This window comes from Vibrio sp. 10N.286.48.B8, assembly GCF_003050085.1.
GTDB classification, from domain to species: domain Bacteria; phylum Pseudomonadota; class Gammaproteobacteria; order Enterobacterales; family Vibrionaceae; genus Vibrio; species Vibrio crassostreae.
This window is the reverse complement of the sequence record NZ_PIGD01000002.1, coordinates 115,344-230,686: the sequence shown is the minus strand read 5'-3', so window position 1 is coordinate 230,686 and position 115,343 is coordinate 115,344. Positions and strand designations below refer to the sequence as shown.

The following is a 115,343-nucleotide window of genomic DNA, read 5'->3' as shown; positions in this document are numbered from 1 at the left end:
GTTTACAGGCGCAACGGTTGATGCTCCGTTGATGACGCAGATTGCACGCAAATTCAATATCGATGTCAGCATCCTAAGCTCTGACCTTGATTACGCCGGCGGTGTGAAGTTCGGCATGATGGTTGCTGAACTGTTCGGTAATGAAGCAGATGATAATGCTGCTATCCAATTCCTACGCGATAACAATGTAAAAGTAGAGGTGCTTGGTTATGTCCTTTAGTTTCAACGAGATTGCTGACTGGATCAGCCTTAACGGTAACCTTCTATTAGGCGCAACAGGCGAAACACTTTACATGGTTGCTGTCGCTGGCATTGTAGGCTTCGCTGTCGGTATTCCACTAGGCGTGATTCTACACACGACTAAAAAAGGTGGCCTGTTAGAGAACACCAAAGTAAACAAGATTCTAGGTGCGATTGTGAACGTCGGTCGTTCAGTGCCTTTCTTAGTGTTGATGGTTGCGATTATCCCACTGACTAAGATGCTGATTGGTACCTTCATCGGTACAACAGCAGCGATTGTTCCACTGACAATTGGCGCTATCCCATTCGTAGCTCGACTTATCGAAAGTGCACTACTTGAAGTACCAACAGGTCTAGTAGAAGCAGCTCAATCGATGGGCGCAACACCAACACAAATCATCAATAAGGTTCTGCTTCCTGAAGCACTACCGACTATTATCAACTCAGTAACGATTACGCTAGTGACGCTGGTGAGCTACTCGGCAATGGCAGGTACTGTAGGCGGTGGTGGTCTAGGTGATGTCGCGATTCGTTACGGATTCCACCGTTACGATGTGACCATCATGGCTGTAACGGTAGTGATGTTGATTGTGCTTGTACAAATTATTCAATCAATCGGTGATTCATTAGTTCGCCGCGTTGACCACAGATAAAGACTCAGCGTTTAAACGCAAACTATCTAAGACAAGAGTCGTCTGAACCAAATTAAATAGATTTATTAAAAGGAGATTATTATGAAATTTAGCCTTAAAGGTTTACTTACTATCGCAGCAGCAGCATCAGCGCTAGTACTAGCAGGTTGTGGTGATAAAGAAGTGGATACTTCTAAAGTAAAAGTTGGCGTAATGGCAGGTGCTGAAGCGCAAGTTGCTGAAGTTGCAGCTAAAGTAGCAAAAGAGCAGTACGGCCTAGACGTTGAACTGGTTACTTTTACAGATTACGTAACACCAAACGCAGCACTGGATGATGGCTCTATCGACATCAACGCATTCCAACACGCACCGTACCTAGATCAGCAAGTGGCTGACCGTGGTTACAAACTGACTATCGCTGGTAACACGTTTGTTTACCCAATTGCTGGTTACTCTAAAGAAGTGAAATCTGTAGACGAAATCCAAGACGGTGCTCGTATTGCAGTACCAAACGACCCTACAAACCTAGGTCGTTCTCTACTGCTTCTTGAGCAACAAGGTCTTCTTGAGCTTCGTGAAGGTGCTGGTCTTCTAGCAACTGTTCGTGACATCGTTAAGAACCCTAAGAACCTAACAATTGTTGAACTAGACGCAGCACAACTGCCACGTTCTCTTGATGATGTAGCGCTTTCTATCATCAACACAACTTACGCGAGCTCTATCAACCTGACTCCACAAAAAGATGGCGTATTCGTTGAAGACAAAGATTCTCCTTACGTAAACCTAATCGTTTCTCGTGAAGACAACCTAAACGCTGAAAACGTACAGAACTTCGTTAAAGCTTACCAAACTGAAGAAGTGTACAACGCAGCTTCTGATATCTTCCAAGGTGGCGTAGTTAAAGGTTGGTAATCACCTAAACTGCAGCATCGTATAGATACCCGAAGGGGCTGACATAACGTCAGCCCCTTTTTATTTACGGCAGTTTTTTATGTACCGCAATTAGTTAGAAAGGCTCGACTTACCACCAAGCTTCCACTTGCATACCAACGCTCATTTCACTGTTTTTTCCTTCACCGAAGGCATTGTCGTTTTCTGCATCATTTAGGTAAGTGGCGAAGATACGAAATTCAGGACGAGACCAGAAACCCACTTGTGGAACCCAAGCCTGAGCGATTGTAAATTTACCACCCGCCCCATCTTTGTTATCAATCGTTTCTACAAAACCACCAATTTCAAGAATGGTACGCATGCGCTTGTCCCACTTATAAAGCGGACGGATTACAGCACTGAACGACTCATCATCACTGTTATTCGCACCAACACCCGATGACGCGGCATAACGAACCGTGTGACCAAATTCGATGTTCTCACCGATAGCAAGCACACCCCAGTTAATCAATCGGAAGCCATCCGCATCGTTGTTATTTACATCACGAACGATGCCCTTACCTGTACCAAAGGTTGTCATCTGCTCCGCATAACCAGAGTTAGCCACTTGGAGAATGGTTTTGTTGAAACCACCCGCTAGTTTTTGATTTAGGCTGGCAGTCAGCATCACGCTATCATCCGCGTCCACCGTTTGGCCCTGCTTTTCATTGGCGAAGTTCATATCAATACCGACCTCAAGATCAGCATTTTTCCACAATGGAATACCCGCATAACGTATATCAGCAATCATGGCTGTGGTTTCTTTGCCATCAAACACATCGCCAGTAACCGTGTCTTGAATCAAAGCCACCGATAATTTACCTGGTCCCATATTGATGTGTTCAACCCCCGCACCAATACCGCTTACATCCCAGTAGTAGTTATCAACGATGTGAACATCATGGCGTTGGTAGTAGCGCTCACCCGCCCAAATACCAATATCTTTATCTTCAAAAAGCCCTACTGCTTGAACATTGAGTTGAACTACATCAACGCTTTTATCCGCCGCGTTCTCATCTTGGCCTTGCCAGTACGACAACATGGAATCAACTAAAAATGAAACGTCGTCCTCAGCATACACTTCTTTTCTAAAACCAAACTCGCCATACAGGTCATTTTCGTTGCCGAGTCGTCCAACTTTACTCACCTCCCACTTGCTGTTTGAGCCGCCTTCATTACTCAGGCCAACGCCTCCGCGCATGTAGCCATTGAACTCTAATGGTGTGGTTTCATCAGCGTATAAATTAGGTGCAAGTAAAGCAGTAGAGAGTGCAGCAGCAATAGGTAACAGTTTCATCGTCCATTCCTTTCAGATCTAGAATTAGGTTATCACTTATATATGGGAACATTCCCATGGGATCGATCCCATATATATTGAGCAGAATATAAATTGAAAGAGAACTGATTGATTACTGTGATCCAGTTAACTATTGAAATGATCAAAAGTTGATGGGTGTGGAATTATTTCGGTGAATACATGAGGACTACAGAGAGAGACATACAGCACAGAATGAGCGTACTTAAGGGCGAAATAGATTCGACAATATTGGAAAAGCCCAATACTGATTAATGCTCAATATGGAGGTCAAAGAAAGAGAAAGAGAAACAGACGAGAAGCTAGCAGAGAGAAAACAGAGGAATAAGTATCGAAGTATTGATCAACACTTCGATACCTTGAATCGAAAATTAAGCTTTATGGATTACTTAAGATGATCCCAAGAGATGTTTGATACCAGACGGCAGTCATCACACTTGAAATAGAAAATATCGTGGATAGGCGCATCTAGCAGCCATTCGCCACCACATTGCGGGCATTTGCGCTCTTTTTCAGCTTTTAAGCTAATGCCACCCACGCGGTACAAGTAGTAATAAGTCGGGATCTTCGTGAGATATTCAATGCGTCCTCTCAAGCCCCAACCGCGTTTGAACAACACACTTTTAGTATCACTAATCTCTGTCAGAGTTGCGTGTTCAGCACGACAACCACCACCCATTTGGACTTCATCACAAGCTTGCCATTCAGTCTGCCATTTCAATACGGCTTTATGGTCACCATTGAAGGTTGGCGGGTTGCGATACAGAGGGATCGGCAACAAGCTGTCACCACTGCGTAGCGGCGAACAGGTATGAACGAACGTCGTGTACAACACCTGCCAGCTTGGCGCTTCGTCTTCGGCCACTTCTTCAGAGTTAAGATCTCGCCCCAGTAAACGCATTTTAGGCGTAAGCAGGCTCGCGTTAGACAAGCGATCAAAACACACTTTTACGAAATCTGAGTGGTTACGCGGGTGCAAGCTGTCTTGCTCTGGGCAGACAACGCGAACATAAAATTCGCCGTCACCCATCACGATAGGAAATTCACGACCCAACACTTGCCCGTTATAACGAAGTGCATCCATTAAGCCATTAACAGCCTTGTCGACAGCGCTTACCGTTGTGTTGTCAAAACACTCAAATTGAAGTTCTAGTACGTACATCTATTTATACCGCTGGTTGTAGCTTTTCTAAAAATTCTGCCAATGTCTCGGCTAGTACATCACGATTTTTGGTGCCTAAGCGCTCCAAAATCACGTTACCCGTTAGGTTACAGATAGAGATAACATCCAGCTCTGCATCGGTCGCGGCAATGAAAACCGTTGGTTTGAGCTTCAAGCGACGCTGAGTCACTAGGTGACCCAAAATGTTTTCTTGTAGGCATTCGAAATCTTCATCACTCCAAATCTGTAATAGAGTCAGCTCGTTACCATCAAAGGTCGCATTCATATCTGCGCAGAATTGTGCGCCATAGAAAGTCTTGATGTCTTCATGCAGAGTCAACTCAATGCCAGTTTCTACGTTGGTGAAATCCGCAAATTGCTCACGTGGATAGTGCTTCCACAACACGGCGTCGCCACTCTTTTCTTCTACGCATGGCGATACGATGTCCACCAACTCCTCATTACGAGGTAAGCTTTGGTGTTGCTGCTGCCACGCGTCAACGTATCGCTGACTGAAAGAAAGTAGTGCGTCTTGAGCACGTTGAGTCATGAAAATCTCCTAAACACATAATAATAAATAGAATCTGGGCCTTTCCTTGCCGAATAAGCGATGACTTAATGACAGGGTAATGGGGATTCAGTAAAATCGACCCCATTCTAATCGAATTTGAAACGAAAGTATGAGCAAATATTCTGACGCAAAAGAGCTAGCGGGTTTAACCCTAGGCCAAAAAACTGAGTACTCTAACCAATACGATGCAAGTTTATTGCAACCAGTGCCTCGTAGCCTTAATCGCGATGATCTTGCGCTAAACGGCGAGCTGCCTTTTGTTGGTCATGATATTTGGACTATGTACGAGCTTTCGTGGCTAAACACCAATGGCCTACCACAAGTGGCTGTTGGCGAAGTTTTCATCCCGGCAACCAGCCCAAATTTAATTGAATCAAAATCTTTCAAACTGTACCTGAACAGCTACAACCAGACTCAATTTGAAAACTGGGAACAAGTCACTGAGCGCCTGACCCAAGATTTGTCAGCATGTGCAGGCGAAACCGTCATTGTGAATGTAAACTCAGTAACCGACTACACCAACCAACCTATCGTAACGATGGAAGGCGAATGTATCGACAACCAAGACATCCACATCACTAGCTATGACTTTGAAGCATCACTGCTTGAAGGCGCTGCTGGCGAACAAGAAGTCGAAGAAACACTGCACAGCCACCTATTGAAGTCGAACTGTTTGATCACTAATCAACCGGATTGGGGCAGCGTTGAGATCGCATATTCAGGTAAGCAAATTGACCGTGAAGCTCTGCTACGCTATTTAGTTTCTTTCCGTGAACACAACGAATTCCACGAACAATGTGTCGAACGTATCTTCACTGACATCATGAAATACTGTGGCCCATCGAAGCTCACCGTATTTGCTCGTTACACGCGTCGTGGTGGTCTGGATATCAACCCGTACCGTTCAACAGAGCAAGATAGACCAAGCCACAACAAGCGTATGGCTCGCCAATAATAGGCATACAAACCACACACTTATTGGAACCTACCTCATCTTTAAAGGGACATTGAAATGCGTTGGTTATACGTCGTTAGCCTATTTATTTTAAGCTTAAGCACATCGGTTAATGCGTCGGTCTACTCGTCGGCGCTGCTCAATGAAGCCAATAACTTGGTTGAGATCGAGCCGAGCCAAGCAAAACAAATGGCCAACAGCTACCTCACGCTTCGTGTCCTTTCCGATCAACGCGAGAAAAGCCCTTCTGCTATTTCTCGCGAAGAGACAGACTCTTCTATTCGAACACCAAACAGCAGTATCGATGCGTATAAGATCTTAGCTAAAGCAGAGTACAACCTTGGCAATATTCGCATTGCTATCAAGCACATCGAAAAGGCCTCTGAGCTAGCGAAAACCTATAAGCTTGATTACCTAAAGCTGGATCTCCAGATCCTAAAAGTTCGATTGGTTTGGCTTAATGATAGAAAATCAGCCAAAGCAAAATCAGAGCTAGCAGGTATTGAAGCAAACCTAGAATCGGTGAATAAGACCTTACGCTTGACAGAAGGCATCACCTATCGCTTGATCATGTTAAAAGCCGACATCGCCTCTTACGACAACAAGGTCGACGAAGCTGAGAAGTTCTATCAAGAAGCCAAAACCTACCTCGACCAGCGCTACTCTGAAAAAGTCACCATCGACTACCACATCTCAGTCGGTGAGTTTTATCTGACCCACAAAGAGTACAACCACGCGCTGTCTGAGTTGTTGTATGGCTATTGGAAATCAGTCGAAGGCAACCTGAGTTCACGCTTGGCCAAGGTAAACCGCCTACTTGCTCAGCTTTTCTTTGAGCGCCAAGTTTTAGATAAAGCGCTAGAGCACCTTTCTCAAGCTGCTGATTTCTATGATAACTTTGAAAACTCGCCTGTCTTAGCGCAAGTGCTTAAGAAAATGGGTGACGTATACTTCTATCAAGGGAAATATAACCTTGCCCTGGTGCACTTCTTCAACGTTCTTGATCACGAAAGTACTGACCGAGATATCCACGAAGTCATTGATATTCGCCTAAGCCTATCAGCGACTTACCTACGCCTTTATAATTACCCTTTAGCAGAACAGTACCTAATACGTGCCCTTGAGCTACTGGAATACACCGACATACCAAAGCTGGAAGGTCGTGCCGCACTGTTATCGGCTGGATTGGCTTATCACCTGCAAGAAAGCGAAGACGTGATTAAGCATGCAACACGCGCACTTGAGATCTCACGCCAGATAGAAAACATGCGCCTTTCACAACGCTCGTACTACTTACTCTCTTTAGGTTATGAGCAGGCTGGTCGTCCACAGCAGGCGCTAGCAAACCTCAAGCAGTACAACAGCCTTGTTTCTTTAGAGCAGCAAAAACTTAACCGTGTTGGCGAAGATGCATTCCGCCAACAGAAAGAGTTTGCCGAGCAGACCTTGCACTATGCAGGCCAAGCGCAAGAGCTAGAGAAATACAAACTGGAGCATCGTAAGTTCCAAAAAATATCGTTCGCCCTATTCTTGTTCAGCATTGTCTTGTTCTTCTTTGTGCTACGCCGAGGCTACCTCATTCAAACCTTGGCCAAAGAAGTGGACTCACTACGCACAGATCTCTTTACGCACTCGCGTTCGAAGCTTCCTAACCTAAGAATGCTCAATGCGAAGCTCTCAAACTCTTTGGAGCAAACCAGCCAAACCTTTGAGCAATGGCAGATGGGTGAATTGATTCATGAACCACTGAACGACCGTTTGCGCTTTGTGATGATTGATTTGCCGTTCTTGCGCAACATGTACACGCAGAACGGTTACAAAGCCGGTTTAGAACTGGAAGATGCTTTCGGTGAATTCCTCAAATCTAAGCTTGAAGGTCCAGCTCGTGTTTACCATTTCTCGGATGCGAACCTGCTTTATATCGAGCCCAACGCCGACCGTGATTTATCGCCTGAGGCAATGTTCAGAAAAATTCAATCTTGGGTGAATGACTTCGAAACAGAGCGTAACATCAACCGAACGGTCCGTATGGGCATCGCTGACTACCCGTTTTTACCACGCGCTTACACCGCAATTAACGATCAAGAGTTGCTCGACGTATTATTGATGTCGACCAATCTAGCTCGTGAGATCAGCCTCAAAGAGCGGAGTAGCCAATGGGTATACCTAAAAGCTATCGATAATGCACCAGCAGCGAGCCTTGCAACTGGTAACATAAGAGAAGCGTGTAAACATGCGATTAATCAAGGGTTAATAAAAATACAATCGTCGTACCAGAATGAGGACAACATCAAAAAAATGCTAAAAGATGACTGATTTGCGAGCGGTTAAGAGCGGCAAGTCGTGACCTTATTTTTAGTTTTGTTATTATCGATGTAACGGAATTTCATCAAAATGATCGAGATCGGTCTACGCGGCGCTAATTAATACATCTATGGGCATTCTTGAAAAAGACATTCAGGCGCAACTCCACCAGCTGAAATCTCAGTTGGAGCAGGTCCGTTTGACGCAAAGAGACACCTCGTTCAAGTTTATTAGAGAACAGAAAGTTCTAAAGCGTATCGTCACATCTTTAAGTGATGCATGTGTTGGCAGTAACAGTCATTTAGATGAAAACCTCATTGCCCTTAGGGAAGAGCTAGAAAAGCAAAAAGACATTAGCTCGATGATCCCAAAGCTGGCAGTATTAGAAAGGATGCTTAAGCAGAAAACGTTGGCTATGGATAAACAGAACGGATATCTGGACGATAGCATTAAGCACAGTGGGGAAACGCTGCAGCGCATAACAGGCCTTCCAGCGCAGCTTAAACGCGACCTACGAAACTTACTTAGCTTCTCCGAATGCAATGGCAGTCAAAAAGTCGATCATGCCATGAAACTTCTCGGTATTTATGAGCGTGCCATTAAGATTATGGCGAATAACTCACGCACTCATTTTGCCGACGCTACGTATTCTCCGGAACAAGAGCTCCTTTCCGACCTATCAAATGAATTACAACATCTGATCACTGAACTTGATTTCGAGGGTGAATCGGGTGATCTCCTTACCGATATTCGAGCGAAGCTGCTGCTTGGTGTTTCCACACAAAACCTACTTGAGTTGACACTTCAGATCCTCAAACTGGTCATTGAAGGCACCAACCTAGAACGTAAGAAGTCTGAACAATTTGTTGATCAGCTTAATTCAGCTCTAGCTTCCAGCATCAAAACGGCAGACCAAAATACCGACCAGAGCCAAAGCTACTTTGAGCACCGCCAAGGGCTTAACTCTGAGTTAAATGAACTTGTCACTAAGAGCCAAAACTCTGTAGAGAAAGCAAAAGATATTGATAGTTTAAAGCGCTCGATTAACCCGCTGCTCAGTGAAATCGCCTCTCTTTCGGAAAGATTGAACCACGCAGAGCAAAAAGAACAAGCTCTAATAGAGAGAATGAATTACGGAAAGACTCAGTTAGATTCACTGTATGAAGTCACCCAAGATTACCGTAAGCGTTTGGAAGATCAGGCTCAACGCATGCTGCTTGACCCGCTGACAAAGGTTTACAATCGCACCGCCTTTACTGATCGCTTAGAGCTTGAGTATCGCCGCTGGATCCGCGCACAACACTCACTGCGCGTAGTACTGCTAGATATAGACAACTTCAAAGCGATTAACGATAGCTTTGGTTATACCGCGGGCGACAAAGCACTCAAAATCATCGCAAGAACAATCACCAAAGAAGCAGGTACCACTGATACTGTGGCTCGTTTTTCAGGTGAAGAATTTGTCTTATTGCTGCCTGAGCAAACTGATGAATATTGCCACCAGGTCATTCAAAACATCCAAACTCAAGTAAGTCGTTTGCCCTTTAAGTTCCGTGACCAACAAATCACGATTACCTTGTGTGCGGCAAGCACTCAGTTTAAAGAGTCAGATACACCAGAAGAAGTATTAGAGAGACTCAATAAGACGCTAAACAAAGCAAAGCAACGCGGTACTAACCAACTTGTTTGGCACTAAGCCAACCTTAGATTTAATTTATTTCATTTTTTCAAATACTTATCACATACCATTTCCCTCAATGTTTGCTAAGCTAATGATTAACATTCGCTTAACAAGCATTCTTGGCAAGCAACGCTGTCGTATCCGTTTCGTCTGGTTAACTCTCTCCCACCTTTAACCAAACACTTTCAACGTTTGCTTCTCACTCTCGAGCCAGAGGGTCACTTCAACGTCCCCTGCTCTTTTCAACAAGGAGGCACTATGATCACTCATATCAGCCCTGCCGGTAGCATGGATTTACTCTCTCAACTTGAGGTTGAGCGTCTTAAGAAAACCGCGTCTAGTGATCTGTACCAACTGTATCGTAACTGTACGTTAGCGGTACTCAACTCAGGTAGCCACACCGACAACTCCAAAGAGTTACTCGACAAGTATCAATCGTTTGATGTTGAGGTAGTGCGACGTGAGCGTGGTATCAAACTCGAGCTGAGCAACCCACCAGAGCATGCCTTTGTCGATGGTGAAATCATCAAAGGTATTCAAGAACACCTGTTCTCAGTGTTGCGTGATATTGTTTACGTCAACATGCACTTAGCCGATAACCAAAGGCTCAACCTGACTAACGCCACTCACATTACTAACCTTGTGTTTGGTATCTTGAGAAATGCAGGCGCGCTGACTCCGGGCATCGAGCCTAACCTGATTGTATGTTGGGGTGGTCACTCTATTAATGCTAGCGAATACCAATACACTCGTGAAGTAGGTAATGAGCTAGGCCTGCGTGAACTGAACATCTGTACAGGTTGTGGACCGGGTGCGATGGAAGGGCCAATGAAAGGCGCGGCTATTGGTCACGCGAAACAGCGTTATAACGATCATCGTTATCTAGGGCTTACTGAGCCTTCGATCATTGCGGCTGAGCCACCAAACCCAATCGTGAATGAGCTGGTGATCATGCCAGATATCGAGAAGCGTCTTGAGGCATTCGTTCGTATGGCGCATGGCATCATCATTTTCCCAGGCGGCCCCGGCACGGCCGAAGAGCTACTGTACATCTTAGGGATCATGATGCACCCGAATAACGCCGAACAACCAATGCCGATTGTCTTAACCGGCTCGAAAGAGAGTGAAGCCTACTTCCGCTCTATCGATAAGTTCATCGGTGAAACCTTAGGGCCTGACGCGCAGAAACATTATGAGATCGTGATTGATGATCCTGCTCGCGCTGCGAAAATCATGAAACAAGCGATGCCAGATGTGCGATCTCACCGTAAAGAGACCGGCGATGCCTACAGCTATAACTGGTCACTGCATATTGAGCCGGAGTTCCAACTGCCATTCGATCCGACACACGAATCTATGGCGGCGCTTGATCTTCATATGGACCAAAAAACAGAGAGCCTAGCCGCTAATTTACGTAAAGCGTTCTCAGGCATTGTCGCAGGTAACGTCAAAGCTGAGGGTATTCTAGAGATCGAGAAGCACGGTCCATTCCTGATTGATGGCGACAAAGAGCTAATGACCAAAATGGACCAACTGCTAAATGACTTTGTGGAGCAACATCGAATGAAGCTACCGGGTGGTACGGACTACGTGCCTTGCTATCAGATTGTGTCTAGTAGCTAATAATGGCAAGCAACTGATAACAGGTGACAAGCGTAAAACTAAACAAGTCATGACGTATACGTCGCTAACGTTTCAACTCACCAAGTGATACGTTACTATAAGGGGCTAGCAGCCCCTTTTTTATTGCCTATTTAGTGGAAACTTATGTCTATCCATCTTGTTATTATCGATGCCTTAAACCTCATCCGACGCGTGCACTCTGTTCAGCCGGACCCAACCGATATAGCAAGAACCATCACCACGACAACTCGCACTCTCAATAAGATTCTGAATGAATCAAAACCCACCCACATCATCGCGGTATTTGATCACCATTTACAAGACCGTGGCTGGCGCGCAGACGTGCTCCCTTCTTATAAGCAGAACCGTAAACCGATGCCAGAGCCATTGATGAAAGGTCTTGATGCTATTCAACAAGCTTGGTGGGAATTAGGCATTGATTCACTGCTGTCTGATGGCGATGAAGCGGATGACCTAGTAGCAACACTGGCAAAGAAAGTGGCTGACCACGGAGAAACCGTCACCATCATTTCGACGGATAAAGGCTACTGCCAACTGCTATCACCCACTCTGCAGATCCGTGACTACTTCCAGCACCGTTGGTTAGACAAACCCTTTATCGAAGCTGAGTTTGGCGTTAAGCCTGAACAACTGGCGGATTACTGGGGGTTAACAGGTGTCAGCTCTAGCCAAGTACCGGGAATTCCAGGTGTCGGACCAAAAGCAGCCAAAGAGATATTAACCACCTACTCAGATATCGAAGCGGCCTACCAAGCAGAAGATCTACCGAAAAAATACCGTAAGAAGTTCGACGAGCACATCGAATCCGCTCGTGTATGTAAGCAAGTATCGGCACTCAAAACCGATATCGATTTAGGGTTCAATCTGCAAGATATTCGCTACGAAGCACACGCTTAAGTCGCTGTGACTCGATGGTATTGATACAAAAAATGCTCCTTAAAGGAGCATTTTTTTCACTGACACCCTAACGTAAATATTAGTGCGGTGAGATGTTTGAAAGCGCCTGAATGTGAACCGTGATCTCTTCGCGATCGTGGTAAAGGTGCTTAGCCTGCATCTTGAACTTCACTTTATTCTCAATAAGGAACACTTTTAGGTTCTCGATATCTTGCAGTACTTCATCGTAACGGCCTTTCATAGGCAGTTTAAGGTTGAATAGTGCTTCTTTCGCCCAGCCTTTGATGATCCACTCACCCATAAGGTGTGCAACGCGCGCTGGCTTCTCAACCATGTCACAGATAATCCAAGTTACGTTCTTACGGTCTGGTTCAAACTTAAAGCCATCCACCATGTGGTGCTTAATTTGACCCGTTTCCATTAGGCTGTCTGCCATCATGCCGTTATCAACACAGTGAACGAACATCGAGCGCTTAACCAATTGGTAAGTCCAACCACCCGGACATGCACCTAAATCAACACCCCACATACCTGGAGCAAGACGCTCATCCCATTCATCACGAGGAATAAATACGTGGAATGCTTCTTCTAACTTCAATGTAGAACGGCTTGGTGCGTCTGAAGGGAACTTCAAACGAGGGATGCCCATAAAGAATTGTGAGTTATTGGTTGGGTAAGAGTAACCCACAAAGCAGTGACCCGGAGCGATGAAGCATAAATGAAGCACAGGCTTCTTAGCGTTATCTTTCGCTGTCATCAGGCCTTTACCACGCATCGCTTGACGCATCGGCACAGTAAACTTACGGCAGAACTTCAAAAGCTCTTTTGCTTCGTTAGTATCTGGTGTTTCGATACGGATATCACCACAACGAGGGAAACCTTCTTTTTCAGAAAGCGCTTCAAGAATTGGAGAGATACGGTCATCGGTTGGCAGGTCTTTGATTTCAACTGCCACTGCTAGCATCTGACGAGCAAAGATCAGTGATTGGAAATCGATCTCTTTGATCAACTTATCCGCTTCACCTGCTTGGTAACATTCAAACAATACAAAGCCTGTATTGTTCTTTAGGCGAGGAAAACCAAACACTTCCAGTTGTGTTGCCTTGTCTTGAATTTCGCCAGCACATTCTTTTTCAAAACCAGAGCGACAATAAAGTAGTACGTGTTTCACTGAGTTACCTCTTTTATATTCAAAGCAGCGAAGGAGAAGACTCCCCAACCAATGATAAATAGTAGACCACCAAACGGTGTTATAGGGCCAAACCATTTTATTCCTGTCAGTGCTAAGCCATAAAGGCTGCCACTAAAACAAAGGATGCCGATGATAAAGCAAATTGCCGCAATGAAAAAATATTTTTGTGATTTAGCGCCAAGTTTCATCTGTAGCAGAGCACCACACGCCAATATCGCTAGAGTATGGATAAATTGGTACTGAACACCGGTCTCGAACACACCTAAAAGATACTCTGGCAAGATAGCCTTCAAACCGTGCGCGGCGAATGCCCCAAGCATCACAGCGATCGCACCAGAAATGCCTGAAAAAGTGAGTAAATACTTACTTTTCATTGAGCACCTCTTTGATAAACGCTGACAACTTCTCAACGGTTAACGCAATATTCTGCTGTTCGGTGTAACCAGAACTCTTACGAGGCTTAAAACTATGGTCGCCATCGGGAATAAACTCAACTCGAATTGAATCCGATAGATTGAAGTCAGCAAACTCTTCTCGCTTACCAAAGGTATCGCGCTCGCCTTGTAAAATAAGACACGGCTTAGCGAGCTCAGCAAGATGTTCGCCTTTGTACTTCTCTGGTTTGCCCGGGGGATGGAAAGGAAAACCCAAACACGCCATCGCTGCCACTTTATCCAGTTCAGACAGATGACTCGCCATGCGTCCTCCCATCGACTTACCACCAATCACAAGCTTGTCGGCATCTGTTTGTTCGATGATCTCTTGGTAGGCTTCAAGGAGCTTAGGGGCTCTGTCAGGTGGGCGACGCTTGCCATCTTCAGCACGCTTGATCATGTAAGGGAAGTTGAAACGAATCACTCGTATCCCTTTAAAGGCCAACCCTTTTGCCACTGACTGCATGAACTCGTGGTCCATGCCTGCACCCGCGCCGTGAGCGAAGATAAAGGTGATTGGGCTGTCTTCACCATTAATGATGACGTTATTCATCGAGTAAGTCCTCTTGTTCACTTTGCGCTTTCGCTAGCATCCAGTCGCGGAAAGTGGCGATACGACCCATGTCAGCTTGTTTCTCATGACAAACCACATAGAAAGCGTTTTTACTCACCAACACTTCATCAAAAGGCGCAATCAAACGACCTGCTTCGATTTCAGGCTGCGCCAACACATTGTTACCAAGAGCAATCCCCTGGCCGTGAGCAGCCGCCTGCAGCACCATGGTTGAGTGACTGAAGATAGGACCGTGATTAACATTAACCCCGTCAATGCCATTTTGCTTAGCAAACTGTTTCCAATCCTTTCGAGAAGTATCATGCAGTAACGTATGACATGCCAAATCGCTGAGAGATTCTAATGGTTTAGCTCCTAGCAGCACGGAAGGTGAGCAAAGAGGGATCAAGTATTCTTGGTAAAGCTTATCGGCTCTAAGCCCTGACCAATTACCTCGGCCATAGTAAATAGCCACATCTACATCATCAGTCAGCGAACCTTCATCCATATCAACGGCTTTGATTCTTACATCAATGTCAGGTTCTTGCTGATTAAAGTCGGCAAGCCTTGGTACCAACCATTGAATGGCAAAACTCGGCGGTAAACTGATGGTCAATGCGCCCTTTTCACTTCGCTCAAGCACTTTGTCCGTCGCTTCTGCCAGTGATGTGAAAATATCTTTGATATCCAAGAAGTAGCTTTGGCCTTCTTCAGTCAGCAGCAAAGAGCGGTTTCTTCGGCGAAACAGCTTCAAAGATAAGAATTCTTCAAGCGCTTTGATCTGATGACTGACCGCCGCTTGAGTAACAAACAACTCTTCTGCGGCACGCGTAAAACTCAAGTGTCGAGCAGCAGCTTCAAACACTCTTAGCGAGTTTAATGGGGGTAATCGACGAGACATAGTTACTCTCTAAATAAGCATTAGTTTTTTTTATCTGAAACATTATAATTTGTCCATTGCCTAGCGGCCAGAGAAATTCTATATTTCATCCCGCAGCAGCTAGCCTGAACGGCTTGATTCTCTCTAGAATCAATTGGCTTAGCTCCTGCGATGTTGTGTTTGCAAACTCGTTCTTTTCGAGTTGGGTAGAGTTCTACCAAATGTTTTGTTGCAGTTCTATACTGAAACGAGGCATGTACTTCCTGTATTTATTTTGACCTGTCTGTCAAATTTGTTTACACCGCCTTATGGGCGGTGTTTTTTTATGTGCAAAGAAATGTAACAACAAGTTTATCAATAGCTATGCTAATTAATCTTTATTATTTTTCATCACTAATCACAGAATCAGATACCCACTCAAATAATCAACTGAACACATACAAACAGCACCATTGAGTTGCACTAAAAAGTAACAGAATACTTCAAGATACTCACACTTCTTCGGTACTTATAAACCTGTTTAGAGCTCACTCTCTCTATCAATCAAAAATTTTGAATCTGAGCATGACGATAGGACGCCCAAACTCACGACTCTGTCTGACTACTGTAAATCATTCACAATAGAAAATAAAAAAGCCGCTTACTTTTCAGTAAGCGGCTTTGCAAATGATTAACGGTTGGTCAACACTCCACTATGGGCGGTAAACCTTAACGTTATGGAAGCCTTGCTCTTGTAGGTAGAGCGCCTGTAGACGGCTCATTACACCACGGTCACAGTACAGCAAGTACTCTTTATCTTGGTCTAGGTCACCGAACTGAGTCGAAAGCTTGAAGAACGGAATGTGTTTAATTTCAACACCATCGATCTCTAGTGGGCTTTCGTCTTCTTCTTCTGGGCTACGGATATCAAGAACGATAGCGTGCTCAGCAACAGCTTGAACTTGTTCAACTTCAGGCGCTTGCTCTTGGCTCTCTTTCTCAATGTCACGGATATCCATAACACGAGCGTTCTCGATCACTTGATCCAGCACTTCAAAGTTAAACTTAGCTTCTTCTGCTTCCAGTTTGCCTTTCTTCGCTTTCACTGTTGGCTTCTTAGAGATAACACCACAGTACTCAGGCATTACTTTAGCGAAGTCTTCAGTACCGATGATACGAGAAAGGTCAATGATGTCTTCTTTGTCCCAGTTGATAAGCGGACGAAGAATCAAAGTATCAGTCACGTTGTCGATGTGGCGAAGGTTAGTTAGCGTTTGGCTAGAAACCTGACCAAGTGCTTCACCCGTTACTAGCGCTTCAATACCGAAACGCTCTGCAACCATACCACCAGCACGCATGAACATACGCTTAAGAACAACGCCCATTTGGCCGTCTTCAACGTTCTCTAGGATTTCAGCAACCACGGGTTCAAAATCTACAGAAATGAACTTCACCTTTGCAGATGAGCCGTATTTGTTCCATAGGTAGTGAGCTACTTGCTTAACGCCAATCTCGTGCGCTGGGCCACCAAGGTTGAAGAAACAGTAGTGAACCTTAGAGCCACGCTTGATGTGCAGGTAGCTTGAAACACCAGAGTCGAAACCACCAGAGATCAAGCTCAGTAGGTCTTCTTGAGTACCAAGAGGGAAACCACCTAGGCCTTTATGGCGAGCTAGAACTTGGTTTAGCTTATCGTTAGCCACTTCAACCTTAACGGTTACATCAGGGTTCTTAAGTCGAACTTTCGCTGACTCAACGGCTTGGTTTAGACCACCACCTACGTAGCGTTCAAGTTCAATAGATGTAAAGTCATGCTTACCACGACGCTTAGCACGAACAGAGAAAGTCTTGCCTTCAATGTCAGCACGGCTGCGTTCTAGTACTTGCTCGTAAATATCGTGCAAGTCTTTGAATTCAGACTGTTGTACTTCAAGAGAGTGGTGAATACCTGGAGTGTGAGTCAGAGCCTCTAACACTTCTGTGTAGTACTGGTCACTCTCAGACGTCACTTCTATATGATCGCGACGGTTGAATACCGCAACACTTTCACAGCGACGTTGAATAACGTTACGAATGTTGCACTCTAGAATCCTTGTGAAGCGCTTACGCACCGATTCACTTTTTACAAAAATTTCCGGATGGGGCTTAACAATAAATTTCATAGTACTTTCACAACATTAATGTTCAAAATTTTGAAAACGCTCATCGCCAAACAAATTAGAGAATTTACCCAGCACTTGAAGCAAGAATAGATCATATCTAAATCTAAGGGCGCGAATTATACATGAGAAAGTGAAGCAAGGAAAAGAGTGCTTGCTGCAACACCATCATTAAACTGCCTGTTATTAAAAGTAGCAGGTTTCGAAACGACATAAATACAGCAGAGAGATGATTGAAGACCAGCAAACAAAAAGCCCAACCTCATTGTAAGGTTGGGCTTTCGATGCTATCTGTTCACTACCGCGTGCACATATCGGCTACTCATTAATAACAGGCACTTCATCACTGTAAAGCGGTTCACCCTGCATGATGCTGATTTCAACGCGGCGGTTAAGGCTACGTTGCCATTCAGTATCGTTCGGCTCGACTGGCTCAGTATCGGCCATGCCACGCACTCTCAAGCGTTGATGAGAAAACCCACGAACCTTCTCCATCTCTTGAGCAACAGACACTGCTCGCTGTGATGACAAGTCCCAATTTGAGCGATAAAGCTCTGAATCAAGACGTTGGTTATCGGTATGTCCTGAGATTCGGACAATGCCCGGTACATCTTTTACTAGTTCAGCGACCTGTCTCACCAATGGGCGAAATTTAGGTTGTAAGAAAGCAGAACCCGATGGGAATGCGCCTTTCTCACGAATTCGAATAACAATCTGCTGGCCAAGATTTTCCACCTCAATCGCGCCTTGGTCGATTTCTCGTTCCAACGCTTTCTTGATGCTTTCCATCAAGGTTTCCATCTCTTGCGATTGAGCTTCAGCTTGTTGTTGCTGTTGGTCTGACTCAGAATTTTGATTGTCGTGAGTCGAAACCTCTGGCGACTTGCCTCCGGTCATCTTGCCTTGGTCACGCATGGTGCCGCCAGCTCGCTCAGATTCACCTTCATGAAACTCAAGCGTTTGCTGCGTAATATCAATAGTCTGCTGCATGATCACATCAATAGGTGTTGGCTCTGGGCGACCAGGGCGGAACTCTTGTGCAATAATGCTGGTGCCTTTAGGAATGTCTTTCACTTCCAAGCGGTTTTGTACACCAAACGCGAATTTCATCGAGCCAGCGATCTGTTTGAACTTCAGTACGTCCATCTCAGAAAATGAGAGCAGCAGTACGAAGAAACACATCAGCAGTGACATCAAGTCAGCAAATGTCCCCATCCATTGAGGTAACCCCGGAGGAGGACATTTACATGGATTCTCTTCATCCATCTTAAACTCCTCTTACGCGGGTTCACCATCAATCGTGCGCTTACCTTCGTTGAGGTAGCTCTTGAGGTAACCATCAATAACTCGTGGGTTCTGACCATCTTGAATAGCCAGTACACCATCCATAACTAGACGACGGTTAAGTGTCTCTTGGTCACGACGTAGCGCAAGCTTGTCAGCAATTGGGAAGAACACCATGTTCGAAAGAATCGCACCGTACAGAGTGGTCAAAAGTGCTACCGCCATCGCAGGACCGATCGCTTTTGGATCATCCATGTTCGAAAGCATGGCAACCAGACCAACCAAGGTACCAATCATACCCATCGCAGGAGCAACATCACCAAATGCAGAGAACACTTTCGCGCCCTGCTCGTGACGTTCAGTCGTTAATGCGATGTCTTTTTGCAATGCTGCACGTACTACATCTCCATCATGGCCATCTACCAACAGGTCGATGCCCTTTTGCATGAAGCTGTTACTGATTTCCATCTCTTCGAGTGCTAAGAAGCCACCTTTACGCGCTGCATCCGCCATCTCTACCACTTTAGCGATAAGATCTTCAGGTTCATCGGCTTTAAACATGAAGGCTTTGCCTGCAATTTTAGTCGCACCAAAGAACTGCCCCATGGTGAACTTCATCAGAACAACAAAGGTTGAGCCACCAACCACGATCAAAATGGATGTCGTGTCATAGAACATCCCGAGGCTTCCACCTAGGATCATTGCCATGATTACAAAGGCAAATCCACCAATCAAACCTATTAGGGTTGCTAAATCCACTGAGCACTCCTCATGCTTTTTTGTAGCTCTATGTCGACGATAATCTTTGTATCGGCAAGACTATAAGATCTTTTAGTAAATTCTTGGCCTAAGTATCACACTTTTCGTTTTTGAATCCCAACTATTGGCTTACTTTGCTCTTATAGGTAGCGCATAAACTCGATAAAGCTAAGGTTATTCAAGCAAAGTGAGTTCAAGCCCCTTAAAAACAAACTTTCTAGCAAAATTTCTTGGTTACATTTGACCATCTTAGCGGCCTAGGGTAACGTTCGTTCATCTTTCCAAACGCAGATTTATTATGGCTACTAAGAAACCTGAAAATATGAGCTTTGAAGCAGCAATCGAAGAGCTTGATGGCTTGGTTGATCAACTAGAAAATGGTGATCTAGCTTTAGATGATGCGCTGAAGAAGTTCGAACGAGGTATCTCCCTCGCTCGTGCCGGTCAAAGCAAACTAAACGATGCTGAACAGCGTGTTAGCATCCTACTGCAAAATGATGAAAACGCAGAACTTAGTGACTTTAACCCACAACCAGAATAACGAATTGTATGAGATCCCCTATGATCGAGACTTTATTGTCTTATCAAGCACGTAATAACGAGCAACTGAACCTTTGGCTTGATCGCCTGCCACACCAAAATCAGAACCTGATCAACGCGATGCGTTATGGGTTACTTTTAGGCGGTAAACGCGCACGTCCATTTCTTGTCTACATTACAGGGGAAATGCTCGGCTGCTCCGCTGAAGAACTCGATACTCCAGCCTCTGCAATCGAATGTATTCATGCCTATTCTCTGATTCACGACGACCTTCCAGCTATGGATGACGATGAACTGCGTCGTGGCCATCAGACTTGCCACATCAAATACGATGAAGCAACGGCAATTTTAACGGGCGATGCACTACAAACTCTCGCGTTTACTATACTTGCGGAAGGCACATTAAGTGCTGACGGGGAAAGCAATCGCGTTCGAATGATTCAACGCCTAGCTGAAGCCTCTGGTGCACAAGGTATGTGTATTGGACAAGCACTTGATATTGAAGCTGAAAACCGCTCTGTCACGCTAGAAGAGTTAGAAGAAGTTCACCGCAATAAAACGGGCGCTCTAATGAAATGTGCGATTCGTTTAGGTGCACTCGCTGCTGGCGAAAAAGCGTTTGAAGTGATGCCTCAATTAGACAAGTACGCCGATGCCATTGGATTAGCATTCCAGGTTCAAGATGATATTTTAGATATCACCAGCGATACTGAAACTTTGGGTAAACCACAGGGTTCTGACCAAGAATTAAACAAAAGCACCTACCCTTCTTTGCTAGGTTTAGAGGGCGCTCAAGAAAAAGCGCAAACTCTGCTACAGGAAGCGCTTCAAGCTTTGGCTGCAATCCCATACAATACCCAGTTACTCGAAGAGTTCGCCCGATACGTCATCGAGCGCAAGAACTAAGACAATAAGCGCGCATTACCTATGACTCTTGATATATCAAAGTACCCAACTCTTGCTTTAGCTGATAAGCCAGAGGATTTGCGTCTCCTCCCGAAAGAGACGCTTACACAGCTTTGTGATGAATTACGTACCTATCTTCTTAACTCGGTGAGCCAATCAAGTGGTCACTTAGCGTCAGGCTTAGGTACAGTAGAGCTAACCGTTGCTCTGCACTACGTGTACAACACACCTTTTGACCAGTTGGTTTGGGATGTTGGCCACCAAGCATACCCGCATAAAATTCTTACTGGTCGTCGCGACCGCTTGTCGACTATCCGTCAAAAAGATGGGCTACACCCATTCCCATGGCGTCAAGAGAGCGAATACGACACCCTTTCGGTTGGTCACTCTTCAACTTCGATCAGTGCTGCACTTGGTATGGCTATCAGTGCAAAGAAAGAAGGCAAGAATCGTAAAGTCGTGAGTGTGATTGGTGACGGCGCGATTACTGCGGGTATGGCATTCGAAGCTATGAACCACGCGGGCGATATTCACAATGACATGCTGGTTATCCTTAACGATAACGAGATGTCGATCTCTGAAAACGTAGGTGCTCTGAACAACCACCTAGCTCAAGTTCTTTCTGGCAGTCTTTACACGTCTATTCGTGAGGGCGGCAAGAAAGTGCTATCTGGCGTTCCGCCGATTAAAGAGCTGGTTCGTCGTACAGAAGAACACCTAAAAGGCATGGTTGTTCCTGGCACCATGTTTGAAGAGTTAGGCTTTAATTACATTGGTCCAATTGATGGGCACGATGTGAATGAGCTGATTAAAACGCTGAAGAACATGAGAGACCTTAAAGGCCCTCAGTTCCTGCATATCATGACTAAGAAAGGCAAAGGTTACGAGCCAGCAGAGAAAGATCCAATCGGTTACCACGGCGTACCGAAATTCGATCCAGCACACTCAAGTCTGCCTAAGAGCACCAGCTCTAAACCAACTTTCTCTAAGATTTTTGGCGACTTCCTGTGTGATATGGCCGCGCAAGATCCTAAGCTGATGGCGATCACGCCTGCAATGCGTGAAGGCTCTGGCATGGTACGTTTCTCTAAAGAATATCCAGAACAATACTTCGACGTTGCTATTGCTGAGCAGCACGCTGTGACGCTAGCAACCGGTATGGCGATTGCGGGTGATAAACCGATTGTGGCTATCTACTCGACTTTCCTACAACGTGGCTACGATCAGTTGATCCACGATGTAGCTATCATGGATCTACCGGTCATGTTCGCGATTGACCGTGCAGGTCTTGTCGGTGCCGATGGTCAAACACACCAAGGTGCGTTCGACTTAAGCTTTATGCGTTGTATTCCAAACATGGTGATCATGGCACCAAGTGACGAAAACGAATGTCGCCAAATGCTATACACTGGCCACCAACACACAGGTCCAAGTGCCGTTCGTTACCCTCGAGGTAATGGCATGGGCACTGAGATCCAAAGTGAGTTTACTGCGCTTGAGATTGGTAAGGGTCGTATCGTTCGTGAAAGTGCGAAAGCAAAAGATGGCTCGAAAGTCGCTATCCTAAGCTTCGGTACCTTCTTAGAAAGTGCGCTTCAAACCGCTGACGCTATCGATGCGACCGTTGCAGACATGCGTTTTGTGAAACCGCTAGACGAAGCTCTGATCAAGCAACTTGCTGCTGACCACGATGTACTGGTTACTATCGAGGAAAACGCAATCGCAGGTGGTGCGGGTGCGGGTGTGATTGAATTCTTGATGCAAGAGAAACTACTGATGCCAGTATTGAACCTTGGCCTACCTGACAAGTTCATTGCTCAAGGCACTCAAGGCGAGCTACATGAAGAGCTAGGCTTAGACGCGAAAGGTATTGAGAAGTCTATTTCTGACTACCTTGCTAAATAACTTTCACAAGCAAGCGGCATAAACGACAAAACAAAAAAGGTTGGCCCTAGGGTCAACCTTTTTAGTATCCGTTAATTAGTTTGGTGTACCACCAACTAAGCCTTGAGCTAACTCACACTAACCAACCCGCGAAATGCGCTACGGCATACAACGAAATCGCCGCCATAATACCCGCCACAATATCGTCAATCATGATACCCAAACCACCATGAACTCGCGCATCTAACCAACCAATCGGCCATGGTTTTACCATGTCAAAGAAGCGGAAAAGCACAAAACCAGTCAGAAGCCATTTCCAGTCATCAGCAGGGATATTCAGCATCGGCACCAAGCTCATGGTGATCCAAAAGCCCGCAAACTCATCCCAAACGATAGAACCGTGATCATGCACGCCCATATCATCAGACGTTACTTGGCAGATCTTAATACCAATAATGCAGCTTACAACCACCACTGCAACGTAAGCAGGGAACGGTAGCTGAACCAACAATAAGTACAATGGAATAGACGCGAGCGTACCCATGGTGCCGGGAATAATAGGCGATAAGCCACTACCAAAACCTGTTGCTAAGAAATGCCAAGGGTTTTTAAGAGAAATAAGAGAAAGTGGGTTTGTCATCAATTAACCTTAAAGTGATCGTAACCAGTTAAGTTCCAACTCAGTGGTTCACCATTATTGTGTAATTCAAAATATTCTACAGGTCTTATCTGGCCAATGCAGGTGACTTTTGTGCCAGTGTGTGACAAAGCACTTTCCAATGACCCTTTATTCTCTTCCGGCACAGTAAAGCACAGTTCGTACTCTTCACCACTGGTGAGCGCATACTGTTGAGCCGAAGCGACATCAGAAGCAAACTGGCGTAGCTCTGGAGAGATAGGAAGGCAACTCACATCAATGCTTGCACCAACCTCTGAACGCTTCAGGATATGCTTTAGGTCAGCAATCACGCCGTCAGAGATATCAATAGCAGACGAAGCAAGATTAACGAGCGCCTGGCCCGCGAGCACTCGTGGAGAGCTGATGTAGTGTCTCTCTTCAAGCTCAAGTGCATAAGGCTTAGCTTTGTTCTGTTCGGGGTTAAGTAACACTTCGAGGCCAGCTTTACTGTCACCTAGGCTACCCGTTACGTAAATCCAGTCCCCCACTTTAGCGCCATCTCTACGCAGTGCTCGCCCTTCAGGAACAAAGCCCTGTACAGTCAATGTCAGACTTAGTGGCCCTTTAGTTGTATCACCACCAATTAACTGGATACCAAAGTAGTCTGCGAGTTTAAAAAAGGAGTCACAGAAAGGAGCAAGCCATGCCTCATCCACTTCAGGCATGGTTAACGCAAATGAAACCCAAGCAGGCGTCGCACCCATAGCAGCAAGGTCGCTAATGTTAGACGCCAAGGCTTTATGTGCAACCCAAGCTGGGTTCGCTTCCGCTAAGAAGTGAGTACCCGCAACTAAGGTGTCCGTGCTGATCGCTATCTCAACATTGCTTGGCGCTTTGACCAAAGCACAATCATCACCCGCAGCCAGATGTACATCTTTACGTTGTGGTTGTCGATTTACAAAATATTTTTCAATCAGGTTAAATTCGCCAGACATCACATGCCCTATCTTTAGTCTTCATACAAATCACCGTAATTATTGATATTACAGAAATTTAGTTACAAAAAAGGCCAGCATGATAGCTGACCTTTAGATTCAATATACGAACGTCTTATTTCTTACGAACGTGCGGTGCAGCTTTATCAAGCACACCGTTAACAAACTTATGGCTGTCTTCTGCTGCGAATACTTTCGCAAGCTCGATAGCTTCGTTGATAACCACTTTGTATGGTACATCTTCGCGACGAGTCATCTCGTACATAGCTAAACGTAGAAGCGCTAGTTCCATCAGATCCAGATCTTGCATAGGGCGAGATACGAATGGACGAAGCTTGCTATCAAGTTCCATGTGGCTAAGAGCAACACCAGTTAGCAGGTCGCGGAAGTATGCAACGTCTGTTTCTGGCATAGCAAGTGCAGGTTCTGCAGCATGATGCTCTTCTTCATCATACTTACCACCAGATAAGAACTGTTCTTCAACGGTAGCAATATTTTCTTTAGTAATTTGCCAAGAATAAATTGCTTGTAGAGCAAATTGACGTGCGTTACGACGTGCGGCTGGTTTCACACTGGCCCCCATTAGGAATCGATTTCAGAAAGAACGTTGATCATCTCAAGTGCGCTAAGTGCTGCTTCTGCACCCTTATTACCAGCCTTGGTTCCTGCGCGTTCAATAGCTTGATCGATCGTATCAACAGTAAGAACACCAAACGCTACTGGAAGAGAGTATTCCAGAGACACTTGTGCCAAACCTTTATTACATTCACTACAAACATAGTCAAAGTGAGGTGTACCGCCACGAATTACTGTACCAAGAGATACAATCGCATCGAACTTGCCTGTTTTTGCAACGCGCTGCGCTACAAGTGGAAGTTCAACTGCACCAGGGCAACGAACAACAGTGATGTTGTCTTCGCTTACTTGTCCATGACGCTTTAAAGTATCGATTGCACCAGAAAGTAAACTTTCGTTAATAAAACTGTTGAAACGAGCAATAACGATAGCAATTTTTGCATTTGGCGCTGGGAAGCCACCCTCGATCACTTTCATAAGCCTTCCTTTAACTATTTTCATCAAGTGAGAATCGCCGGATTCTAGCACAAAACTGTGAGCAATATCTAATGGTAATTTAGAAGAACAGACACCGGCAATGTAAAGATGATAATGCAGCGCCAATCCCAAGCATATAGGAACAGCGAGTAGCCAAGTTTGTGTATTGAACACGTTTTGAGTCGAACTTGGCTACTTTGCTCTTTTGGCAAGATTTATCACCAAAAGAGCCACTGAAATCATCGGTAAATTATGTCGCTACAAACGGAGAAACGTCTGCTTGTTGACATAGGATTTATTCGCAAACGTACTCAACAACGTTAAGACCAAAACCACCCAATGCGTGGTAACGCTTAGTGCTCGAAGAAAGCAGACGCATATCGTGTACGCCTAGGTCTTGAAGAATCTGAGAACCGACACCAACACGACGAGAAGTACCTTGCTTCTTAGCCATGGTTGGCTGCTCGTTCTTATCTTGCGCTTCGAATGTCTTCACTTTGTGGATCAAAGAATCAGACGACTCTTCGTTGCCAAGAATAACCAACACGCCGCCTTCATCACCAATGCGCTTCATCGCTTTATCTAACGACCAGCTGCGCTCGGTACCGCGGTCTGAATGAAGCAGATCGGTAAATGTATCATGCAGGTGAACACGCACTAAAGGAGCGCCTACAGACAAGTCGCCCTTTTGCATTGCGTAGTGGATCTGGTTATCAATTGTATCGCGGTAAGTCACAAGCTCGAAATCACCAAACTCTGTTGGTAAATGACATTGTGCAACGCGCTCAATTGTCGTTTCAGTGTTGTTACGGTACTCAATCAAGTCAGCAATAGTGCCAAGCTTGATGTCGTGCTTTTCTGCGAACACTTCAAGGTCAGGGCGACGCGCCATAGTACCGTCGTCGTTTAGGATTTCTACGATAACCGATGCTGGTTCACAGCCCGCTAATCGAGCTAAATCACACCCCGCTTCAGTGTGGCCAGCACGCGTTAATACGCCACCTTCTTGAGCTGTCAGTGGGAAGATATGACCTGGTTGAACTAAGTCAGCCGCTTTTGCGTCTTTCGCTACTGCAGCTTGAACCGTCACTGCACGATCGGATGCTGAAATACCGGTTGTTACACCCTCTGCCGCTTCAATCGAAACCGTAAAGTTAGTGGTGTACTGTGCATTATTGTCTTGAACCATAGGTGCTAAACCCATACGGTTTGAACGCTCTTTAGTCAGCGTTAGACAGATCAAACCGCGGCCGTACATTGCCATGAAGTTAATCGCTTCTGGCGTAACATGTTCTGCTGCCATGATCAGATCGCCTTCATTCTCGCGATCTTCATCATCCATTAGGATAACCATTTTTCCTAGGCGAATGTCTTCAATAATTTCTTGAGGAGTACTAATTGGCATTGTTCTATATCCTTTGAAATGGTTCTGCTTCCTAGAACCGACACTATTTAAACCTGATGATATTGCTTCGCTTTACAAAGTCTCGCTTAATTACTTTGTATTAACGGTTAGGCAAAACCATTCTGCTGTAAGAATTCCATCGTTAATCGAGATTCAGGCTCAGATTCTTGTTGCTGACCTTGCAGTAAACGCTCCATGTAACGCGCTAATACATCGACTTCTAAATTCACTTTACGACCTACATTGAATTGGTCGATGGTGGTTTCTGAAGAGGTGTGAGGAACGATAGTCAGCTTGAATGCGTTCTTGCGTAAATCGTTCACAGTCAGACTGATGCCATCGACCGTTATTGAGCCTTTTTGAGCGACGTATTTTGAGATCTCTGCTGGCATTTCTACCCAAAACTCAATTGCACGGCCAACTTGGTTGCGTTCAACAATCTCACCCACGCCATCAACGTGACCAGACACAATGTGTCCACCGAAACGCGTGGTTGGTAACATTGCTTTCTCAAGGTTAACTTTATCGCCCGCTTGGTAATCGACAAAACCCGTTTTTTTCAGGGTCTCAAGCGAAAGATCTGCACTGTAGCTGTGGTCGTTGAATTCAACGACTGTCAAACACACACCATTGGTTGCGATACTGTCGCCTAACTGAACGTCAGCCATATCAAGCTTGCCAACGTTGACCGTTACGGTGATGTCTTCTCCGCGGGGAGTGATTGCACTCAATGTACCTACGGCTTCTACAATTCCTGTAAACATTTTAAAACTCTTTTTGTTGTCAACGACACGTATGCAGTTGGAGTAACTATTTCGAGAGTGGTTTCGCTGCTATTGGTTTAGCCACAATTGGTTTCGCCACAATGCGAATATCCACACCAACCTGTCGAACATCTTTAATTTCTAGGTCAATAACGTCAGACATTGAAGTGAGCCCTAATGCGCCCATCAAACCTCGTCCGTCACTGCCCATAAGTTTAGGTGCTAAATAGAGGATTAGCTCATCCACCAGCTGTTCTTCAATCAAGCTTTTTGCCAATGTTGCGCCCGCTTCGACCCAAATATGGTCGATATGATTGGCAGGTAATTGACGCATCAGATCGTGCAAATCGAGCTGACCTGCATCTGTGGTTCCTACTTCAATATCCGCAGACGCTTCAGCCACTCTTAACACTGGTGTTGGCGACTGATATAACTTGAGCTCAGGACGCAGTTGATTTTGACGATCAAGAATCACGCGAATTGGCTGACGAAGTTCATCTTCAGCGTAATGAGCTTTAATACTGCTTGGCAACTCTGCCCAGCGAACATTCAACGAGGCGTTATCTTCAATCACCGTTTGGCTTGTGGATAACACTGCGCCCGCTTTTGCTCGGTAATTCTGAACATCACGACGCGCTTCTGGCGATGTGATCCACTGGCTTTGGCCATTTTCCAATGCAGTTTGACCATCAAGGCTAGCCGCCATCTTCAACTGAACAAATGGCATGCCAGTTTGCATACGCTTGATAAATGCAGGGTTCAAATCAAGAGCATCTTGCTCTAACAAACCAATTTCAACCTCAATACCCGCGTCGCGTAGCATTTTGATACCACGACCTGCGACTTTTGGGTTTGGGTCCTGCATAGCGCAAATTACTTTTGCAACTTGAGCCTTAATCAAACCTTCGGCACAAGGCGGCGTTCGACCATAATGCGAACAAGGTTCAAGTGTGACATAAGCTGTCGCGCCTTTGGCCTTATCGCCTGCCATTCTCATGGCATGCACTTCGGCATGAGGTTCGCCCGCTTTAGCATGAAAACCTTCACCGACGATCTGACCATCGGTTTGTACGATGACACAGCCCACATTCGGGTTTGGTGCAGTAGTGTAAATGCCGCGTTTTGCTAACTGAATAGCACGCGACATCATTTGAAAATCTAGGGGAGTAAAGTTTGACATGATTGAGGAGTTAATCCTCTAATTTAGCGATTTCTTCGCCAAACTCTCGGATGTCTTCAAAACTACGGTAAACAGAGGCAAAACGGATGTACGCCACTTTGTCCAATTCTTTCAATTGGCCCATCACAAGGTTACCAATCATCTCGCTTGGTACTTCACGCTCACCAGTTGCACGGAGTTGTGACTTAATCGTACTGATCGCAAGTTCAATTGCATCAGCACTCACTGGGCGTTTTTCGAGGGCGCGCTGAACACCACCGACCATTTTATCTTCGTTAAATGGTTCGCGGTTTCCATTCGACTTAATTACTTTAGGCATCACAAGTTCTGCCGATTCGAACGTAGTAAAACGCTCGCTACATGCAAGGCATTGACGGCGACGACGAACCTGATGGCCATCGGCAACCAGTCTTGAATCGATTACTTTAGTGTCGTTCTCTGAACAAAAAGGACAATGCATATCACCTCCAAATAATTGAATATCAGTGTAACGGAATTGCCAAACGTTAGGAAAGAAAAAGGGCCAATTAAGGCCCTTTTGTGTGGTGATTCATTGATTATTGCTACTCGATCGCCATTTCAAAAATGAGCTGAGGAGTAAAATTAACGACCAGCGTTAACCGCGAACTAAATAGTTCGCTTTACCTACCCATTTGTAACTTGTTAGCTCTTCTAAGCCCATAGGGCCGCGAGCATGCAATTTCTGGGTAGAGACTGCTACTTCAGCGCCCAAACCAAACTGCGCACCATCAGTGAAGCGAGTTGATGCATTTACATATACCGCCGCAGAACCTACCGAATTAATAAAGCGCTCTGAGCTTTCTAGGCTGTTAGTCATGATCGCATCAGAGTGACTCGCGTTGTGTACGCGCATGTGGTCAATCGCTTCTGCAACGTCAGCAACCACTTTTACGCCTAACGTGTAGCTTAACCATTCAGTGTCAAAGTCACCTTCAACCGCATCACGTTGGTCTTCAAAGCCAGTTAGCAGTGATTTCGCACTCGCATCAGCAACCAAGGTTACCTTGCCCGCTAAACGCTGTTTCAACTTAGTAAGGAAAGCTTCAGCAGCGGCTTCATGCACTAGCAGTGTATCCAATGAGTTACATGCAGATGGACGTTGAACTTTCGAGTTTTCAACCACATCGACAGACTTCTCAAGATCAGCGCTTTCATCAACAAAGATATGGCTGATACCAAAACCACCGATGATCACTGGAATAGTACTGTTCTCTTTACACATCTTGTGCAAGCCAGCGCCACCACGAGGAATGATCATGTCAACATAGTCATCTAGCTTAAGCAGTTGAGATACGAGTTCACGATCCGGTTTTTCGATGTACTGAACAGAAGCCGCAGGAAGTTCCGCTTTCTCTAATGCAGACTGGATAACTTTAACCAGTTCCATGTTCGAGAAAAACGTCTCTTTACCGCCACGTAGGATACTTGCGTTACCAGTCTTCAGACACAATGCCGCAATATCAATCGTTACGTTCGGACGCGCTTCATAGATAACGCCAACCACACCAAGCGGTACGCGACGGCGAGACAATGACATGCCGTTTTCCAGTACCTTGCTGTCAATTTCGCTGCCTACTGGGTCATTCAGGCTAATCACGTTACGAACATCGTTAGCAATGCCTGTTAAGCGCTCTTCGTTAAGAAGTAGACGGTCAAGCAGTGCATCAGTTAAACCGGCTTCGCGACCTAGTTCGATATCTTTCGCATTCGCTTCTAAAATCGTTGCTGCGTTTGCTTCTAGCTCATCAGCGATGATCGCCAATGCTTTATTCTTTTGCGCCGTAGATGCGGTCGCTAGGTGGAAAGCAGCGTCTTTTGCTGCGATACCCATGTTAGTTAAATCCACGTTTAACTCTCCCTAAATTCTGTCTGTCTTTGGATGTAAAAAGGCGATTCGCGATGTCTAAACTCGCGGCTCATCGCCTTATCATCACGAGCTACTCTTGAATCACGACTAGGTCGTCACGGTGAATGACTTCTGACCCGTAATCGTAACCAAGGATGTCGCCAATATCTTTACTGTGCTTGCCTGCTATTTTTGCTAGGTCTTGGCTTGAGTAGCTAGCGATACCACGCGCTACTACTTTGCCTTTGCTGTCTGTGACTTGGGTAACTTCACCACGAGAGAACTCGCCTTTAACTCGAACAACCCCTTTAGCCAACAAGCTACTGCCTTTGGTGTTGACTGCGTTTACTGCACCGTCGTCGACCACAATGTCACCAGCTGAAGCAGGACCCGCTAAAATCCAGCGTTTACGGTTTTCAAGCGCTTCGGCTAACGGCAAGAAACGTGTGCCTTGTGGGTTGTCACTCAGTGAGTCAAACACCACATTTTCAGCACTGCCCGCAGCAATAATCACTTCGATGCCAGCGCGACGAGCAATATCCGCAGCCTGCAGTTTTGTCGCCATGCCGCCAGTACCTAACGTCGTACCGCTGCCGCCTGCAATCTTACGCAGTGTGTCATCAATGGTTTTCACTTCTTTGATGAGCTCTGCATTTGGGTCTTTACGAGGGTCAGCCGTAAACAGGCCTTTTTGGTCTGTTAGTAGCAAAAGCTTATCAGCACCGCACAAAATACCCACTAATGCCGACAAGTTATCATTGTCGCCCACTTTAATTTCGTTGGTTGCTACTGCATCATTTTCGTTTACTACCGGAATAATATCGTGTTCAACAAGTGCGTTGATCGTGTCACGTGCATTCAGAAAACGCTCGCGATCATCGAGATCAGCACGAGTCAGTAGCATCTGACCAATCTTAAGGCCATAGATAGCAAACAAAGACTCCCAAACTTGAATCAACTGGCTTTGCCCAACTGCCGCAAGCAACTGTTTGCTCGCCATTGAGTTGGGAAGTGCGGGGTAACCAAGGTGCTCACGTCCTGCTGCAATTGCACCAGACGAAACCATAACCACAGAGTGGCCTTGTTTTTTTAATTCTGCACATTGACGAACCAGCTCAACCATGTGAGCACGATCTAATGCCAATGTTCCACCAGTTAAGACACTGGTACCCAGTTTAACAACGACAGTTTTACGCTGTGTTGTTGTCCCGCTTTGATGATTTGTTGTCATGAAGTCTTTTATGGATAAAACAAATAAGAGGTGATGTTTTAGCAATCAAAAGGGGAATTCACAAGCAGAAAAGGTGCGAAATCGCACCTTTTTGCTTTATATAGAAGAGTAACCTTTAAAATTAGACGAATTCGACAGACTCTTCGTCTAATTGGATACTGATTTCAAACTTACTTTGAAGTTCATCAACCAGTTTTTTGTGGAAGGCTTCTTGAGTTCGAGAGACCTCAGCGACCGCCTTTTTAGGTAACGGCAAAGAATCCCAGTTACCATCGATGTTGTATTTACCGATATTGTACTTCGCCGAATATCCCTCTCCCGACTTGTCCAACTCCAGCCACCAGCCCCAAAACTCGCGTTCTTCTGGTGATTTTTTATCGTTCACACATACAGACAAGCAATCAAAGATATAATGACCTTCTTCTGATTGCGGTTCCCTCAAGTATGGCCCAATCGCCTTTAAAACATTCAACAAGCGGTAATGCGTAGGTTGTTGTGTCACTTCTGACATATTGAATCTCCATTTTCAATGTTAAGAATGACGTTACTCAGACTGTTATACGTAGAAACTACGCAATTGGATTTTATAAATTATTGCTGAGTATCAGGTACTTAGTTTGTACACTTTTCATGCTTAACTAATTTAGGAGAAATGTCATCTAAATAATTCATCCTCAAGCCACTTTATCGCCAATTCGAGGGATTGCTCATAACCTTGTGTAATTGACTTAGCTTTGATTTTCTTCGCTTTTCCGTAATCACTGTAAATAGCAACCAGTTGATTATCCATCGGTGGTGATACAGGATCACCCTCTAAGGCCAATGCCAAGATAGGAACACTGGTTTTACTGTTTGACAGCAAACCTTGTACCTTGAGTGACCACGCCATCAATTGCCCAGAAAGACTATTGATATCGACCGCCCCTTTACCAAGACGCGAAGCCAACACATCCAAATGCATCTTAGGCATCTGCTTCAGTTTGTCGGCATGAACAAAGATGTCGTGAATTGGCGCGCCTAAAGAGATACACGCTTTTAGCTTATGTTGCTCAAGGAAAGATAATCTGACCATCGCATTGCCGCCAAAGCGGAAGCCAAATAATCCCACTTTGTGGTGATCCACCCATGGAATGTTAGGTAGCTCATTCAGCACAGCTTGGTGAAGACAAGACGAGTCTTCTGTCAAAGGCCAATGCGCACTGTGCCCTATCGATGGCATGTCTACCGTTAACATAGCAATGTTCTTAGGTGCTAAATAATCCCTAAACAAGCGCCACATATCAGTTTGTAAGCTATCGAGCCCCGCGCTGACAATCACAACTGGTTGTGGTTTGTCTGTTTTAGTTAGATGCAAGTTCGCTTTGATCTTCTTGTTTTGGTACGGAATATCAATCTGCTTGACGATCAACTTGGTGTGCTTAATCGCTTCAGAATAGGCTGCGTTGGCCAACACTTGAGCCTGAGCTGCCAAATTGTCGTTCTTGAGATGTGGGTAACCCGCAATACTGAAACACAACGATGCTGAAAACAGCTCTTCAGCCATCTCTTCACCGTTCTTTTCATTAGAACGATTCTGATGTTGCATACCCAGCTTGGTCCATTCGTATGCCCAATTACCACTTCGGTAACCCATAACCGTATCAAGCCACTCATCGGTTGTACGAGAGTTATCTGATGACGCGATGCGAGCCAATACCGCTTCTTGCTCTATTGGATTAACGCCTTGCCATACCCACTGAAGACGTCTTAGGTTTCGGTACCATGATGAGTTTTGCTGTTCACGCTTCTCATCCAATAACTCTTCAGAGCTTGGCATGTATTGTGTCAACATTGAGGTCTCTTTCGCCTGCTTGTGCTTTACAAACAAAGTTTCCGAAAGGTTCGAGCTCGTTTCTTCTGGTTCAGACATTGGGATACTTAATAAGAAATGGTTGTCACTAATCATATAAAAAAAAATGACCCTATAAAGGGTCATTTCTCAAAAAACTAAGTTTACGCTTATTTTGACTTGCGATTTACTGGCTCAACGTAGCTTAGGCTAGTATCCCAAGGTTGCTCAATCCATGTGTCTTGAGCGATATCAACAATGTACTCGTCTAGCAAATCAGCGCCAGATGGTTTTGCACATACAGCGATCAGTTTCGCTTTAGGGTACATTTCGCGAAGCTTACGTGCAGTGTCACCACTATCAACCAAGTCTTCAACGATTAGGAAGCCTTCGCCGTCACCTTCAGGTGCTTTAACTACTGTCATATCACGTTGGTGATCGTGGTCGTAGCTAGAAATACAAATCGTATCTACGTGACGAATACCTAGTTCACGAGCCAAGATTGCACCAGGAACCAAACCACCACGGCTTACTGCCCAGATGCCTTTCCACTGCTCTGCTGGCATTTGCTTTTCAGCAAGTTGACGGCAGTAAGTCTGCATGTTGTCCCAAGTGATAACGAATTTGTTGCTCATAGTATAAAACCTAATAATTTTGTCATGTTATTAGAGGCTATCTCAAACATAGCCTCTTCAGCGATTAAGCAGAAATCTAGACGATTAAGCGAAAATGTATTTAAGAATAAAGATAGCCGACATTACCCACACAGCAGGTGAAACGTCGCGACCTTTACCACTTAGCAGCTTAATTGCAGCGTAAGCGATGAAACCTAGTGAGATACCCTCAGCGATAGAGTACGTCAGCGGCATAAGCAGACATGTTACCACGACTGGTGCTGCTTCCGTAAGATCACGCCAATCAATGCCAACTAGGCCAGACATCATCAGAATTGCTACATAGAAAAGTGCACCTGATGTTGCGTAAGCCGGAATCATACCTGCAAGTGGCGAGAAGAAAAGAGCCAGTAGGAATAAGATACCAACAACAACCGCTGTTAGACCTGTACGGCCGCCTTCAGCGACACCCGCAACACTCTCAACATAAGAAGTAGTATTTGATGTACCTAGCAGTGCACCAATAGATGTTGCTGTAGAGTCAGCAAGCAGTGCTTTGTTCAAGCGAGGTAGTTTGCCGTCTTCTTTGATTAGGTTTGCTTTCGTTGCAACACCAACCAGAGTACCAGCTGTATCGAACAAATCGACGAACAAGAATGCGAATACCACTGAAATCATACCGATTTCAAATACAGCAGAGAAATCAAGCTGCATGAATGTAGGAGCAAGGCTTGGTGGTGTAGACATGATGCCGCCGTATTGAACGTCACCAATAATAATACCAAGAGCCGTGATTGCTAGGATTGCAATCATTACTGCGCCTTTCACACCACGGTGAACAAGAGCAATCGTAAGGAAGAAGCCCAATGAACCAAGGATAGGAGCAATCGCAGTAATGTCGCCCAGTGAAACTTTAGTTGCTGGGTTAGAAACAACGATGCCTGCATTGCTAAGAGCAATAAACGCTAGGAAAAGACCGATACCTGCAGAGATACCAACACGCAGAGACATAGGGATCGAGTTGATAATCCATTCACGGATCTTAAAGATACTTAAGAAAATGAAGATTACACCTGATACGAAAACCGCTGCCAGAGCAACTTGCCACGTATAACCCATACCCATAACAACTGCGTAGGTAAAGAAGGCGTTCAAACCCATACCTGGTGCTTGAGCGATTGGGTAGTTAGCAACAAAGCCCATGATGAAACAGCCAATAGCAGCCGCTAAACAGGTTGCTACAAATACAGCGCCATGGTCCATACCAGCATCAGCTAGAATCATTGGGTTTACAAAAATGATGTAAGCCATTGTTAGGAAGGTTGTTAGACCTGCGATGATTTCAGTGCGCACATTGGTGCCATTTTCACTGAGTTTGAATAGCTTTTCGAACATTATCGAATCCTATAAGGGTAAAAAGTAAACGGTTGCGTAATCGATTGGCTATGGATTATAAAGTTATCAAATAACAAATTCCAGATAGAATTAAGGCTCTAATCGATATTTATCAGAATGCCGTATGAAACAAAGCGATTAAAAACGCAGTAATCACCAAGAAATAATCATAATAAACAGTTAATTAAGCCCATTAAGCACAATGAAAAATCTTGGTTACTTTTTCGACCATCTGTTATTTTGATAAAGAATCTAACCATTAAATTCTGAATTCAAACCCACAAGAGTTGTGTATTTTTCAACAGGATCAGTAATAAGGCGCAAATTGATATTTTGGCGTTTAAAAAACAACCACGCAGAGCAGCAGGAAAAGAGACGAGATAAAGCGGTTTGGAAAAGTAGCAGGCAAAAAAAACGCCACTCAAAACTGAGTGGCGGTAGAATCTGTCAACCAAAAGGGCTGTAAAAGAATTCCAATATATAGGGGTGAACAAAACTGTTCGAGTTACATGCTTACGGTATTAGTAACCAAAGCTTGTAGGGTATGCAAAGTTGCTAGTGTAAACAGAGCTGTTAAGCCAGAACATTGCAGATGGTAAACCTTTCATAACTATCACCTTAATAAATCAATAAAAAACAAATTTGATTTCTCGGTTCCTTGGAGGCGATAAAACGGACTCATCCTTTGAGCATTTACTCTTCGTCTCAGAAGTTGGTTATTAATATACCCTAAAGAAAAAAGATTACAAGTATTTTTTGCTATGCGTCACACTTTTGGCTACTTATGGTTATTCTTCAAACTTATTTTCGTAATTAAATTACAAAAAAGAATTAAACAAACGTTTGCCTGTGTCATTTATAAGCATCAAAGCGCTTAATCATGATCAGATGGACAAGATCGCTTTCAAAATTTGATCTATTTGAGGTTTAGAACCGCTACTCGTCAAAACACTCTAGTGGTATGCTGTTGCCATCAAAACAGACCCATATTTTAGATTTTTGTTCTAAGTTTTCACCTATAAAAACCCTAAATATATGGTTATCAAATAAAAAAGGAGTCATCCGTGTCTGAATTCCATTCTGAGATCAGTAAATTATCCCCTACCCCTATTTGGCAGTTCTTCGATAAGATTTGCTCAATCCCACACCCTTCAAAGCATGAAGAAGAGCTTGCTCAATACATTATTGCTTGGGCAACAGAGCAAGGCCTAGATGTACGTCGTGACCCAACGGGCAACGTATTCATCAAGAAGCCAGCAACGCCGGGTATGGAAAACAAAAAAGGTGTGGTGCTACAAGCTCACATCGATATGGTTCCACAAAAGAACGAAGACACCGTTCATGACTTCGCTAAAGATCCAATCCAACCATACATCGATGGTGAGTGGGTTACAGCAAAAGGGACAACGCTTGGCGCTGATAACGGCATGGGCATGGCTTCTTGCCTAGCGGTTCTTGCTTCAAACGAAATCCAGCACGGCCCTATCGAAGTTCTACTAACAGTAGATGAAGAAGCAGGCATGACTGGTGCTTTCGGTCTTGAAGCGGGTTGGTTAGAAGGCGATATCCTTCTTAACACCGATTCAGAGCAAGAAGGCGAAGTGTACATGGGTTGTGCTGGCGGTATCGACGGCGCAATGACATTTGAAGTTGCACGTAATGCAATTCCTGCTGATTTCGTAACACGCAAGCTAACGTTGAAAGGCCTTAAAGGCGGTCACTCTGGTTGTGATATCCACACAGGCCGTGCAAACGCAAACAAACTGCTTGCTCGCTTCCTAGCGGGTCACGCGAAAGAGCTAGACCTACGCATCGTCGAATTCAAAGGCGGTAGCCTACGTAATGCGATCCCTCGTGAAGGTTTCGTAACGGTTGCAGTACCTGCTGCAAACCAAGAGAAACTGGCTTCTCTATACAACTACTACACAGAGCTTCTTTCAACTGAGCTAGGTAAAGTAGAAGACAGCATTGTTACTTTCAACGAAGAAGCTTCGGTTGAAATGGGCGCTCTTGCAGCAGCTGACCAAGCTCGCTTTATCGCTGCACTAAACGCTGCGCCAAACGGCGTGATTCGTATGAGCGACGAGATTGAAGGTGTTGTTGAAACATCTCTAAACGTTGGTATTATCACAACAGAAGAGAACTCAATCACTGTACTTTGCCTGATTCGCTCTTTGATCGATTCTGGCCGTAGCCAAGTTGAAAGCATGCTGAATTCTGTTGCTGAACTAGCAGGCGCGAGCATCGAGTTTTCTGGCGCTTACCCAGGTTGGAAGCCAGACGCAGATTCAGAAATCATGCACATCTTCCGCGACATGTACGAAGGTATCTACGGTCACAAGCCAAACATCATGGTTATCCATGCTGGTCTTGAGTGTGGTCTATTCAAAGAACCTTACCCGAATATGGATATGGTTTCTTTCGGCCCAACGATCAAGTTCCCGCACTCTCCTGATGAGAAAGTGAAGATCGACACCGTTGAGCTATTCTGGAACCAAATGGTTGCACTGCTTGAAGCAATCCCAGAAAAAGCATAATTCGATAAGCTATGTTTGTTCAATGAACCGTGCTTTTCAATAAATAGTACTTTTCAGTAAATGCCGTTTATTCGAGACAAAATAAAACAGGTACTCATTGAGTACCTGTTTTTGTATCTAATTTTTGTAATAAGCAAAAAAATTAAGCGCGTGAAGCTGCGTAGTTCTCTAGCTCATCAATTGAAGTTTGTGCAACCACTTCGCCATCGATGAAGTACGTTACCATCTCACCATCACGAACACCGATTAGTGTCGCTCGCTCACCAGATTGGTAAGTGATATCCATTTGGATTGTATTTTCATCAATCTGCTGCATCTGACCTTTTTCGATCATATTTACATTAGTGATTGGGCCTACCGGTGCTTCTGTTAGAGACGGATCTAGCTGATGGTTAATATCAAGGTAAGTATCAACCTTAGTATCAAAGATGTGCGGAGCACCCGTTAGTGGGTTGCTACCTGTCCAGAACTCTAGTGAGTTGAATACTAGGTAATCCGCTGCAACCGTTAGACCGTACGCAGGTGCCAACAGTAAGTTCAAACCGCCACGTGCGTAACGGTTATCAACCGCTTTAAGGTTGAACTTCATTAGGTAACCCGTTACTGCGTTGCTACCAACACAGCCAGACAAAGCAACAGATACCACTGCTAGTGCTACAACTTTTGAAATTGTTTTTTTCATTTTGATCTCGATATTTGAATTTGGCCGCCAAAAAATGGCGGTGGATAATACCAACGAACCAAATGACAAATATCAGCGCTAAATCAATGTATTGTCAGAAAATTCACAATTTGAAACACCCTTCAATTAACCAAATAAAAAACTGAAACCAATTCATAAGCCCCTTCATAAAAAACTTTTGTCGTCACCGTAAAGCGATTGATTCGTACTAAAAATCAACGATTGATACATTCCGTGTTAACGAATTATCACCATGTTGAGAACAACCTAAATGGCAAGACTAAAACCTAATCAACCATTCGAATTACTTGGTTATACTGTTCAGCCAGGACAACGAATGGAGATTGAACTGCAAGCGGCTCAGCTTTACACGCACTCTCCACTTTCGATCCCGATTGAAATTATTCACGGTCGCCAAGCAGGCCCAACACTGATGGTAAATGCGGCGATCCACGGCGATGAGCTAAACGGTGTTGAGATTGCTCGACAACTGACGAATGCTATCGATCCAAAAAAACTGAAAGGTACCTTGATTGTCGTGCCTATCGTTAACGTGTTCGGCTTTATCCATAAGTCTCGTTACCTACCGGACCGTCGCGACCTAAACCGTTGCTTCCCAGGTAGTGAGAAAGGATCGCTAACATCACGTATCGCTTACACTTTCTTCGAGAACGTGGCAAAGCACTGTGATTACATCTTGGATCTACACACGGGCGCGATTCACCGCACCAACCTGCCTCAGATTCGTGCAAACCTATCAAATCCAGAAACAATGCGCATCGCGAAAGCATTCGCAACACCAGTGATCATCGATTCACCACTGCGTGACGGTTCACTGCGTAGCGAAGCAGAAAAACTGGGGATTCCTGTATTAACTTACGAAGGTGGTGAAGCGCTGCGTTTTGATCATCTAGCGATTCGTGCGGGTTATCTTGGTGTGCATCAAGTGATGAAAGAAATCGGCATGCTGCGCCCTAACCGCAAAAAGTTGCCAGAGCCTGTGTTGAGTAAATCCACCAGCTGGATCCGCGCGGAATCAGACGGTATTTTGCGTAACATGGTAAGACTTGGCGAACAAGTTGAAGCAGGACAAACCCTTGCTTACATCAGTTCTCCATTAGGTCACCAAGAGGGCCAAGTGATCACAACCAAAGGCGGTATCGTGATTGGTCAACAAACTCTACCTTTGGTAAACGAAGGTGATGCTGTGTTCCATATTGCTTACTTTAAGCAAGACGATGAAGAAGTAGGACAATCAGTAGAAAGCTACATTGAAGAAGTAGCAGAAGACGATTGGCTAACTGCGCTGAATAACTGATCAGGCAATGCTTAAAAGTTTAAGAGCTCGACGTTAAAAGCGAGAAGCCAAACCGTGCTCTTAAACACAATAAAACAGAACTCCACAAACTAAAAAGCCCCAATATACTTTTAACTAGAAAGAGAAAAGTTATATCGGGGCTTTTTTTACAAATCCCTTATCTTAAAATTAAGGGATCTATAAATTAATCATGCACTGAATTACTCAGCGTCTTCTTGCTCTTCTGCACGAGCTTTAGCGCGCGCTTCACGTGCTTGCTCAGCTTTAAGCTCTTTAGTGTGACGTAGTTCGTCACGCTCTTTACGCTGCTCTGATTTACGCTCGTTACGTTCAGCTTGGTTAGCGATGAAAGATGCTAGCTCTTTCTCTGCCCACTCTTGTGCTAGAGCTTCAGTTTCGAAACCAGACTCACGCTTAGATACTGTAGTGCTGCGAGACGTTACTTGACGAGTAATCTCTGCACACCAACCGTTGCGTTTTTCTGTAAGGCGGATATCAAATTTTTTGTTCTTAGACATGTTCTATTTTTTCCTAAGGGAGATCATTAAGGGATCGGTCAACTTTGATAACTCCATCTAAGTGAGCATCTTTTAACACCATCCCTTGGTAAGCGCGGTATTAGAGCACAAATCAATGAGTATTGCTGCAAATATTTGCAGCGGATCACACTCCAATGCTGCAAATCGTTTGCGCTTGATTTCTGTTAGTTCATAACTTCCAATTCATCATCAATTTCTGCCCTGTTTTATCGACAACAATGAAATGAACTATGCTCAAACAGAGATAAATGAAAGAGATACCTGCTTGCTCAGGTTTATAGACTCTACTGCCTCACCTACTCCGCCCATAATTAAAATAGCTAAGGAGTTGCTATGGATAGCTTCATCAAACATTTACCGAAGGTTGAGCTGCACTTACACATAGAAGGTACATTAGAACCAGAGCAGATGTTCGAGCTCGCCAAGCGTAATAACGTGTCGATTCCCTTTGAGACCCCTGACCAAATACGAGAGGCGTACCAGTTCCACAATCTTCAATCCTTTCTCGATATCTACTATCAAGGTGCTAACGTACTGATTCATGAGCAAGATTTCTACGATCTGACGTGGGCTTATCTGTTGAAGTGTCAGCAAGATAATGTGGTTCACACTGAGATATTCTTCGACCCTCAAACCCACACTGAACGTGGCATCGCCTTTGACACGATTGTAGGCGGCATTACCCAAGCACTAGAGCAAGCCACACAGGAACTCGGGATCAGCAGCCAACTTATCATGTGTTTTCTGCGTCATCTCGATGAAGGCAGCGCGTTCGAGACACTCAAACAGGCCTTACCTTACAAAGACAAAATCATTGCGGTTGGGCTAGATTCATCAGAACAAGGCAACCCGCCAGAGAAGTTTAAACATGTCTTCCAAGAAGCCATCAATCAAGGTTTTCTAACCGTCGCGCACGCCGGAGAAGAAGGCCCTGCGCAAAATATTATCGACGCTCTGAGCTTGCTAAGCATTACCCGAATTGATCATGGCGTTCGCTGTATAGAAGATGAAGAGCTGATGGAGCAGCTAATAGCCAAACGCACACCGCTGACGGTCTGCCCACTCTCGAATACTAAGCTCAAGGTCTTCGACACCATGCAAGAGCACAACATCGTCGAGCTGTTGAGAAAAGGGCTGTGCGTCACCATCAATTCCGATGATCCCGCTTACTTCGGCGGCTATATGAATGATAACTTCCTCGCCGTCGCCAATGCTCACCCAGTGACGAAAAACGAATTAGCGCAATTCAGTATTAATGCCATCGAAGCCAGTTTCATCTCGCCTCATGCCAAAGAAGATCTCATTACACAGGTACGCCAATACCTTGTTGCAAATACTTAATGAATTATGAAGATCAAAAAGGGAAGCTCAGAGCTTCCCTTTCAGTATGGGTAGATAACCAATTAGCTTAGCCCGGGTGACCATCCACTCTTGGTGTTAATAGCATCATGCCGAACTTCCAGATAAATAGCCCAAATGCTAACGTCCATAAACCCGCACTGATGTTGACCATCTCAAATAAGTACGCCGGGAAAAAGGTCACACCTAGACTACGTACTAGCGCCGCGATAAAAATAGCCGAGAACGCCAAAGCCATACTTGGCCCTTTATAGATAGCACGACCGGTGTGCCCCATCGTCACGCGTGTAATCATCGCAAGAATTAACCCACTCAGACCACCAATCGCAAACAAGTGCAGCATATTGTGGCTCGCGAACGGGTTGTCCAACAGACCACGTAGCAGCAAGCTTAGAGGGATACATAGGTAAGCCGCATGCAGCGACCACACCAAAGGCTCAGACAAAGTTGTCCAAGGCTTCCAGCGGATAAAGCGTACCAATTGGGTTACACCTGCAAATACCATCAACTCATTGCCGACTTGAGCAAAGGTCAATGGGAAGAAACTCAACACAAATAAACCAACCAAAGGTAGATTCGCTAGCCATTCCAACCAAACTAAGGGTTGAGCTTTTTCAAAATCAAAACGACGCGCCGTGAAGAATGGAATAACTCGCCCACCCATTACAGACAGCAACAACGTAAACCACCACAACATCGCTTGCCATACCGCTGATGAAGGAAATGGAGGCATCCCCTTAATGGTCGCGTAACTAGCAAAGTTCGCCACGATAGCCAATATAAACAGTGGTACAAAGAACAGGTTCTTCCAGCCTTTCGACTTCACGACACGAAAACCAATTTCGTAGGCGGCGAAGATTAAGAACAACGCCTCAACCGACGAGATCAACCATAACGGAGCAGGTGTCCAAAACAGAATGCGAGGTGCGATCCATAAGCCAACAAGGGCAGCTAACCGATAGTGCTTGGTTCCGTTGACACCCGTCCACGTTTGTACCGCCGTTAACACAAAACCGACCACTATCGCCATTGAGAAACCAAACAGCATTTCGTGTACGTGCCACCAAAGCGCCGGTACTTTTAGCATTTCTGGCTGACCGTTTTGGAACATGATGACCCAAGCCACAATCGCGATCACAGCATAGAGACTGCCTAAAAAGAAGAAAGGTCTAAACCCCAAACGAAGATAAGCAGGAATTGCATCTTCTACACTTTTATCTGTGATATTTAACAAACTCGTCCCTCATTTCAGATAACAAGCCAAGTGTGGCTTCTGGGAATTGCTATTTAATAGTCAAATTCGTGATGCAGTAATTTCTACTGCCATATTACTTTCAACAATGCACGAAACGCGCCAAACAGAGAAACCTTTTAAAAACAACAATCAACGCACTTTTTCAAGTCAAAAACGAGTCAATTAAACACAATCAAAAGAGTCAATTTAACTCGCAAGTGTATAAAAATAAAAACGGCTGACTTTTGATGAAACGACACATATAGTAAGACTAGACTTAAATGGAACAACTCAGACAAGGAATGCGATGTATATTTTTGGTTATGGTAGCTTAATCAACTCATCTTCACGCCAGCTTACCGGTCAGACTGGGCAAGCGATCCCTGCGATTGTTCATGGCTTAATTCGCCATTGGAGCAAGATCGATGACAGTTATGTTTTATCACCTTTGATCGTCAATCTCGGCAAGGGACAGGTGAATGGTTTGTTGCTTGAGGTGGATGATATTGCACTGGCTGAGTTTGATCGCCGTGAGCGAGGTTATCATCGAATCGAATTAAAGGCCTCTCAGATAGAAAGCCAAAATGAGTTCAAACAGGATCAATCGATCTGGGTTTACATCAAAGACGAGATTGAGGCTCCTTGCGAAAACAGCCCTATCGTTCAAACCTATGTCGACACGGTATTGGCAGGATGTTTAGAGGTGTCTGAAAGCTTTGCGGCGCACTTTGTTAAACACACACAAGGTTGGCATCACCCATTAGAAAATGATCGCCACCAGCCTAAATACGGCAATCTTGCTGGGGTTTCCGATCACCACCACAGTGTAATTGATGGCTTGATACTGACTGTACGAAGCTAGCTTATGTACCTTGTTAATGAATATACATAGCGAGTTAATTTAGGTTGGTGAACACATTAGATCACCAACCTAGAGAGAGCTTAAACGACACGAATACCTGCTGACATCGCACGTTCAGGTGTCAGTAATACACTTTCAGATTCATCTTCCGTTTCGGCACATAACAACATGCACTCAGAAGTGTGGCCTCTCATCTTCGCCTTCGCTAGATTGCACAAAACAACAACCTGCTTGCCCATTAACTCTTCTTCTGTGTAATAAGGTACTAAACTGGTCACCGTTTGTAGCGTTTTGTCACCCACATCCACTTGCACGATGTAAAGCTTGTCCGCATTTTCATGACGCACAACCTCGATGATCTTACCGACACGCATTTCTAACTTAGCAAAGTCACCATAAGAGACAGTATCCATTTCTCACTTCCTATATTGATTTATTTTCACCCATTAGATTATTTACTAAAATTAAGTAAAATGTAAATGTTTACACTAGCATTAAGCCTAATAATTACAAGCGGTAAAGATCTCATTACTGGAAGTAAAATGAGAGTTTCGTTGCCTTACTATCATTGTCGGTGTTAAATAGATGCAGCAATGTATAGAGGTTAAAAATGGCAACAATTAAAGATGTAGCAAAGGAAGCTGGTGTTTCTGTTGCAACCGTATCTCGAGTGATCAACAAGTCTCCCAAGGCGAGTGCAAGCTCGGTAGAGTCTGTAACTAAAGCGATGTCTAAACTCGGCTATCGCCCGAATGCCAATGCTCGCGCTCTGGTAAGCCAAAGCACAAACACTGTTGGTGTATTGGTCGGTGACATCTCCGATCCCTTTTTTGGCACGCTAGTTAAGGCTGTCGATAATGTCGCTCGTGAGAACGGAAAACATATCCTTGTCGGTAATGGCTCACACGATCGTGAAGAAGAGAGACAAGCGATTGAGTTGCTGATTAACAGCCGTTGCGACGCCCTGGTGATCCACTCGAAAGGCCTGACCGACGAAGAACTGATTGCCTATGCGAAAGAAGTCAAAGGCTTAGTGCTGATCAACCGTTATATTGCTGAGATTGCCAACCGTTGTATTTTCTTGGACAACAAGAAAGGCGCGTATCTTGCGACGGAATATCTGATCCGCCATGGCCATCAGAACATTGCCTGTATCGCCTCATCGCATAGCATTGAAGATGCCGATGAGCGTATCCAAGGTTACTTAGCGGCACTCTCAGATTACAAAATAGCGCTCTCTGACAGCTATATTGAATACTCAGCGCCCACCAGTGACGGTGGCGAATACGCCATGACTAACCTTCTGACTAAATCACTGCCAATCACAGGTATTGTGGCGTACAACGATTACATGGCAGCAGGTGCTTTGTCTGTCCTTGATGAAAACGGTATTCAAGCGCCAGACAAAATGTCGATCATCGGCTTCGATGATGGCTTGATTGCCCGCTATGTTCATCCAAAGCTCACCACTATTCGCTACCCGATTCAGATGATGGCAGAGAAAGCGACACGACTCGCGTTGCACTTAGCTAAAGGTGAAAACACCTCTACTGAACCAATGATGTTCTCTCCAACTCTGGTACGCCGCAATTCGGTAGAGAAAGTCTAAGTTCTAGTCTACTCATCAAGCAATAAACAAAAAAAGCCCTAACAGAATCGCTTCTGTTAGGGCTTTCCTACCTTACTCAGATACTCAACAATCGCGCTTAATAAACCGCACTCTTGTTGAGCGCCACTTTTGCTCATCCCCCAAGAACAACGCGATAATTCACATCGTCCTATTCACAAGCAAAAGACATTGGCGTAACCGCTTTGAGCTAGAGCGTACTAGTTTGAAGAATCCCCCGAAAATTCAAACTGGTAACAGGTACTGTAGTTATATTCTTGTTCAGGCTTGAGAATACAACTGTCCTGCTTCCACTCTGGGTGGTTAGGAGAGTCAGGTAAGAACTGGGTTTCTAACGCCAAACCAGCGTAATCTTCATAGCTGCCACCACTTCGGTTTGGTGTACCACCAAGCCAGTTTCCGGTGTATAGCTGCATCGCAGGTTTGGTTGAAAATACTTTTAGTGTGACGAGAGCATCTGGTGACGTTACGGTAGCGGCGCATTGAGTGCGCTTACAGCCGTCAGCTAATAAGAAAGAGTGGTCGTAACCCTTTGCTGCTTTCTGCTGTTCATCACCCAACAAACGCTCTGAGATCATCATAGGCTGATTGAAGTCGAAGCTGGTCGATTTCACCGATTTAAGATTGCCTAGTGGAATACCTACCGAGTTGGTCGGTAAGAACTGATTGGCGTTGATGCTCACAATGTGTGACAAACAATCGTGCCCGGCTTCTGCGCCAAGTAGATTGAAGTACGCATGATTCGTTAGGTTGACCACGGTTGGCTTGTCTGTGGTTGCAGAGTAATGAATGGAAACTCGATTATCTTCGGTGAGTTCATAACGCACCGACACATTCAAATTCCCCGGAAAGCCTTGATCGCCATCAGCAGACTCAAGAGTAAACACCACTGACGTTTCGGTTTTCTCGGTAATATTCCAACGACGTTTATCAAAACCGTTCGGACCACCATGCAAGGTATTGCCCGCTTGGTTGGTTTCCAGCTTGTAGTTCTGACCATCAATTTTAAAGCGACTATTGGCAATGCGGTTAGCATAACGGCCAACGGTTGTGCCCATATAGCTGGCTTGCTTCTCGAAATTATCCATTGAGTTAACACCCAATAGCACTTCTCTTCTATTTCCTTTTACTGGCAAGATACAGCTCAACCACGTTGCGCCAATATCCATGAATGTCACTTCCATGCCGTGTACATTCGACAGCGTGACAAGCTGAGCAGGTTGGCCATCATAGGCTGCAGTTTCTGTCATGGATTGATGCAGGTTCTGCGCTTGTGTCATTCTAAATTCCTTCTACTGCCAGTAAAAAGCCTCTACGTTTGAGGTAAAGGCTTTAGTATTTGGCCTACCATGATCTTTTTACTTGGTAAGCTCTATATTAAGTCTCGAAGCAGTTAGATTACTTCAATTAGGCTGGCGCCGTCTTTCGCTTGGCACACATAAATAGATTCTTTTAGACCCGTCGCCGCTTGATATTTCTGCTCCACAGTTGTTTTAATTTCATCAACCAATGCAGGTGGAACCAAAGCCACAATACAACCACCGAAACCACCGCCCGTCATACGCACACCGCCTTGCTCACCGATCACTTCTTTGACCATATCTACCAGCGTATCAATCTCTTTCACTGTGATTTCAAAGTCATCACGCATTGATGCATGCGATTCTGCCATCAGTTCACCCATACGCTTCATGTCGTGAGTACGCAGAGCTTGAGCCGCTTCAACGGTACGGTCATTTTCAGTAATCACGTGACGAGCACGCTTAGCAACCATCTCGTCCAACTCAGATTCTTTCGCTTTGAACTGTTCAATGGTCACATCACGAAGTGCCGGAACACCAAAGATGCGCGCCGCTTCTTCACATTGTTCACGACGCGTGTTGTATTCGCTGTCGACTAAGCCGCGTTTCTTGTTTGAGTTGATGATAACCACAGCCATATCTTCTGGCATTGAAACCGCTTGAGTCTCTAGGCTACGACAGTCCAAAAGCATTGCGTGATTTGCGCGACCTTCTGCAGAGATCATCTGGTCCATAATGCCGCAGTTACAGCCTACAAATTCGTTTTCAGCTTGCTGACCATTAAGCGCCACTTCGGCTTGGCTGATCTCTAGGTTGTAAAGCACCTTGAATGTTTGACCAATCACCACTTCCAGTGCCGCAGAAGAACTTAAGCCAGCACCTTGAGGCACGTTGCCCGTTACAGAGATATCTGCACCTGTAAATTCAAAACCGCGACCTTTTAAGCACTTCACCACACCACGAATGTAATTAGCCCACATCTTGTCTTGTTGAAATGTGATCTCTTGAGTTAGGTCGAATTCATCCACAGCATTGCCGTAGTCCACCGACACTACGCGCACGATGTTGTCGTCACGTTTAGCCGCTGCGACTACCGTCTGGTAGTTAATGGCACACGGTAGAACAAAACCATCGTTGTAGTCAGTGTGTTCACCGATCAGGTTCACACGACCTGGTGCTTGGATAATATGAGTCGCTTGGTAGCCAAGGACTTGCTCAAAAGATGCTTTCACGTTTTGGATTAGGTCAGACATAAGTAAACTCTCTGGTTAAACTCTTTGTTCAATTGGTTATGGCCCCTTCACGGCACCACTTTAATTCTTTTAGATTTCCCTATCTCGTTCATCTCTCACAATAGGGAATGACAACATCGACTCCTAAGTAACGAAGCAACCAAGCTTCTCACCTGCCGTCATTCCAGAATCGAGGGACGAGATATCAGGAATCTCGCTCGTTATCTACGAAGCAACGTATTACTGCTCTTTATAGTGAACGTCACTCAAATCACGAAGACGTTGCGCTGCTTGTTCTGCGGTTAAATCACGCTGAGATTCTGCCAGCATTTCATAGCCAACCATGAACTTACGAACCGAAGCACTGCGTAACAGTGGCGGGTAGAACAAGGCATGCAACTGCCAATGATCGATATCCGTACCTTCTTCAAAGAATGGCGCATAGTGCCAGCCCATCGAGTATGGGAATGAACATTGGAATAGGTTGTCGTAGCGACTCGTTAGCTTCTTAATCGCAAGTGCCAAGTCATCACGTTGTTCGTCAGTCAGTTCACTCATGCGGCGAATGTGTGTTTTTGGCAGCAACATGGTTTCGAATGGCCACGCAGCCCAGTAAGGAACCACAGCAACCCAATGTTCGGTTTCAACGACAGTGCGTGAGCCGTCTTTCATTTCAGCTTCAACGTAATCCACTAATAGGTTTGAACCTTGTTGCTCAAAGTATTCTTTTAGAAGCTTTTCTTTACGTTCAATCTCGTTTGGCAGAAAGCTGTTCGCCCAAATTTGACCGTGTGGATGAGGCTGAGAGCAGCCCATGGTCTCGCCTTTGTTTTCAAACGCTTGAACCCATAGGTAGTCTTTACCTAGCTCTTCAATCTGTTCATTCCATGTATCAATCACACCGCGAATCTTGTTTACTGGTAACTCTGGCAGCGTTTTGCTGTGGTCCGGAGAGAAACAGATCACGCGACTCAACCCACGTACACCTTGAGTCTTGAATAGAGGGTTATCAGACTCTGGAGCGTCAGGCGAATCAGGCATCAGCGCCGCGAAATCATTACTGAATACATAAGTGCCGTCGTAATCTGGGTTTTCGTCGCCCGAGATACGCGTATTGGTTGGGCACAAGAAACACTCTTTCTCGTACTCAGGAAGTTGCTCGGTCGATGGCTTTTCATCTTGGCCACTCCAAGGACGCTTTGCGCGGTGCGGTGATACTAAGATCCACTGACCCGTTAATGGGTTATAACGACGATGCGGATGGTCTACTGGGTTAAATTCAACTTTTGACATGTTTAGATTGCTCTCAAATTTTGTGTCTTGGTCAATTCACCAAGATGAATAATTCTTCTACAAGGAGATTCCCTATCACGCTCGTTCCTCGCTGTAGGGAATGACGTTCAGAAATCGTAGTTTTAAAATTCGTCATTCCAGAATCGAGGTACGAGATATCTGGAATCTCTCTGTTCTCATCTCTTATCTCTGCCTTCCCCAAAGAAATTGGAGATGCAGCTAAGCAACTTCAATTACACAGGCTAGTAGCCGTTCGGGTTATTCGACTGCCAATTCCATGTATCCGCCGTCATCTCCATCACGCTACGCGTCGCCTTCCAACCAAGTTCGCGCTCCGCTTTTTCTGTGCTTGCCCAACATTCGGCAATGTCACCTGCGCGACGTGGGCAAAGTTCATAAGGAACCGGTTTGCCTGATGCTTGTGCGAAGGCTTCAACCATCTCGAGTACACTTGAGCCTTTGCCAGTACCTAGGTTGTAAATGTGTAAGCCCGCTTTCTCGCCAACCACTTTTAGTGCGGCGACATGGCCATCCGCTAAATCCATTACATGAATATAGTCACGAACGCCTGTGCCATCGACTGTTGGGTAATCGTTTCCAAAAACAGCCAGTTTTTCACGGCGACCTACGGCTACTTGAGCTATGAACGGCATTAAATTATTTGGGATACCTTGTGGGTCTTCACCCATAGTGCCCGATGGATGTGCGCCGACTGGATTGAAGTAACGTAGCAAAGTCACGCTCCAATCGTTCTCCGCGTTGAACAGATCGCTTAAGCACTCTTCCACCATATATTTGCTGCGACCATAAGGGTTAGTTGTCGCGCCTGTTGGTGAAGTTTCAGTAATCGGCACTACTTCAGGGTCACCGTAAACGGTAGCCGAAGAACTAAATACGATGCTTTTCACGCCCGCTTTCTTCATACTTCGAGCTAACACCAATGAACCATTGACGTTGTTATCGTAGTATTCCAAAGGCTTAGCCACCGACTCCCCTACCGCTTTCAGACCAGCAAAGTGAATCACGGCTTGGATATCGTTTTCTGAAAACACGCTATCTAAAAAAGATTGGTCACGAATGTCGCCAAGATAAAACGTTGGTCGCTTACCAGTTAACGATTCGATTCGTTCCAGCACTAGCTCTTTGCTGTTGCAAAGGTTATCAACAATGATTGGCTCCATACCTGCCTGTATCATTTGAATGCATGTATGACTTCCGATGTAACCCATGCCGCCCGTAACCAGTACTTTCACAATCAACCTCTCTTTGTCGTCATTCGTGGGCTAACTCGAACTGGCATTCAGCTCAGTAGCACCGTATGCCAGAAATAGTAGCAGCCATTTTGACTATAATTCTGTGATCAAAACCACGAAGTGTAAACGTTTACACTAACTTTCATCATTGGTACTGAACATGACATCGAGATAACGTATAGCTGTTAACTTCTAATTCATTGAATTTTAATAAGATAATTATAGATAGTCAGATTTGAGACATCACAGATGAGTTGAGCATTTATTTTACTAAAAGTTAATGCAATGACTTCCAGTTTGATTACAATAGGTCTGTAGAATAAAGAGGTGCATTGCTTTTTTACTAAATACCAATTTCAAAGCAGCGCAATGTTCCAATAACAGGAAGTGAGTATGGCAACGTTAAAAGATATCGCGACTGAAGCGAATGTATCATTGGCTACAGTTTCAAGGGTTCTCAATGAAGATCCAACATTAAGCGTCAAGGAAGAGACCAAAAGGCGTATCTTTGAAATTGCAGAGAAGTTGGAATACAAAACCAGCAGCTCACGAAAAACCGTTAGTAGTAAAAAACAAAACCATCACTTCCTAGCCCTGTATAACTACAAGCAAGAAGCTGAGGTTAACGACCCTTACTACCTATCGATTCGCCATGGGATTGAAACCCAATGCGAAAAGATGGAAATCAAGCTAACCAACTGTTATGAAAGTAAAATACAAATCAACTCAGCGCCGATAACAGGTGTTTTATTGGTGGGTCGAATGACACCAGAGGTTATCGAGCAAGCTAAAAAGCTGAGCGATAATATTTGTTATGTCGATTTTACCGATCACTCAGAACCTTATGACTCTGTCGATATCGACCTGGCTTTGATCAGCAAAGAGATCACCAACTTCTTTATCAACCAAGGCTATGAGCGCATCGGCTTTATTGGTGGCCAAGACGACGTCAACACCCCTGATATTCGTGAAGTCGCTTTTGCTGAATATGGTGGCCTAAAAAATGTTGTCAGTGAGCAAGACATCTACCGTGGTGACTTCTCTAGCTCATCAGGTTACAAGCTTGCAAAACAGATGCTCGCGACGGGCGACTACCCTAAAGCCATGTTTATTGCGTCAGATTCCATCGCAATTGGCGTTTTACGAGCAGTTCATGAGCACGGATTAAACATTCCTGAAGATATTGCGCTGATCAGTGTAAACGACATCCCAACAGCTAAATTTACCTTCCCATCTTTATCGACTGTTCGTATTCACTCTGAACTGATGGGAATTCAAGGCGTTAACCTGCTGATTGAGAAAGTACGCGACGGCCGAACCATCCCATTACGCGTCTATGTACCAAGCAAACTCAAGCTACGCGATACAACAAAATAATTAAATATATCAAATAGATAAATTAAGGCTACCTTTGTTGAAGGTGGCCTTTTTTGTGCCCGTCACATACATCAATCGACACATGTCCCCCTCTTTAACCTGCTGCATAAAACAGCCAATAGCATTCTTTTAAGTGGATCACACAGCACCGTAAAAAGACCATAAAAAACGTGATGAAGTTAAAGTAAAACGTTTTCACTAATTTCATTTAGTAAAACTTTTACTAATAATTACCTCAGTCCAAAAATACTCGTATTCACTACGACCCAATTACGCATAAGAACGTCGGTCAGCAAACTGCATTTAGACCGAGAGAGAGGCAACGTGAACAACTGGGAAAACTTCCTGAACTTACATGAGAACCGTATGGCACCGCGTGCATACTTCTTCTCATACGCATCAGAAAAAAATGCAAAAACGTTTCAGCGTGAACTGAGCGGCCACTTCCAACTATTGAGTGGCCAATGGAATTTCAGCTACTTCACCAATCCGCTATTGGTTCCTGAAGAGTTTTATTCTCAGGAAATGAGCGACTGGGGCAACATCACGGTTCCAAACATGTGGCAAATGGAAGGCCACGGCGATCTTCAATACACAGATGAAGGTTTCCCATTCCCAATTGATGTGCCTTTCGTACCATCAGACAACCCAACCGGCGCATACCAACGCTCTTTCTTCCTTGGCGAAAGCTGGGACGAGAAACAAACCATCATCAAATTTGATGGCGTTGAAACTTACTTCGAAGTGTACGTAAACGGTGAATATGTTGGCTTCAGCAAAGGCAGCCGCCTAACCGCTGAGTTCGATATCTCTAGCCAGGTAACAGCAGGCAACAACCTACTTTCTATTCGTGTGATGCAGTGGGCCGATTCAACCTACATTGAAGACCAAGACATGTGGTGGACGGGCGGTATCTTCCGTGACGTTTACCTCGTAGGTAAAGAACAGCTGCACATTCAAGACGTTACCGTTCGCACTGATTTCGACGACGCTTACCAAAGCGCTACCCTGTCGTGCAAAGTGGAACTAGAAAACCTAGCAGCAGCGGCAAACGCAACCCTTGAGTACGCATTGCTTGATGGCAGCCAAGTTATCTCGCAAGGCTCAGTAGATAACCTAACTGTTCCTAACCAACAGACTGGCGGCAATGCCGATACTCAATTCTCTATCGATGTAGTGAACCCTGTTCAATGGAACGCTGAAAACCCATACCTTTACCAACTGCTGCTGACGCTGAAAGACGCTGACGGCAAAGTGTTAGAAGTGATCCCACAACGCGTTGGTTTCCGCGACATTAAAGTTCGCGATGGTCTGTTCTACATCAACAACAAATACGTGATGCTTCACGGCGTGAACCGCCACGACAACGACCACCTAAAAGGTCGTGCTGTTGGGATGGATCGCGTAGAGAAAGACTTAGTGTTGATGAAGCAACACAACATCAACTCAGTACGTACAGCGCACTACCCGAACGACCCACGTTTCTACGAACTGTGTGATATCTACGGTCTGTTCGTGATGGGCGAAACCGATGTTGAAACACACGGTTTTGCTAACGTTGGCGACTTAAGCCGCATCACTAACGATGCAGCATGGGAAGCGGTGTTTGTTGAGCGTATCGAGCGTCATATTCACGCTCAAAAGAACCACCCTTCTATCATCATGTGGTCACTGGGTAACGAGTCTGGTTACGGCTGCAACATCCGTTCTATGTACGATGCAGCAAAAGCAATTGATGACACGCGTTTGGTTCACTACGAAGAAGACCGTGACGCTGAAGTGGTCGACATCATTTCAACCATGTACTCACGCGCTCAATTGATGAATGCCTTCGGTGAATTCCCACACGAAAAGCCACGCATCATCTGTGAATACGCACACGCGATGGGTAACGGCCCGGGCGGTTTAACCGAGTACCAAAACGTGTTCTACAAGCACGATGCGATTCAAGGTCACTATGTTTGGGAATGGTGTGACCACGGCATTCTAGCGCGTGATGAAGCAGGCACAGAGTTCTACAAATACGGCGGTGACTACGGTGACTACCCGAACAACTACAACTTCTGCATGGACGGTTTGATCTACCCGGATCAAACGCCAGGCCCAGGCTTGAAAGAGTACAAGCAAGTGATTGCCCCTGTGAAGCTTCGCGATTTCGATGCACAAACGGGCACCTTCACAGTAGACAACAAGCTTTGGTTCTCAAATATCGATGACTACACCATCACTGCGGAAATCCGCGCTGAGGGTGAGACCATTGCCGTACAGCACATCAAGGTTGAAGAACTGGCTGAGAACTCTAGCCGTGAACTAACGCTTAACTTGCCACAGCTTGATGCGCGCGAAGTGTTTGTCAACTTTACGGTGCGCAAAGATTCTCGTACTTCATACAGCGAGGCGAACCACGACATCGCGGTTTACCAGTTCCAAGTGAAAGAGAACACAGCACAACTTGAAGCCTTCACTAACAACAATGCGACGGCACTGAATGTTGAAGAGTCTCGCTTAGCTTACCTAATCAAAGGCCACAACTTTGCTCTGAATTTCTCAAAAGTGAACGGCAAGCTGACGTCATGGTTAGTCAATGGCGAGGAGCTGATTAAGTCTGAGCCTAAGCTGAACTTCTTCAAGCCAATGATCGATAACCATAAACAAGAGCACGATGGTTACTGGGAGCCTGCACACTTACAGATCATGCAAGAGCACTTCCGCACGCTAAACGTGGAAGAGAACAACGGCAAGATTGAGATCACCACCACCAGTATCGTTGCTCCACCGGTATTCGATTTCGGCATGCGTTGTGAATATCGCTACCAAATCAGTTCCGAAGGCCAACTGAACGTTGAACTGAGCGGCGAGCGTTACGGTGATTACCCTCACGTGATTCCAGTGATTGGTTTCGATATGGGTATCAACGGCGACTTCGACCAAGTTCAATACTACGGCCGCGGCCCTGAAGAGAACTACCAGGACAGCAAGCAAGCCAACATGATTGATGTTTACCAATCAACCGTGGCTGACATGTTCGAGAACTACCCGTTCCCACAAAACAACGGCAACCGCCAACACGTTCGTTGGGCTGCGCTTTCAAGCCGTGCTGGCAATGGTATTGCGGTGAAACCACAGCAAGAAATCAACTTCAGCGCATGGTTCTACACCAACCAAAACCTGCATCAAGCACAGCATACGATTGAACTAGAGAAGAGCGGTTACATCACCCTAAATCTAGACCACCAAGTGATGGGCCTAGGTTCAAACTCTTGGGGCAGCGAAGTATTGGATTCTTACCGCGTGTACATGGATGAGTTCCGCTACGGCTTAACTCTGATTCCATTCCAAGCAGGCGATTGCGACGCACAACACCTAATCAATCACAACTTTGGTGATGAGTTCTTCACGGCGAATACGCCAACAACTCAACCACAACAGAACGAGGCATAAGCGATGATCGTTTTAGACAACCTAGAGCAATTTAAAGTCGTTTACCGCGACGGTCGTAAATGGCAACGCTGTGTAGAAGCGATTGAAAACATCGGCAACATTAAAGATAGCGTGATGTATTCGATTGGTGACTCACTGGCTTACATGATTGAAGACGGTGTGGCTCGTAACACAGAAAACTTCACCGGCAACCGTCGTTACTTTGATGTGCACTACTACTTGGAAGGTCGTGAAACGGTTGAGTTTGCTGATAAGTCTCAACTTGAACAGACCCAAGCTTACAGCGATGAAACCGACCGTGAACACCTACTGGGTAACGGTGAAACTCGTGAGTTATCTGAAGGCCAAGTGGCGATCTTTGATAACAGCAAAGCTTACCGCTTCCACGGTGATAACCGAGTTCGCAAGGTGGTGCTGAAAGTGACCATTGAAGACGGTTACTTCCTTAATAAGTAAGCAATAACCCTATTAACTCACAGCGCGTTTGAGCCTTGCCGTTCAAGGCTCAAATAGACTGAACAAAACCTCTGTGCTTCTTCCCTACAAAGAAGCATAGGGAAATAACGACTATAATTATGTGATTCCCTGGAGGACACTATGTCTGAATCTGTACGCGGTAAGTTAGGCAAATTTGCCCTACTCTCCATGACATTTGCAGCGGTATTTAACGTTCGCAACATCGTAAACAACAACATCGAATTGGGATTGAGTTCAGCCCCTATCTTTTTGCTCGCTACCCTTATTTACTTCATTCCATTCGTGTTCATCATTGCTGAATTCGTATCTGCAAATAAAAATTCTGAGTCAGGCATGTACGACTGGCTTAAAAAACCGCTAGGCTCAAAAGCAGCCTACCTAGGTTCGTTCCTATACTGGTTCGTAAACCTTTTCTGGTTTGTATCTCTGCTACCAAACGTAATCGCTTATGCGTCTTACGCGATGTTGGGCTATGAATACGCCTTCTCGCCAGTCGTTACATCGGCTATCTCGATTGCTCTGTTTGCAGCAGCAACTCACATCTCAACCAAAGGCGCAAGCTGGCTAGGTAAGATTGCCGAGATCGTGGCATACGGTGTATTCGCTCTATTTGCAATCTACGTTATCGGTGCACTAATGGCACTGGGCGGCAACCATGAACCAGTAGAACCAATCACGCTTGAAGCAATGACTCCGACCATCAACTGGGCAACGCTAGGTATCATGTGTTGGATCTTCCAAGCAGCCGGTGGTGCTGAAACCGCAGCCGCTTACCTAAACGATGTTAAGGGAGGTCACAAGTCTTTCATCAAGGTTATCATTGGTGCAGGTATCGCAATCGGCGCAATGTACGCAGTTGGCTCTCTTCTAGTAAACGTATTCGTTGCTCGTGATGAACTGACCTACGCTGGCGGCATGGTTGAAATCTTCACAGGTATGGCAAACTACTTCGACATCTCACAATCTCTAACGGGTCGCTTCGTCGGGATTATCCTATTCGTTGCCATGTTCGGTTCGATGATGATGTGGACAGCAGCTCCAGTAAAAATTCACTTCTCTGAAATTCCTAAAGGTGTTTACGGCGAGAAAACAACAGAGCTTAACGAACACGGCGTGCCAGTACGTGCAGCTTGGTGGCAGTTCGCGTTTGTATTCGTGATGCTTGTGGTTAACGGCTTCGGCTCTGAATCAGTACAAGACATGATGAACACAGCAATCAACCTAACCGCTGGTACCGCAATGCTTCCGCCGATCTTCATCATGGTGGCGTACTTTGTATTCCGCTTGAAGCATGACGACACACCACGTGATTTCCGCATGGGTACTCGAGTTCAAGGTATGGCTGTTGTCTCTGTGCTTATCGGCATCTTCGTTGTGAGTATGACGGCATCTGCATTCCCAACAGGTGTTGACCTAGTTCAAGCCTTCTTTATCAACGTATTCATGACAGCGGTATTCTCTGGTCTCGCTTGGTGGTGGATCTCGCGCTTTGAAAAAAAGCAGGCAGGTAAAGACGCAAAGCTAGAAACAGCTAAGCAATCGTAGCACTCTGCATCCCCCCAACTTTAAAAGCGCCTACCAAGGCGCTTTTTTTGTTTTAAATCAGATAATTAAAATAGAACTCAAAAAATAAAAACGGTGTTCCGTCAAGGTTTCAGTTCACGAAAAACACCAATTAATAGGTAATAAAACTCGAATAAAAACCAAGGTAAAATATTAACTAAATTTACTTACTCAAGGTCACATATTTGATCAATTTCGATTAACTTCCCGCCGCTTAATCTTTAATCTTCTTGCTGAAGAGACAAACTGATTCATATAAAAAAAGCGACAAAAAGCCCCTACAAGCCTTATAAATCGTCGCTCATGAAACCAGCAATCTCTTCAATGAACTTCTTAATCTTTAACTCTTTGTTTTGGTAATAAGTTTACTGAAATACCAGAGAGAAAAAGCCCAAAGAAGTCCGATCGTAAATCTATAAAAACAACAATGAGCCAACCCTGACAAAACAAAGCGGGTGTTTGCCAAACCAACATAACAATAAAAGTGCGGCCTAGAGCTTCCCTCTCTAGGACCAAGTTATAACGATCATCAACGTGATTCACCGGAGAACATCATGTCCGAAAATAAACGCAGTACGATAGGCAAATTTGCCCTACTGTCTATGACCTTCGCGGCGGTATACAGCTTCAATAACATCATTAATAACAACATCGAGATCGGTCTTTCCTCGGCTCCGATGTTCTTTCTAGCAACCATCTTCTACTTTGTGCCATTTTGTTTGATCGTTGCAGAGTTTGTGTCACTGAATAAAGACTCTGAAGCGGGTGTTTACTCTTGGGTTAAAAGCTCTCTAGGCGGTCGCTGGGCGTTTATTTCAGCTTACACCTACTGGTTTGTTAACCTATTCTTCTTCACCTCTCTGCTGCCTAGAATCATCGCTTATGCGTCGTATGCGTTCTTAGGTTTCGAGTACATATTCACGCCAATGACCACCGCGATTCTGAGTACCATTTTGTTTGCGGTCGCGACTCATATCTCTAACAACGGCGCGAAATTACTGGGCCCTATCACTTCACTAACATCCTCACTGATGCTGCTGCTAACGATGTCTTACATCTTGTTATCTGGCGGGGCTTTAGTAGGCGGTATCGAGCCAGCTGACCCAATCACCATTGAAGCCATGACACCAAGCTTCAACTGGGCATTCCTTGGCGTAATCACTTGGATCTTCATGGCGGCAGGCGGTGCAGAATCGGTCGCGGTTTACGTTAACGACATCAAAGGCGGTCACAAGTCTTTCGTTAAAGTGATCATTATCGCGGGTATCTTCATCGGTGCGCTTTACTCGGTAGGATCGGTATTAGCCAACGTATTTGTTTCGCGTGAAGAGCTTAAATTTACAGGCGGATCAGTTCAGGTATTTGAAGGGCTAGCAAGACACTTTGGCCTGTCTGAAATCTTGATGAACCGTTTCGTTGGTGTGGTTTCATTCACCGCAATGTTGGGCTCTCTACTGATGTGGACAGCGACACCCGTTAAGATTTTCTTCTCTGAAATCCCTAAAGGCATCTTCGGCGAGAAAACTGTCGCACTTAACAAACAAGGCGTTCCAGAGCGCGCGGCATGGGTTCAGTTCTTCATCGTGATTCCACTGATGTTCATCCCAACGTTGGCCTCTGACACAGTGCAAGACTTGATGAGCACCATCATCAACATGACTGCAGCAGCTTCTATGTTACCGCCACTGTTCATCATGATTGCTTACCTTCACCTGCGCGTGAAACTGGACCACCTTCCTCGTGATTTCCGCATGGGTTCTCGTACGGTCGGTATTACTGCTGTGTCGATTCTTATCGCTATCTTCACCGTTGGTTTCTTCGCTTCTACCTTCCCAACAGGCGCAGACATCATGACCATCATCTTCTACAACGTGGGCGGTATCGTGATCTTCCTTGGCTACGCATGGTGGAAGTACGGTCAATACGAGAAAAGCTTATCTCCAGAAGAGAAAAAACTAGAAGCAAAGCCTGAACCGGCAAACGCTTAGCTTTACCCTACACTCTCATTGAAAACTTAAGGCACTCACATTTAAACTTCAGGCACTCACATTTGGTGAGTGCCTTTTCATTTGCCGGTACATTCCCACTCAACACCTAAATTTCACCAAAGCCTTCAAGAAAGAAGACATTCGAGTCAACAATCTAACCGCCTATAAAGCAATTCACCAACTGAATAGCTATCACCCTAGCCATGCCTCTACACATTCAACTTAAAGTCAAAATAAAAACAAAGTAAATATTTACTAAAAACAGATCACACTTTTAAACTGAATTAATTTTAAACACCAAAATTATCATTAATATCGGTTTTGCGATCGTAAGTAACCTGACCAATACGCCTTGAAGAGCACCCCATATTAGAAGTCAGAACTGCTTACGAACCTTCATTGATAACCCCGACACAGAAGTGATTAAAATGAAAAGTAGTTTTACTAAAACCACTCTTATTACAAGCTGTATTCTTGCTGCCCTAAGTACCACTGCCCACGCGGAAGAGTCCGCAGCAAACCACAGTGATACTCAGCCCCCTAAAACAGAAACTGAAACCCTATTTAACTTTTATGGTGAGCTTGGCCTTGGTGGTCACGTGGCACTAGAAGGTGATGACAAAGGCCGTTATGCAGACGGTACTTACATCGAAGCAGGCTTGGCTATCGAGCACGGTAATTGGTTCGGTCTTGCTTACATGGAAGGCTGGACAGTGCAAGCCGACGACGAAGGCAATGCTTGGGCAACTGGCCACGGCTGGGGCGGCTTTGAAGGTGGTTTTAACCGCTTTTACGCTGGCTACCGCACCGACAACAAAACAGAATTCATGATTGGTCGTATGGACTCTTCACTGGATGACGTTCAATGGTGGGGTGACCCTACGGTTGAATACGGTTACGCGATCTCGAACACACGTGACGTACACCTTGGTGTGAAGATCCAAAACCTGGAAGGCAAGCTTCGCTACAGCGTTTCTTTCGCGCCAGAGTCTGACTTCTCTGAAGATGATGCTCTGGTTCACTTCGGTAAATACGACAACTTTGCAGACCAATGGAAAGATAAGAACGCCATGGTCAACGGTTACCTCCAATACGATCTGACTGACGACTTAACCCTAATGGGTGGTGGTGAAGTTCGTAACAACGATGGCGGTGAACTATTGCTATTGGGTGCTGAATACAAAAACTTTGCAACTCGTATTTGGCACGACACAGATAAAGGCAACCAAGAATCATTTGGCAGTGAATCCGGTATTCAAACCAGTGCTTGGTACGAAGCGGCTCAGGGGGTTTACCTTTCAGCAGCCTACAGCTACGCAAACTTTGATGGTGACAACGGTGACAAAGAGATCACCTCCTACATCAACGCGGGCGTTTGGTACGAATACGGCAACGGCACATTTGCGACTGCTTTCGATAGCCGCTTTGGCGTAGGTAGCGACACTGAAATCGGCGATGCGCAAGTGTTCGCAATGCAATACTTCTACTGGTAATAACAGGAATTGATCATGAAACTGAATAAATCATTCGCAGCTCTCGCTATCGGTGCAGCCCTTGTCGTTACTGGTTGTGCATCAAACTCTGGCTCAGCTTCTGACACAGAACAACTGCAAGCCAGCGAATTTAAGAACGTTATCGACCGCACTGGCTCACCAGAATACATGCGTGACTACGACTTCGATGACCACCAACGCTTTAACCCATTCTTCGACCTAGGCGCATGGCACGGTCACCTGCTGCCAGACAGTGCAGAAGGCATGGGCGGGTTCCCAGGTACAGCACTGCTTACCGAAGAATACATCAACTTCATGGCTGATAACTTCGACCGTCTAAGCGTGTTCAAAGAAGGCAAAAAAGTGGCTTTCACTATGGAAGCTTACAGCCTACCGGGCGCATTGGTTCAGACACTAAAATCTGACGATGTGACCGTAGAAATGACGATGCGTTTTGCTTCAAACCGTACCTCTCTACTAGAAACTAAAATCACCACTGATTCCCCGGTTGAATTAGTGTGGGATGGTGAACTACTAGAAAAGACCCACGCCAAAGAAGGCGTTTCGCAAACCGACAAAACCATTGCTGAAACGTACCCTGAGTATGACCGTCAAATCGTCGCAACCGACGATGGCCTAAAAGTAACCTTTGGTAAGGTGCGTTCAACTTGGGATCTACTGACTTCTGGTGAGTCTGAGTACCAAGTTCACAAGTCGATTCCAACACAAACCACAGTCGATGGTTTAGCGTTTACTTCAACGGCAAACATTGAAGCATCGACCACCATCTACACCACATACTCGCATGTTCTAACGGCAGAAGAAGCGAAAGTTGAACAGCCAGAAATCAAAAAGATCATGGCAAACCCAACCGACTTCTTAGCAGCATCTGCAGAGCGTTGGGAAGGCTACCTAGAGATGGGCTTAACCAACCCGAACGCAACACCAGAACAAGAGCGTGTTGCGGTTAAAGCGATGGAAACCCTAAACGGTAACTGGCGCGGCGCTGCAGGTGCGATGGAGTTTGACTCTGTGACACCTTCGGTAACAGCACGCTGGTTCTCAGGCAACCAAACATGGCCGTGGGACACCTGGAAACAAGCCTACGCAATGGCTCACTTCAACCCAGACGTAGCGAAAGACAACATCCGCGCGATGTTCGCTTACCAGATTCAGGCTGACGACGCGGTTCGCCCTTGGGATGAAGGCTACGTGCCAGACTTACTTGCTTACAACCTAAGCCCAGAACGTGGCGGCGACGGCGGTAACTGGAACGAACGTAATACCAAACCAAGCTTAGCGGCATGGGCAGTAATGGAAGTCTACAAGACCACCAGCGACGAAGCTTGGCTAGAAGAGATGTATCCAAAGTTAGTGGCATACCACGACTGGTGGCTACGCAACCGTGATAACAACGGCAACGGCGTTCCAGAGTATGGCGCAGCACGCGACAAAGCACACAATACACCTGAAGGTGAAATGTACTTCACCGTGGTTCGTGGCGATAAACACGAGACAGTCGTAGGCCAAGCGGCATTGGATAAAGTGATTGCAGAGGGTAACTACGATTACATCGAGAGCCCGGCACAAACTGCCGCGTCTTGGGAGTCAGGTCGTGACGATGCTGCCGCATTTGGTTTCATCGATAAAGATCAGCTAGACGCGTATGTTGCAAACGGCGGTAAGCGCAGCGATTGGGATGTTGAGTTTGCTCAAAACCGTGCAGAAGATGGCACACTGTTGGGCTACTCACTGCTGCAAGAGTCTGTTGACCAAGCAAGCTACATGTACAGCGATAACAAATACCTAGCGGAAATGGCTGACATTCTAGGTAAAGATGCTGAAGCGAAAGAGTTCCGTGAAAAAGCAGAGCACCTATCTAACTACATCAACACCTGTATGTTCGATGAAGGCACTAATTTCTACTACGATATTCGTATTGAAGACAAGCCTTTAGCCAATGGCTGTGCGGGTAAGCCGATTGTAGAACGTGGTAAAGGCCCTGAGGGTTGGTCACCACTGTTCAATGGCGCAGCAACGCAAGGTCACGCCGATGCAGTTGTCTCTGTGATGAAAGACACTGAAGAGTTCAACACCTACGTTCCACTAGGCACAGCGGCGCTTTCTAGCCCAGCATTCGGCCCAGACATTTACTGGCGTGGACGCGTTTGGGTAGACCAATTCTACTTCGGTCTAAAAGGCATGGACAGCTACGGCTACCGTGATGATGCGATTGAAATGGCAGGCGCGTTCTTTGACCATGCAGATGGGTTAGTTCAAGACGGTCCTATCCGTGAGAACTACAACCCATTGAATGGTGAACAACAAGGCGCACCAAACTTCTCTTGGAGTGCGGCTCACCTGTACATGCTTTACAACGATTTCTTTACTGACGCAGAGTAAATCGAACCTATACCTATCTTCTGGAATTCAATGAAAAGATAACCTCATAAATTTCAGGCTTTGGCACTCAGTATCTCGCTGAGTGCCTTTTTTACATTTGAAGCCAAATAATCGAACAAACAAGCTCTTAGACTATTTGGCCTACTATGATCCTTTTACTTAATTCGCTGTACTCCGCTAACACGGGCAACCTTTTACTCACAAAAAACAAAGAGTGCTCTTGCTATGAAATCTTACTCAAAAATTTCATCACTCTCACCGAAATATTGGGTTCTGAAGACTTATTCGAATTTTATTTATCCTTATTATCCTTCCGGACATTAATTTGATAGTCGTTTACTAAATAATCGCTAAACTATAGTGTCGCCTACCCCTTTTTTGAGAAAACCTAAATGCCTAATGCTGATTCCACCCTAAACAAACGTATGGGAATCGTTGCGCTCACCTGGCCAATTTTTATCGAAGTTCTTTTAAGAACCGCACTCAACACCAGTGATGTATTCATGTTATCGGGATACTCGGACAAAGCCGTGTCTGCCGTTGGTGTTATTTCTCAGATATCCTTTTTCCTGATCATTGTCTCGACCATGGTCAGCAGTGGTACGGGTATTCTAATCGCGCAATACAATGGTGCCTCCCGCACGCAAGAGAGCGCTCACGTGGGTGTAGCAAGTATCATTCTTGCCATTATTGCTGGTGTGCTACTGAGTGTTATTGCCGTTCTTGTTGCTGAATATTTTATCCCGCTTTATCAACTCGAACCTCAAGTCGAACAGTATGCGCAAGAATACCTGTTCATCAGTGGTGCTCTCACCTTCAATGTAACCATAGGTGTGGTTCTCACCACTATTTTGCGCAGTCATGGCTATTCAAAGTCACCGATGGTGATCAACATGATTGCTGGCGTTATCAACGTATTCGGTAACTACTGCGCCTTATATCAACCTTTTGGTTTGCCTGTATACGGCGTGCAAGGGGTTGCGACCGCGACCGTCATTAGCCAAGTGATCGGGATGTTGATCTTGATTGGTGTGGTCAGAAGCAAAGGTATTGATCTACCAGTGAAGCAGTTTAAATCTGTACCGAAAGCCATCTATCAAAAAATCATTAAGATAGGTTCGATGAATGCAGGAGAAGTGCTCTCTTATAACATGGCTCAGATCAGCATTACCTTCTTCGTGGTGCAGATGGGCACCTCTTCACTGGCTGCGTTTACTTACGCACAAAACATCGCTCGTCTCTCTTTTGCGTTTGCACTGGCAATTGGTCAAGGCAGCCAAATCCAAACTGGCTATTACATTGGTAAGGGTTGGATTGACGAGATCACCAAGCGCGTGCAACGTTACTTTGTGGTTGGCTTTATCGCCTCAACTGCGATTACCTGCATGGTTTATGTGTTCCGTTTCGAAATTCTCGATCTGTTCACGCAAGATCCAGAGATCATTGCGCTAACGGCGGCACTGATTGCAGGTTCCATCATTCTTGAAGCTGGCCGAGTATTTAACCTGATCTTTATCTCTTGTCTAAAGGCCGCTGGCGACATTAAATTCCCGATCAAAATGGGTATTCTCAGCATGTGGGGCATTGGGGTTGCCATGAGCTACTTGCTTGGCGTGCATTGGGGTTATGGCGTATTAGGGGCTTGGATGGAAATAGCGATGGACGAGTGGTTCCGTGGAATCATCATGGCCTATCGCTGGCGAGCGAAGAAATGGACTCGATTCTCTTTTTAGGTTGTTGTTGATACGTCTAAATTTATCTCGAACAAAAGAAAAAAGCGCTAGGGGGAGCTAGCGCTTTTAAGACCAACTAAGTCCGTTTAGCCTGGTATATTTTTAAGCTATATCATGAGGATATAACCAATTTTTTTACTTAGGTAAATCAAAAAGCCTATTCTTTACGACTGCTTTGAGTCGTAAATTAAGTATAGTCGGGTTCTTATGATAAACCGGATTTTTCTATAATTAATTCATATGAATTTGACGATTAACCGACACAATAAACTATTCGGAAATCACAGATGAGATCGCATTAGTAATCAACTTTCTAAGTAGTTTATTTTTATCATCTAAATGCTTTGCCTTTCGATAAACAAGCTGGATATCAAAATCTGGAACATCAATTGGTGGCTTCACAGCTAGTAAGGTTTCTTCACTATCCATATCCTTGCGCGCGACTAGCTTGGGGACAATACACAATAGTTCTCTGCCACGAATGAGCCGCTTAACAGTTAAAAAGTTACTGGAAGATATCGCCACTTTCCTGCTTAAACCGAGTTCACCTAAACGAGTGTCCACTCCCGTCTTTAAAGCCCCTGCCGGGGAAACAAGCGCGTGCTCGACAGCAACAAATTGTTTTAGCGACATCGGCTCCTCAATAGATAGAACCGATTGATCAAGTAAACAAACATGTTGCTCCGTGTACAAATGCTTTGTTCGATATTGCTTTGGTACCTCACCAAAGCTGCCTATCGTCATATCAAGCTTGGCATCGTCAAATACTTGCTGGTAGTTACTCCGGTTTACATTGAACAACGCTACTTGGGAATAAGGAGAGGATTGCTTAATCAGGTCAAACAATATTGGAGCGAACATCTGCTCGGCATAATCAGTGAGACCAATCTTCCAAGTCCCTTTATAAGTCTCCGCATCAAATGATTTAGATAACAGAACTTCAGACTGGATGGTATTCAGTAGCGCGTCCACGGTACTTGATAGTTCAATGGCTCGGTCAGTCGCCTCCATCTTGCTGCCTACACGCTCAAACAAAGGGTCATCAAACAACTTTCGTAGCCTTTGTAAGCTATGGCTCATCGCAGATTGGCTGACATAACAACGCTCAGCAGCCTTACTCACGCTATTCGTTTTATACAAAGCCTGCAATGCAATCAATAAGTTAAGGTCAATTCCTTTCCAGTTAAAATCAGCCACAAATCAATCCCATATCATTCATAGTTATAATTAAAACAATTAATTTGAATCATAGTTCAACTCCACCTAAATTACGCTAAACATTTATCTGGAATCGATCATGCTTTCAATTTTTAAAACCTTTTTCTGGCTTGGCTGGATTAGCTTTGGTGGACCAGCAGCACACATCGGCTACTTCCGTAAAACCTTTGTTGAGAAACTAAATTGGTTGTCCGACGAAGAGTACGGGCAGATTGTCGCTCTTAGCCAATTTCTGCCGGGCCCAGGTTCAAGTCAGGTTGGCTTTGCGGTTGGCTATAAGAAAGGTGGATTAACAGGTGCTATTGCTGCATTTGTCGGCTTCACTTCCCCATCTGTGATTCTGATGCTGATATTGGCGTTGGTGAGCAATCAGCTATTGGAAGCACCACTTTTCAATTCAATCATTCACGGGCTTAAGTTATTAGCAGTAGTGGTTGTCGCTGATGCAACCTTTGGTATGTACAAAAACTTTTGCCAATCGAAGATAGCGACCGCTTTATGTGTGATTACCGCGATTGTCCTGCTACTGATTCCAGGCATCTGGCCTCAAGTTTTAGTGCTTCTATTTGCAGCGATGGTTGGTAGTAAGTTCTTGACGTCTCAAGAGCTAAAAACGACACCTTCAACACAAAAAATATCGGTAACACCTCTCGTGATTTTTGTTGCTTTGCTGGTTGGTCTGCCTCTATTCAGTGCTTACTCTCAAGGTATTGAAGTGTTTGGCCTGTTCTACCAAGCTGGTAGCTTAGTATTCGGTGGCGGCCACGTGGTACTTCCGTTGCTACAAAATGGTATTGGTGACCAACTGTCTCAAGATGCCTTCCTAACAGGTTATGCAGCAGCACAGGCAGTACCAGGGCCTATGTTTACACTTGCGACTTACCTAGGTTATTTATTGATGCCATCGGCACCGATAACAGGCGCACTACTCGCAACGATTGCTGTGTTCTTACCGGGCTTCTTATTGCTACTGGGTGTACTGAAGAACTGGCAGGCGATTGCAAGCAAACCTTTGGTGGCAGGCGCTCTTACTGGTGTGAATGCGGCGGTTGTCGGTTTATTACTTGCGGCCCTGTATCAACCGATCTTCACAAGCGCAGTAAGCAGCGGCATAGACTTCGCTCTGATCATTGTTGGTGTGTGGTTATTGAAAACCGTGAAGTTACCTATTGTTGGGTTAGTAGGGTTGTTCATTGTCTTTGGCGCAATGACAGGACTGGCGGTCTAATAGGTTTAAGGTAAGAAGTAAGCGAACCGGTTGCTTCTTACTTTCGTCTTTCATAATTTAATCTACCTATCACCCGCTATATAATGGGTAATTCCATCTCAAAGCTCATGCTCTCGAGGATTGATCTCTTAGCCAAATATCTCAGCTAAGTCATTCATCGTCCTTAAATCTTAAAATAGAGAGAATTCTCATCTCTCGCCTACCTCGTGATACGTTATCGAGTATCAAACCGCAGAAAAAAGACATCACCGCGATCAAAGCTATTGAGCTAGACAAAACAGCTGTAGGTAGCCTCTCAACCAATCCTGTATCAACAAAATCAACAATGACGGGGATACCCAAGATCAATGAAATAAAACCTAGCAATATCGAGAGAGAGCCAAAGAAAAACATCGGCTTTACATCTCTCAATAAGAACAAGATAAAATTTAGAATCTTGAGACCATCGCTCAAGGTGTTCAGTTTGCTGGTAGTCCCTTCAGGTCTAGATTGGTATTGAGTCGAGACTTCTTTGATTGACATATTATGGTGTAACGCATGCACGGTAAGTTCTGTTTCTATCTGGAAACCATCGCTGAAGATAGGTGCGGTTTTGACAAATCTATGGCTCATAATTCGATAGCCAGAAAACACATCATTCAATTGCGCATTGAATGCTAAGTTAATCAGAGATGAAAACATCTTGTTCCCAAGGATATGTCCCTTGGGATAAGCCATTGAAGTTCGCTCGCGACTGCCAATGATCATATCGAGCTTTTCATTATTTAGTTGGTCGATCAGCTCGGGGCATATTGAGGCGTCATAGGTATCATCACCATCAGCCATCACATAGATATCGGCGTCGATATCAGAAAACATCCGCCTCACAACCTCCCCTTTACCTTGGCGCGGCTCATGTCGCACAATCGCCCCTGCTTGTAACGCCTCGTTGACCGTGTTGTCGGTTGAATTATTGTCATAAACATAAATGGATGCATCAGGTAAGGCTTGTTGAAAAGACGTGACCGTTTCACCAATGGCTCCGGCTTCGTTATAACATGGGAGTAATACTGCGACTTTCTGTTTATTCATGCTCACTCCTTACTTTAAAAACTCGATAACCATCCTCAATTCCATCATATGTAACGTCTAACCAAGCCGGAATATTATCCCCATGAAGTCTCCTAACTAAAGAGTCCTCGCTTCCAGAGTCCTTTAGAAGAGTTAAATGAGGGTCATTACCGATCAATATATAATCAACCTTTTTATCGACTATTTTGTTCCTTGCTAGAAGCATGTCCTCTTCTAACATCACTTCGATTAAAAATTGGTTACCCACAATATTTCTATGATAAGGCGCGGCGATTATAGTGTTGTTCGTTTTGGCCAATACAGGTGCACCTGTTTCTATTCCTGAAAGAATTGTATGAGAGTTGATACCGTTATCTTTCAGCACCTTAAAGATGACTGGTAACTTGTCGGTCTTATCAAGTTTGGTAGTCACTTCCTCTGCTGGAGATAAAGCGAGAATGACAAACGCTAACGCCAATGGAGTACCTGAGAAAATAATCAGCATTTTCAGTAGTGAATACCTAACGTATTCAGACACTTTAATTACAAAATATGCTTGAAAAGGTGCCGCCAAAACAAAACACAACCTCATCACTCTAATCTGCCAAAACATCGCAAGGGCTAAATTAAACATAAAAATGAGATACAAGATTGCACAGTGTGGGTTTTTATTTCGAAAGAATGGATACAACATTGCGGGAACTAATAGCAACAAATAATTATCCACTGAAAAAAAGCCATTCATTGCTATGTATGTTGCGACAGATTTAGCTTCGGCAACTTGATCAAGCCAATACAGCTTTAATATCGGTGGGTAATCAATAAACAAAGCACTAGTCAGTGAGGGGTAAAGAATAACAACCGGAAGTAAACACAACAAACCAAGAAAAACAAACAATAAAAACCTTTGAGTTAAGTTTTTTCTATTATTATTCAATAAGTTGAAAGCATTAACAAACACCCAACCACTAAAAAAAAGAATGATGATAATAAATGAGATTTCATCATATTTAAAAGCAAAGAACTCATCATAAGGCCTATTTAATAAAACAGCACAAGCTCCAAAAATCGAACAAGTTACGTATAACTTAGAGACATAACTAAACCACTCGTCACGAACGAAGCAGTAATACACAGTATAAATAATTAAGAAAATCATAAACAACAAAACATTATCCATCCCAGTCCATAGAGATAGAGACACGAAAACGGCCTGAGCATACACTCGCCATGATTGCCTTAGGTTGTTGATAGAAGTCGGTGTTACTGATAAGAAGAGCGTTGCCAAAATAAGTTGAACATTATGATGGTCAATAGAACCAGGTAAGAAGTGTATTATCGCAGGAGAAAAAATAGCAAACATCGTGCTGATAAAGCGGTACTTAGCGCCTAAGAAACGTTCGCATAGGTAAAAGCACGATAATGCGAAGAACAATAAATAAAGCAAAGGGACAATAGAAATCGAGATAGTATAAGCAAGGCTATCATCAACCATAAATATCAATGGGAAAGCGACTGAAGAGAGCATTAGATCAGGAAATCGAGACCAATGAATAATAATACCGTCATCGGCATTAAAGTTACTCATTGGCTCTAGGTACCAATGACCATTCCTCATCCACTCCTGAAACTGAACAAAACGCATATAATCGTCATTGTCATTCAGGTTAAGAGCTGAAACACTCTCCCATTTGTAAATAAAGATCACTGTGGCACAAACTAGCCAAAGGGCAGAAATTACAATGATATCTTTATTAAAGCTTTCGCTTTTAGGCAATATGAATATCCTTTTCATTGAGCCAAAATCAAATTCCTATTGTTCCATCTCTCTCACTTCCGCTAGTGCTCTGTTCAAGTTTTCATTAGCCACTTTATAGTAAGATGATTTTTTATCGATAGCTTGCTGTAAATATGGAACCGCCTGATCGGGCTTTCCTTGTAATATCAAGAAGTAGCCGACATTATTCAATGCCTCCGGAGCTTCCATATGCCTCATGAATACGTTGGTTGCTTTTTTAATATCCCCAGAGGCTAAATAAATAAGCGCCAAATTATTCTGAGCTTTTTCATTATTCGGCTCTAACTCTAAGGCTGAACGCGTGTATTGATACGCTTCCTTGTAGTTACCGTACATGTAGTGGGAGTAGCCCATATTCAACAAAGCTTTGACTGAACTTTTGTCTATCGTCAGTGATTTTTTAAAGTACTCTTGTGCGATCTGATGCTTTCCGTCAACATCTTCCAGTACACCAATCCCCATATAAGCTAGCGCTGGAGACATACTATCGACCTTCAAACTGGCCACTTCACTTTGGTTCAATGCTTGGTAGTTTTGGATAGTTTCACTGCTTTTTAAACGAACTTGGTCTGAATTAATCGCTTTAAAGAAATAACTACGTCCTTCATCTGTGCGACGTTGTTTGGTGTATAGAACGCCTAACTGCTCCAACACTTCAGTGTGGGCGGGGTTAAAATCTAGCGCTGCAAGGTAAGCTCTTTCGGCCAACGCATAATTACCGCGAGACGAATGTATTTGGCCAATAGTGAACAACGTTTTATCGTGAAACTCTTTTTCAGGGAAAGACAATGAACGTATATATTCATACAACGCCAAGTCTATATTATTGTCACGCAAAGCAATGTCACCGCGCATGATCGCTTCTTTTTCATTAAGCGGTGGATCATCACTAGTCAAAGTATCGATTGGTTTGCCGGAATACAATTCGGCATCAAACTGATTGGTTGGCTCATCGGAAGAAGCACAACCAAGTAGCAAAATTGGCAATAGTAGTAGAAGAAACTTATTGTATAACATCATAAACTTGCTCCCGGCGCAGTTAATGCGTCCATTACGATCAAGAGTCCAGGGCCAAGTGCGACAATGAAAAAGCAAGGCCAAATAAATATCAACATAGGGAATAACATTTTAGTCGGTATTTTCGCCGCAATTTCTTCAGCGGCTTGCTGTCGCTTATCTCTAAAATCTTCAGTATAGTCACGGAGCGTTTGAGCTAAGCTTCCACCCATTCTCGATGCATGAGAAAGCAAAGAAACCAAGCCTTCCAATTCCACTAAACCGGTTCGTTCGATAAGTTGCCTAAGCGCATCAGGCATAGTGACGCCCGCTTGGATTTTAGCAAATACAGTCTCTAGTTCATCCGCGAGCTCCGGCTGAGAGACATAGAGCTCTGATGCAACACGACCAAGAGCCGCATTAAAACCAAGCCCAGATTCAGTACATACAACAAGAAGATCTAGTGCATCAGGGACACCGTTTCTTATTTTTTTCTGACGCTCTTTTTGTAACTTACTCAGTACAATATTTGGCGTAAACGTTCCAAGAAAAACACAGGTCATGATGAGTAAGTTATTGTAGTCTCCACCCAACGATATGTAATAGATCATAAAAGCAGCGACGATACCTATTAAGCTAGATAAAACCTTCAACGCATAGAAAACTGATAATGAACTCTTCTCATGGAACCCAGCATGCATCAGCTTTTCTGAGTAAGTTTCATTATCCTTTTTGTTACCTTTACTTATAAAAGGGCTTAATGATTCAAGCGTATTTGAGAAATCATAGGGTTTGCGGCCACCAACACTTCCCTCTTCAGATATTTGTCTTAGCTTCTTGTCTAAAGGAGATCGAGCTCCTAAAAACAGAAACCCAACAGTCAATGTAAACAAGACAGTAGTGAGCAAAATCATCGCATAAATAACCACCTGAGAGCTGATCCCAAACTCTTCTAACATCTGCTTCCAGACTTCAATATTGAGTAGTTCCATAAGTTAAATCTCTATGCTGATGATCTTTTTAATCCACAAGGCCCCAATGGCCAAAAGAATAATACCGACACTGACCATCGATAAACCGCGTGGGTCTTTATAAAGTGGCTCGATATATTCGGGACTAGCCACCCGTAATGCGAAAAACAAACCAAAAGGGGATAATGTTAAAATCCATGCTGATAAGCGACTTTCAGCAGAGAGTGTTTTTACCTTCCTTTCCAGTTTAAAACGCGCTCTAAGTACTTCTGATACCTTTTGCAGGTTCTCAGATAAATTACCCCCAGTCTCTTTTTGCAACATTACGGCACTAGAAAAAGCCAACATTGATACAGTGGGTACTCGCTCTGTCATCTGTAAAATCGCTAGACGTAAATCATAACCATAATTAAGTAAGTTATAGGTGTTCTTAAATTCGGTACCTATTGGGTCAGGAAGCTCTTCGCCAACCTCATTAAATGATTGAACGAGCGGTTGCCCTGCTTGTAAGGCACGTCGAATAATATCCAACGCCTCAGGAAGTTGTTCTTCAAATCGAGCCATTCGGTAAGTCACTCGGTTTTGCACAAACAAGTAAGCAATAACCCAAACGAAAATGAATGCCGCGACACTTATGAACCACACTTGGTTGGTCATTATCGATATCAATGAGAGCAATACAGCGCAAAGAGAAATAATCAGTAAGAATCGGCTTAATGCCACTTTCATACCTGCCAGTTCCAACATTTTTTTCAAGCCCGCGAAAAAAGAGATAACGATGAGCTTACGATCCAGCGGGGAGAGTTCTTTGTTATAGTGCTCTTTGAGTAATGACAAACTCTCTGCATCGATATTACGTTGCGTCTCTTTCAAGCGACGAGACAGCTCTTTATGCTTCGCTTTCTTACCAGCAGCAGGTAACAACAACGCTTGGGAAATAAAAAGCACTGCGATAAACAATAGGCCTAATGAAACGCTTACATTGTCCATAATCTCTCCTTAACCTTTGGTCTCACTAAAGAGCTCGAAAGGCAGGTCGAGTCCCCGTTTGACTAACTGGTCATGGTATTGAGGCACAACTCCCGTTGCCGTGAAATAACCGATAATATTGCCATCTTCATCAATACCTTTACGCTGAAAACGGAAAATTTCCGACATAGTAATGACCTCACCTTCCATGCCGTTGATCTCTTGGATACTCACCATACGACGCTTACCATCTTCTTGGCGTTCCATTTGAACAACAAGGTGGATAGCCGAAGCTATTTGCGCTCGTAAGTTTTTGGTTGATATGTTCCACCCAGCCATCGAAAACATGTTTTCGACACGACTCAAGGCATCACGGGGGGTATTTGCGTGAATGGTGGCAAGTGAACCATCATGACCCGTGTTCATCGCCGCTAGCATGTCAACGGCTTCGCTACCACGTACCTCCCCGACCACGATTCGATCAGGTCGCATACGTAAGGTATTTTTAACCAATTCGCGCTGGCTAATTTCTCCCTTCCCTTCAAGGTTGGCAGGGCGGGTTTCTAAGCGAATTACATGAGGTTGTTGAAGTTGTAATTCCGCCGAGTCTTCTATGGTAATAATTCGTTGATCTCGAGGAATAAAGCCAGAAAAAATATTCAGTGTTGTCGTTTTACCAGAGCCAGTCCCTCCGGAGATTAAGATATTTAATTCACCTTTAACCGCAGCTTCGACAAACTTAGCCATCTGAGGAGACACTGAGTCATAGTCAATCAAGTTATCCATAGTCAAACGGTCAACAGCAAAGCGACGGATAGAAACGGAAGGACCATCAAGTGCGAGAGGCGGGATAATTGCGTTAACACGTGAACCATCAACTAAGCGCGCATCTACCATAGGTGACGCTTCATCTATGCGGCGCCCTACTTGGCTTACGATGCGGTCGATAATGTTTCTCAGATGGCGGTCATCAAGAAAAGTATAGGGCGTTTTTTCGAGTTTACCTCTTCGCTCAACGTAAACACTTTTAGGGCCGTTGACCAATATATCTGACACGGTTTGATCAGCTAATAAAGGCTCTAGCGGACCAAGGCCAAAAACCTCATCTTCTATCTGCTTGATAACCCGCTTGCGCCCTTCCGCACTCAATGCATGGCTACCATCTTCAGCCATTAACTGTACGATGGCTTCGTGTAAATCGAGCTTAGCGCGCTCTTTCTCCAAGCTAGAAAGTAATCCTAAATCTAGGGTCTCCAGCAGCTGCTTATGAAAGAAGTGTTTGATTGAGAGCTCCTGCTCTAAAACCTTTCGAGCCTCATCAATCGCCTTCTCCTTTTCAACGCTCGCTTCCGTATTTCGAGAGTGACTAGACGCCTCCACATTGGATAAACGGTCAACAGGATTGGCATCTTCTGAATCATGCGAAATCTGTTCTACTTTTTTTTCAAACTCTGGATTTACATTTTTTCGTTTAAAGAACATCACAATCCCTCGTGTTTACTTTTCATCAACCCATTATGAAAACAACTTTTTCAGCCACCCTTTCTCTTCTTGTTCTGGTGGTGATAGAACATGAGACAAATCGATGATAGAGCGAGTAATAGAGCTTTTCTTTCTCGACTGAACTAAGGGCTGTCCCAAGTTGGCACTCTCCAGCGCAACTTTAAAATCGTTAGGCATAAGATGTATATTGTGATTACCCACCGCCTGCTCTACATCTTTTAACTTAATTGAATGTCGCTTTTCATAACGGTTGAGAATGACCTCTATTGAGTCGCTTTGTAGGCCATATTCAAACTTCAAAGACTTAATTAATCGACTGGTGTTTTTGACTGAGACTAAACTTTGTTGCAAAACCAAAAGCACTTTCGTCGCAGGTGATATTGCTGATGCAAACACGTGGTCTAAGCCTCTAGACAGGTCAATGATCACATAAGGGTAAAAACGACGCAGAATTGGAAGTAATCTGCCAATTTTCTGAGCCTGTTCGAAATCATCTGCGTTATTTTCATGCTTAAAGCTTAGAACATGGAGACCCGATTCGTGTTTATTTACCAATGACCCCAAAGACATTTCATCCAAATCATTAGAACTGTTGATTGCATCCGAAACACTATAAGTGGGGGTTATGTTCAAATAATCAGGTATCACGCCAAATTGAAGATCGATATCGAGTAAAAGCACTTCGTTAGGATGTTGCGTGGCCATTTCAATGGCAGTATTTAACGCTAAGGTGGTTGCTCCCATCCCTCCCTTGGTGTTCAAAAACAAGATAAACTCTCCGTAACTGGAGTTCTCAAGCTTTTCAGAGGCCGTTTTCTTCAAGAGTGGCAGTAGGTCTGATAGGGTCACATTGTGAGACAAAAAATCTGAAGCTCCTAAACGCAGTGCGATTTTTAGTGACCCATTATCACTTTCATCACCGAGCACAACTAAAGACAGGTCCTTGTCTTCTAAAGACAAATCATACCCTTGCAACTCAACCATTTTTTGCGCCCAATTCCCGTGAGCTTCAACGAAAATAAGCTCTGGAACATCCGCACTTTTTAAGTACTCTTCACTCATTGCCGCAAGAGAAAACGACGTCACATGAACATTTCGGCATTTTTTTAGCTCTTGACTCATATGCGAGTGAAAGCCGTCAGTACTATGGACTAACCAAACCTTTAGATTCGTTCTTAAACGAGTCATATCCTTATCGTTTTCATTCGGCGTTATTTTGATCGCTTCCCCCATACATTTATCTCCTTTTAAATAACCGCTTATGGGCATCTATTCCATATATTAGGGCTAGTTTCAGTTTGAGGCCTCACCACTCCCAAACTTTCTGCTGGTAGTATTGTTTCAAACGCAGGGGCTGCAAGAAATCCATTATTTCCTAGAAAGCTTAGGTTACTGATTAACTGAATGCCATAGCCCGTAGCCCTAGCACGCACAAATTTAATATCACCAAAGTTCGCTTCAAAATCAGAAGCAATCTCTCCCCCGCTCGCGTCTAAGTACGCCACTTCTAAATTCGCATTAGTAAACCCAACCAGAGGAATATCATTCACCACCATTCCCGCAATATTATCTCTATCAAGGACGTAGCATACCGTCGCTAACCTAGCGGCCTTCCTAGTCGCCTCACTGACCATTTGCAGCGAAAATATATAGGCACCCAACGCTAAAATGAGAAAGAGCAGTAGAAAAATTAACGATGAGACTAAAGTGAACTCAATAATGGCAAGCCCTTTGGTTCGTCTTTTAAGCCTTTTCATCACAATACCCTCATCACTGAAGTCACACTTAACGGAATAGAAAAACTTGTGGCGGATAAAGGAATAGACAAAAACAGCGGCACATAGTCATACGTCACGCTGACTCGCACATAGCTGTCAATAGAGGGTGGTGTTACCGTTACATCTGATGTCGTCAATGTAGATAGTACTGCCGTCCCCACGCTGCTCTGACCGTAAACCACCACATTTTGAATCTCCAAAGTTGGTGCAATAGTGCCACCTTTAGTATCGTAAACCTCACTAACAGCATATCGTGCGCCATTTTGCACAGATTTAGAGATAACATTGTAGTGAATCAGAACATTGCCAAGCTCGATCACCAAACCCAAAAAAAACAATAACACGGGGGTCGCAATGACCATCTCTACAGCAGCAAAACCACGTTGATGTTTATTAGATAGTGTCATAATTACGACTCCCCGCTATCAGGATCCTTATACAAAACAATCCTGTAAGCCCCTTCGGTTGTCGACTGATTACTACCAGAGCCACCAGTGACACTGCAAGAATGTATAAACTCACCAAAAACGGCGGGTGTACCTGAGTTGTTAGTTGGTGCTTTTTGCAACAAGAAAAAGCAGCCGATCTTGTGTACGGTAAAGTCAGTTGCACCACCACTTTTACCTGAGCAATCCACCATAGGTATAGGTAAAATTCTGCGCCAAGCAACACCATTAGATGCGCATCCAGAACCGCCACTTGCTATACAAGCATTAGTATCTAACTTATATTGAGCGTAATCGTAGCTCTCGTCGAAAGTTATCTCTCCGGTATTGGCGTCAATCGTTATTTCATTGGTAGGTTCTGTGGTCACATAATCAGAAGGGTAATCGGATGCCGATAAGCCACCGCCATAATCACCAAAACGAGTATTCAAACCATCACCTGTCGGACCAACCGTACCACCTGGTTTGGTTGTGATATCTTCACCAATTTTAACTGGCTGATCATAACTACCACCTAAGCCTTCTTTGATTGTTTTACCACCGGAACCAAAGTCCAACAGGTGGTAATTACCATTGCCCATTTCAGATAAGCTATTATCTCCCACCTTCAAGGCATGAACCGTCCCTACCTCATAGCCAAATACATTAACTATCTCTTCACCTGTCACATCATGAAAGCCGTCTTCTGGAGAAATGTCGTTATCTGAGGTGCCATCACCAATACACACCCCAATGGGTACAACATTATTATAAGCTAGGCCTGAACTCGGACCTGCAACAGCACTTGCCGATACCACTTTTTCAAGGCCAAACAGTTGAATAAAGAATTCATCCATCTCTAGTGCATCTACACGAACACGCACATAAACATCATTATTTGCACTAAAAGTTGCACTGCCAGTGAAGTCCTGTGGATCATTGGAATAATCAATGTTTATAGAAGCAGTAGAGAAATCAATTTCTTGATTCCCAGTTGAAGCCGCCATGGCATTGAGTGCCGTACCCACTTCTGCGTCTACAGCATCTTTATCTTTACTATTGTCTAATATGGTTGCGGCAGCCAACGCTGCAGAATCGACTGCATTTTGTAAGCGCGTTTTATTTACAACCATATGGTTTATGTCTACAGCTAGCGCTGAGACAGCTAAAAAAACCAGCAAGGCAGCGGTAATCATCACCGCAACTAAGCCTTGTTGTTTTTTAGGGCTTTGTGATACTCGATACAACATATGAGTACCTCCAGATTTAGTTAAAATCTTCTAAGATCTGGCTACTACTTCCGGACAGATCATTTTCACCTCTGCCAACATATCTGTCGTAACCAGTCTGCATCCGCTCCCCTGTACCATCAGGTACTTCGAGTAAATTCTCTTGGGTCGCATTAGGGTTATACGTTTGCTCTGTTTTCACTAGTGCTACCGAGTGCCCTAAACGAGCATCGTTCGCACAGCCAACCAATAACATTGTGAGAAAGATCATCATTATTTTAGTCATATCTATCCCCTTATAAATCATGCCCAAATGAGCCTTCGCTACCACCATCGGTCGGTGATATATCCTGTGAAGCTTGAGATTGTTCTGATTCAGATTCAGACGGTTCAGCGATGTAAGCGCTTCGGCCTAACAAGTAATATTCCAAATCATTAGGATCAACAAAGGCATCAGTTGGTAACGTCACTTTCGTTCGGTCAATAGGTTTAGCGAGTCGAGGAGTAACAAGAATAACGAGCTCTGTCTCACCAGATACATACTCTTGGCTATTGAAAAGCTGACCTAAAATCGGCACATCGCCAAAGCCTGGCATCTTGTTACTGATGTCCCTAACATTCTCACTCAACAACCCCGCAATACCGATGGTTTGACCGTCGGCTAACTCAAGCGTCGACGATGCACTTCTTCGGGTAATAGGAGGGATAAAGTAAGTCGCATTGGTGGTACCAGGATCAATCGTTAACGAGCTACTATTGGCAATCTCACTCACATCAACCGCTAAGTTTAGGTTGATTTTTTTGTCACTGAGTACCGTGGGGATGAACTTTAAACCTACACCATATTCTTTATATTCAATGGTAATACCATCTTCGTCAGGCACCGGAATGGGAAATTCTCCCCCCGCTAAAAACTCAGCCTTTGAACCGCTTAGCGCGGTTAAGTTCGGTTCAGCCAAGACTTTTGCCACACCATTTTGTTTTGCTACGTCCAATGCGAAAGTAAACAATGTATTACTATCAATGAAAGAACCTAAAATACCGTAATCAGTAGAGGTAGGAATATTGAAAATAGGGGTTGCACCTAACACACCGGCAGGGACTGAAGACGCCCCCCAAGAAAAGTCAGATCCACTGGTTTGGAAGAAATGGAAGTTCGCATCAAACTTTCTTACCAAGCTTCTTTGAACCTCAGCAACCGTCACCTCTAACATCACCTGCTGAGCCCCTCCGATCGACATCAAATTAATAACACCTGTCGCTGCAGCTTGTTCACTTCCACTTTCTTTTGATGCGTCAGCAGCCTGCCCTGACGAATAGGTTTCTGCGATTCGCATCGCCACATTCATTTGTTGTTGGTTACTGACCTGACCGCTCAATAATAGACGGTTCTGCGCACTGTGCACTTCGATAGTTTCATCAGGAAGGAACTCATATAATTTAGCTTTGAGGCTATTAAGATCATGAGTAACCTCAATGTTAATAGACTCAATCAACCGACCTCGAGAGTCCCAAGCCATTAGGTTTGTCGCACCTAATTTTTTACCAATTAGAAACACTTCATTTGATTTTAAAATTACAATATCTAAAACTTCAGGATCACCAAGAGAAACCTTCGCCGCCTTTCCCGACAGCACGACATGCGTAGATTTATGATGTGGAACCGTGACTGTTTTTCCCGTTTGTAACGCCGCAACACTGGCCGTCGAAATACAAATCAGGCTCAAAACACACGCAATTAATATTCTCATATTTCACCTCAATCCTTGACGCGCACATTAGATGTTTCTGTACCTTTGATAATGGTGACACTTGGTCTAGGCACATATCGACGAACCACTTTTTTCTCAACTTCATGTGGGTTTCTCAAAGTCAGCTGAATATCGCCTTTGCTTTTAGCCGTGAGAAGTTTCTCTGCCTCTTTCGGCGTCATCTCAAGTGTTACCGCTCGTACAATAATCGGACTGTTTTCTTTCGTTTTAGCCGTTTGGTCGACAGCCAAAACCTTAATGTCTTTTAATACTGTTTGAGTCGCTGCAGAATTTTTTCCGTAAGAAACGGTATTGAGAATATCAACCTTGTTACCCGGTAATAAGAAACCCGCCACACCAATAACATCATCAACACGTATCGTTACCGCACGTTTATTTTCAGGGATAAGAGCTGCAAGCGTTGACCCTTCTCCTGGTACAGTAAATCGTAACTTGTGAAGCACCTCTCCCGCATAGACAGTATTCGCAACAACCTTGCCAATAAGCTCTGCTTTATCCGAATAGTTATTTTCATTAATCCAATCAACTTCCATCAATCTGGTGGTTAAAAACTGCTCCTCGATAATAGTTCCGGCTTCAATTTCTTGTGATGCGACAACAACGGGGTGACGCTCGACCGTTTCAACTTCAACGGTTGGCTGAACTTGATCATCCATCCACTGCTTAGCAAAAAATACAGCCGCTAAGCCGAATACTACGGACAGTAAAAACAGTAGGAAAACTTGACTCTTATTCATTATTCTCTTCCTCGTGTCCATCAGAGGTAAAATAAACTTCCCATGCCATGGAAAGAATATCGAATGTGATAACAGGTGGTAGCTGCTCAAACGAAAGAATATCTTTGCTTATACCAACGAGATCTTTCGGTAAACATGGGAAAAGTGGCACCTTAAGCAGCGTGTGCATTTGAGACAAACGCTCAAAAAATCCGTCTTGAAGCTCGACCTCTTTATCAGCAACGACGCTCATCCATAAAGCTTCATAATCTCGCTGATTAAGTGGCTTGAATTCAATCTTGTAACCTAAACGACGTAAAAAGGCAGGATCGCTTATTTTCTTGGGGTTTAGATTGGTAGAAAAGGCAAGGGTTAATACAAATGGCATCGTTATCTGCTGACCATTAGGCAGCGACAAATAGTCGAATGAGTACTCCATCGGTACAATCCAACGGTTAAGAAGCGCATCCACCGGCATGGGCTGACGACCAAGATCATCAATGACAAAAATCCCATTATTTGCCATCATTTGAACTGGTGCTAACCAAACTCGACTATTTTCTGAATGATTAACTTCAAGCATATCCATTGTCAGTTCACCCCCAACTTGGATATTTGGCCTTTCACAATTAAGCCAACGCTTGTCGTACTGATCTTTGAGGGAAATACTTTGATCGCTGCCGTTACTATCCAACGGTTTATGATGTTGCGCCGAGAACACCTTGATAATGTTACCTAATGCATAGACTGCATAAGGAATAAATACAGAGGTGTGCAAAGCATTCACAATACGGCTCGCGACAAATGTTTTACCTGTACCAGCGTGCCCATATAACAACAAAGCACGTCCAGAATTGATTGCAGGCCCTAGCACTGAAATCATTTTATCGACACCATATACATCATCCAGTGCTGCTTCGACATGTGGCCGAGTCACTAGCTCTGCTCTCAGGTCTTGCTGCTTTACAACATCACTATATTGGGTAAGTGAAACAGGTGCGGGGCCTAAATAAGCATCACGTTTAAAGGCAAGATCAGCTTCTTCCAGCCCTTTCTCAGAAAGGGAGTAACGGACATGACTATGGGATACTGATGATAGAGAAAGATCTGAGGTAGGCTGAAATACCTCAATTAACGACTTCTTCCTTAAAACGGCCAGAGCACTTTCCACAATATGGGTGACAACACACATATAATTAGAGAGTTCTAATACATCCGACTTAGGGTAAGCAGACAAATGCTTGAGTACGAGGTTTTCAATAACGACTTCAGGAACACCCAACATATCAATAGATGTAGGAACGGCCGGGGCTGAAATTTGAGGCTTCAAAGTTGTTGGAGCAGTACGCCCTATAATATCCATATATTATTCCTCTCCACAAAGCTAACCAACAACAGGTTTAAGTAAAGTAGCTATACATCGCTAATCCCATGACAACAGAGGGTGCAAAAGGCATCGTCACCTTATTTGAATACCTAGCGTGCAAACTAGTACTTTCATTTGATACTGGTGCTACTCCACCAAGCACAATTAGCTTATTTTCAAAATAGCCTTTGATACTAAGACTGTTCGAGTTGGAAAAGTTATATAGCAAGTAGAAAGTCCCGATCACTCCAGCAGAAAGTAAGATAAAGTACGATGCATCAAGTAGTTGTCCCCACCCAAGATACATCCCTACAATACCTAATAGCTTCACATCTCCTGCAGACATAGCTCTTAAAAAATATAAGAGTAATCCAAAACAAAAAAACACCACGAATCCAACTAAGGACATTAAAAAAACATCAAAGGTGTAATTGCGGTCAAACATTGATAAAAAGTACACAAACAAAAACAGTATCAATATTTTGTTTGGTATACGATGTTTCTCAACATCGTATACCGAAACTGCAATTAGCAACGCCCAAAAAACTGAAGGCTCATTAATCATATATTCAATTCATACACTCGAAAAAATGCTCTGGATTTTGCTAAGTAAGGCTGTCGCCATCCCAGAAAAAACCAATCCTATAGCAATGACAAGTAACGCAGCAGCGATAATGTAGGCAACCGAAGTCAGCCCTCTTTGCTGTCTCACTCCTTTTCGATCATAAACCATTGACGATTGTATTGAGTTTAGCTGCCAGTGTAGTCCCTAAACCAGAAAATACGGTTGTTAAACCTAATACCAATAAAGCTGCACCGATTACATACTCGATTACAGTCAACCCTTCTTCATCTTTCATGAATTCTTTACAATTATTCAAAAACTTATCCATGAGAACCTCTCCTTGATTTACGTATCAGGCTTTGTTTACCTGTAAACTAAATCTAGAGGTGAGAGATATATTAGGTTAGGATTTTCTTGCCATTTACTTGCACTTTTTTGTGGTACTTCTAATCTAATTATTACGCATCTTAATTTATCTATTTTTAAACTCGAAGTTGAATATGAAATAGAGTTGGTATTTATATGAAAGTAGTCACACCTTTATTATCAGATAAAGACAGTGAATTTAACTCTGTTATTATCAATAAAATAAACCACTACTTCCCCATTGAAAATTATAAGCAAGATATATCTATAATCAGTAACTTAGATGTCAGACTGGTATTTTTTATCTTGAATAGACCGGATAAACTTCAACTACTTACAATGGCATTATCTATTTGTGAAAACTTGAACAAGCGAATAGTCATTATTTGCTCGGACCAGTTACCTAATATCGTTCGAAATCATAAGAATATATTTTTCATTATCGAAACAAACAGCAATCATCTGACCAGTACATTCGAAGAACTTAAGCGTAAAACACAGCATATCTTCGAACCTCACTTCGATCTCGACAGAGACATAAATAACAACAATCAACTGCCTACCAAATTGTTTACTTCTGAGGTTGTTAACTATGTTATGGATAACATAAACAAAGAAATCAGAGAAACGGAGATCGCCGAGAAGTGCCATTGTTCAACAACCTACTTTTCGAAAAAGTTTCATCTACACTTTGGGGTAAGCTTTAGAGACTTTGTTTGTGACAAAAGAGTTCTACTAGCTAAAAAGTTGATTGAGGCGGATACCGAGTCAAAAATTGCTGTAATTGCCTATCAATGTGGATACAAGGATGTGTCGTATTTTTCGAGAATTTTTAAGAAAAGGACTGGTGTAACCCCAGCAAGTTACAGGCGTGCCTGCACAGATAACAGAAAACGCTAATTTTACTCCCTAAAAGAAAAAATCATGGTACATTTAACATGATTTTAACAAAAATAACTTAGCGAAAAACATGGAGTTAGACAATGATTCAGCCTAACGAGTTTAGCCAAGAACAAGCAACAGCTCTCCCTACACCCAATGACATGATTTTAAAATGGGCAGAAGAACGCCCAAACGAAGTCTATTTGAAACAGATTATTAACCGCCAATTTGTCGAATTTACTTATAAAGAAGTAGCCGACAAAGCACTGAAACTGGCGTCAGCACTAGAAGGGCTCGGCGCCCAACCGGGCGATCGAGTCGCTCTCGTATCGAAAAACTGTGCAGAGTGGTTCATCTGCGACCTTGCCATGATGTTAGGAGATTTTGTCAGCGTCCCAATCTTTCCAACAGCTGGTGCAGACACCATCCAATACTGTATTGAGCACAGTGAAAGTAAAATAGTGATTGCAGGTAAGCTAGATGATCCGGCTGCTACCCAAAAGGTATTGGATGACAATCCGAACTTGATCAGCATCTCTCTACCATACGATACGGCTGCCAAATGCCAACACACATTTGAACAGCTGATCGATACGCATGAACCATCCACCAAACGTCCTCAACATCACGACGACAAGCTAATGTCATTAGTGTATACATCCGGCACCTCTGGATTACCAAAAGGGGCAATGCTTACATACGGCGCCTTTACATGGTCAGTTCAAAGACTGATCGACCATATTGGTATCCAACCCGGCGATCGCCTGTTTTCTTACCTACCACTTGCTCATATTACAGAACGCGTTTACATCTTTGGTTCTTCAGTCATGGGTGGCGTGGTCACGGCTTTCCCTGAGTCTTTAGACACGTTTATTGATGATGTGAAAATGCATCGTCCTACTCTGTTTATTTCAGTTCCTCGTTTATGGACGCTGTTCCAGCAGCGAATCCAAGACAAATTGCCGCAGAAGAAACTGAACTTCTTACTTAAGATTCCGTTTATCAACAACATCATTAAGAAGAAGCTGGCTGACGGTTTAGGATTAGATCAAGCTCGTGTTCTTGGATGTGGTTCAGCTCCGGTATCACCCGCTCTACTGGCATGGTATGAGAGTGTTGGCTTGCACATTACCGAGGCATGGGGCATGACAGAATCTTTCGCCTATAGCACGCTCAACTATCCATTCAGAGCCGATAAAATTGGTACGGTTGGCAATGCAGGCCCAGGAATCGAACTTAAGATTGCAGAAGACGAAGAGATCTTGGTTCGAGGCAAAGGCCTATTCTCTGGTTACTACAAGAATGACATTGCAACCCAAGAGTCTTTTAACTCAGAAGGTTGGCTGCATACCGGTGATATTGGTGATATCGACAGCGAAGGCTACCTAACGATTCGTGGACGTAAGAAAGATACCTTTAAAACCGCTAAAGGTAAGTTCGTTGCTCCTGTGCCTATCGAAAATAAACTCTTTGAGTACAGCCGCGTAGAAATGATGTGTTTGATAGGTCTTGGTCTACCAGGCCCAATCCTACTGGTGGTACCGCATGACTTCCCTAACTTTGACCGAGCTCGTTATGAGAGAACGACAAAGCGCGTTATCGAGAAAATGAACGAGCAGCTCGGCTCACATGAGAAGATCAAGGGTGTACTGATGATTAAGGAACCATGGAGCATTGAGAATGGCGTGTTAACCCCTACTCTCAAAATCAAGCGACATATTCTTGAGCAGAAATACCATGAAATCGGACATAACTGGCCAAAAGATAAATTGGTGGTTTGGGAAGAATAATCAAAACCGAGAGGGAGCCATTACGGCTCCTTTTTTGTAAGCTCAAATTATAAGTACTTAGTATAATCCGCAGCATCACTACTCTCATTATCCAAACCGATATCATCTCTCATTCGGCTACTTAGCGATTCCGAGCAAATAATTTGTCTCGATTTAGTCACCTTCCTCATCTTATTTTTATCAATAGTTTTAAGTGCCTGAGTAACAAATCTGCCAACCCAACAGGTTATTGCTTTCATTTTCTCTCTCTTGTATTCCCTGTTTATTTGTCGCTATTATGGAAACTACCTGTTCGATAACCGAACAACCATTATTAACAAGAACTATAAGCTGAGATTATGGACAATAGACTGCGCTACCTTTCAGGTCTCCGTTACTTTGAAGTTGCGGCTCGCTTAAGCAGTTACAGCAAAGCTGCTGAAGAGCTGTTCGTCAGTCAAGCTGCCGTCAGCCAGAAGATTCGACAGTTAGAACAGCAGGTTGGATGTAAGCTCTTTATTCGTAAGGGGCGAGCAATGACTTTGACACACGAAGGACACACGCTTTTTAAACATGTATCTGATGGATTTCAAGAGGTGATACTGGGATTGAACAAGATCCAGTCTGAACCCATTCAAGGGCTACTTGTTGTTAGAAGTCCACCCTCTTTTGCGACGCGTTGGTTGCTACCTAGGCTTTGGAAGTTCTCAGTGAAGCATCCAGAGATCCCGATCAAGGTGCTAACAGGCTGCGACACACCAAATTTAAAGCATGGCGAGATTGATGTAGCTATTCGACAAGGTGAAGACTTATATGTGGAAGAAGGCTTGACTCTTAAGATGCTAATTAACGAGCCTATCTACCCTTTTTGCTCCCCCGAGTTAGCAAAATCTCTGAAATTCACATCACCAGAACAACTCCTCAAGTGTTGGCTGATTCAGTTTGATAGCGGTTGTTTCCCTTGGGAGGAATGGTTTAGACAAGCAAACATATCTACCCAAAGCAGCACCATTCAATGGATGGAAGTCGGTACATTTGATATGGGGCTAACCACAGTCATGGCGGGACATGGCGTTTGCCTAGCAACGGACAGCTTGGCTGGTGACTTCATCGAACGCGGCTTGCTAGTAAAACCCTTTGATATAGGCATGACGCCTGGTGTTCAAGTAAACCTATGTTTTGACCCCAACTCCCCGAGAAAAGAGCGTATTACAGCGTTCACCAATTGGTTACACGAAGAAGTAAACGAGCTATTGGAGAATTAGCTCTCAACTATCGATTCCTCAAATAAGCAATGAGCTTAAATAAGCAACAAGCTTAACTCAACATAGAACTGTAACGTAAACCTCCCGACACCGACAAAACTATGTTGAGCAAAAGCAACGTTGAGTTAAAAGCTACGCTGCCCTGAATCACTCCCAAAATGACTTCTTCAGTTCTTTCTCGACTTGCTCTGAAGTAACCCCGATATCTCTCAATAAATAGTCGGGAAGCTCAGACAACTGCTTTCTGGTTCTACGATTCCGAATATACAGTCTCAATTTAGAATAGAATTTCTTAGTTGATAACGATGACAAAAGTGAATGGTTGGTATTTGCTGTTACTGTGATCGTATTCATACCCTTTCTCCTGTTGATCTTTTGCTTTGTTATGGTCAATAATCGACCAACAGAGCAACATCGACAAACGATAGATACTGGCATTCAGTTAAGGAAAACTAATGTGAGAGAGCGAACCCCACCATTCCAAGGGATCTACTATTTTTATACTGCAGCTGAAACTGGCAGTTTTAAGCTCGCAGCAGAAAAGCTATTTGTTACTGCTGCCGCGGTGAGTCAACAAATTCGTCAACTTGAGGAATGGTTAGGAGCTGACCTCTTTATTCGCCAGCACCGAAAAATAGTATTAACCCATGAAGGCGAAGTACTGTACCTGCAAGCGAAGAAAGGCTTTGCTCATATTCAAGATGGGGTAAGACGAATCAACCAAGATCCTAATCCTACTCAGCTATCGATCTCTACCGTGCCTTCCTTTGCTCAGCATTGGCTCGTACCCAGAATTGGCGACTTTCGCGATCGCCACCCTGATCTATCTATGTTAATAGAACCGACCAACAAACTGGTTACCTTTGAAGACTCGGCTGTCGATGTCTGTGTTCGATATGGTCATGGTAACTACCCAAACATCGAATCACGTTGGTTAATGGACGAAGTGGTTTACCCTGTCTGCCATCCTATCTATCAAGAAAAATATGGAATCTATGACATCAGCGATCTGCATAAAGCAGAGTTAATTGAAGACCGTTGGCCTGATATGGATTGGAACCTATGGTTAGACGTTGTTGGGGCAAAGGCAGGACGTTCATCACTGCAATTTGATGGTTCGCATTTTGTTTTAGAAGGTGCATTATCCGTTCAGGGCGTTGCCTTGGTTAAGCACAGCTTGGTGTATCGCTATTTGCAGGAAAAGAAACTCGTCCGAATCGGTAACATTGCGCTGAAACCTAAATACAATTACTTTTTATGCGCGCCTCCAGGCTACTTCCATCGAGAAAAAATAAAACGCTTCGAAGAATGGATGCAGACTCAAGTTAAATTATTTGGTGATACAGGTAGAGAAGAATTGTCGATTATCCACACCGATTACGAACTTAAATGGTCTGATAATTCATAAAGCGAAACTGGTATACTGAGCTCAAATAAATGGCGAGAACATCTCATGACACAAGAAAATAACCCACTTCACGGTATCACTCTACAAAAGCTACTGACTGAATTGGTTGAACATTACGGTTGGGAAGAGTTGAGTTACATGGTCAACATCAACTGTTTCAAAAAAGACCCGAGTATTAAATCTAGCCTAAAGTTTTTGCGTAAAACTGACTGGGCTCGTACCAAAGTAGAGCAGATCTACATTGATTTAAAACGCTAGTCCCTCTCTTCTTCCGCTCTATCTAAATCTTTCCCGTATCTATTAGGTGCGGGATCATATCATCTCACGCATCTCACGCATCTCACGCATCTCACGCATCTCACGCAGTATGTTACAAGCAATAAAAAGCCCCGCAAGCTTTCACTTGCGGGGCTTTTTTTAGCTAATTTAGAAAAGGGCTAATTACTTACCAGCTTCTTTTTCAGCTTTAACTTTTGCAATCACTTCGTCAGCAACGTTAGTTGGACATGGTGCGTATTGTGCGAATTCCATAGAGAATTGGCCACGACCAGAAGTGATAGTACGTAGGTGACCGATGTAGCCGAACATCTCAGAAAGAGGTACGTCAGCTTTAATACGAACACCAGTTACGCCAGCTTGTTGATCTTTGATCATACCACGACGACGGTTAAGGTCACCGATAACATCACCAACGTGATCGTCTGGAGTGAACACGTCAACGTTCATGATAGGCTCAAGAAGTTGCGCGCCAGCTTTAGGCATAGATTGACGGAATGCGCCTTTCGCTGCGATTTCAAATGCGATTGCAGATGAATCGACTGCGTGGAAACCACCATCGAAAAGTTCAACTTCAACGTCTAGAGTTGGGAAGCCAGCTAGTACGCCGTTTTCCATCATAGATGCGAAGCCTTTCTCAACTGCAGGCCAGAATTCTTTAGGAACGTTACCGCCCACAACTACAGAGTTGAACTTGAAGCCAGAACCTGCTTCGCCTGGTTTGATACGGTAATCGATCTTACCGAATTGACCAGAACCACCAGATTGCTTCTTGTGCGTGTAGCTATCTTCAATTGCTTGAGTGATAGTTTCACGGTAAGCAACTTGAGGAGCACCTACAGTTAGGTCAACGCCGTATGTACGCTTAAGGATATCTACCTTGATGTCTAGGTGAAGTTCACCCATACCTTTCAGGATAGTTTCGCCAGTCTCTTCGTCAGTCTCAACTTGGAAAGATGGATCTTCTGCAACCATTTTACCGATCGCGATACCCATTTTCTCAGAACCGCCTTTATCTTTTGGAGATACAGCGATTGAGATTACTGGAGTTGGGAATACCATTGGCTCAAGCGTTACTTGGTGCTTAGGATCACATAGAGTGTGACCAGTTTGCACGTTCTTCATACCAACGATCGCAATGATGTCACCAGCTTGTGCGCTAGTTAGTTCGTTACGGTCATCAGCTTGCATCTCAACCATACGGCCAACACGTTCTGTTTTGCCAGTGAATGAGTTAAGAATCGTGTCACCTTTGTTCAGTTTACCAGAGTAAATACGAACGAAAGTTAGAGCACCGAAGCGGTCATCCATGATTTTGAATGCAAGCGCTTTGAAAGTTTCTTCTGTAGAAACGATAGCGTGTTCGCCAGTTTCTTCGCCAGCTTCGTCCATTAGAGGTTGAGGATCAACTTCAGTTGGAGAAGGTAGGTAATCTACAACAGCGTCAAGAACGATTTGTACGCCCTTGTTCTTGAATGCAGAACCACAGAAAGTTGGGAAGAATGCTAGGTCACGAGTACCTTTACGGATACAACGCTTAACGTCTTCGATAGAAGGCTCTTCACCTTCCATGTAAGCTTCCATTAGGTCATCGTCTTGCTCTACAGCAGTTTCGATTAGCTCTTCACGGTATTGCTCTACGTCATCTACCATGTCCGCAGGAACATCTAGAATTTCGTAGTTTTCAGGAAGACCAGTGTCATCCCAAACGTATGCTTTACGGCTTAGAAGGTCTACAACACCCACGAATTCATCTTCGCGGCCGATTGGTAGAACCATAACTAGAGGAGTAGCACCTAGAACGTTTTTAACTTGGTCAACAACGTTGTAGAAATCTGCACCCATACGGTCTAGTTTGTTAACGAAGATCAGACGAGATACTTCTGATTCGTTAGCGTAGCGCCAGTTAGTTTCTGATTGAGGTTCAACACCACCAGAACCACAGAATACACCGATACCGCCATCAAGTACTTTAAGAGAACGGTATACTTCAACTGTGAAGTCAACGTGTCCAGGAGTATCGATAACGTTTAGACGGTGACCGTTCCAGAAACAGCTTACAGCTGCTGATTGGATAGTAATACCGCGCTCAGCTTCCTGTTCCATGAAGTCAGTAGTTGATTCGCCATCATGTACTTCACCAGTCTTGTGGATTTGACCAGTTAGCTTAAGGATACGCTCAGTGGTAGTTGTTTTACCCGCATCAACGTGCGCGAAAATACCAATGTTTCTGTATTTCGATAAATCTGCCATTGTCTTACTCTGTTAATAGGATATAAAATGCGCGCAGAGTATATCACAATCTGTGAAGACTGATAGCTTTGCATGCATTTGGGACTAAAAAACTTTGCCTTTTTCTAACATATAGAAAAAGGCACTCAGTAGTAACAATCTAAATGATTGTTAATTATAGTGCTAACCCAAAGCCTAATCGGCGTTAAGGTTAGGCTGAATTGCTGCTGTATAGAGTAGCTGAAGTGAGTTCAATTACAACTCATCAAAAGCATTAATTGCTTCCGATAATTTTTTCACACCATGGATCTGCATTCCAGGAATGCCACCTTTAGGCATGTTCGCTGCCGGTACGATTGCTTTCTTAAAGCCGTGTTTAAATGCTTCATTTAAACGCTCTTGTCCGCTCGGTACAGGTCGAATCTCACCCGCTAGACCTACTTCTCCAAACACCACCACATCTTTTGGCAATGCGCGGTCTCTGAAACTTGAAAGTAGAGCCATCACCAACGCAAGATCAGCACTGGTTTCGGTTACTTTAACACCACCAACGACATTCACAAACACATCTTGGTCAGCCATTTGTAAGCCGCCGTGTTTATGCAGCACCGCTAATAATAATGAAAGCCTGTTTTGCTCAAGGCCGACAGCGACACGACGCGGATTTGCCAGCTGGGAATAATCCACCAGCGCTTGGATTTCAACAAGCAATGGACGAGTGCCTTCCCACACAACCATCACCGAACTACCCGAGGTTTCTTCTTCACCACGAGACAAGAAGATTGCGGATGGGTTACTAACTTCTTTTAGTCCTTGGCCTGTCATGGCAAATACGCCAAGCTCATTGACCGCACCAAAACGGTTTTTGTGGCTGCGCAGTGTTCTAAAGCGGCTATCTGTTCCGCCATCCAATAGAACAGAACAGTCAATAATGTGCTCAAGCACTTTTGGCCCGGCTAAGGTGCCGTCTTTAGTTACGTGTCCCACCAAGAACACCGCAACATTATTTTGCTTTGCGTAGCGCGTTAATGCGGTTGCCGATTCACGAACCTGAGCAACACCGCCCGGTGAAGACTGAACATCAGCAACGTGCATAACTTGGATGGAGTCGATAACCATGATCTTTGGCTGTTCTTTTTCAGCAACCTGACAGATCTTATCTACGTTGGTTTCAGAGAGCATCTTTAGGTGCTCTTTTGGTAATCCAAGTCGAGAGGCACGCATTGCAACCTGCTGTAAGGATTCTTCACCTGTTACATAAAGAGTCGGCAGTTGAGAAGAGAGCTGACACATGGTCTGCAATAATAGTGTTGATTTACCCGCGCCTGGGTTACCACCAATCAGGATCGCAGCTCCAGGGACAACACCACCACCGAGTACGCGGTCGAGCTCTTTGAAGCCACTACTAAAGCGTGGCACTTCTTGTAGATTAATTTCAGATAATGTCTGAACGCTCGATTCTGTTACTGCACCTGCATAACCAGATAATCTTTCATTGCGCGCTACTTGAGGTGAAGCGGCTAACCTAACTTCTGTAATCGTGTTCCAAGCACCACATGCGTTGCACTGCCCCTGCCAACGTGGAAAGTCAGCACCACAGTCATTACACACATAAGCTCGTTTTGCCTTAGCCATAAAACCTCAATAATTTACTCAGTTACACAATGATGTTGTCAATTTGTGACTTATTTGACCGTACGGGTGAAAATAAACGTTGCAGTCATACCACTTATACTTAAAGATCGATTTAAACTAGTCGATAACATAAATGCACCGTCCATTCTAACAAGAAAAGTATGCAGCAATCTGAAATTCTATCTGTAGCAGAACGTCTTATCCCGGCCTACCACGCCGAAGATTTCGAATTCCTTCTTTCTCAAATGACAGAAGGCGAATCTCCGTCTCTAAAACTGCTGGTTAAAATGGAACTGAATCGTATCATGGCTCCGTGTACAAAGAGCATTGATTTACGTGGGCGCATTGATAATGAATGTCGTCAGTTCACGTTAGACGGCCGTAAACACTGGCTCGATGACATCGCTTTAAACGCGTATCAACGTGGCACTAAAAAGTTTAAAGGTTACACAGAAGGCGCATGGGAGTTAGTAATGACTCCGCGAACTCAACCAATGAGCGTTGTTAAAACATCTTCTCAAGGTAACCACGACATTACTAGCGCCAATAGCCCGTACGAAGCTGAAGCGATTAATCTAGGTTACGACTTAAAGCGTCAAGAGAACAGACTCAAGATTAGCTCACAGGTTGAGATCACCACATCGAAAGGGCAAAGCCTACATGGTGTAACGGTTGATATTTCTCCGTCGGGCGCAAAGTTCAAGGTGCCAAGCGCCTTTCGATACAACCTCGGTGAGATCATCAGCGTTAAATTCTCAGAGCTTATCGAAAAGTCCCAAGAAAACGATGTTAACCAAGCTGTTGAATTTCGTGTTTTGGGTATCGACGAGTCTTATGAGAACAACGCGGTCAAATTTCTAAGAACCATCAAGGTAAGCGACAACAATGTTGTGGGTCGCTTACTCGATGAGTCTTTAAATAGCATCAGTAAGAAAACCAGCCATGAGAACCAAGATAGGATCATTCGAACTCGTACGCGAGGAATCGAACACACCTATCTAAAGCATACTTGTAACCTTCCGCTGTTCTTCAGCGGCAGTGAACTAAAGCTTGCCCTACTGACGGATAACAACCATCCGTTGTGGCAATACTGGCACGACGAGCGAAATCAACAAGCGCTGGGCACCCTGTTCAACGAGCAACGTATGAACCTGCTGGCGAAACCAGGAGTGAAGGGAACCAGTAACGTTATCTACTCTTTTACCCATGAACACCAAAACAAGACCTTGTTCTATTCAATGATGCTACCTGAAGCCTCTCGCGAACAAAGACAACTGTTTTGGCACATTGGCGGTAAACGTAAAAGTTGGAAGGCGTTCAAGTTCTCAGTTTTCGAACTTTCAGACACCGAACAACAAGCGTTAGCCAAACACTCGGATACTCTGGCTCAAAGCTCAGCGCAACTGACGCATTGCGGTATCTTGCAAGAAATTGGCGATCACGAAAGTGCGGCTGATTATCTGTTAAGTGAAAAGCCACGTATTCCAAGCAGTGAACTGAACCGCTTTCGTCACCCACGCACTGTGGTTGGGAATATTCAAAGTATCTACTTTGATTCTCAGACTCGCCGTAAAGAACCGAGATACCAATTTAAATCACCGTTACAACTTACGTCACAAGATGGCGCTGCGGCAAGCGGACACACTTTAGATATCTCGAAGCGTGGACTGAGCATTAACCTTGAACACCCAATGGTCCTCAAGATTAATGATCCGGTATTGGTGAACTTCAATGAACTGCAGCTCTATGACAAGAACCTGCCATTGAGCACCGTGCCTTACCATGTGATCCGAGTGAGCCCGAATGGCCGCAACGTACAGCTGGTTATTGCTGAGAACGCGAAGACGATGCGTACTATCGCTTTCCTTAATGGGCTTATCGATCAAAACCAAAGTAAGCTGATTAAGAAGCAAGAGATACTGCCAACACATTCGCTACTCGAATCACTGCACAACATTTTGTTGAGCAAGATGGTCAGTAACCCAATATTCATTGATAAGCCAAGTTCAACGCTGCGCTGTAAGATCATTGGTGTGAATTTCCCACTGAATAAGCATCTAACGTTACTTGCTAAACTTGGTCACAACCAAAAGTTCTCACTCGAGCCAATCTTCAAGGGTCACACCAACTCACTGTTGGCTGAGCCACTAAAAAGAATTGAAGGTGCGGAGCCTAAGCATCATGACGTGTACATTGCTGCAGTGAAGTTTGGCGACAAAATCCAGTCGGTACACACCAAGTTGGTCAAAGACTTCGCCTCAGCAAAGGAACGCATCTTATTCATCAAGAAAGCGCAGCACTTAGGTGATGTGTATGTATTGCGAGTCACCACGGCACCTATCTTTAATCCGCTAACGAGTTTATTCCAGTCGGATTTAGAAGAGCTTTCACGCATCAGTATGCATCAAGCTAAGAAGCTAGAGAATGAGGTGACGGCGTTTATCGGTTATGGCGAGATAGAGGACATTACCGATGAAGTGCTGATTCGATTGGAGCTAACACGCTAGCCTCGAGTGGCGTATTAACTTAAGCATGAAAATTGAAAAAGCAGGCTGATAGCCTGCTTTTTTTGTGTCTGAGCCACTATTGCTAAATAAGATACATCGCCAATAGCACTTAGGTAGAGCCCCTAAGGTTTCGCTTGCCAGCTGATCTTCTGTTGCTTAGCCAATACACCCGACAAGATACACAGCACACCGCCTAAACCTGCGTAACGAACAGCAGTTTGAGCTTGCTGCTCTACTTTTGGTTTTGCGTGGTAGGCAATGCCTAAACCTGCAGAGCCCATCATCACCAAGTCATTGGCACCATCACCAACGGCAACGGTATTATGTAGTTCCAATTCGTACTCTTCAGCCAACTCTACCAAGATATCCGCTTTGGTCTGCGCCGAAACAACATCGCCTAAGACTTCACCCGTCAACTTACCGTTGACGATCTCAAGCGTGTTTGATTGAGCATGGTCTAGATCAAGGGTATCTTTCAGGTAGTCAGAGAAGTAAGTAAAACCGCCTGATGCAATCGCCGTTTTCCAGCCAAGCTTATTTAGAGTATTCACCAGCCCGACCAAGTCTGGCATGAATGGCAATGACTGACGCACTTGCTCTAATATCGATTCATCCGCACCTTTCAGTGCTCCTACTCGCTGGCGTAGGCTCTGTTCAAAGTCGAGCTCGCCTTGCATTGCTCGTTCTGTGATTTCAGAGACTAACTCTCCCACTCCAGCTAGCTTGGCAATCTCATCGATGCATTCAATTTGAATCGCTGTGGAATCCATATCCATCACGATCAAACCTGGCTTAGATAAGTCTGGGACCTCGCTAAGGCAAGCATAATCAAGCTTTAGCGCTTGGAGGATTTCTTCGTGTGCTGGCGTTAGATTGCCTGACATCAAAGCCACTTCATAATGCCCAACCTTCCACGTATCGAGGATGGTGTTGTAAGTGCCAGTGAAAAAGTCGATGTCATCGAAAGATTGTGGAGATAAGTACTCACCAAACACAATCCAATTGGCCTTGGATTTAGCGAGTTGAGAAGCGAAACGAGTCTCGGGGAGTCGAGTTAATAATGTCGTATGCCTTTTTATCGGCAGATATTTCTGAGCGTCCATGTGTATGATTCCTAATTAACTATGCTAAACGTTAACCTATTGCAATTTGAAAACGCAAGTCTCAATATGTCTTAATCATAACATTTGTTTATTTCAGGCTTCGTGAAACATGAATGAATCATTGTTCTCAATACGTAACGCTTTACGAATGCTAGCCCTCATTTTGTTGGCTACCATGTTCGTTGTAACGATTAAAAATACGGTCGTGATCAGTAAAGGTAACGAGAAGATCCAAGCAAAACAGTTGGAAACTCTTACCAAGCTGCTTATCTCTCAGGCATCACTTTCAGCCAGCAAGATGATCACGCAACAAGACCAAGAGCGATTACTTGATCTTACTAATCAGCTGTCTCAAGACCGACTGGTGTTCGATACCACCATCTATGATGCAGAGGGTATTCGACTGGCTTCGAGTGAAAAAGCGCTCTCGGTGCGCGAGGTTCTTGGCTTAGATACGCCACTTTCAACAGCAAGTATCGGCAGACAACAATTAGTTGAACCTATTTATTCACCGGAGAAAACGATCATCGGCTTTATTCGAGTGACTTTTGAAACAGGTAAGATGACGGCAATTTCTGATCACCATTATCGAAAAAGTGATCGCTACATGATCGGTATGGTGTTGATGGGGTTTGTGAGTGGCGTGTTGTTCATTATGCTGATTCGCAGAAGGCCAACCAAGTCTGGTGAGAACTTATTGTTGAAGAATGTAAGCTCATAAACATCGCGTTTAACTTATCCAATAAAAAGCCCCGACGCTCAGGCAGCAACGGGGTTTTTTGTTATCTGTTCACTTATCAAGCTAAGACAAATCAAGATTATTCTTGGTCACCAAGCAACACAGAGTCTAGTGCGATAACCATCATGTCGTTGAAAGTCGTTTGACGTTCATCTGATGTAGTTTGCTCACCAGTCTTGATGTGGTCAGAAACAGTACAAATCGTTAGCGCTTTCGCACCGTATTCAGCACATACGCCATAGATGCCAGCCGCTTCCATCTCTACGCCAACAATGCCATATTTGTCCATCACTTCGAACATCTCTGGATCTGGCGTGTAGAACAACTCAGCCGAGAACAGGTTGCCAACTTTTACATCAACACCACGTACTTTTGCTGCATCTTCTGCCGCACGTACCATTTTGTAGTCTGCGATAGCTGCGAAGTCGTGACCTTTAAAGCGAATACGGTTCACTTTTGAGTCAGTACATGCGCCCATGCCAATAACCACATCACGCACTTTGATATCTTCGCTCACTGCACCACAACTACCCACACGAATGATCTTTTTCACACCAAAATCTTTGATTAGCTCAGTCGCGTAAATAGAACAAGATGGAATGCCCATACCATGTCCCATTACCGAAACCTTACGACCTTTGTAAGTACCGGTGTAACCAAACATGTTGCGAACGTCGCACACTTGAACCACTTCTTCTAAGAAGGTTTCAGCGATGTATTTAGCACGTAGCGGGTCGCCTGGCATTAAAACTACGTCAGCGAAATCACCCATTTCAGCATTAATATGTGGAGTAGCCATTGAAAATATCCTTAATCTCAAAACAAAAAAAGAAGAGAGAGGTTTCCCTCTCTCTTCGTTAACTATTATAGAAAGCTTGTACCGTGTCCCATTGGCGATGTACCAAAGTAAGACGCTAAGCTTTGACCGATATCAGCGAACGTATCGCGACGGCCTAAAGAACCGGCTGGAACCTTCTGACCGTAAACAATCACAGGGATGTGTTCACGAGTATGGTCAGTACCTGGCCATGTCGGATCACAACCGTGGTCTGCCGTTAGGATAAGTACATCGTCTTCTTTCATCATATCGATGATTTCATTGATGCGACCATCGAAGTACTCAAGTGCCGCTGCGTAACCAGCAACATCACGGCGGTGGCCGTAAGCTGAGTCGAAATCAACGAAGTTAGTGAACACGATAGTGTTGTCGCCTGCTTCATTGATCGCTTCTTTGGTTGCTTCAAATAGCGCAGGGATACCTGTTGCTTTGGTTTTCTGAGTGATGCCACAACCCGCGTAGATATCAGAGATCTTACCGATTGAGTGAACGTTACCGCCCTTCTCATCAACCAACTTCTGAAGAATGGTGGCTGCAGGAGGCTCAACAGAAAGGTCACGACGGTTACCAGTACGTTCGAATTGACCTTTACCTGGGCCAATGAACGGACGAGCAATAACACGACCAATGTTGTAGTCTTCTAGCTCTTCACGAGCAATCTGACAAAGGTCTAATAGGTTTTGCAGGCCGAATGTCTCTTCGTGACAAGCGATCTGGAAAACAGAGTCCGCAGAAGTGTAGAAGATTGGCAGGCCAGTCTTCATGTGCTCTTCACCTAGGTTATCTAGGATTTCCGTGCCAGATGAGTGGCAGTTACCTAAGAAACCAGACAGGCCTGCACGCTCAAGGATGCGGTCAGTCAGCTCTTTTGGAAAGCTGTTCTCTTTGTCGGTGAAATAGCCCCAGTCAAACAATACTGGTACACCAGCGATTTCCCAGTGACCTGATGGCGTATCTTTACCAGAAGACAGTTCAGCAGCGTGACCGTAAGCGCCGATGATTTCAGCGTCTGCATCCATACCAGGAGCAAAACGACCTGTAGACTCTTTATGAGCCATTGCTAAGCCTAGCTTAGACAGGTTTGGTAGCGTCAGAGGACCTTTACGATCTGCATTGTCGGCAAGACCTTGGTCACAATGATCTGCGATGTGACCCATAGTGTCAGAACCTACATCACCGAATTTATCTGCATCCGCTGTTTCACCGATACCGAATGAATCTAAAACTAAAATAAATGCTCTTTTCATTTTCTTCACCAACTTATTGCTCTTTGCACCAGAACTCTGTTTATCGGCATACACGAGGTATGCCGATACCTGTTATTTACACGTCTTCAGAACGAATCTGACGGTAAACGTCTGGCGTTGCTGTATATTCTCCGCCCACAGTGATTGCATTTTGTAATGCTGTTGCAGCTTCTTGCCACTGTTGTTCGTTGCGAGCATGAATCATTGCTAATGGTTTATCTTCACTTGCTACTTCACCAAGACGAATGAAGTGATCAAAACCGACTGCGTAATCAATGCTGTCAGTTGCTACGCGGCGACCACCGCCCATACCAACTACAGCCATACCAATTGCACGAGTATCCATTGCTGATACTACACCGCTTTCTAGCGCGTACACTGGCTTAACAATTTCTGCTTTTTCTAGGTAGTTATCGTAGTTCGCTACGAAATCTGCTGGGCCACCAAGGCCCGCTACCATCTTACCAAAGCACTCTGCTGCTTTACCGTTATCCAGTACTGCCATCAGTTTTTCGCGCGCTTCGTCTGAATCTTTTGCAAGGTTACCCAACACCAGCATTTCAGCACACGATGCCATCGTAATTTCTAGCAAACGTGGGTTTCGGTATTCACCCGTTAAGAATTGAACCGCTTCACGAACCTCTACTGCGTTACCCGCTGAAGAAGCTAGAACTTGGTTCATGTCCGTTAGAATTGCTGTTGTTTTAGTACCTGCACCGTTTGCTACTGCAACGATAGATTTCGCTAGCTCTTCTGACGCTTCGTAAGTCGGCATGAAAGCGCCTGAACCTACTTTTACATCCATCACTAGAGAATCAAGGCCAGCGGCCAGTTTCTTAGATAGGATTGAAGCCGTAATTAGCGAGATGTTATCTACGGTTGCTGTGATATCACGAGTTGCGTAAACACGCTTGTCAGCAGGAGCTAGATCGCCTGTTTGACCGATGATAGCCACGCCAGCATCTTTCGTTACTTCACCGAACACTTCGTTGGTTGGTGTAATGTTGTAACCCGGGATAGATTCTAGCTTGTCTAGCGTACCGCCAGTGTGGCCTAAACCACGACCAGAGATCATTGGAACGAAACCACCACATGCTGCCACCATAGGGCCAAGCATCAGAGAAGTTACGTCACCAACACCACCAGTAGAGTGTTTATCAACGATTGGGCCATCAAAGTTCATGTGGCTCCAGTCAATCACCATACCTGAATCACGCATTGCACAAGTTAGTGCGATACGTTCTGGCATTGTCATTTCATTAAAAAAGATAGCCATTGCAAATGCTGCAATTTGGCCTTCAGAAACCGTGTTCTTAGCTACGCCTTGAATGAAGAAGTTAATTTCTTCTGTGGTCAGTACTTCGTTATCACGTTTTCTGCGAATAATTTCTTGAGGTAGATACATTAGTGCCTCCCAAACTCTAGTGAGTATGGTTTGTAGGGAAAGAGGTAATATGGAGTGACTTAACGTCACTCCATCAAACAGACTTATTATGTTCAATACTCTAAATATTTGGCGTTGCAGTTAGGCGACCAGTGAGTTCATTCCTATGAGCATAGAGGCTCTATGTGATTAGGAGGAACTTACGCAGTCAACAACGCTGCGGCGTCAAATATGACGAGTAAATTAGTATGCTGCTGGATCAGCAGTCTGGTCTGTCACTTCTAATGTATTAAGAAGGTTAGTTAGTAGGCTTGAAGCACCAAAACGGTAGTGCATGTTGTCTGCCCACTCAGCGCCTAGAAGCTCATCAGCCATTGCTAGGTATAGTGCTGCATCTTCAGCAGTACGTACGCCACCAGCAGGTTTGAAACCAACTGTTTTAGCAACGCCCATGTCACGGATAACTTCAAGCATCATGCGCGCGTATTCTGGAGTCGCGTTTACTGGCACTTTACCTGTTGAAGTTTTGATGAAGTCTGCACCTGCTTCGATACAGATTTGAGAAGCTTTCTTGATCAGAGCTTCTTCTTTCAATTCACCTGTTTCGATGATCACTTTAAGCGTGATGTCACCACAAGCTGCTTTACACTGTTTAACTAGCTCAAAGCCAACTTCTTCGTTGCCAGCAATAAGAGCACGGTATGGGAATACTACGTCAACTTCGTCTGCGCCGTACGCTACCGCTGCTTTTGTTTCTGCAACAGCAATTTCGATGTCGTCATTACCATGAGGGAAGTTAGTTACAGTCGCAATGCGTACTTCTGGAGTACCTTGCTCACGCAACGCTTTCTTAGCTGCTGGGATAAAGCGAGGGTAAATACAGATTGCAGCTGTGTTGCCTACTGCAGTCTTCGCGTCATGACAAAGCGCCACTACTTTCTCAGTAGTATCGTCATCATTTAGCGTAGTTAGGTCCATAAGTTTAAGTGCACGTAGAGCTGCTGCTTTTAAATCGCTCATTTCTATCTCCGATCAATATATTCAAATAGTTAACTACTTCGCCATCCATCCAGTATAGATGGATATTTTAGTAATGCTCAGTAGTCACAAATGAACGGACTTGGTTCCTTGAAGACTTGATAACTTTCGCTACCAATTGCAATCCTTGTCACCGCACAGTACCAGTTTGGTCTATGGCACAACAAATCAGTCATGTTGTGTCTAACATCTATAGCGTATCGCTAAGTTTGGCTTAATCCCAGAAGAATAACCTTTGGATGAATCCAAGCGGTCACTTTCTTGCCAACAGAGACATCCTATCCCTTTAGCTTATACATTATAGGTATCCATCAATAAATTGTAGTGCTCCTTAGAACGCAAACGGTTTGTATCTCAAAAAAACATTCTAGACCCATTATTGAATCCCAGCATCGCTCGTGCTCATACTAAAAATCACTAGGCCTAAAAACAAAAAAGCCCCGCAGCAATTTCTTGCTACGGGGCGATATTATTATGGCGTCTATATATCTAAATCTACTTGATTAGAAAGATAGGAAGAAGCCAGCAATTGTTGCTGCCATCAGGTTAGATAGAGTACCAGCAATAACCGCTTTAACACCCATACGAGCGATGTCGTGACGACGAGCTGGTGCAATACCACCTAGACCACCAAGAAGAATCGCAATTGAAGAAAGGTTTGCGAAACCACATAGTGCGAATGCGATGATAGCTTGAGTCTTCTCAGACATCACTTGACCAGTTGCTGCAACAACTTGAGCATTTTCACCAACGTATGGTACGAAGTTTAGGTATGCAACGAATTCGTTAACAACTGTCTTCTGACCAATGAAAGAACCAGCGATAGTTGCTTCTTCCCATGGAACACCAATGATGAATGCTAGCGGTGCGAAGATCCAACCTAGAAGAAGTTCTAGAGTTAGGTTTTCCATACCGAACCAACCACCGATGCCACCTAGGATACCGTTGATTAGAGCAATTAGACCGATGAATGCTAGTAGCATTGCACCAACGTTAAGAGCTAGTTGTAGACCAACTGATGCGCCACCTGCTGCTGCGTCGATAACGTTAGCTGGTTTGTCATCGCCACCGTCCATTTCGTCAGCGATGTTGTCGTCTGGCGTATCTGTTTCAGGCTTGATGATTTTAGCGAATAGTAGACCACCAGGTGCTGCCATGAATGACGCTGCAACTAGGTACTCTAGAGGTACACCCATAGATGCGTAACCTGCTAGTACACCACCAGCTACAGAAGCCAAACCACCACACATTACTGCGAATAGTTCAGAGTTAGTCATTTTAGGAACAAATGGACGAACAACTAGAGGTGCTTCTGTTTGACCAACGAAGATGTTTGCTGCTGCAGACATAGACTCGGCGCGAGAAGTACCTAGAGCTTTCTGAAGACCACCACCTAGAACTTTGATTACAATTTGCATTACACCAATGTAGTAAAGTACAGAGATAAGTGCAGAGAAGAAAATCAGAGTTGGTAGTACTTGGAAAGCAAAGATGAAACCGATACCGTCAACTGAGAAGTTAACTAGGCTGCCGAATAGGAAACCAGTACCGTCTTTACCGTAGTCGATCACGTTTGCTACACCAGCAGAGAAACCTGCAAGTAGATCACGACCCCAAGGGATGTAAAGTACGAATGCACCAAGTGCGAATTGGATAGCGAAAGCGCCACCCACTGTTCTTAGATTAATAGCTTTGCGGTTGTCAGATAGTAGTACTGCGATTGCGATCAGTGCAACCATTCCGACTAGGCTCATAAACAGGCTCATAGTTTATGACTTCCTTATTAGTTATTTATTGGCGTGTTACAAAATGGGGCTATAAAGCGGAGGCAATTATACTCATGCGACCACTAATAAAGTAATGCTGTCCTCACACTTTCGTACAAGATTCATGTACCATTCACACGCAAATGTGAGCCAAATCACAAGACCAGTGCAATTTACGCAAACGATAAACAAAAACCTTCGATTTTATTCACATATACCGAATGCGCGATGGCTATTTTGCCAAACTTGCGCTGCAATCGATTGCTTTGGCTCTTTTCTAAGCAAAAAAAGTTCATTTAAGATCGTAACTAAATATTTGGAATGATTAACATTTCCTTGATTTCCAGACATGGGCATGTCCGGAGCATCCGTTTCCAATACCAAGCATTCAAGGGGCAATTTTGCGATAGTTGTGCGTGTTTTTTGCGCTCTTGGGTAAGTTATCGTTCCACCGACGCCAATATAGAAACCGAGCTTGATCCACGCTAAAGCTTGCTGTTCACTCCCTGAAAAACCGTGAATCACCCCACCAAAAGTAAAATTATGCTGCTTTATTAACTCGATCAGTCGGTTGTAAGACTTCCGTTCATGGATGATTAAAGGCAACTCAAAGGTCTTAGCTAGCTCCATTTGCTGGACAAAAAAACGCTCTTGTTTTTCCCTTTCGACGCCCACAAAGAAGTCGAGTCCGCACTCACCTATCGCGACACATTGGCTGTTTTTTGAAGAGAGTAATTGGCGAAGTTCTTCAAATTGCACCTCATCCGCTTGCTCTAAAAAGTAAGGATGGAAGCCTAGCGCGTAATAAACATTCGGGTAGGATTGCGCAATTTTTTCAAGCTTACGCCAGTTATTTTCGCCTATAGAAGGGATGAGTATTTTCTCAACTTGGGCTTGTTTCGCTTCTTCAAGGTAGCGATCAATACTTTGATCAAGTGTAGTTCCCTGATCAATTACAATATGTTGCTCAAACGCCTCAAAATCCGCATGGCAATGAGTATCAAACAGCGGAAAGTCACTTATTTGCTGTGTCATATTTTCCATTCTCTGCTTTCTGGCCTTGAAGGTCACGACGATAAGGTACACAGCTACGCTTATTTTCAGGCGTTAAGCCAAGCTCTTCACACCACTTATCGTATTTCTTAATCCAAGTTTTTATCCAACCCAACATACTTGCCTTTAACCTCAGCTTTTGAACCTTAAATAAAACGCATTAAAAAACGCCTATTGCAGAACAATAGACGTTTTTGTTTAACTCGAATAGAGCGCGGAGTAATTAGTGCTCGCGCGTCGCTCGGAATTGAACGTCAGGGAAACGTTCAGAAGCTAGATTCAAGTTCACCAAAGTTGGTGCGATGTAAGACAGGTTGTCACCGCCATCTAGCGCAAGGTTAGATTGGTTCTTACGTTTGAATTCTTCTAGTTTCTTAGCGTCATCACATTCAACCCAACGAGCTGTTGCAACGTTAACACCTTCGTAGATAGCTTCTACGTTGTATTCCGCTTTCAAGCGCGCTACAACCACGTCGAACTGAAGTACACCAACTGCACCAACGATCAGGTCGTTGTTCTGCATAGGACGGAATACTTGTACCGCGCCCTCTTCTGAAAGCTGAACTAAGCCTTTTAGAAGCTGCTTCTGCTTCAGTGGATCACGTAGGCGAATACGACGGAATAGCTCAGGCGCGAAGTTAGGAATACCAGCGAACTTAAGGCTCTCACCTTGAGTGAAGGTATCACCAATCTGGATTGTGCCATGGTTATGCAGACCGATAATATCGCCCGCGTAAGCTTTTTCAGCACGTGCACGGTCACCCGCCATGAAGGTTACCGCATCAGAGATACTTACACTTTTACCTGTACGAACATGATTCATCTTCATACCTTGGTTGTAAGTACCCGATACGATACGCATGAATGCGATACGGTCACGGTGTTTAGGGTCCATGTTTGCTTGGATCTTAAAGACGAAACCAGAGAACTTCTCTTCTGTCGCTTCAACATCACGCTCGTTCGCTTGACGCGTTTGAGGAGCAGGTGCCCATTTCGTTAGACCATCAAGCATGTGGTCAACACCGAAGTTACCTAATGCGGTACCGAAGTAAACCGGCGTTAGCTCACCAGCAAGGAACAGGTCGTGGTCAAACTCAGGACAAGCACCAATAACAAGCTCTAGCTCTTCACGTACGCTTTCCGCTAGATCAGCACCTACCGCTTGATCTAGATCAGGGTTATCTAAACCTTTGATGATGCGAACTTCTTGGATCTCGTGGCCGTGGCCAGATTCGTACAAGATCGTTTCATCACGGTGAATATGGTAAACACCTTTAAACTCTTTACCACAACCAATTGGCCATGAGATAGGAGCACAAGCCATACCTAGCTCGCTCTCAACTTCATCAAGCACTTCCATTGGGTCACGAACGTCACGGTCAAGTTTGTTCATAAACGTTACGATTGGTGTATCACGCAGACGTGTTACTTCCATTAGTTTACGAGTACGATCCTCGACACCTTTCGCAGCATCGATAACCATCAAACAAGAGTCAACCGCTGTTAGCGTACGGTACGTATCTTCCGAGAAATCTTCGTGTCCTGGAGTATCTAGTAGGTTTACTAGGCAATCATTGTATGGGAATTGCATTACCGACGTAGTTACCGAGATACCACGTTCTTTTTCCATCTCCATCCAGTCAGATTTAGCGTGCTGGTTAGAGCCACGGCCTTTTACGGTACCCGCTTTTTGAATCGCGTTTCCAAATAAAAGAACTTTTTCAGTAATCGTGGTTTTACCCGCATCCGGGTGAGAGATAATCGCAAACGTTCTACGTTTGCTCACTTCTTGTTGGAAAGACATAGTCGCCCTTTGCTGATCTAAAGCGTAAAAAGGGCAAGTAGATAATACTTGCCCTTGAATTCTGTGTGCGGATTATACAGAAAGCTTGTCACTTTCTAAAGGGTCAGTTTACACCCTATTTTTCGCGTATTCTCTGCTTAGCTAAAAGACATAAAAAGATAGCTCATAATAATGGCGTCTTCGTTGCCTTGCTTGGTTGGATAATAGTTACGACGGCGATCAACTTCATTAAAACCGGCCTTTTCGTAAAGATTAAACGCATTCACATTACTTTCGCGAACTTCTAGCCAAGCGCTTTCCGCGTCAGCTTGTTCGCACATACCAAGGAAATGTTCAGTCAACGCTTTACCATACCCTTTGCCTTGCTGGCTTGGGTCTACCGCTATATTAAGTAACGTGACTTCACCAACAATGTTTTGCGCGAAGAAGTACCCGACCACTTGCCCATCGACTTCAAGAACATGATGACAAGCGCCTCGACTCTCAAGATCTCGAATCATGGTTTCAGACCATGGATGAGAATGCGCGGCCTGCTCTATCTTCCAAATGGCATCTAGGTGTTGTTGTGAAGTCGGTAAAAATTGATTAGTCATAAGCACAAATTTGTTGCCATAAGTCTCGGCGGTGTTGGTTGTTACCGTTAATGTCAGACAGTAATGGCGATTGAAGTGTTTTAGCCTTCAGCTCTTGAGGCGACTCGCAACCAGCAAACCATACCCACTCAACCGAACCTAAATCCACAGTAGACAAGTGTTGCGGTTGAAGGTGTAAAGCTTGAGATAAGTCGAGCTTGATACTTTTGAGTACTCGTTCAAACATCACGGCGAGATCTTCCTGAGGCTTTTCAGGCGAAACCAACAGTAGCTTGCAGTCATTTGAGAGTGGCATCAATTCAGATTCATAACCCGCTAAACGCTCTGGGTGGCTAAGCTCCCATTGGCTAATGCCCATCTCTTGCAGGTATTGTGCGTGTGTTTGTGACATATCTAGCGGTGTAACCTTAGGTTTATAGTGGGCGATTTATTAGAGCGAAGTTAAAAACGAGCTCATCAGAGTTGGGCTGATACTAACAAAAAATAAAGGAGCATCAAGCTCCTTTATTTAGACTAAATCAGTTTGCATCATATTGCGTGGGAAATGGGCTTATAAGTCATTGAACTCAGGACTGTAAGCAATCTCACCAGAATGCCCAGCAAGCGCACCTTCAACTAACTCGATAGCTTGAAAGGCCCCCTCTGGCACATTCCAAGTGCAGCTCAAACCAAACTCACTCGCAGCCTTGAAACCAAAGCGGCCGTAATAGGCAGGATCACCAAGCACAACACAGGCTGGGTAATCAAAATCAACCAAAGTAGAGAAAGCATCTTCAACCAGTGATTTAGCAATGCCTTGGTTGCGGAACTCTTCTTTCACAGCAAGCGGTGCAAGCCCCTGCCAATTGTGATCGTCACCTTTAAGCGTGATAGGGCTAAACATCAGGTGACCAACCACCTCGCCTTCGTCAGAACAAGCCACCAGCGATAGCGTTAAATGACTATTCTCACGCAGGCTCATAACCAAATTAGCTTCTGCATCTGTTTCAAAAACAGATTTCAATAAACGATCAATGACAAGTATATCTGCCGGTGCTTCAGTTCGAATAAGCATTCATTACCTCACTTTGTGTATCTGGGGATTGTACTCCCTTCTGCACAAAATCAGCTAATTGATTTAACAAAGTTTTCATAGGAGTCGGCAATAAGTCCAAATCTACGCTATCCATCAAGTTTTTGACTTCTAAACCAAGCTCGGTATCGCCTTCAATAGACAGTCTACGTTGGAAGAAAAGCGTATCTGGATCTTCTTTACGCCCCGCAATCAACACAAGGTCATTAAGATTCCCGCTAAAGCTTACATCTTCAGCCACCTCTTTATCAGCTACAACTAGTTGCTCATTTTTGTAACTAATACACCAACTTAACCCCATATCTTTTATTGAGACTTTAAGCCACTTATCTTCTAAGAACTCAAAGTCACCGTCCTCTAAAGCTTCCTTAAAGACATTCTTAAGCGCCTCCAACAAGGCTCTTTTTTGTACTGTTTTAGGCAATAACTGGACTGGAGATCGCAAAATTGATGCGGCATTTTGAACTAGTTGAGTGCGAATCTTGTTTATCACGTGACTTATCCGTAACTTTGTCAATAATATGGAATGCATCATAGATGATGTTAAGATCTCAGTTACTGTTATGTATCAAATTAACTTCTGTTTGATGCTCGACCTTTAATATCCTGAAAATCACAGTTATAGTAACTCAGGTAATGAGAATTACAGCGGATCGCTGCACTCACAGGTAAATATCGATAGCCACACAAAAAGTAATAAATATTTATCGATAGTGAATATTCAAGCTCTTGGAGAATTGGTAGTACTTTGATGCCTCCCCAGCAACTACAACATTGGTTTACCCAGCTAACTGCAAATAGTCCGTTCTTTTTTGCAGTACTTGATGCTCAACATAACTATTTTATGGTGAATGAGCGTTACTGCGATATTGCTGGTTTGAGTCAAACAGAGCTTGCAGGCATGAATGACCGCCAAACATTGGGCGAACAATTTTACCAACATCTTAAGCCTTACTATGAGCGTGCATTCAGTGGCGAAACGATTGAGGCCGAAGTCACCCTTAACGAAACTGACCTCGATACCAGCCTTCATTTCAGCCTATCTCCGCTTACCAATGGCAAAAAAACCGACTACATCGTCTTTCACGCCTTCGACACATCAGAAAACCAAGTACTTGTCCGTTCTTTAGAAGAATCCGAAGCTAAATTCCACAAGCTATCTCAACTACTCCCAGACGGATTACTGCTCGTTGAAAGTGACTACATCTTGTCATCCAACCCAGCAGCAGCTCGCTTGCTTGGCTTTAACTCAACCACAGAGTTAATTGGCGAAGAATTGGGACGCCTATTTATCGATGAACAAACCAAAACAGTTTTCAATAATAACCTCACTTCTATTATTTCTGAGTCTGGTTTGGTTTGCTTAACGGGTGCCCGATGCGGCTTTGAACGTAAGGTTCAGCTCAACATCGACTCCACCACTGTTCTTGGAAGTAATACTCAGTTGGTGCTTATCCAAGACGCACAAGAAACCGCAAAACAATATACACCGGCAAACAGTGAAGATGCCTACATCGACGCACTGACTAAGCTCTATAACCGAGTTGGGTTTACAAAGCGTCTTGAGCAGTTCATTCACAACGATACGCCAGTGGTGATGCTCTACTTAGACATTGATAACTTTAAGAATATCAATGATTCACTTGGTCATCACATCGGTGACAAGGTGATTAAAGAGGTCGCTTCACGCCTTAAACGCTTACTGCCCCGTAAGGCTGTGATTGGGCATTTAGGCGGGGATGAGTTTGGTATTATCCTGCCAGAACCTGAACATCAGCGAACACCTGAAATGCTCGCTGAAAAGATCATCTCCCTGATCAATCAACCCTTCGATCTTCACCACTTCAGTAAACGCTTGGCCTGCTCGATTGGTAGCGTGAACTTCCCTCAAGATGGTACTGATGCTCGTATCTTGTTGCAAAATGCAGACACAGCAATGTATGAAGCGAAAGATCGTGGTCGCAACCGCTTGATCAAGTTCAACGAACAGATGAACAAAGAAGCGCGTATGCGACTGTGGCTGGAGATTGAGCTTCAGAAAGCGCTGCAACAAAATGGACTCGAGGTTTGGTACCAACCAAAAGTAAATGCCCGTGATTTCACCATCAACGGAGCAGAAGCTCTAGTTCGTTGGAAACACCCTGTCGAAGGCTACATCAGCCCTGCTGCTTTCATCCCAGTTGCAGAACGTGCAGGTCTTATCGAGCAGCTTGGTCGTGTGGTGATGCGTGAAGTATTCGCAACAGTTAAACGCTGGAAGATGCAGGGGATCCTACCTGGCCGTGTGGCAATCAACCTTTCTCCTGAACAGTTTGGGAACCCGAAACTGATTGATTACATGGAAAAACTGCTGCGTTCGACAGAACTAGACCCAAGTGCGATTACATTTGAGCTAACGGAAAGCGCGGTGATGAGTGATAGTGAACACACACTTCAAATGCTTAACGCCATCAAGAAACTTGGCTTTGCTCTCTCCATTGATGATTTCGGTACCGGCTACTCTTCACTGTCTTACCTTGCTCGCTTCCCAATTGATGAGCTTAAGATAGACCGTGCTTTCATCTCTGATATCGATACCCTACCAAAGCAAATCACCGTAATTGAAAACATCATCAACCTGGGTAAATCTCTCGATTTGACCGTGGTTGCAGAAGGTGTCGAAACCAGTGAGCAAGCGACTCTACTGTCTAACCTCAACTGTAGTTCGATTCAAGGCTTCCACTTCTACCGTCCGCAACCAAAACAAGATGTCGAAGAGTTGTTTGCCCAAAACCGCCGTCATAAGAACTAACTAACCGATTCAAGTACCTCATATTTAAACCAAGCCAACATGTAAAACGGTCACTCGTCAGTACCTCAAACGGAGTAAAAGCAGATTTATCCATCTAAACCTGCCTTACATCAATTCCGTCATTCACAATTCTTCATAAAATGCTCGCTTCAACTCAATTCTACTGGTAGTGAGCAAATGGAACTCTTATGCCCAGCGGGTAACTTACCTGCTTTGAAAACCGCTATTGATTGTGGTGCGGATGCTGTCTATATCGGATTCAAAGACGATACCAATGCCCGACACTTTGCAGGCCTAAACTTTGCGGGTAAAAAGCTCGATCGTGCTGTACAGTATGTGCATGACCACAACAAGAAAATTCATGTTGCCCTAAACACGTTTGCTCACCCAAATGGCTTCGACCGTTGGACCAATGCCGTAGACAACGCTGCTGCGCTAGGTGTCGATGCACTGATCATCGCAGACATCGCGGTGCTTGAGTACGCAGCAAACAAATATCCAGATCTAGAACTGCATCTATCGGTACAAGCATCAGCGACCAATGCCGCTGCTATCGACTTCTACCATAAAAACTTCAACGTTAAGCGTGTGGTACTGCCGCGTGTATTATCGATTCATCAGGTCAAACAGCTTTCTCGTAATATCACTTCTGACGTTGACCTTGAAGTATTCGCTTTTGGTAGCTTGTGTATCATGGCAGAAGGCCGTTGTTACCTCTCTTCATACATGACAGGCGAATCACCCAATACCGTTGGTGCTTGTTCTCCGGCGAAATACGTTCGCTGGCAAGAAACAGAAACAGGCCTCGAATCTCGATTGAACGAAATCCTTATCGATAAGTATGAAGCAGGTGAAAACGCAGGTTACCCAACGCTGTGTAAAGGCCGCTTTGAAGCAGAGATCGACGGTGAACGTAAGCGCTATCACGCACTTGAAGAACCAACCAGCCTAAACACGCTATCAATGCTGCCAGAGCTTTTCGCAGCCAATGTTGCTTCAGTGAAGATTGAAGGTCGTCAGCGTAGCCCAGCTTATGTAGAACAAGTAACTCGTACGTGGCGCGCAGCCATCGACCGCTACTTAGCAAATCCTGAACAATACCAAGTAGAACAAGCTTGGAATGCGACACTGGCGAATGTATCGGAAGGTACACAAACCACGCTTGGCGCTTATCATCGTAAATGGCAATAGAGCCAAATGGAGAACTCAATGAAATACGCATTAGGCCCTCTACTTTATTTTTGGCCAAAACAAGACGTTGAAAGCTTCTATGAGCAAGCGAAATCAAGCTCTGCTGATATCATATATCTCGGTGAAGCCGTGTGTTCAAAGCGTCGTGAGATGAAAGCAAAACACTGGATGGACATCGCTAAAGAGCTGTCTGCTTCAGGTAAGCAAGTGGTACTGTCGACCATGGCGTTGCTCGAAGCGTCAAGTGAAGTCAACATCATGAAGAAGTACATCGATAACGGTGACTTCGCGATTGAAGCAAACGACGTGTCTGCAATTCAACTGGCCAGCGAAAGCAAAATCCCTTTCGTGGTTGGTCCTGCGGTGAACACCTACAACGCACGCACGCTGAACTTGTTCTTGAAACAAGGTATGACGCGTTGGTGTATGCCGGTTGAACTTTCTCGCGAATGGCTAAGCAACATAATGACCCAGTGTGAAGAACTGAACATCCGTAATAAGTTCGAAGTAGAAGTGTTTAGCCACGGCTACCTGCCGCTTGCTTACTCAGCACGCTGCTTTACCGCTCGCGCAGAAAACAAAGCTAAAGACGATTGCGAAACCTGCTGTATCAAGTACCCAACAGGGCTACAAGTAGAAAGCCAAGAAGGCCAATCAGTATTCAACCTTAATGGTATCCAGACCCAATCGGGCTACTGCTACAACCTAGTCAATGATTTACCCAACATGCACGACCTGGTTGATGTGGTTCGCTTAAGCCCACTCGGCGTTGATACCTTCTCTGAAATTAATAACTTCAGAGCGAATGAACACGGTCAAAACCCGATGAAGATTGAAAGCCGCCAATGTAATGGTTACTGGCATCAGCTTGCCGGTTTAGACGTCAAAAACATCTAAATACTATTTTCAAAACGAAGCGATTTTCAAAACGAAAAAGGTCTAGCACATGCTAGACCTTTTTAGGTCGTCTCAAGAAAATCGACCTATGCCGTTGCGGTTTCCATCGGCGAGGCGTCGAGCTTCTTTACGTCTTTGTAGAGCATCACCATTACCACCGCGCTCAACGCGATATTAGACAGTGGATATGCAATCCAGATCCCCGGCACACCGTACAACTTAGGCATAATGTACAAGAAAGGTAACTGGATCAGCATATTGCCTATCGTTACAAACATCGCCTTGCTGCCCTTGTTTACCGCTTGGTAATAAGCGCCCGCTACCACTAAGAAACCATCAAGCGCCAATGCAAACATGTGTAGTCGAATACCTAATACTGTGTACTCAACTAACTGAGGTTCGTCCGAGTTAAAGACTGATACAAACTCACGTGGGAATGCGTTCAGAAGCAGCACGAACGCCACACCAATCAATACCGAACTCAGCATCGCAATCTTAAGTAACTTACGAATGTTCGCTTGGTTACGCGCACCATGGTTGTAGCTCACCAAAGGTTGCATGCCATTGGCGATACCTTCAGCCGTGAGATAATAAACCGTCACGATGTAGCCCAAAATCGCGTAAGCACCAATCATCAACTGGTCGCCATATTGGGAGAACAACGCATTGTGCAGCGCCACCATCATCGAACCATAAGCGTACATAAAGAAGCTTGATGTACCAATGGCGAAGATCTGTGGGATAACCGATAGCTTCAGTCGTAACTCATTCCAACGTAAGCGTAAATTTGCTCGACGTGAAAAGAAGTAAGCCAGACCTAAGCCCGTTACCACAAATTGTGCGATAGCTGTTGCTAGTGCCGCGCCCATCAACTCCCAACCATACAGAGCGATAAACAGGTAATCGAGTACGATATTAATCACAGCACCAACGATCATCAATATCGTCGCTAAATTAGGGCTGTCATCGTTACGCAGTAGAAACGGCATCGCGATCGAACCTAGCGTGAAGACACTAGCACCAATCAGAATGTGTAAGTACTGCAAGCCAAGTTCATACACTCGCCCTTCAGCGCCCTGCCAAAGCAAGAAGTTATCAGCAAACAAAAACAGCAATGCGGAGACAATAGGCGTTATCGCTAACAACAAGGTTAAGCCCGTTGCTAAGATCTGCTTAGCGCCTTGAGTATCTTTTTCACCTTGGCGAATCGAGACCAGTGCACCTGTACCCACGCCCACCAACATACCAATACCGAGAATCGAACCAATCACAGGCCACGCAACATTGATACCTGCAAGTCCATCAGCCCCCACATAGCGGCCAATGAAAATGCCATCCACCACTTGGTACAGGCCATTAACCAACATGGCTGCCACGGTAGGGATTGTGTATCGCCAAAACTGACGACTAATTGAGTTACTCATTTCTTACTCTACTTTCATTTGTGAGTCGCATATCAACAAGATATGACTCGAAAAATTAGTTAACAAGGCTAACTAAATATCTAAATTATTTACTTCAAAGCTTTATTTAATAATAGGTTTAGCTGCTGAGATTCTTGCTCAGACAAACGACTTTCCAGTATTTGTGCCATGACCTGATAGATCTTACTTTCTTCTTCTAAGCCGACTTCAGCTTTGCTGGTCAGTACAACCAACTTAGACCTCGCATCTTCGAGCGAAGCTTTACGCTCAACAAGCCCCTTTCTCTCTAGTCTCTGAACCATAGTGGTTGCTGAAGGCTTGGTCACCTGCATCTCAATCGCAAGATCAGTCAATCGGATCGGTTCAGGAGAGGATTGAATGACCTTCAAATAGTCATACTCGTTAAAGCTCAATTGGCAAATAGGATCTTCATTTACCTGAGTTCGCCATATCTTTGAAGCAAAACGCTCAATCTTTTCTAAATTCTGGTTTAGCATACTCACCCAATCAAAGAATAGCATTTAGTTAGTAAGGCTAACTATTTTAGTGTTGTTTAAATAAAAAGCAATCAAAACGAGATGAAGATCATAAAAAAGAGCATAAAAAAACCGCTGACAGGCAGCGGCTTCTCGGAGTCAAAATGTATTGCTTACTTAGCGCTGGCTTCTTCTTCAGCCTCAGCTAACTTAACTTGTGCTAAGTGCTCGGCTTTAAGCGTGGTGAAGATACGGCTTAGCTCTAAGAAAGAGTAGCGGTGCTCTACATATTCATACACGTTGAAAGAGACTGACAACTTGTACAAAGAGATCGCATTCGCGTAGTCACCATGCATATGGTAACGCTTAGCCAGGTAGAAGTACGTCTCTGTTAGACGCTGCGCTAGTAACGTGTTGTCACGAGTACCGGTTAAGATCG

Annotated in this window: 103 protein-coding genes (2 of these 103 cut by a window edge); 35 read left to right on the top strand and 68 right to left on the bottom strand. The window is 44.5% G+C overall.

The window, feature by feature from the left end; genetic code table 11:
- The 3 genes from metN to CWO08_RS03550 form a co-directional block, all read left to right on the top strand.
- Positions 1–220, top strand: partial view of a methionine ABC transporter ATP-binding protein MetN gene (metN, locus tag CWO08_RS03560; protein ID WP_048661199.1) — the 3' end only. Its footprint begins 815 nt before the window's first position; the window shows 220 of its 1,035 coding nt (coding positions 816–1,035); its start codon lies off the left edge, out of view; it ends in the stop codon at positions 218–220.
- The gene (locus CWO08_RS03555; RefSeq protein WP_017060764.1) at positions 210–893 is read left to right on the top strand and encodes a methionine ABC transporter permease; all 684 of its coding nucleotides are present in this window, start codon (positions 210–212) and stop codon (positions 891–893) included. Before metN ends, CWO08_RS03555 begins: the two co-directional genes overlap by 11 nt.
- 81 nt (positions 894–974) lie before the next feature.
- Complete coding sequence (locus tag CWO08_RS03550; protein ID WP_017630795.1) at positions 975–1,784, top strand: MetQ/NlpA family lipoprotein; 810 nt, start codon at positions 975–977, stop codon at positions 1,782–1,784.
- Positions 1,785–1,893: 109 nt separating this feature from the next.
- Here the strand turns inward: CWO08_RS03550 and CWO08_RS03545 are convergent, their stop codons facing one another.
- The 3 genes from CWO08_RS03545 to syd form a co-directional block, all read right to left on the bottom strand.
- Positions 1,894–3,099: a carbohydrate porin gene (locus tag CWO08_RS03545; protein WP_055319560.1), complete on the bottom strand. Its 1,206-nt coding sequence runs from the start codon at positions 3,097–3,099 to the stop codon at positions 1,894–1,896.
- A gap of 403 nt (positions 3,100–3,502) precedes the next feature.
- On the bottom strand, positions 3,503–4,279 hold the full coding sequence (locus CWO08_RS03540; protein ID WP_108019918.1) for a Zn-ribbon-containing protein: 777 nt from the start codon (positions 4,277–4,279) through the stop codon (positions 3,503–3,505).
- Positions 4,280–4,283: 4 nt separating this feature from the next.
- The gene (gene syd / locus CWO08_RS03535) at positions 4,284–4,829 is read right to left on the bottom strand and encodes a SecY-interacting protein (RefSeq protein ID WP_108019916.1); all 546 of its coding nucleotides are present in this window, start codon (positions 4,827–4,829) and stop codon (positions 4,284–4,286) included.
- A gap of 130 nt (positions 4,830–4,959) precedes the next feature.
- Here syd and queF point away from each other — a divergent pair, with 130 nt between their 5' ends.
- The 5 genes from queF to xni all read left to right on the top strand — a co-directional run bounded on the left by queF (position 4,960) and on the right by xni (position 12,331).
- Positions 4,960–5,805 carry an NADPH-dependent 7-cyano-7-deazaguanine reductase QueF gene (queF, locus tag CWO08_RS03530; protein ID WP_048658092.1) on the top strand — a complete coding sequence of 282 codons (846 nt, stop codon included), beginning with the start codon at positions 4,960–4,962 and terminating at the stop codon, positions 5,803–5,805.
- 57 nt (positions 5,806–5,862) lie between these two features.
- A complete protein-coding gene (locus tag CWO08_RS03525; protein ID WP_108019914.1) occupies positions 5,863–8,121 on the top strand; it encodes a lipopolysaccharide assembly protein LapB in 2,259 nt (752 codons plus the stop codon).
- 118 nt (positions 8,122–8,239) lie between these two features.
- Positions 8,240–9,805 carry a diguanylate cyclase domain-containing protein gene (locus CWO08_RS03520; protein WP_108019912.1) on the top strand — a complete coding sequence of 522 codons (1,566 nt, stop codon included), beginning with the start codon at positions 8,240–8,242 and terminating at the stop codon, positions 9,803–9,805.
- 243 nt (positions 9,806–10,048) lie between these two features.
- Complete coding sequence (gene ppnN / locus CWO08_RS03515) at positions 10,049–11,413, top strand: nucleotide 5'-monophosphate nucleosidase PpnN (RefSeq protein ID WP_108019910.1); 1,365 nt, start codon at positions 10,049–10,051, stop codon at positions 11,411–11,413.
- 144 nt (positions 11,414–11,557) lie between these two features.
- Positions 11,558–12,331 carry a flap endonuclease Xni gene (gene xni, locus CWO08_RS03510; RefSeq protein ID WP_102478921.1) on the top strand — a complete coding sequence of 258 codons (774 nt, stop codon included), beginning with the start codon at positions 11,558–11,560 and terminating at the stop codon, positions 12,329–12,331.
- Positions 12,332–12,410: 79 nt separating this feature from the next.
- Here xni and rlmM read toward each other — a convergent pair whose 3' ends face one another.
- The 7 genes from rlmM to pomA form a co-directional block, all read right to left on the bottom strand.
- Entirely contained in the window at positions 12,411–13,502 is a 1,092-nt protein-coding gene (gene rlmM, locus CWO08_RS03505; RefSeq protein ID WP_017070491.1) for a 23S rRNA (cytidine(2498)-2'-O)-methyltransferase RlmM, read from the bottom strand.
- Positions 13,499–13,897 (bottom strand): DUF423 domain-containing protein, encoded by a 399-nt coding sequence (locus tag CWO08_RS03500; protein ID WP_048664560.1) that lies wholly within the window; start codon positions 13,895–13,897, stop codon positions 13,499–13,501. Before CWO08_RS03500 ends, rlmM begins: the two co-directional genes overlap by 4 nt.
- Positions 13,887–14,510, bottom strand: coding sequence for an alpha/beta fold hydrolase (locus CWO08_RS03495; RefSeq protein WP_048658099.1), 624 nt, complete (start codon positions 14,508–14,510; stop codon positions 13,887–13,889). The genes CWO08_RS03500 and CWO08_RS03495 overlap by 11 nt, the downstream gene beginning before the upstream one ends.
- On the bottom strand, positions 14,503–15,411 hold the full coding sequence (locus tag CWO08_RS03490; RefSeq protein ID WP_017063339.1) for a transcriptional regulator GcvA: 909 nt from the start codon (positions 15,409–15,411) through the stop codon (positions 14,503–14,505). The genes CWO08_RS03495 and CWO08_RS03490 overlap by 8 nt, the downstream gene beginning before the upstream one ends.
- Positions 15,412–16,082: 671 nt before the next feature.
- Positions 16,083–17,531 carry a tRNA uracil 4-sulfurtransferase ThiI gene (gene thiI, locus CWO08_RS03485; protein ID WP_048658100.1) on the bottom strand — a complete coding sequence of 483 codons (1,449 nt, stop codon included), beginning with the start codon at positions 17,529–17,531 and terminating at the stop codon, positions 16,083–16,085.
- Positions 17,532–17,846: 315 nt separating this feature from the next.
- Positions 17,847–18,794, bottom strand: a complete 948-nt coding sequence (locus CWO08_RS03480) for a flagellar motor protein MotB (protein WP_017060777.1) — start codon at positions 18,792–18,794, stop codon at positions 17,847–17,849.
- A 12-nt stretch (positions 18,795–18,806) separates the two neighbouring features.
- Complete coding sequence (pomA, locus tag CWO08_RS03475; protein ID WP_004734406.1) at positions 18,807–19,571, bottom strand: flagellar motor protein PomA; 765 nt, start codon at positions 19,569–19,571, stop codon at positions 18,807–18,809.
- A gap of 298 nt (positions 19,572–19,869) precedes the next feature.
- Here pomA and xseB point away from each other — a divergent pair, with 298 nt between their 5' ends.
- Genes xseB through dxs form a run of 3 tightly spaced genes read left to right on the top strand, consistent with a single transcriptional unit; the run spans position 19,870 to position 22,922 of the window.
- Positions 19,870–20,112, top strand: a complete 243-nt coding sequence (gene xseB / locus CWO08_RS03470) for an exodeoxyribonuclease VII small subunit (protein ID WP_004734405.1) — start codon at positions 19,870–19,872, stop codon at positions 20,110–20,112.
- 20 nt (positions 20,113–20,132) lie between these two features.
- Entirely contained in the window at positions 20,133–21,017 is an 885-nt protein-coding gene (gene ispA / locus CWO08_RS03465; protein ID WP_048664556.1) for a (2E,6E)-farnesyl diphosphate synthase, read from the top strand.
- 21 nt (positions 21,018–21,038) lie between these two features.
- The gene (dxs, locus tag CWO08_RS03460; RefSeq protein ID WP_048605516.1) at positions 21,039–22,922 is read left to right on the top strand and encodes a 1-deoxy-D-xylulose-5-phosphate synthase; all 1,884 of its coding nucleotides are present in this window, start codon (positions 21,039–21,041) and stop codon (positions 22,920–22,922) included.
- Between the two features lie 112 nt (positions 22,923–23,034).
- Here dxs and pgpA read toward each other — a convergent pair whose 3' ends face one another.
- From pgpA to CWO08_RS03390, 14 genes are all read right to left on the bottom strand, one after another.
- Positions 23,035–23,541 carry a phosphatidylglycerophosphatase A gene (pgpA, locus tag CWO08_RS03455; protein WP_048605519.1) on the bottom strand — a complete coding sequence of 169 codons (507 nt, stop codon included), beginning with the start codon at positions 23,539–23,541 and terminating at the stop codon, positions 23,035–23,037.
- Positions 23,541–24,515 (bottom strand): thiamine-phosphate kinase, encoded by a 975-nt coding sequence (gene thiL, locus CWO08_RS03450; protein ID WP_048658104.1) that lies wholly within the window; start codon positions 24,513–24,515, stop codon positions 23,541–23,543. The genes pgpA and thiL overlap by 1 nt, the downstream gene beginning before the upstream one ends.
- A 115-nt stretch (positions 24,516–24,630) precedes the next feature.
- Positions 24,631–25,098, bottom strand: coding sequence for a transcription antitermination factor NusB (nusB, locus tag CWO08_RS03445; protein WP_004734399.1), 468 nt, complete (start codon positions 25,096–25,098; stop codon positions 24,631–24,633).
- Positions 25,098–25,568: a 6,7-dimethyl-8-ribityllumazine synthase gene (ribE, locus tag CWO08_RS03440; RefSeq protein ID WP_004741508.1), complete on the bottom strand. Its 471-nt coding sequence runs from the start codon at positions 25,566–25,568 to the stop codon at positions 25,098–25,100. The genes nusB and ribE overlap by 1 nt, the downstream gene beginning before the upstream one ends.
- Before the next feature lie 295 nt (positions 25,569–25,863).
- Positions 25,864–26,973 carry a bifunctional 3,4-dihydroxy-2-butanone-4-phosphate synthase/GTP cyclohydrolase II gene (gene ribBA, locus CWO08_RS03435; RefSeq protein ID WP_004734397.1) on the bottom strand — a complete coding sequence of 370 codons (1,110 nt, stop codon included), beginning with the start codon at positions 26,971–26,973 and terminating at the stop codon, positions 25,864–25,866.
- Between the two features lie 107 nt (positions 26,974–27,080).
- Positions 27,081–27,737: a riboflavin synthase gene (locus CWO08_RS03430; protein ID WP_048658105.1), complete on the bottom strand. Its 657-nt coding sequence runs from the start codon at positions 27,735–27,737 to the stop codon at positions 27,081–27,083.
- Between the two features lie 46 nt (positions 27,738–27,783).
- The gene (gene ribD / locus CWO08_RS03425) at positions 27,784–28,887 is read right to left on the bottom strand and encodes a bifunctional diaminohydroxyphosphoribosylaminopyrimidine deaminase/5-amino-6-(5-phosphoribosylamino)uracil reductase RibD (RefSeq protein WP_048664554.1); all 1,104 of its coding nucleotides are present in this window, start codon (positions 28,885–28,887) and stop codon (positions 27,784–27,786) included.
- A gap of 40 nt (positions 28,888–28,927) precedes the next feature.
- Positions 28,928–29,377: a transcriptional regulator NrdR gene (nrdR, locus tag CWO08_RS03420; protein WP_004734394.1), complete on the bottom strand. Its 450-nt coding sequence runs from the start codon at positions 29,375–29,377 to the stop codon at positions 28,928–28,930.
- Between the two features lie 156 nt (positions 29,378–29,533).
- Complete coding sequence (locus CWO08_RS03415; RefSeq protein ID WP_108019908.1) at positions 29,534–30,784, bottom strand: glutamate-5-semialdehyde dehydrogenase; 1,251 nt, start codon at positions 30,782–30,784, stop codon at positions 29,534–29,536.
- A gap of 91 nt (positions 30,785–30,875) precedes the next feature.
- On the bottom strand, positions 30,876–32,060 hold the full coding sequence (gene proB, locus CWO08_RS03410) for a glutamate 5-kinase (RefSeq protein ID WP_170960819.1): 1,185 nt from the start codon (positions 32,058–32,060) through the stop codon (positions 30,876–30,878).
- Between the two features lie 76 nt (positions 32,061–32,136).
- On the bottom strand, positions 32,137–32,526 hold the full coding sequence (gene crl, locus CWO08_RS03405; protein ID WP_108019906.1) for a sigma factor-binding protein Crl: 390 nt from the start codon (positions 32,524–32,526) through the stop codon (positions 32,137–32,139).
- 144 nt (positions 32,527–32,670) lie between these two features.
- Positions 32,671–33,924 (bottom strand): esterase FrsA, encoded by a 1,254-nt coding sequence (frsA, locus tag CWO08_RS03400; protein WP_108019904.1) that lies wholly within the window; start codon positions 33,922–33,924, stop codon positions 32,671–32,673.
- Between the two features lie 89 nt (positions 33,925–34,013).
- The gene (tet(34), locus tag CWO08_RS03395; protein ID WP_009847475.1) at positions 34,014–34,478 is read right to left on the bottom strand and encodes an oxytetracycline resistance phosphoribosyltransferase domain-containing protein Tet(34); all 465 of its coding nucleotides are present in this window, start codon (positions 34,476–34,478) and stop codon (positions 34,014–34,016) included.
- 84 nt (positions 34,479–34,562) lie between these two features.
- Complete coding sequence (locus CWO08_RS03390) at positions 34,563–35,852, bottom strand: NCS2 family permease (RefSeq protein WP_017633422.1); 1,290 nt, start codon at positions 35,850–35,852, stop codon at positions 34,563–34,565.
- A gap of 1,064 nt (positions 35,853–36,916) precedes the next feature.
- On the opposite strand from CWO08_RS03390, the gene CWO08_RS03385 reads away from it, so the two are divergent.
- Positions 36,917–38,389 (top strand): aminoacyl-histidine dipeptidase, encoded by a 1,473-nt coding sequence (locus CWO08_RS03385; protein ID WP_108019902.1) that lies wholly within the window; start codon positions 36,917–36,919, stop codon positions 38,387–38,389.
- Positions 38,390–38,531: 142 nt separating this feature from the next.
- Here CWO08_RS03385 and CWO08_RS03380 read toward each other — a convergent pair whose 3' ends face one another.
- The gene (locus CWO08_RS03380) at positions 38,532–39,071 is read right to left on the bottom strand and encodes a DUF3332 family protein (RefSeq protein ID WP_048664552.1); all 540 of its coding nucleotides are present in this window, start codon (positions 39,069–39,071) and stop codon (positions 38,532–38,534) included.
- Positions 39,072–39,342: 271 nt separating this feature from the next.
- Between CWO08_RS03380 and CWO08_RS03375 the strand changes: the two genes are divergently transcribed.
- Complete coding sequence (locus CWO08_RS03375) at positions 39,343–40,389, top strand: succinylglutamate desuccinylase/aspartoacylase family protein (protein WP_048658111.1); 1,047 nt, start codon at positions 39,343–39,345, stop codon at positions 40,387–40,389.
- A gap of 200 nt (positions 40,390–40,589) precedes the next feature.
- On the opposite strand, the gene CWO08_RS03370 is transcribed toward CWO08_RS03375, so the two are convergent.
- Positions 40,590–40,907 carry a DUF3622 domain-containing protein gene (locus tag CWO08_RS03370; RefSeq protein ID WP_017056240.1) on the bottom strand — a complete coding sequence of 106 codons (318 nt, stop codon included), beginning with the start codon at positions 40,905–40,907 and terminating at the stop codon, positions 40,590–40,592.
- A 354-nt stretch (positions 40,908–41,261) separates the two neighbouring features.
- On the opposite strand from CWO08_RS03370, the gene CWO08_RS03365 reads away from it, so the two are divergent.
- Positions 41,262–42,269: an adenosine deaminase gene (locus tag CWO08_RS03365; RefSeq protein WP_108019900.1), complete on the top strand. Its 1,008-nt coding sequence runs from the start codon at positions 41,262–41,264 to the stop codon at positions 42,267–42,269.
- A 67-nt stretch (positions 42,270–42,336) separates the two neighbouring features.
- On the opposite strand, the gene CWO08_RS03360 is transcribed toward CWO08_RS03365, so the two are convergent.
- Complete coding sequence (locus tag CWO08_RS03360; RefSeq protein ID WP_017063328.1) at positions 42,337–43,521, bottom strand: NnrS family protein; 1,185 nt, start codon at positions 43,519–43,521, stop codon at positions 42,337–42,339.
- 307 nt (positions 43,522–43,828) lie between these two features.
- On the opposite strand from CWO08_RS03360, the gene CWO08_RS03355 reads away from it, so the two are divergent.
- Positions 43,829–44,383 (top strand): gamma-glutamylcyclotransferase family protein, encoded by a 555-nt coding sequence (locus CWO08_RS03355; RefSeq protein WP_108019898.1) that lies wholly within the window; start codon positions 43,829–43,831, stop codon positions 44,381–44,383.
- 80 nt (positions 44,384–44,463) lie between these two features.
- Here the strand turns inward: CWO08_RS03355 and CWO08_RS03350 are convergent, their stop codons facing one another.
- A complete protein-coding gene (locus CWO08_RS03350; protein WP_108019896.1) occupies positions 44,464–44,796 on the bottom strand; it encodes a tRNA-binding protein in 333 nt (110 codons plus the stop codon).
- A gap of 197 nt (positions 44,797–44,993) precedes the next feature.
- Here CWO08_RS03350 and CWO08_RS03345 point away from each other — a divergent pair, with 197 nt between their 5' ends.
- On the top strand, positions 44,994–45,992 hold the full coding sequence (locus CWO08_RS03345; protein ID WP_048612259.1) for a substrate-binding domain-containing protein: 999 nt from the start codon (positions 44,994–44,996) through the stop codon (positions 45,990–45,992).
- A gap of 218 nt (positions 45,993–46,210) precedes the next feature.
- Here CWO08_RS03345 and galM read toward each other — a convergent pair whose 3' ends face one another.
- From galM to galE, 4 genes are all read right to left on the bottom strand, one after another.
- Positions 46,211–47,290 carry a galactose-1-epimerase gene (galM, locus tag CWO08_RS03340; protein ID WP_108019894.1) on the bottom strand — a complete coding sequence of 360 codons (1,080 nt, stop codon included), beginning with the start codon at positions 47,288–47,290 and terminating at the stop codon, positions 46,211–46,213.
- A 113-nt stretch (positions 47,291–47,403) separates the two neighbouring features.
- Positions 47,404–48,564 (bottom strand): galactokinase, encoded by a 1,161-nt coding sequence (gene galK / locus CWO08_RS03335; protein ID WP_102478737.1) that lies wholly within the window; start codon positions 48,562–48,564, stop codon positions 47,404–47,406.
- Positions 48,565–48,783: 219 nt separating this feature from the next.
- Complete coding sequence (locus CWO08_RS03330) at positions 48,784–49,836, bottom strand: UDP-glucose--hexose-1-phosphate uridylyltransferase (RefSeq protein ID WP_108019892.1); 1,053 nt, start codon at positions 49,834–49,836, stop codon at positions 48,784–48,786.
- Between the two features lie 242 nt (positions 49,837–50,078).
- On the bottom strand, positions 50,079–51,089 hold the full coding sequence (galE, locus tag CWO08_RS03325; RefSeq protein ID WP_050645766.1) for a UDP-glucose 4-epimerase GalE: 1,011 nt from the start codon (positions 51,087–51,089) through the stop codon (positions 50,079–50,081).
- Between the two features lie 393 nt (positions 51,090–51,482).
- Here galE and ebgR point away from each other — a divergent pair, with 393 nt between their 5' ends.
- The 8 genes from ebgR (at position 51,483) to CWO08_RS03285 (ending at position 65,564) form a co-directional block, all read left to right on the top strand.
- Positions 51,483–52,466, top strand: a complete 984-nt coding sequence (gene ebgR, locus CWO08_RS03320) for a transcriptional regulator EbgR (protein ID WP_017066024.1) — start codon at positions 51,483–51,485, stop codon at positions 52,464–52,466.
- A 324-nt stretch (positions 52,467–52,790) separates the two neighbouring features.
- Positions 52,791–55,907, top strand: a complete 3,117-nt coding sequence (gene ebgA / locus CWO08_RS03315; protein WP_108019890.1) for a beta-galactosidase subunit alpha — start codon at positions 52,791–52,793, stop codon at positions 55,905–55,907.
- 3 nt (positions 55,908–55,910) lie between these two features.
- Positions 55,911–56,363: a beta-galactosidase subunit beta gene (locus tag CWO08_RS03310; protein ID WP_108019888.1), complete on the top strand. Its 453-nt coding sequence runs from the start codon at positions 55,911–55,913 to the stop codon at positions 56,361–56,363.
- 141 nt (positions 56,364–56,504) lie between these two features.
- Positions 56,505–57,929 (top strand): amino acid permease, encoded by a 1,425-nt coding sequence (locus CWO08_RS03305; protein ID WP_048605567.1) that lies wholly within the window; start codon positions 56,505–56,507, stop codon positions 57,927–57,929.
- Between the two features lie 572 nt (positions 57,930–58,501).
- Entirely contained in the window at positions 58,502–59,935 is a 1,434-nt protein-coding gene (locus CWO08_RS03300) for an amino acid permease (RefSeq protein ID WP_048615552.1), read from the top strand.
- Positions 59,936–60,363: 428 nt separating this feature from the next.
- On the top strand, positions 60,364–61,428 hold the full coding sequence (gene ygjJ, locus CWO08_RS03295; RefSeq protein ID WP_108019886.1) for a protein YgjJ: 1,065 nt from the start codon (positions 60,364–60,366) through the stop codon (positions 61,426–61,428).
- A 15-nt stretch (positions 61,429–61,443) separates the two neighbouring features.
- Complete coding sequence (ygjK, locus tag CWO08_RS03290) at positions 61,444–63,831, top strand: alpha-glucosidase (RefSeq protein WP_108019884.1); 2,388 nt, start codon at positions 61,444–61,446, stop codon at positions 63,829–63,831.
- 392 nt (positions 63,832–64,223) lie between these two features.
- Positions 64,224–65,564 carry an MATE family efflux transporter gene (locus CWO08_RS03285; protein ID WP_108019882.1) on the top strand — a complete coding sequence of 447 codons (1,341 nt, stop codon included), beginning with the start codon at positions 64,224–64,226 and terminating at the stop codon, positions 65,562–65,564.
- A gap of 270 nt (positions 65,565–65,834) precedes the next feature.
- On the opposite strand, the gene CWO08_RS03280 is transcribed toward CWO08_RS03285, so the two are convergent.
- Positions 65,835–66,761: a LysR family transcriptional regulator gene (locus tag CWO08_RS03280; RefSeq protein ID WP_050652452.1), complete on the bottom strand. Its 927-nt coding sequence runs from the start codon at positions 66,759–66,761 to the stop codon at positions 65,835–65,837.
- Positions 66,762–66,861: 100 nt separating this feature from the next.
- Between CWO08_RS03280 and chrA the strand changes: the two genes are divergently transcribed.
- The gene (gene chrA / locus CWO08_RS03275) at positions 66,862–68,010 is read left to right on the top strand and encodes a chromate efflux transporter (RefSeq protein WP_108019880.1); all 1,149 of its coding nucleotides are present in this window, start codon (positions 66,862–66,864) and stop codon (positions 68,008–68,010) included.
- A gap of 150 nt (positions 68,011–68,160) precedes the next feature.
- On the opposite strand, the gene CWO08_RS03270 is transcribed toward chrA, so the two are convergent.
- The 16 genes from CWO08_RS03270 to CWO08_RS03195 all read right to left on the bottom strand — a co-directional run bounded on the left by CWO08_RS03270 (position 68,161) and on the right by CWO08_RS03195 (position 83,476).
- The gene (locus tag CWO08_RS03270) at positions 68,161–69,081 is read right to left on the bottom strand and encodes a glycosyltransferase family 2 protein (RefSeq protein WP_048658128.1); all 921 of its coding nucleotides are present in this window, start codon (positions 69,079–69,081) and stop codon (positions 68,161–68,163) included.
- Positions 69,074–70,855 (bottom strand): hypothetical protein, encoded by a 1,782-nt coding sequence (locus CWO08_RS03265; protein ID WP_108019878.1) that lies wholly within the window; start codon positions 70,853–70,855, stop codon positions 69,074–69,076. Before CWO08_RS03265 ends, CWO08_RS03270 begins: the two co-directional genes overlap by 8 nt.
- Before the next feature lie 18 nt (positions 70,856–70,873).
- Positions 70,874–71,878 (bottom strand): lipopolysaccharide assembly protein LapB, encoded by a 1,005-nt coding sequence (locus tag CWO08_RS03260; protein WP_054542903.1) that lies wholly within the window; start codon positions 71,876–71,878, stop codon positions 70,874–70,876.
- Positions 71,875–72,846, bottom strand: coding sequence for a type II secretion system F family protein (locus CWO08_RS03255; protein ID WP_102432813.1), 972 nt, complete (start codon positions 72,844–72,846; stop codon positions 71,875–71,877). Before CWO08_RS03255 ends, CWO08_RS03260 begins: the two co-directional genes overlap by 4 nt.
- A 3-nt stretch (positions 72,847–72,849) precedes the next feature.
- Positions 72,850–73,815, bottom strand: a complete 966-nt coding sequence (locus CWO08_RS03250; protein WP_019824860.1) for a type II secretion system F family protein — start codon at positions 73,813–73,815, stop codon at positions 72,850–72,852.
- Between the two features lie 9 nt (positions 73,816–73,824).
- The gene (locus tag CWO08_RS03245) at positions 73,825–75,276 is read right to left on the bottom strand and encodes a CpaF family protein (RefSeq protein WP_048664540.1); all 1,452 of its coding nucleotides are present in this window, start codon (positions 75,274–75,276) and stop codon (positions 73,825–73,827) included.
- A gap of 33 nt (positions 75,277–75,309) precedes the next feature.
- A complete protein-coding gene (locus CWO08_RS03240; protein ID WP_048605611.1) occupies positions 75,310–76,530 on the bottom strand; it encodes an AAA family ATPase in 1,221 nt (406 codons plus the stop codon).
- Positions 76,531–76,556: 26 nt separating this feature from the next.
- Positions 76,557–77,054, bottom strand: a complete 498-nt coding sequence (locus tag CWO08_RS03235; RefSeq protein ID WP_282450489.1) for a TadE/TadG family type IV pilus assembly protein — start codon at positions 77,052–77,054, stop codon at positions 76,557–76,559.
- Positions 77,054–77,482 (bottom strand): TadE/TadG family type IV pilus assembly protein, encoded by a 429-nt coding sequence (locus CWO08_RS03230; RefSeq protein WP_048615566.1) that lies wholly within the window; start codon positions 77,480–77,482, stop codon positions 77,054–77,056. Before CWO08_RS03230 ends, CWO08_RS03235 begins: the two co-directional genes overlap by 1 nt.
- A 2-nt stretch (positions 77,483–77,484) precedes the next feature.
- Positions 77,485–78,750, bottom strand: a complete 1,266-nt coding sequence (locus tag CWO08_RS03225; RefSeq protein WP_108019876.1) for a pilus assembly protein TadG-related protein — start codon at positions 78,748–78,750, stop codon at positions 77,485–77,487.
- A 16-nt stretch (positions 78,751–78,766) separates the two neighbouring features.
- Positions 78,767–79,063 (bottom strand): hypothetical protein, encoded by a 297-nt coding sequence (locus tag CWO08_RS03220; protein WP_170930205.1) that lies wholly within the window; start codon positions 79,061–79,063, stop codon positions 78,767–78,769.
- Complete coding sequence (locus tag CWO08_RS03215) at positions 79,026–80,480, bottom strand: type II and III secretion system protein family protein (RefSeq protein ID WP_108019874.1); 1,455 nt, start codon at positions 80,478–80,480, stop codon at positions 79,026–79,028. The genes CWO08_RS03220 and CWO08_RS03215 overlap by 38 nt, the downstream gene beginning before the upstream one ends.
- Before the next feature lie 8 nt (positions 80,481–80,488).
- Positions 80,489–81,238, bottom strand: coding sequence for a Flp pilus assembly protein CpaB (cpaB, locus tag CWO08_RS03210; RefSeq protein WP_048658134.1), 750 nt, complete (start codon positions 81,236–81,238; stop codon positions 80,489–80,491).
- Entirely contained in the window at positions 81,231–82,580 is a 1,350-nt protein-coding gene (locus CWO08_RS03205; RefSeq protein WP_048658135.1) for an ATPase AAA, read from the bottom strand. Before CWO08_RS03205 ends, cpaB begins: the two co-directional genes overlap by 8 nt.
- Before the next feature lie 37 nt (positions 82,581–82,617).
- The gene (locus CWO08_RS03200) at positions 82,618–83,148 is read right to left on the bottom strand and encodes a prepilin peptidase (RefSeq protein ID WP_048658136.1); all 531 of its coding nucleotides are present in this window, start codon (positions 83,146–83,148) and stop codon (positions 82,618–82,620) included.
- A gap of 157 nt (positions 83,149–83,305) precedes the next feature.
- A complete protein-coding gene (locus tag CWO08_RS03195; protein WP_004734461.1) occupies positions 83,306–83,476 on the bottom strand; it encodes a Flp family type IVb pilin in 171 nt (56 codons plus the stop codon).
- Positions 83,477–83,670: 194 nt separating this feature from the next.
- Here CWO08_RS03195 and CWO08_RS03190 point away from each other — a divergent pair, with 194 nt between their 5' ends.
- The 3 genes from CWO08_RS03190 (at position 83,671) to CWO08_RS03175 (ending at position 87,430) form a co-directional block, all read left to right on the top strand.
- Positions 83,671–84,414 (top strand): AraC family transcriptional regulator, encoded by a 744-nt coding sequence (locus tag CWO08_RS03190; protein ID WP_108019872.1) that lies wholly within the window; start codon positions 83,671–83,673, stop codon positions 84,412–84,414.
- 83 nt (positions 84,415–84,497) lie between these two features.
- Positions 84,498–86,186, top strand: coding sequence for an AMP-binding protein (locus tag CWO08_RS03185; protein WP_108019870.1), 1,689 nt, complete (start codon positions 84,498–84,500; stop codon positions 86,184–86,186).
- A gap of 338 nt (positions 86,187–86,524) precedes the next feature.
- The gene (locus CWO08_RS03175; RefSeq protein WP_102432822.1) at positions 86,525–87,430 is read left to right on the top strand and encodes a LysR substrate-binding domain-containing protein; all 906 of its coding nucleotides are present in this window, start codon (positions 86,525–86,527) and stop codon (positions 87,428–87,430) included.
- A 147-nt stretch (positions 87,431–87,577) separates the two neighbouring features.
- On the opposite strand, the gene CWO08_RS03170 is transcribed toward CWO08_RS03175, so the two are convergent.
- Positions 87,578–87,784, bottom strand: coding sequence for a DUF1127 domain-containing protein (locus tag CWO08_RS03170; RefSeq protein ID WP_102432823.1), 207 nt, complete (start codon positions 87,782–87,784; stop codon positions 87,578–87,580).
- Positions 87,785–87,887: 103 nt separating this feature from the next.
- Here CWO08_RS03170 and CWO08_RS03165 point away from each other — a divergent pair, with 103 nt between their 5' ends.
- Together CWO08_RS03165 and CWO08_RS03160 are read left to right on the top strand one after the other, a co-directional pair.
- A complete protein-coding gene (locus tag CWO08_RS03165; RefSeq protein WP_108019868.1) occupies positions 87,888–88,838 on the top strand; it encodes a LysR substrate-binding domain-containing protein in 951 nt (316 codons plus the stop codon).
- A 45-nt stretch (positions 88,839–88,883) separates the two neighbouring features.
- Entirely contained in the window at positions 88,884–89,096 is a 213-nt protein-coding gene (locus CWO08_RS03160) for a VF530 family DNA-binding protein (RefSeq protein ID WP_017106559.1), read from the top strand.
- Between the two features lie 183 nt (positions 89,097–89,279).
- On the opposite strand, the gene fusA is transcribed toward CWO08_RS03160, so the two are convergent.
- Positions 89,280–91,367: an elongation factor G gene (fusA, locus tag CWO08_RS03155; RefSeq protein ID WP_050633924.1), complete on the bottom strand. Its 2,088-nt coding sequence runs from the start codon at positions 91,365–91,367 to the stop codon at positions 89,280–89,282.
- 234 nt (positions 91,368–91,601) lie between these two features.
- The gene (radA, locus tag CWO08_RS03150) at positions 91,602–92,981 is read right to left on the bottom strand and encodes a DNA repair protein RadA (protein ID WP_108019866.1); all 1,380 of its coding nucleotides are present in this window, start codon (positions 92,979–92,981) and stop codon (positions 91,602–91,604) included.
- A gap of 161 nt (positions 92,982–93,142) precedes the next feature.
- Between radA and CWO08_RS03145 the strand changes: the two genes are divergently transcribed.
- A complete protein-coding gene (locus CWO08_RS03145; protein WP_108019864.1) occupies positions 93,143–95,488 on the top strand; it encodes a PilZ domain-containing protein in 2,346 nt (781 codons plus the stop codon).
- A 122-nt stretch (positions 95,489–95,610) separates the two neighbouring features.
- Here CWO08_RS03145 and serB read toward each other — a convergent pair whose 3' ends face one another.
- Positions 95,611–96,591, bottom strand: coding sequence for a phosphoserine phosphatase (gene serB / locus CWO08_RS03140; RefSeq protein WP_017058828.1), 981 nt, complete (start codon positions 96,589–96,591; stop codon positions 95,611–95,613).
- Between the two features lie 109 nt (positions 96,592–96,700).
- On the opposite strand from serB, the gene CWO08_RS03135 reads away from it, so the two are divergent.
- Complete coding sequence (locus CWO08_RS03135) at positions 96,701–97,312, top strand: YtjB family periplasmic protein (RefSeq protein ID WP_076655999.1); 612 nt, start codon at positions 96,701–96,703, stop codon at positions 97,310–97,312.
- A gap of 97 nt (positions 97,313–97,409) precedes the next feature.
- Here CWO08_RS03135 and deoD read toward each other — a convergent pair whose 3' ends face one another.
- The 12 genes from deoD to CWO08_RS03080 form a co-directional block, all read right to left on the bottom strand.
- Complete coding sequence (deoD, locus tag CWO08_RS03130) at positions 97,410–98,129, bottom strand: purine-nucleoside phosphorylase (RefSeq protein ID WP_102433377.1); 720 nt, start codon at positions 98,127–98,129, stop codon at positions 97,410–97,412.
- Positions 98,130–98,194: 65 nt separating this feature from the next.
- Entirely contained in the window at positions 98,195–99,415 is a 1,221-nt protein-coding gene (locus tag CWO08_RS03125) for a phosphopentomutase (protein ID WP_108019862.1), read from the bottom strand.
- Positions 99,416–99,491: 76 nt separating this feature from the next.
- Positions 99,492–100,820, bottom strand: a complete 1,329-nt coding sequence (gene deoA / locus CWO08_RS03120; protein ID WP_102433378.1) for a thymidine phosphorylase — start codon at positions 100,818–100,820, stop codon at positions 99,492–99,494.
- Between the two features lie 222 nt (positions 100,821–101,042).
- On the bottom strand, positions 101,043–101,819 hold the full coding sequence (gene deoC, locus CWO08_RS03115) for a deoxyribose-phosphate aldolase (RefSeq protein ID WP_010436196.1): 777 nt from the start codon (positions 101,817–101,819) through the stop codon (positions 101,043–101,045).
- 521 nt (positions 101,820–102,340) lie between these two features.
- Positions 102,341–103,603: a NupC/NupG family nucleoside CNT transporter gene (locus CWO08_RS03110; protein ID WP_060982613.1), complete on the bottom strand. Its 1,263-nt coding sequence runs from the start codon at positions 103,601–103,603 to the stop codon at positions 102,341–102,343.
- 204 nt (positions 103,604–103,807) lie between these two features.
- A complete protein-coding gene (locus CWO08_RS03105; protein ID WP_108019860.1) occupies positions 103,808–104,638 on the bottom strand; it encodes a TatD family hydrolase in 831 nt (276 codons plus the stop codon).
- A complete protein-coding gene (locus CWO08_RS23915; RefSeq protein WP_157933150.1) occupies positions 104,619–104,774 on the bottom strand; it encodes a DUF5363 family protein in 156 nt (51 codons plus the stop codon). Before CWO08_RS23915 ends, CWO08_RS03105 begins: the two co-directional genes overlap by 20 nt.
- Positions 104,775–104,879: 105 nt before the next feature.
- Positions 104,880–106,460 carry a peptide chain release factor 3 gene (gene prfC, locus CWO08_RS03100; RefSeq protein WP_108019857.1) on the bottom strand — a complete coding sequence of 527 codons (1,581 nt, stop codon included), beginning with the start codon at positions 106,458–106,460 and terminating at the stop codon, positions 104,880–104,882.
- 137 nt (positions 106,461–106,597) lie between these two features.
- Complete coding sequence (rimI, locus tag CWO08_RS03095; protein ID WP_108019855.1) at positions 106,598–107,053, bottom strand: ribosomal protein S18-alanine N-acetyltransferase; 456 nt, start codon at positions 107,051–107,053, stop codon at positions 106,598–106,600.
- Positions 107,046–107,444, bottom strand: coding sequence for a DNA polymerase III subunit psi (locus CWO08_RS03090; protein WP_108019853.1), 399 nt, complete (start codon positions 107,442–107,444; stop codon positions 107,046–107,048). The genes rimI and CWO08_RS03090 overlap by 8 nt, the downstream gene beginning before the upstream one ends.
- Before the next feature lie 159 nt (positions 107,445–107,603).
- Positions 107,604–108,107 (bottom strand): GNAT family N-acetyltransferase, encoded by a 504-nt coding sequence (locus CWO08_RS03085; protein WP_108019851.1) that lies wholly within the window; start codon positions 108,105–108,107, stop codon positions 107,604–107,606.
- Positions 108,091–108,660 carry an SCP2 domain-containing protein gene (locus tag CWO08_RS03080; protein WP_086775327.1) on the bottom strand — a complete coding sequence of 190 codons (570 nt, stop codon included), beginning with the start codon at positions 108,658–108,660 and terminating at the stop codon, positions 108,091–108,093. Before CWO08_RS03080 ends, CWO08_RS03085 begins: the two co-directional genes overlap by 17 nt.
- Before the next feature lie 216 nt (positions 108,661–108,876).
- Here CWO08_RS03080 and CWO08_RS03075 point away from each other — a divergent pair, with 216 nt between their 5' ends.
- The 3 genes from CWO08_RS03075 (at position 108,877) to CWO08_RS03065 (ending at position 113,004) form a co-directional block, all read left to right on the top strand.
- Complete coding sequence (locus CWO08_RS03075) at positions 108,877–110,916, top strand: bifunctional diguanylate cyclase/phosphodiesterase (RefSeq protein ID WP_108019849.1); 2,040 nt, start codon at positions 108,877–108,879, stop codon at positions 110,914–110,916.
- Positions 110,917–111,093: 177 nt separating this feature from the next.
- Entirely contained in the window at positions 111,094–112,107 is a 1,014-nt protein-coding gene (locus CWO08_RS03070; RefSeq protein WP_017068227.1) for a peptidase U32 family protein, read from the top strand.
- A gap of 18 nt (positions 112,108–112,125) precedes the next feature.
- Entirely contained in the window at positions 112,126–113,004 is an 879-nt protein-coding gene (locus CWO08_RS03065; RefSeq protein ID WP_181360030.1) for a U32 family peptidase, read from the top strand.
- 86 nt (positions 113,005–113,090) lie between these two features.
- Here CWO08_RS03065 and CWO08_RS03060 read toward each other — a convergent pair whose 3' ends face one another.
- The 3 genes from CWO08_RS03060 to nlpI form a co-directional block, all read right to left on the bottom strand.
- On the bottom strand, positions 113,091–114,428 hold the full coding sequence (locus CWO08_RS03060; RefSeq protein ID WP_055319586.1) for an MATE family efflux transporter: 1,338 nt from the start codon (positions 114,426–114,428) through the stop codon (positions 113,091–113,093).
- Positions 114,429–114,517: 89 nt separating this feature from the next.
- A complete protein-coding gene (locus CWO08_RS03055) occupies positions 114,518–114,925 on the bottom strand; it encodes a MarR family winged helix-turn-helix transcriptional regulator (protein WP_009847536.1) in 408 nt (135 codons plus the stop codon).
- Positions 114,926–115,077: 152 nt separating this feature from the next.
- Positions 115,078–115,343 carry the end of a lipoprotein NlpI gene (gene nlpI / locus CWO08_RS03050; protein ID WP_108019845.1) on the bottom strand. Its footprint extends 658 nt past the window's final position, so only the last 266 of its 924 coding nucleotides appear in the window; the start codon falls outside the window, past its right edge; its stop codon occupies positions 115,078–115,080.

Excerpts from the sequence above, each read along its gene's own strand:
- CWO08_RS03555 (WP_017060764.1), top strand. The coding sequence starts at position 210 with ATGTCCTTTAGTTTCAACGAGATTGCTGACTGGATCAGCCTTAACGGT.
- CWO08_RS03550 (WP_017630795.1), top strand. The coding sequence starts at position 975 with ATGAAATTTAGCCTTAAAGGTTTACTTACTATCGCAGCAGCAGCATCA.
- CWO08_RS03545 (WP_055319560.1), bottom strand. The coding sequence starts at position 3,099 with ATGAAACTGTTACCTATTGCTGCTGCACTCTCTACTGCTTTACTTGCA.
- CWO08_RS03540 (WP_108019918.1), bottom strand. The coding sequence starts at position 4,279 with ATGTACGTACTAGAACTTCAATTTGAGTGTTTTGACAACACAACGGTA.
- syd (WP_108019916.1), bottom strand. The coding sequence starts at position 4,829 with ATGACTCAACGTGCTCAAGACGCACTACTTTCTTTCAGTCAGCGATAC.
- queF (WP_048658092.1), top strand. The coding sequence starts at position 4,960 with ATGAGCAAATATTCTGACGCAAAAGAGCTAGCGGGTTTAACCCTAGGC.
- CWO08_RS03525 (WP_108019914.1), top strand. The coding sequence starts at position 5,863 with ATGCGTTGGTTATACGTCGTTAGCCTATTTATTTTAAGCTTAAGCACA.
- CWO08_RS03520 (WP_108019912.1), top strand. The coding sequence starts at position 8,240 with ATGGGCATTCTTGAAAAAGACATTCAGGCGCAACTCCACCAGCTGAAA.
- ppnN (WP_108019910.1), top strand. The coding sequence starts at position 10,049 with ATGATCACTCATATCAGCCCTGCCGGTAGCATGGATTTACTCTCTCAA.
- xni (WP_102478921.1), top strand. The coding sequence starts at position 11,558 with ATGTCTATCCATCTTGTTATTATCGATGCCTTAAACCTCATCCGACGC.
- CWO08_RS03500 (WP_048664560.1), bottom strand. The coding sequence starts at position 13,897 with ATGAAAAGTAAGTATTTACTCACTTTTTCAGGCATTTCTGGTGCGATC.
- CWO08_RS03495 (WP_048658099.1), bottom strand. The coding sequence starts at position 14,510 with ATGAATAACGTCATCATTAATGGTGAAGACAGCCCAATCACCTTTATC.
- CWO08_RS03490 (WP_017063339.1), bottom strand. The coding sequence starts at position 15,411 with ATGTCTCGTCGATTACCCCCATTAAACTCGCTAAGAGTGTTTGAAGCT.
- thiI (WP_048658100.1), bottom strand. The coding sequence starts at position 17,531 with ATGAAATTTATTGTTAAGCCCCATCCGGAAATTTTTGTAAAAAGTGAA.
- CWO08_RS03480 (WP_017060777.1), bottom strand. The coding sequence starts at position 18,794 with ATGGATGAAGAGAATCCATGTAAATGTCCTCCTCCGGGGTTACCTCAA.
- xseB (WP_004734405.1), top strand. The coding sequence starts at position 19,870 with ATGGCTACTAAGAAACCTGAAAATATGAGCTTTGAAGCAGCAATCGAA.
- ispA (WP_048664556.1), top strand. The coding sequence starts at position 20,133 with ATGATCGAGACTTTATTGTCTTATCAAGCACGTAATAACGAGCAACTG.
- dxs (WP_048605516.1), top strand. The coding sequence starts at position 21,039 with ATGACTCTTGATATATCAAAGTACCCAACTCTTGCTTTAGCTGATAAG.
- pgpA (WP_048605519.1), bottom strand. The coding sequence starts at position 23,541 with ATGACAAACCCACTTTCTCTTATTTCTCTTAAAAACCCTTGGCATTTC.
- thiL (WP_048658104.1), bottom strand. The coding sequence starts at position 24,515 with ATGTCTGGCGAATTTAACCTGATTGAAAAATATTTTGTAAATCGACAA.
- nusB (WP_004734399.1), bottom strand. The coding sequence starts at position 25,098 with ATGGGGGCCAGTGTGAAACCAGCCGCACGTCGTAACGCACGTCAATTT.
- ribE (WP_004741508.1), bottom strand. The coding sequence starts at position 25,568 with ATGAAAGTGATCGAGGGTGGCTTCCCAGCGCCAAATGCAAAAATTGCT.
- ribBA (WP_004734397.1), bottom strand. The coding sequence starts at position 26,973 with ATGCCAATTAGTACTCCTCAAGAAATTATTGAAGACATTCGCCTAGGA.
- CWO08_RS03430 (WP_048658105.1), bottom strand. The coding sequence starts at position 27,737 with ATGTTTACAGGAATTGTAGAAGCCGTAGGTACATTGAGTGCAATCACT.
- ribD (WP_048664554.1), bottom strand. The coding sequence starts at position 28,887 with ATGATGTCGCGTGCTATTCAGTTAGCAAAACGCGGCATTTACACTACT.
- nrdR (WP_004734394.1), bottom strand. The coding sequence starts at position 29,377 with ATGCATTGTCCTTTTTGTTCAGAGAACGACACTAAAGTAATCGATTCA.
- crl (WP_108019906.1), bottom strand. The coding sequence starts at position 32,526 with ATGTCAGAAGTGACACAACAACCTACGCATTACCGCTTGTTGAATGTT.
- frsA (WP_108019904.1), bottom strand. The coding sequence starts at position 33,924 with ATGTCTGAACCAGAAGAAACGAGCTCGAACCTTTCGGAAACTTTGTTT.
- CWO08_RS03390 (WP_017633422.1), bottom strand. The coding sequence starts at position 35,852 with ATGTTCGAAAAGCTATTCAAACTCAGTGAAAATGGCACCAATGTGCGC.
- CWO08_RS03380 (WP_048664552.1), bottom strand. The coding sequence starts at position 39,071 with ATGAAAAAAACAATTTCAAAAGTTGTAGCACTAGCAGTGGTATCTGTT.
- CWO08_RS03375 (WP_048658111.1), top strand. The coding sequence starts at position 39,343 with ATGGCAAGACTAAAACCTAATCAACCATTCGAATTACTTGGTTATACT.
- CWO08_RS03370 (WP_017056240.1), bottom strand. The coding sequence starts at position 40,907 with ATGTCTAAGAACAAAAAATTTGATATCCGCCTTACAGAAAAACGCAAC.
- CWO08_RS03365 (WP_108019900.1), top strand. The coding sequence starts at position 41,262 with ATGGATAGCTTCATCAAACATTTACCGAAGGTTGAGCTGCACTTACAC.
- CWO08_RS03355 (WP_108019898.1), top strand. The coding sequence starts at position 43,829 with ATGTATATTTTTGGTTATGGTAGCTTAATCAACTCATCTTCACGCCAG.
- CWO08_RS03350 (WP_108019896.1), bottom strand. The coding sequence starts at position 44,796 with ATGGATACTGTCTCTTATGGTGACTTTGCTAAGTTAGAAATGCGTGTC.
- CWO08_RS03345 (WP_048612259.1), top strand. The coding sequence starts at position 44,994 with ATGGCAACAATTAAAGATGTAGCAAAGGAAGCTGGTGTTTCTGTTGCA.
- galM (WP_108019894.1), bottom strand. The coding sequence starts at position 47,290 with ATGACACAAGCGCAGAACCTGCATCAATCCATGACAGAAACTGCAGCC.
- galK (WP_102478737.1), bottom strand. The coding sequence starts at position 48,564 with ATGTCTGACCTAATCCAAAACGTGAAAGCATCTTTTGAGCAAGTCCTT.
- CWO08_RS03330 (WP_108019892.1), bottom strand. The coding sequence starts at position 49,836 with ATGTCAAAAGTTGAATTTAACCCAGTAGACCATCCGCATCGTCGTTAT.
- ebgR (WP_017066024.1), top strand. The coding sequence starts at position 51,483 with ATGGCAACGTTAAAAGATATCGCGACTGAAGCGAATGTATCATTGGCT.
- CWO08_RS03310 (WP_108019888.1), top strand. The coding sequence starts at position 55,911 with ATGATCGTTTTAGACAACCTAGAGCAATTTAAAGTCGTTTACCGCGAC.
- CWO08_RS03305 (WP_048605567.1), top strand. The coding sequence starts at position 56,505 with ATGTCTGAATCTGTACGCGGTAAGTTAGGCAAATTTGCCCTACTCTCC.
- CWO08_RS03300 (WP_048615552.1), top strand. The coding sequence starts at position 58,502 with ATGTCCGAAAATAAACGCAGTACGATAGGCAAATTTGCCCTACTGTCT.
- ygjJ (WP_108019886.1), top strand. The coding sequence starts at position 60,364 with ATGAAAAGTAGTTTTACTAAAACCACTCTTATTACAAGCTGTATTCTT.
- ygjK (WP_108019884.1), top strand. The coding sequence starts at position 61,444 with ATGAAACTGAATAAATCATTCGCAGCTCTCGCTATCGGTGCAGCCCTT.
- CWO08_RS03285 (WP_108019882.1), top strand. The coding sequence starts at position 64,224 with ATGCCTAATGCTGATTCCACCCTAAACAAACGTATGGGAATCGTTGCG.
- chrA (WP_108019880.1), top strand. The coding sequence starts at position 66,862 with ATGCTTTCAATTTTTAAAACCTTTTTCTGGCTTGGCTGGATTAGCTTT.
- CWO08_RS03270 (WP_048658128.1), bottom strand. The coding sequence starts at position 69,081 with ATGAATAAACAGAAAGTCGCAGTATTACTCCCATGTTATAACGAAGCC.
- CWO08_RS03265 (WP_108019878.1), bottom strand. The coding sequence starts at position 70,855 with ATGAAAAGGATATTCATATTGCCTAAAAGCGAAAGCTTTAATAAAGAT.
- CWO08_RS03260 (WP_054542903.1), bottom strand. The coding sequence starts at position 71,878 with ATGATGTTATACAATAAGTTTCTTCTACTACTATTGCCAATTTTGCTA.
- CWO08_RS03255 (WP_102432813.1), bottom strand. The coding sequence starts at position 72,846 with ATGGAACTACTCAATATTGAAGTCTGGAAGCAGATGTTAGAAGAGTTT.
- CWO08_RS03250 (WP_019824860.1), bottom strand. The coding sequence starts at position 73,815 with ATGGACAATGTAAGCGTTTCATTAGGCCTATTGTTTATCGCAGTGCTT.
- CWO08_RS03245 (WP_048664540.1), bottom strand. The coding sequence starts at position 75,276 with ATGTTCTTTAAACGAAAAAATGTAAATCCAGAGTTTGAAAAAAAAGTA.
- CWO08_RS03240 (WP_048605611.1), bottom strand. The coding sequence starts at position 76,530 with ATGGGGGAAGCGATCAAAATAACGCCGAATGAAAACGATAAGGATATG.
- CWO08_RS03235 (WP_282450489.1), bottom strand. The coding sequence starts at position 77,054 with ATGAAAAGGCTTAAAAGACGAACCAAAGGGCTTGCCATTATTGAGTTC.
- CWO08_RS03230 (WP_048615566.1), bottom strand. The coding sequence starts at position 77,482 with ATGACACTATCTAATAAACATCAACGTGGTTTTGCTGCTGTAGAGATG.
- CWO08_RS03225 (WP_108019876.1), bottom strand. The coding sequence starts at position 78,750 with ATGTTGTATCGAGTATCACAAAGCCCTAAAAAACAACAAGGCTTAGTT.
- CWO08_RS03220 (WP_170930205.1), bottom strand. The coding sequence starts at position 79,063 with ATGGTGGTAGCGAAGGCTCATTTGGGCATGATTTATAAGGGGATAGAT.
- CWO08_RS03215 (WP_108019874.1), bottom strand. The coding sequence starts at position 80,480 with ATGAGAATATTAATTGCGTGTGTTTTGAGCCTGATTTGTATTTCGACG.
- cpaB (WP_048658134.1), bottom strand. The coding sequence starts at position 81,238 with ATGAATAAGAGTCAAGTTTTCCTACTGTTTTTACTGTCCGTAGTATTC.
- CWO08_RS03205 (WP_048658135.1), bottom strand. The coding sequence starts at position 82,580 with ATGGATATTATAGGGCGTACTGCTCCAACAACTTTGAAGCCTCAAATT.
- CWO08_RS03200 (WP_048658136.1), bottom strand. The coding sequence starts at position 83,148 with ATGATTAATGAGCCTTCAGTTTTTTGGGCGTTGCTAATTGCAGTTTCG.
- CWO08_RS03195 (WP_004734461.1), bottom strand. The coding sequence starts at position 83,476 with ATGGATAAGTTTTTGAATAATTGTAAAGAATTCATGAAAGATGAAGAA.
- CWO08_RS03190 (WP_108019872.1), top strand. The coding sequence starts at position 83,671 with ATGAAAGTAGTCACACCTTTATTATCAGATAAAGACAGTGAATTTAAC.
- CWO08_RS03185 (WP_108019870.1), top strand. The coding sequence starts at position 84,498 with ATGATTCAGCCTAACGAGTTTAGCCAAGAACAAGCAACAGCTCTCCCT.
- CWO08_RS03175 (WP_102432822.1), top strand. The coding sequence starts at position 86,525 with ATGGACAATAGACTGCGCTACCTTTCAGGTCTCCGTTACTTTGAAGTT.
- CWO08_RS03170 (WP_102432823.1), bottom strand. The coding sequence starts at position 87,784 with ATGAATACGATCACAGTAACAGCAAATACCAACCATTCACTTTTGTCA.
- CWO08_RS03160 (WP_017106559.1), top strand. The coding sequence starts at position 88,884 with ATGACACAAGAAAATAACCCACTTCACGGTATCACTCTACAAAAGCTA.
- fusA (WP_050633924.1), bottom strand. The coding sequence starts at position 91,367 with ATGGCAGATTTATCGAAATACAGAAACATTGGTATTTTCGCGCACGTT.
- radA (WP_108019866.1), bottom strand. The coding sequence starts at position 92,981 with ATGGCTAAGGCAAAACGAGCTTATGTGTGTAATGACTGTGGTGCTGAC.
- CWO08_RS03145 (WP_108019864.1), top strand. The coding sequence starts at position 93,143 with ATGCAGCAATCTGAAATTCTATCTGTAGCAGAACGTCTTATCCCGGCC.
- serB (WP_017058828.1), bottom strand. The coding sequence starts at position 96,591 with ATGGACGCTCAGAAATATCTGCCGATAAAAAGGCATACGACATTATTA.
- CWO08_RS03135 (WP_076655999.1), top strand. The coding sequence starts at position 96,701 with ATGAATGAATCATTGTTCTCAATACGTAACGCTTTACGAATGCTAGCC.
- deoD (WP_102433377.1), bottom strand. The coding sequence starts at position 98,129 with ATGGCTACTCCACATATTAATGCTGAAATGGGTGATTTCGCTGACGTA.
- CWO08_RS03125 (WP_108019862.1), bottom strand. The coding sequence starts at position 99,415 with ATGAAAAGAGCATTTATTTTAGTTTTAGATTCATTCGGTATCGGTGAA.
- deoA (WP_102433378.1), bottom strand. The coding sequence starts at position 100,820 with ATGTATCTACCTCAAGAAATTATTCGCAGAAAACGTGATAACGAAGTA.
- deoC (WP_010436196.1), bottom strand. The coding sequence starts at position 101,819 with ATGAGCGATTTAAAAGCAGCAGCTCTACGTGCACTTAAACTTATGGAC.
- CWO08_RS03110 (WP_060982613.1), bottom strand. The coding sequence starts at position 103,603 with ATGAGCCTGTTTATGAGCCTAGTCGGAATGGTTGCACTGATCGCAATC.
- CWO08_RS03105 (WP_108019860.1), bottom strand. The coding sequence starts at position 104,638 with ATGACACAGCAAATAAGTGACTTTCCGCTGTTTGATACTCATTGCCAT.
- CWO08_RS23915 (WP_157933150.1), bottom strand. The coding sequence starts at position 104,774 with ATGTTGGGTTGGATAAAAACTTGGATTAAGAAATACGATAAGTGGTGT.
- prfC (WP_108019857.1), bottom strand. The coding sequence starts at position 106,460 with ATGTCTTTCCAACAAGAAGTGAGCAAACGTAGAACGTTTGCGATTATC.
- rimI (WP_108019855.1), bottom strand. The coding sequence starts at position 107,053 with ATGACTAATCAATTTTTACCGACTTCACAACAACACCTAGATGCCATT.
- CWO08_RS03090 (WP_108019853.1), bottom strand. The coding sequence starts at position 107,444 with ATGTCACAAACACACGCACAATACCTGCAAGAGATGGGCATTAGCCAA.
- CWO08_RS03085 (WP_108019851.1), bottom strand. The coding sequence starts at position 108,107 with ATGCTTATTCGAACTGAAGCACCGGCAGATATACTTGTCATTGATCGT.
- CWO08_RS03080 (WP_086775327.1), bottom strand. The coding sequence starts at position 108,660 with ATGATGCATTCCATATTATTGACAAAGTTACGGATAAGTCACGTGATA.
- CWO08_RS03075 (WP_108019849.1), top strand. The coding sequence starts at position 108,877 with ATGCCTCCCCAGCAACTACAACATTGGTTTACCCAGCTAACTGCAAAT.
- CWO08_RS03070 (WP_017068227.1), top strand. The coding sequence starts at position 111,094 with ATGGAACTCTTATGCCCAGCGGGTAACTTACCTGCTTTGAAAACCGCT.
- CWO08_RS03065 (WP_181360030.1), top strand. The coding sequence starts at position 112,126 with ATGAAATACGCATTAGGCCCTCTACTTTATTTTTGGCCAAAACAAGAC.
- CWO08_RS03060 (WP_055319586.1), bottom strand. The coding sequence starts at position 114,428 with ATGAGTAACTCAATTAGTCGTCAGTTTTGGCGATACACAATCCCTACC.
- CWO08_RS03055 (WP_009847536.1), bottom strand. The coding sequence starts at position 114,925 with ATGCTAAACCAGAATTTAGAAAAGATTGAGCGTTTTGCTTCAAAGATA.